Origin of the sequence: Nonlabens dokdonensis DSW-6, assembly GCF_000332115.1 — a bacterium.
Lineage (GTDB): Bacteria > Bacteroidota > Bacteroidia > Flavobacteriales > Flavobacteriaceae > Nonlabens > Nonlabens dokdonensis.
In genome coordinates, this window is the sequence record NC_020156.1 from 288357 (window position 1) to 403699 (window position 115343).

Consider the following 115343-nt stretch of genomic DNA (forward strand, 5'->3'; position numbering starts at 1 on the left):
TTTTTGCCAGTTGCTGCCACCTGTTGCTTCTACTTCTGTATTACCACTATTCAAATATTTTGCTGCAGCATTAAAATGCGCCATTACCCAAAGTACATTTACAGTATGATCATAATGCCTCATGGCATTGCGTAATTTTAAATCTTTTTGATCATCATCTGGTAGTGATTTGAACTTTGTCCACAAGTTGCTGGTGTTGTAGGTTTTCATAAACACAATAAAATCGTCCATGTACTTATCTTCAAATAATTGAAGAAGCGTCGACTTCTTACCGGTTTTATGATCTTTACCTGCTGCTTGCCAGTACAAATGATCAAAGGCATGGCTAAAAGGTGTATTGCGATCTATAGTATCTCTAAAGCGTACATCTATTAAATTAATCAACTCGGTAGAGGCAAATTCTATCTTTCTATACTGCGCACTTTGAAAACCACTTGCTGGTGTCAATGTATCTCTAAATTTCATGTACTGCTCTACTTCCATTCCATCTCCCATGATTTGAAAAGAAGAAGAAAGCATATCAAAATAACGGCTGATTCGGTCCAGTCGCTCAGCAAAAAAAGCTGTTTTTAAATCGTGATGGCTAGCTATTTGATCAATTTCCCACAAGATCATCTTAAACAACAATTCATTGATTTGATGGTACATTATAAATACCATTTCGTCAGGTAAATTAGTGCGTTGCACCTGTAAATTGAGCAACGCCTCTGGCTGGATATAATCCCAATAGGTAATAGGCTTAGAATACAATAAACCACTCAAATGTGTATTAACATCTTGACCTATAGCGTCGTATTTTGTTTTTAAATCTTTAAATAGTTGGTCTTCTTTCATGATGATTTTAAATAAACGAGGCTTTTAAAATGAGCCATTTTGATAATTAGCGCAATTAAAAACTAAGTGTAACTCCTATCCAACATCTTTGATTAGATAATTATCGCAGGAGATGAATATTATTAAGATAGGAAAATTAAAAGATTCCTTTTTAAATATTACACAAAGTAATTTTCGTAAACTAATAAGTACATTTTCAATTCTTCAACAATAGATTTAGACGCACTCACATCGCTTAATTCTAGTTTGCTAATTCTTTCTTGTAAGGGCAATAAATAATTGTGTAATTGATCGTGCGCTTCGCCTTTCATCGTGCACTTTTTGAAAATCGTGGCCAGTTCAGATTCTAGTTGTGTCTTCAACATTCTATAAGAAGCTATGTCATCAGTATGTTGAAAGGATTGGGTTAATTGCACCATAGCCTTAATTCCTGCGGTAGTTTCATTATTAGCTATCCAGCGTTCTTTTCCATTTAACACCAACAAATTATCTCTCTTTTCAACTTCTATATTGGTTTCTATAGTAGTCATAGCATCTTGATTTTCTTTTTTACTTTGATTACAAGAAGCTATAAATAGGAATAAAAAACCGATTAGAATAAGTTTAGAATAATGTTTCATTGGAGGCAAAATTTATGGATGGTTAAATTTAGTGAATTGCAATTTAGTAAATGAACAAATTGCTTAAACCCATTTCATTTTTCAGGATACCGAAATTTGTAAATGGATAACAAAGTAATAATAAGTTAGAGAAAGCAATTACTCTCGGCGCATCTCATGGAAACCGTTTATTTCTGCCAATGCTTCAAATACATCGTCTTGATCTGTTTTTTTCTTCCAACCTTTAAGAGCGAGCGCCGCTCTTACTTCACTTTCTGACTTTTCCATTTCAAAAAGATACATGGTGTATTCTATCACCTGTCCTGGAATTTTATCAATAATATACTTGGCAATAAGTAATGAAATCTTAAACATAGCAATGTGGTAGATAAAAAATAACTGAATCGCCCAGCTTAAAACAAGACCTATCCATCCTGTTTCTAAATTTTCTATGGTCAAGCCACTTTCCCATCTCGCTTTCATAAATTTAAGAAAATCCAATTCTAGATAATTATAGTCAGCTAGTATCAATTGAAATTGTATGTATTGATTGGTTAGAAATAATACAGCCACCATTCCTATAATGACTTTTTGAATGAATTCAAAGTCTGTGCAATTGGCTTTCTTCAATACCTGACCAAAAATATATCCCATACCTATTCCTGCACCTACTTCATAAATTATAATAACATGAGTGAATTGTACCGTTAAATAAGCCATAAGGACTCCAAATAAAATGGCAATAACAAAAGCACTTATTGAAATAAGAGTCATGTTAGGTGGCGCGGTTGCTTTAGGTTTAGGAAGTTCTAATGGGATTTCGTAATCGTCCCAATTATTTTCTTTTTCAAATTCAGTTTGTAGTTCTGTAAGTTGACCGCTAGATTGATATTCTATAGCCAGCTTTTTAAAAACGGCAATAAACAAACCAGTTCTTTTAGAATTTTTACCAAAATCAATAAAGTTCCCTTCTATACTTTTACTGTAGACCTCAATTTTACCAAAAGCATTTTTTGTAACCGTAATTTTTTCTGTCAGTTTATTCCAATCGCCTTTTCTTTTTGCCTCTACAGATTGATCATCTCTATAAACAACAGGCCATTCTAATTGCTCAAAAACTTCTAAAATAAGCGGAATGATCTCACTATCTTTAATTTCAGTTTTAAAAGATTCAGAAAATTCTGGTCGGAATTTAAAGCTGTATTTCCTCTTAATATTTCTTTGCAGATTTTCAAATTCGATTTTCATTAAAGGTATTTGAGTTTACAGCTTATATTTTAGTTTCCGAATTGAGTAACTGTTCAAGATTTTCGTTGACGTCTTTCAAGAATGATTCTTTATAAAAATTTAAAGGTTCTAAGAGTTTGTTCAATGCCTCAATGTTCCAATGTGAATATTCAGACTCTATTGGATATTTAATAAATTCACTTTCATAACCTATCGCAAGACTAATATTGATAAAAGAATACTTCAACTCTTCTTTTTGCTCTAAATAGATATCCCTTAATTTGTGTGATGCTAAAACCATTTCTATAGCACCAGTGTTGATTTTTTTAAATAATACAATAGTTCTCCATCTCTCAAAATCTTCCCAATCAAAACATTTCTTCACCAAAGATTTAATGTAAGAACTCAGAAAAGTACTTTTAAAATTATAAGATAATAAATCATTATGATGATCTATACCTAAAATCCTTTCCAATTCTTCATTCTCAAACACCCAATTTTTAAATTGTTCTATTGTAAGATCCTCGTTTAGAAATTGATAAAATTTAATTTTATGAATGTTTAAAGAAGTCATACCTAAATAAAACAAAAATTCATAAATATATATATTCAAAAGACTTCACTATTTAGTCTTTATTTACTAACTCCACTTTATCATCAGAAATCGTGATAATTTTATCTTTATATAATTTACCTAGTGCTCTTTTGTAGGCTTTTTTGCTCATTTCTAGATGGTAACGTATATGATCTGCCGGGCTTTTATCGGTAAGTAGAAGATAACCGTTGGGACTTTCATGCAACTCGCTTAACACTCGATCTACATCTTTATCTATTACATTAAGAAAACCTTGTGGACGTAGAGAAACATCTATTAAACCGTCTTCTCTTATGTTTTTTATGTAACCAGTTACCTCTTCATTTTCAGTAAGTTCTGTAAACACTTCGTCGTGGTACAACAATCCTTCTTCTCCATTTTCTATGAGTACTGTATAACCTAGTGGCGTCTCTTTTTCGATGATTATCTGCACTTTTTCTCCTACTTTTAAATCCATCTTTGCATTGTTTTTATATATTTTATGAGCAACAAAATATCATTATTTTCTTTACTGATTCTTACTTTAGAATTGGGTTGGTTCTTAATTCCGCTTTCGCGAAAGCGGTAACAACATCCACCTACAAATTAAGGAACAGTTATTTCTTTTACCAAATAGAATTGAGTTTCTATTCTAATGGCGTGAAGATAATATTTCAATTATTTCAAAGATACCATCAAGAATGCCACTAAACGGAATAAGCCTTCAAAATTTATTGTAAGTTCAATCATATATGGTTCACTCCAATGACAAATAATTAGGCGAGTGATTTTTCAAAAATTTCTTTAAACCATTCATTTACTTTACAATCCAATATAAGATGAATCCTAGGCTCATCGCTTTTATTGTGAACCTCGTGGACTTTATGAAAATTACAGTACCAGCACTCACCTGCGTGCATGACAACAGGCTCCTTATCAATTATTAGTTGGACTTTTTTATGAGTTTGAATAGGTATGTGAAGTCGTACCATTCCATTTTCCATACTATAACCATTATCACGATGCGGCTGGATACTGGCTCCTGGATCGAGCACGTGAATTCTAAAAGTCTCTACAGGACAAAGAAACGTCTCAAAAACAGACAACAAATAAGGACATTTTTTAAGTGTTGCATTAGGTAAAAAAACAGGTAACCCATTAGTATCATTAATAGGCTCTATTAAATGAATAAGCCATAAAGTCTCTAATGTTACAGACGAGTTATAGATATCGCGGTAATCTTCCTTTGAGAATTGAGAAAGTTCTTTTTTAATCAACTCTACATCAAATTTAAAAGGAAGTTGTATTGCGTTCATGCGATAAGTTGTTTTGTGTAGTTCTAGCTTTTATTTTTTTTAAGTATCTGGGCTATTAAAAAATAGAACTTAAATTTAAGTATTACAATTTTAACATTAACCCTAAGCGATGATTCTGTAGCACACAAAACTTTATGTGCTAGTTGTAATTTAAATTTCATTCGTGATTTCGCTTTTGCAAAAGCGAAATTGAAGGGAAAGTGTCTTTTTAAATGATAGTTTACTTCCTTAACCATCCCAAGATACGGTCGTGATCAATTCTCCATTTTCCATTTTTCTCAATTAATTTATAGTTTTCTCTTGAATTTCCAAAAGGTCCAGGATTCTGTTGAATGATCTCAATTCTATTTTCATTTACTTCAGAAACAATAGAAACATGTCCGTATTTATTGAATACAGAACTAGAATAGATGATGATATCATTTACTTGAGGTTTGCTAGTACTAGGATTAATATATTGCTTCAATCCTCGCTGGTTATTGAACGCTCCATCTTGTAAGTTTGAATTAAAGAAGTCTTTTGCATTTCCGTAGCTGTCAGGCATTTTATGGTGTAATTCTTTGAAGTAATATCGCTTTACAAATTCTACGCATTGGTATTTTAGACCAATGTTGTAACCATCTTTAGTTATCTCGCGTCCAGCCACATTTCCTACACCGCCATTATAATAGACTGCGATACCATTCAAACTGTCAATTTTTTGCCCTACTTTATAATTTGGATTCAGATTGACCTTTTTAGAAACAAAAATGCCAATCACAAGTAAAATGATTATTGTGGATAAGATGTAAAGTGATTTTTTCAATTGAATCGTAAAATTACTTTTGAACGTCTGGATAAACTTTCCTTAATCATTTGATTTCATATTTATTTTTCGAGACTAAAAAATTAGTAATGTCAAAAAATTTTAATAATTATTCTTCTAATCGTTTAGTGTTTTGGTAACAAGTTTATGCAATGAATAATTGAAATCTGTCATCTCAAATAGTAAAATCTTAAGTTAAATGAGTAAAAGTTCTTTATAAGCTATTTTGAATCTGATGAGATTAGATTATTATCTATCTGTAAGTCAATATCGGTCTAGTGTATGATTTCGTTGCGTGTTTAAGCACTAAAGTTAGCAAATAAAACACAGATAAAAAGTCCGCGAGGACTTTCGTAAACAGGCTCTAAATAGCAATGAATTATACACCTTGTTGGCAACAGTACTTTACGGATTCATATTTATAAATAAGTGATAAACTTCGATGTTTTTCAAGCTTCTATAATGATTCATTTTCGCAACTTTAAGGTTAGAATATTCTTCAATTCCGATTTCTGTTTCTAAACTTAAATGTTGATACTGTCCAAAATCAATTTGCGTAATGTAATTCAAATATTTATTCCAAGTATCTTCAAAGCTTTTAGTCTCGCAATATGAAATAACAAATAGAGGACTTATTCCAATCGGTTCATTTCTGAAAATTTTCACTAAATGTTCTTTGATTATTGTGTCAGACGATTCATCTTTAGGAATTGATTTTATTCGTAAACATTCTATTGCAGATAAATGATTGCCATCTTCGTTTTCAATTATTAAATCTCGAAATGCTATTCCAGAGGTATTACTCTCAACTTTTGGGTCAGTTGTTCCACCCATTGATTGGTCTTTAATACTCCATTTTCTATTATTAATTCGGTGCTTTAAAAAATCTCTTAATATAATATTGTATTTATTTTCACTTTGGGCTTTTTTGTATTCAAACACATTATCTAAAAAGGTCAAACAAACACTTGTAATTGAGTTTAATAAAAAATCTTTCTCTTCATTATTTAATTTTTCTCTCTTCTCGTTTATCCATTCATAAATTAGCTTTTCGTAAAGCTTATGGTCAGTTCTTGTGAAATTTTCTAATTGAGGCAGTATTCTAAACTCAATGTGATTAACGAATAAGTACTTGTCTTTTTTAAAAGAATTATAATGAAACTCTAAATAGGATTTTATTTCGCCTCTCGGTTTTATTTTATACATCGACCAAGTGAAATCACTATGATATCTATCCAAAAGGCGTTCTATATTGCCAAATTCTTCTGAAATATGTTCAGAGTCTTTGTATTTATCTAATTCGCTATACCAATCCTCGTGTAAATTTTTAACTTGAAACTTTCTTAATTTATATTTAGGATGGCTTTGAACATTATAGAAACCAGGAATATTGTTGGACTCAATAAACTCTTTATCGATTTGCTCTAACTCGTCTAAAATCGAGTAGTGAGGTGAATTTTTATCTATTGGCTCAATAGCTATCATTATTGAAATAAACTTTTCGGCTTCTTCATAAATCCCTGTAAGCAATCCAATTCTTTCAAAATCTATGTCACTATCATCTCCTCCAAATGATGCTTCGTGTCTTATCATTATATGATGAGCTTCGTTTACAGCATCATCTTTTACTTTATAAAACCAATGTATTAATTCATCTTTAGAAAATGTGACTTTTTTAACTTCGTCTAACATTTTCTGCAACTGAATTTTACCTTTTTTCTGATTTTCATAAATACGATTGAAATAAATATCTCTATCTATAATATTTATGTGTCTTAATGGTAGAATGTTCGTGAAAGAATATTCAGATTTTTCTTCGAGCAATGAAATGTCCGTAGTTTCTCTTAAATATATTTTCTTTTCTCTTGGTTTCACGGTTTCATTCGTATTGTTGCCAACTATTATTCATCTAATTCATTAATTGATTTCGCAATTATGCTTTGATCTCCAGTTTCGTGATTCCAGAAATATACCTTGTCAGTCAGAATACCGTTTCCGCTATGAGTCAGTATTATTAAATTTCCAAATCCGTCCGAACCAATTGCGATTCCATTTTCAGGAAATCCATTCCATTTACGAGCGTTTTTTGTTTCAAGTCCAATATGATTACAAGTCCGACTTATCCTCTTCTTGTCAGATTTGTCAAAAAAAGGATAAAGTTCAAATTCAAACTCGTCTGAAATCAATAATTCTCCACCATTTGATTTTATCATTCGGCTTTTAAATTCAGATGGGAACTTTACTTTCAATTCCGATTCAGTTTCTTCTATATATTTTTCGTCAATTGGAAATGGCATTTTGAGACTTTGTTAAATTATACACTAGTAGAATATAACTATCTACCTGCTACATCCTAAAACTAAACAAAAAATACGTATCAAATTTAAATTCTCTTCATTTCTTGAATTTTATAAGTATCATAGGCTTTTCAAAAATTACAATCACTTACAAACGTAAATAAACGTAAGCAAACGTTTAAAATACTATTGCGATTTGTATGCTGTCTCATATTTGCACCGTCATCAAAAACAAACGATGGCACTTAACTAATTTATAACCCATACAAACAAATTTATTATGAGTAATCTAAGCAACAAAGTACAGTTAATCGGTAACCTAGGACAAGATCCAGAAACTATCAATTTAAATGACGGTAAAACACTAGTGAAGTTCTCACTAGCTACAACAGATCGTTATACTAACAAGCAAGGTGAGCAGGTAACCGATACACAATGGCATCGTGTCGTAGCATTTAATGGTACTGCAGGTATTATATCTCAGTACGTTAAAAAAGGGAACAAGATAGGCGTTGAAGGAAAACTTGTCACTAGACAATGGGAAGACAAAGCTGGCGAAAAAAGATATACTACAGAAGTAGTTTGCGATCAAGTGCTTCTTTTAGGTGGTAAAGCTTAATAGATAAGATTAAGCATTCTTAACTTATGATCTCTTGAAACTGATTCAACGTTTCAAATAATCATTAAAAGGCAAAAAGGTTATTGATTCTATTATTCCAGAATCAATAACCTTTTTTTATCCAACTCTTTTCAAAATTGAATCAGATCTAATAATACAATATTCCTTAGACTAAGCAATATTGATGTGTGCGTCTTTACTTTTACTACTCACAGTGATTACTCTACCGTGCTGATTTTTGAACACAAAGTCTTTATCGTTATCACCTTTAAGTATTTCTGCTGGTGTGGTAATATTTCTAGATTTTAATTGGATGTTTCCTAAAGAGGCCACGTGATTTGAGTTAGCGTTAAAACTAGTCAAAAAACTGCTGTAACTAGCTACTTGCTTTTCATTTAAAATAAAGTGACTGTCGTCGTCCATAAGAACTAATAAGCTTTTCTCACTACCAGAAAATATCGTTTTCTTTACCACAGGAATAGCTCTACACTTCTCATTTAGCATAAAAGATTCTTCAAATAAAATGTCATACCTATTATTTTCTAGTTTCTTTAAAATAGATGGACTTAAACTGGAAGTGTCTAAATCAAGTATTTTATTTCCAAAAGAAAGATTTGCTGCTAATGGCGCACAAACGGCCGTAAGCCCAATATTTCTAAGAAAAGTTCTTCTTTGATAATTCATCGGTTAGGTGGTTTAGTTAGTTTTTAATCATTTTCTAAAGTTACTAAATTTAAATCAAACCCTAACCATCTATTTAATAGGGTCAAAAAACTGTTGTTGAATCCGTTACATCGATATAAATACTTACAAGAAACCTACTTTGGTTCTCACGTAAAAGAAATAATTTTTTATACTTAACTAGAAATAAGTAATTCCTCAAACTCCATTACACACTTCTCAGAGGCTGCTTCATTTTCTATGTCTAATGTAAGAGAAATACATTCGTAATATTTTTTACTTACTTCATTATGGGTAATAGCGCTCATCCATTCCAGTTCTTCCTTATAAAGACTGACTGAAATTTTGGAAGCAAAAATCATTTTATATTGTGCAAATCCAGACGAGTTCAAGTATTTGTAATCTATAGTTTTCATTTTCTCATAAGCTTCTTTATGCTTACCTATAGAGGAATTATAAATAGCTACATCTCTTTTATTTGCAGCTTTTTCAAGAGCAATCATCTCAGACCTGTTACTTCCATAGTTATTTCCATCTATGTATTCACCTATCATATCACTATAGGTAAAACCGGAGCTAACATTATAAAAATTGACGACCTGATAATCTCCATTGCGATCTTTATCTACATAGAAGATCAAGTAATTCACAACTCTCTCATCTTGATCCGTTACATAATAATTCAATCTGTAAACATTGTCTTTTTTATGAATGTCAAAAAGCAATACTTCTAGGTCTAATAATTCTACGCTTTCTACGTAGGAATCTATGCTTTGTTTATATAGCATATTAAACGCGCTATAAAAACCTTGACGCTCTGCCGCAGTATTTTTTGTTTTAAAGTCAGATCCCAGTCGCCATGAAAACAACACTGGACTAAAGTTACTCTTAATACTATCAGATCGATAAGTGTTGAAACCGTTTTCTATAACTTTAGCTAGATCTTCAACAGCAAATAATTCCGTATCAACTTCAGGCTTTTTATCATTGTCATTACAACTGGTTAAAGAAACAGATATCATTAAAACAACGATCAGAAAAATAGAATTGCGAGTAAAGGACATAAAAAATAAAAAACATTAGAGCTATTAAAGCTCTTATTAAAATATGTCCGAAAATACTTCTAATTACTTAAGAATAAAAATACCTATTAAACTATCAACAAATAACTCATGCTATTTTAAACTAAAAAAGCTTGCTCATAATTTAAAAAACTAATTTTCAAATTATGGGCAAGCTTAAGTAAAATTCAGCTCATAGATTGATCTAGGAAATTGACAGAGACACTTTAAATACCTTTAATAAAGTCGCTGTATAAATCATTGAACTGGTAACCTTCAGTAAAGCGTTTTTTACTCAGTTTATCAAATTCAACAAGAGACCAAAGAATAAATTCTTTCATAAAATTACGATCTTCCTTAGTTGTCTCTGGCTGGTATTTTTGCACAAGGTCTTCTAATGGTTCAATTTGATCAATCAGCACTTGATAATCATTGTCATTCAATTCGTCCAATAATTCTAGACCTTCATTATTGAAAAACCATTCTATGAGTTTGTCATAAGGAGTTTCCTCATCACCTTTTACCAGTTTTTTAATCTCTGGGAAATATTGTGGAAATAAAGTTTTAGTCGCCTCACCTATCAATTCATTTGCTACAAATGCTGCTCCTTCTTGTTCGCCTTCATAAACCAACTCTACTTTACCTGTAATTGCTGGAATAATTCCTGTAAAGTCAGAAAATCTAATACTTGTTTTCTCATCGCCATTCATCAATGAACGTCGCTCTGCAGTACTCAATAAATTTTCAAAAGCGGTAATACTCATACGCGCACTTACACCACTTTTTTCGTCCACATACTCACTGTCTCTCGCACAAAAACTGATTTGCTCTAGAACATCTTTTGCAAGCTCAGGCACATAAACCGCTTCTGCAGTTCTGGAATCGTTTTTGGCTTCTTGTTGAGTAATTGTTTTCGCAATAGCGATATTCTCAGGATAATGAGTTAAAATTTGTGATCCTATTCTGTCCTTCAACGGCGTCACGATGCTACCACGGTTTGTATAATCTTCAGGATTTGCAGTAAAAATAAACTGCATATCTAGCGATAAGCGCAGTTTAAAACCACGTATTTGAATATCACCTTCTTGTAAAATATTAAACAAAGCCACCTGAATACGAGCCTGTAAATCTGGTAATTCATTGATTACAAAAATACAGCGGTTAGCGCGCGGTATCATTCCATAATGGATCACGCGATCGTCAGCATAACTAAGTTTTAAATTAGCTGCTTTTATAGGATCTATATCTCCTATTAAATCGGCTACAGTAACATCTGGCGTTGCCAGTTTTTCATAAAAACGATCATCTCGATGTAACCATGAAATAGGTGTTTTATCACCGTGTTCTTTGATCAATTCTATAGCGCTCCTAGATATAGGCGCTAGTGGATCATCGTGAATTTCACTATCAGTCACATAAGGAATATACTCATCCAGCAAGCCTGTCATCAATCTTGCAAGACGTGTTTTTGCTTGACCTCGCAATCCTAACAAATTAATATTATGTCGCGATAATATGGCACGCTCCAGCTCTGGAATTACCGTATTTTCATAACCATGAATCCCAGTGAATGAATCGACATCATTTTTTATATTGTGAATTAAATTATCTCTTAATTCTTCCTTTATTGATTTTGATTTCCAGCCAGCTTTTTTAAGGTCACCTAGCGTTTGTATTTTATTGTATTCCATAGTTATTATTCGTAATCGTGTACAAATTACAACGCATGTCCTACTCTAGCAATCATTAAAGAGTTATTTAACGTTAGTGTTGAATTCTCATTTCATTCTACTGGATTTAATGAAACAAAACGGTTGTTATGGTCTCGCTTTCGCGAAAGCGGAATAATTAAAATCTAGAAATTACGTTTAATCTAACTTACTGTCAGACTGAGCCTGTCGAAGGCGGTTTTAACGCAAGAGGTTTTTATTCAAATTCAACTTAACTTATATATTTCCAGAGTCCTTTTTTATTTTGTAAAAATGTCATGACTCTTTTTACTCCAGCATGTTCTGGCAGTTCTATTTTAATATCTTTTGCGAGTAATTTTTGCGCAGCTTCTCTGGCCAATGCCAAAATCTGATTATCCTTCACAATGTCTGCCAGGCGCAAGTCCATTACACCGCTTTGTCGCGTTCCCATTATATCTCCAGGACCTCTTAGCTTAAGATCTACCTCAGCAATTTGAAAACCATCGGTAGTATCTACCATTGTCTTGAGTCTGGTTTTAGAGTCATTACTCAGTTTATGTCCAGTCATGAGAATGCAATAACTCTGTTCTGCGCCACGTCCTACTCTACCGCGTAGCTGGTGCAATTGGGAGAGGCCAAAACGCTCTGCACTTTCTATAATCATTACACTTGCATTAGGAACATTAACACCTACTTCAATTACCGTGGTTGCCACCATAATTTGTGTTTCCCCTTTTACAAATCGGTTCATTTCGTAGTCTTTGTCCTCTGGTTTCATACGGCCATGAACGATGCTTACATTATATTTAGGTAATGGGAATTCTCTTACGATACTTCCATAGCCATCTTGCAAGTCTTTATAATCGAGTGTTTCAGATTCCTCAATCAGCGGATACACCATATAAACTTGTCTCCCGAGATCAATTTCATCTCTTATAAATTTAAAAACAGCAAGTCTGTTTTTATCATATCGATGCACGGTTTTAATCTCTTTACGACCAGGCGGTAATTCATCAATCACTGATATATCTAGATCGCCATATAAACTCATTGCTAGTGTTCTAGGAATAGGTGTTGCTGTCATTACTAGTACGTGCGGTGGCAAATCGTTTTTCTTCCACAATTTAGCACGTTGAGCTACGCCAAAACGGTGTTGCTCGTCCACAATTGCAACTCCTAAGTTCTTAAACTTGACTTTGTCTTCTATGAGCGCGTGCGTACCAATAAGAATGTCCAAACTTCCATCCTCAAGACCTTCATGAATCACACGTCTATCTTTTGTTTTAACTGATCCTGTAAGAATAGAAACCGTAATATTTGTTCTTTCTAGCAATTCAGAAACACCAGCATAATGTTGTTGAGCAAGAATCTCCGTAGGTGCCATAATGCAGGCTTGAAAGCCGTTATCTAAAGCAAGTAATGCCGTAAGAACCGCAACAATAGTCTTTCCTGAGCCTACATCTCCTTGAAGCAGTCTGTTCATGTGAGCGCCGGTTCCCATATCCGCCCGGATTTCTTTGACTACTCGTTTTTGAGCTCCAGTCAATTGAAAAGGCAAATGATTATTATAGAAATCGGTAAATTTCTCTCCTACTAGATCAAAAACATAACCTTTGATTTTGGTTTTGCGGATTCTATTTTGAAGCAATAATTCCATTTGAATAAAGAACAGTTCTTCAAACTTTAACCTGTAAATAGAGGCACGCAACATCTCTGGCGAACTTGGAAAATGAGCATTGACCATCGCATCATTTTTCCCAACCAGTTTATAGTGCGCCCTCATATCTTCTGGCAAGGTCTCGACAAAGGAGCCATTGATCTCACTAAACAGCTTACGCATACACTTGACAATGTAAGTGTTTGTGACTTTACGTTTGGCGAGCATTTCTGTACTAGGGTAAACAGGTGTCATAGCACTTTGTTTGCGAGACTTATGATCCTTAAGTAACTCGAGATCTGGATGTGCTATACTATATTGAGAACCGTAACGCTGCACTTTACCAAAAGCCACGTAAGGCTCATTTATCTTTAAACTATCCCTAAAATGCTTCTGACTACGGAACCACACGAGCTCCATTCTTCCGGTTTCATCTGCAAAAGTGGCGACTAATCGTGTGGCTTTTCCTGCTCCTGCAGTTTTGACATTTACAATTTTACCTACTATTTGCACCTGAGCGCTTTCTGGAACCAGCTGATTGATCTTGTAATACTTGGTCTTATCGATATACCGATTAGGAAATAAATTTGCTAAATCTCCATAGGTTTCTACATGCAATTCACTACGCAATAACTTAGCTCTTTCTGGCCCAACGCCGCCGAGGTAATCTATAGGTGTAGAAAGAAAATTAAGTGGCAAGAGCTATTTATTTCTGTTACGTATTCAAAGGTAATTGAAAGATGTTTTAGATTCAAAAAACTACTTTGCCATTCTTTCTTGAATCAAATTTGGATGGCGTTTGTTGTGTAAAATTCCAAAAAGTACAATTTGAGAATCTATTTCGTTAACCATGTAGTATATGATATAAGGAAACTTTTTAAGGTTGATAATTCTCAAATTCCTATAACGTCGTTGGAAATACTCTGGATTCTGAATTAAATATTCTAATTGTAAATTTAGGTCTTCCCTGAAATTGGACAATAACTCTACATTGATAGCTGTATACCAATCTCTCACCTTTTGTAAATCTAACTTTACTTCTGGCATGTAATAAATAGTATATTTATTTACCACTGGTTTTTCAAATCATTCCATTCAAATATTTGACTGGTATTTTTTGAATAGGAATCTAATCGAGCATCTATAATTTCTATATGATGTTCTGGAATTGAAAAGTCGTTTTCAGTTAGGTTTAAAATCTTGCTTAGATTATAAATAGTTACTTCATCATTAACTTCCATTAATTTTTCAATGATCTTATATTTTCTTTTTTCTAGATTCATCTATAGTATCAATTTAAGTAAATTTAATAAAATTTATCGATTTGAAGGATCAAGCAGTAAATATGTAATGATCCCGCTTTCGCGAAAGCGGGATAAAAACCATCACAACTCAAATTATTTACTCTACCACATCTAGCTTTGCAAAACGCAACAACAACTTTTTTAATCCACCTACTTGAAAATTGATTTCGGCTTTTTTCTCGCCGCCTATTCCTTCAAGGTTAACGACAGTTCCACGACCAAAACGCGCATGCTCCACAGTCATTCCTGGCTTCAGCTTTCCTTCAAATCCAGCAGGTTTACTGCTTTGTGAAGTACTGCTCACTGGTTTCATTTTACGCAGTTTTCTTATTTGCTCTGGATTAGGTTGGTTCACACTAGGTGGCGTACCGTTTTTAGGTTTGCTCTGGCGCAGTTTAGACTTATCTGGTTCATCCCAAAGATCGCTATCTAGCAATGGTTTATATCGGTAATTATCTGGTGGCGTAGTATACTCTAGGTATTGATCGTCTATCTCTGTGATAAAACGACTCGGTTCTGCATCGACTAGTTTTCCCCATCGGTAACGACTTAAAGTGTAGGTAAGATAAGCTTGATGCTCAGCTCTTGTGAGTGCTACATAAAATAAACGTCTCTCTTCTTCAAGATCTTCTCGAGTATTCATTGCCATACCACTAGGAAAAAGATCTTCTTCCATACCAACTATGTATAAGTATGGGAATTCAAGCCCTTTAGACAGGTGAATAGTCATTAAGGAAACACGATCATCGTCTCCTTTATCATTATCAAGATCTGTTGCAAGGGCGACGTCTTCTAAAAATTCTGATAGTGCACCGCGAGCATCGGCCACTTCTTTTTGACCTTCTACAAAATCTCGCATACCGTTAAGTAATTCTTCAATATTTTCAATACGAGAAATCCCTTCTTGAGTACCGTCTTTTTTAAGTTCTGTAATTAAAGCACTTTTCTTTAAAACGTACTCGGTGAGTTCAAAGACATTTTGAGTTTCTTCTAGCGCTTGAAAACTCTTGATCATGGTAACAAAGTTTTTCAGCTTTGTTTTTGTAGAACTATTAATTTGGATTTCTACTCGATCGATATTTTCAATGACTTCAAAAATTGATCTGTCGTATTGTTTTGCCGCTACGATCAATCGGTCCATGGTCGTTGCACCTATTCCACGAGCCGGATAATTGATGACTCTTTTAAGAGCTTCTTCATCCTTAGGATTTACAATTAGTCTAAGATAGGAAAGCACGTCTTTTACTTCTTTACGCTGGTAGAAACTCAATCCACCATAAATGCGGTAAGGAATATCTTTTTTACGCAGTGCATCTTCCATAGCTCTGGATTGCGCATTTGTTCTATAAAGAATCGCAAACTGATCATTGCCTAGCTGGTGCTGCATTTTGTTCTCAAAAATGGAACTGGCGACATAACGACCTTCTTCGGCATCACTCATTAGTCGGTGCACGATGATTTTAGGACCGTCATCATTTGCTGTCCAAACCACTTTATCAAGCTTTGTTTTATTGTGCTCGATAATAGAGTTTGCCGCTTCTACAATATTTTTAGTAGAGCGGTAATTTTGCTCCAGTCGGTAAGCTTTTACATCATCATAATCCCGCTGGAAGTTCAAAATGTTATTGATATTTGCTCCTCTAAAAGCATAAATAGATTGTGCATCATCACCTACCACACAAATATTTTGAAATTTATCTGACAGCGCTTTTACAATCAAATACTGAGAATGGTTGGTATCCTGATACTCATCTACTAAGATGTATTGAAATCTATTTTGATATTTGGCCAGTACATCAGGAAAACGGTTGAGCAGCTCGTTAGTCTTAAGCAATAAATCATCAAAATCCATCGCGCCAGCTTTAAAACAGCGCTCTACATATTCTTTATAAATCTCGCCAAAACGAGGTCTGCGCGCCATTTCGTCTGCCTCTCTCAATTCTGGATCATTATAATAAGCTCTTACTGTGATCAAACTGTTTTTAAGAGAAGAGATCCTGGAAAAAATCTGTTTGTATTTATACACATCTTTATCCAGTCCCATTTCTTTAATGATAGCGCTGGTAAGCCTTTGAGAGTCTTGCGAATCGTAAATCGTAAAATTAGACGGATATCCTAATTTATCTGCCTCAACACGCAATAAACGAGCAAAAACCGAGTGAAAAGTTCCCATCCATAGGTTTTTTGCCTGGCTCGCACCTACAATGTCACCGATACGTTTTTTCATCTCTCGCGCCGCCTTATTGGTAAAAGTGAGCGATAGGATATTAAAAGGATCTACACCTTGCTGCATCAAGTAAGCGATGCGTAATGTAAGTACACGCGTCTTTCCAGATCCAGCTCCAGCAATGACTATCATCGGTCCTTCCTTCTGTAAAACTGGTTCTTTTTGGGCGTCGTTAAGTTGAGAAATATAATCTTGCAATGTTCTTCTTTTTCTAATGGATAAAGATAAGGATTGTAGGTGTTTCGCTTTCTATTTTTACTCATAAAAATGGAAGTATATCCTGAGGCAGCTCAGGGCGAAAGCGCAAGTTTAACCAGCTTTTTTTTAACAAGAATTGGATAATTGAGAAGAGTCGATGAAATACTTCATTAAAATTAATTTTCGTATTCTTGAAGCATCCTGCTTATAATATTAAAATCAAGTTAAGAAAGCAAATTTCATTTACCATAAATCAACTTATTAAATTTCTTATCTATGAAAACACCTATTCTATTTATACTTCTTTTTTTCAGTTATATAGGGTTTTCTCAAGATTGTGAACGTTTTACAAAACAAATTGAACTAGACTATAAAAATAATAAATTAACACTCAAAACATTAGACAGCATCATCAATGTTTGTAATAATATTGAAAAATATCCTGAGCTAACTTATTACCGAGGGATGCTAGCTTTTGATCAAGAAAACTTTTCACTTGGTATATATGAATTAAAAAGAGTTTTGCCCTTCATAAGCGATTACAACTTCAAGTACAGCGCTACTACCAACCTAGGAATTTTATATGCTATTCAACAAGACTTTGAAAATGCAAAGACGACCTTTCAAAAATCTTATGATCTAGCTAAAGTAAATAACGACGAGGAGAATATGGATTACTCGATGGAAAGTTTGCTTGCTCTAGCGCTAGATAGTGGCGATATTTCTTACTTATCAAAGTATGAAACTTTCTTTTCTAATAAGGATTTTAACAATGACTTTTGCGCACAATTACACTCCTTGTCATTCTTAGCAGAATTTTGTTATCAGTTTGGAAAATTTGAAAAAGCCGAAGAGATTATTAAAAATAATTTTATTTCAAATACAGATTATAGTGGTTGCGAACTTGAGTTAGCAACTTTTAATGTATTACGATCCAAGCTAGCTTTAGAAAACAAAAAATATAAAAAAGGTATACAAATTTTAGATTCGATTTCGTTCTCAAAAATTGAAGTGATAGATAGAGTTCCTGCGTATAAGTTATACAAAAAACTATACAATGGATTAGACGATAAAGTGAATGCTTTAAGGTATTCAGACTCGATAACTAACATTTTAGAACTAAATAAAATCAACATAGATAAAAGCAATAAAACAACTCTGAATGTTTTGAAAGAAAAGGAAGGTGATTATAAAAGTAAGATATATTCATTATCTGGTTATATTTTAGGTTTTATATTACTGATTTTAGTTTTAATCTATATCGTCTATTACGTTAATAAGTCAAGAAAAGCGATCAAAGAGAAAAGTAAAATATACAAAGATAATTACAATAAACTTTGGGGGAATTATCAACTTACTAATCAAAAATTAGAATTATTAAAGAAAGAGTTAATCAACCAAAAAATAGATGGTAACAAAAACTTTTATAACAATTTGATCAATGAAATAAACATTCACATAGATTCCAGTTCAGAAGATCCACATAAACATTTGAATATGGTGGAAGATGCCTTTGTCAATGATTTGAAAAAAGTGGCGCCATATCTAACAGATAAAGAAGTTCAAATCTGTTTCTTTTTTAAACTAGGCTTGAGTCATAAAAAAATTGCTGAAATACTAAATAAAACTGAGAAAAGTATCGATTCCTACAAGTATAGAATCAATAAAAAAGTAAGAGAAAACCAGCAAATTGAACTAAATGAACTTTTGCAAAAATTTGACTAACAATCATTTATATTTTTGAGTAGTAATTGAGTACCATCTTAAAATTGAGATTCAAGAATCGGATTATATTTTAGCGACAAATTCAAAAAAAATGTTAAAGTCAATTTTATGAAAAACAAAATATTACTAATTATAATAGGTGCAATTGCATTTATTGGACAAGCTCAGGTTTCTCAAAACTATAAACAAATAGCCAAAGAGTCTGAAGCAAATTATTACACAATTGTAACTCAAGCAAGACAAGAATTTTCAGAAATGGATCTTTCTATCAGAAAAAATAGTCAAGCTAAAAAACAATTTGAAAGATGGGTTTTTTACTGGCAACCTAGAGTAAATGCAGATGGGACTTTTCCTAATGAGCTTCAAGGTTATTACAATGCTGGAATCTTATCTAATACTGGTGAATTACAAAAACCTTTTATCGCTAAAAGCACTCAATCTAATGAAAGTTGGACTAATGTAGGACCAGCACAAGCGGACTTAAATAACAATGGATATACAAACTATCCACAAATGGGACGTCTGAATACTTTATTACGTATTAAGCATCCTACAACAAGAAGTCAAGATGTGCTTTTAGTAGGTGCTCCTGATGGCGGAATCTGGAAATCTAATGATGGTGGCGCTACTTGGGCACCTAAGTTAGATTTTGCAGCAGGTATAGGTGTTACAGATATTAGAACCGTACCTGGTACTACTACTGCAAATTATTTAACACGACCAATTTATGTTTCTACAGGAGATTATGATGGTCAACAGTCTAAATCCATAGGTGTCCTGAAATCCACAGATGGTGGTGAAACTTTTTCCTCCACAGGTTTGACTTACACTCCAGATCAACAAATGACAATGGGGGATATTATAGTCATAGACGCAAACACGGTTTTCGTTGCTGAAAAACAATTTATTAAAAAGACGTTAGATGGTGGTGCTACTTGGACTAATGCTTATGATTCTCAATTTGCTAACTCCTTAATAGGTAGAGCCGCATTTAATGGTACTGAAATAATGTTTACATCAGGACAAGAAGTTTATTATACTGATAATTATAACAATGATGTGAATTGGGATGCTTACGATTTTACTAGCAACGTTAATAAAAAGTCAGTTACAACTGATGCTAATGGGGATTTCTATACTCAGGACCAATCTGGTAGAATTAGAAAATTTAATAAAACAAGTAGAACTTTTGTAGATTTCGGAACTATTCCACCAGGATATGACTCGCAAAGTGGTTATAATCAGGCTTTGGTAATCAACAACAGTCTTTTTCTTACTGGAGCAGTAAGAGGTGCATCTTCTACAAATAATGGGGCGACATGGACTAATACGCTTAATGAAGCGTGGACTGGCCCTACGGACTCTGGCGTTTATGTACATTCAGATCATCATAGAATGGGGCAATTAGACACTGATCTAGAGTTCTGGAGTGTGAATGATGGAGGATTAAATTATGTTACTTACGCATCAACAACAGACATTAAACCTACAACTACTTATCTATCTTCTAATGTAATCGTTACACAATCGTACTCTATTGCTATTAATCCATCTGCAAATGATGATTCTTACTTGATGTCTAATCAAGATAATGATGCATTCAGTAAGAGAAATGGATCGTGGTATGCAGTAAACTTAGGTGATGGAATACAGTCTGCTATTAATTATAATAATGCTGATATTAGATATGCTTCAGATCAAAATGGAGGAATTGTACAAACAAATACTGGTTTTCAAGGACAATTGAATGGTAATGGGAATTTTGTTTCTGTTCCTTCGGCTAGTTTTTACTTCCCACTTGAAATGAATAAAACAAACCCTAATTTCTTGTATGCAGGTAGTAATGATGTTTATAAAATTGACGCTACTAACGCGATGAATTTGACTATTAGCCCTACTAACTCTGGTCTTACAGATTTAATATCCATTGCTACTCATGGTAATGCAATTATGGCTGCTTCATTCTCGTCTATTAAGTTTTCAAGCAATGGAGGAACCACTTGGACTAGCATAGGTTTACCAACGGGAACTTCTGGGGAAATAAGTTCTGTCGATTTTGATGGTACTAACAATAATAATATGTACGTAACTTACAGTGGTTATAATAACAATAGTAAAGTCTTTAAGACTACTAATGGTGGAACTAGCTGGACTAATATTTCTAGTAATTTACCTAACATTGTAACCTATGAAGTAATGTTAAAACAAAACCAGTCGTCTGAATATTTATTTTTGGCTACTGAATTAGGCGTCTATTTCACTAATAATTCAGGAACTTCTTGGAGTAGATTAGGCCAAGGCTTACCTAATGTAAATATAAGAGATATTGAAATTCATTATACTGCAGATAAGTTAGTTGCTGGTTCTTTTGGTAGAGGTTTATGGGAAATCAATATTGCAAACTCTACACTTAGCTCAGATTCCATAGATGCTCCAACGGTAGAGGTAACCGTATACCCTAATCCTACAAGTGATCTTCTAAACGTTAAAATAGCTGACAGTAAACAGTATAATTATGTAATGTATAACGTAGTAGGTGGAATCGTTAAGAAAGGTACTATTTCTGATAAAGGAATTGATGTAAGTGAATTAGCACAAAACATGTATTTACTGCGTGTTTATAATGATGCAACAAGTGTTACCAAAAAAGTAATTATAGAATAGTCCAATTGAAACTTAAACCATTCAGATTATTGATCGTTGTAATGGCTGCTCTTTGCTTAAACTCTTGCAAAGAAGTAGCCATTAATGATGTCGTTAAAAAAAAATATATAGCGGGACTACCATCTCAAAGTAACTATATATTATACGAGTTTAATGCAGACGTAAAAGCTTCATTTTCTATAAACAATATAACCCTTATCAGTGGAAATGAGAAAACGGTTGTTGAACAATTCAGCTTCATAAACTCTCAAACTATGAGTGGCCATAAGGTTACTGATTTTAATAAAAAGTTTGATAGAGGGATTTATGAATTTACCTTTAGAATTGATTCTGATATAAATTACCCTTTGGAAGAATTTATTAATATTGATTACACCATCGATGGTAAAGAATACCATCTTAATAATCTAAATGTTAAAAAAGGTGGACAGTTCAATAAGAGGTAATTAATAATTGTATTAAAACTAAAACTTAGGAGCTTCGTAATCTAATACGGAGCTCTTTTTTTATTGATTTTTTCTAATTGCTTGTATGAGATTATTAAAGTTCAATTAGAATTCCGCTTTCGCGAAAGCGGAATATTAAGAACCATTTTTTCAACTTATTATATAACGATATTTAAACTTAGAACTGAAACTAGAACACCTTCTTCTTGTAGTCAAACTATTGTATTTTTGATTTCTAATTTACTTTCATGGAACAGATTTGGGAATTTCTTGTCGACATCGCTTGGTACTGGTATGTGCTAGCGTTTTTAATAGTCGTTGCTCTTTATGATATTTTCAATAAGAAACACATCATTTTGCGCAACTTCCCAGTCGTGGGACACATACGTTACTGGCTAGAAAGTATAGGTCCAGAATTACGTCAATACATCGTTGCCAACAATGGAGAAGAACTTCCTTTTAATAGAATTGAGCGCGGCTGGATTTATGCCAGTGCAAAGAATGAAAATAATTACGAAGGCTTTGGAACTGATCGAGATATTTACTCACACCAGTATATCTTTATTAATAATGCCATGATGCCATACAAAGTGGAGAAAGATCATGTCACTCAAAAAGAACCTGCTTTCCTTCCTTGTGCCAAAGTCATAGGCGCCTCAAAAAATAGAAAAAGACCCTTTAGACCAGCAAGTGTCATCAACATAAGCGCGATGAGTTATGGTTCTCTAAGTGCTAAGGCTGTAGATGCCATGAACAATGGCGCAAAGCAAGTGCACGCTTATCACAATACTGGTGAAGGTGGATTATCTCCTTACCATAAACGCGGTGCAGATGTGGTTTTTCACATAGGTACAGGATACTTTGGAGTGCGTGATAAAGACGGAAGCTTCTCGATGGATATGCTTAAAAAACTAGTTCAAGAGCATCCGCAAGTGCGTGCGATCGAATTAAAATTATCTCAAGGAGCTAAACCTGGTAAAGGCGGCGTGCTGCCAGGTTCAAAAATCACAAAAGAAATTAGTGAGATACGCAATGTTCCTATGGGCGAAGATGTACTCTCTCCACCTACGCACAGCGCCTTTGAAGGAATTCAAGGTTTAGTAGATTTTGTAGAAGAAATAGCACAAGAAACAGGTTTACCTACTGGAATTAAAGCTGCGATAGGAAAGTTAGAACAATGGGAAGAACTGGCAGACATTATGAAAACCACTGGCAAGGGACCTGATTTTATAACAGTCGATGGTGGCGAAGGCGGAACAGGCGCAGCACCACCGAGTTTTGCAGACCATGTTTCTCTACCTTGGGTTTATGGGTTCAAAGATTTGTATCAAGTTTTTCAAAAGCGAGATCTAACCGAACATATTGTTTTTATTGCTTCTGGGAAATTAGGCTTTCCTGCAAAAGCTGCCATGGCATTCTCCATGGGAGCAGATGTTATTAATGTCGCTAGAGAAGCAATGATATCCATAGGTTGTATTCAAGCGCAAGCCTGTCATAATAATACCTGTCCTACCGGTATCGCAACTCAAAATAAATGGCTGCAACGAGGCATAGTCGTTCCAGAAAAAGCAGGAAGACTCGCTAGCTACTTTAAAAAATTTAACAAAGAATTGCTAGAGATTACGCACGCGGCTGGATACGAGCATCCATGTCAGTTTGATATGCGCGATGTAGATGTAAGCGTAGGCGATAGTAACATGACCCAAACGCTAGAACATACGTATAAGTATCAAAAAACGCCTGTACCTTTTCAGGGAATGCAGGCCTTAAAGGATTGTGTGCATTTAGGAGGGAAATGAATTTAAAAATTGTTAGTCTGCGACAAAATATCAACTTATTTTTGAGCGTTTCAAAAACTAAACTATTACTATGCAAGATGCCGTTTTTTCTTTGTTCCAAACCTTATTACCAGCTTTTCTAGTAGCTGTTATTGCCTTTTATTTTCTTTCTTCTTACATGAAAAATGAAGAAAGAAGAAGAAGATTTATAACCGTACGCGAGTCACAAGCAAAAACGCTCCCTACTCGCATGGCTGCTTATGAACGTCTGGTGCTTTTTCTAGAAAGAATTAAACCTGCCAGTCTGGTAGTGCGTACAAAGTCTGGAAAGATGAATAAAACAGAATATGAGCAGAGTCTTATATCTGCCATAGAAGTTGAATTTGAGCACAATATTGCACAACAAGTTTATGTAAGTGAAGAATGCTGGAACATCATACGCGCAGCAAAAAACACAACTATTCAAAAAATACGTCAGGTATCTATGAGTGATAAAGTAACGACTGCTGACGGTTTAAGACAAGCTATCCTAAATGACTTAATGGATAAAAGAGCTCCTAGCGCAACGGCAATAAGCTTTTTAAAGTCTGAAGTGAACGATTTATTTTAGGAAGAAAAACCTGCTAAAAATAAATCCTTCTTCATAAGAGCACCTTTACTAGTTGATTCCTAAAATCTTTTTCAACTTTTCTTGATTTATGGTATCAAAGCTATCCATGGATTGGTTAATGAAGAACTTTCCGTTTTCCTTTTTATATTGAGCCTTTAATATATCTCTAGCATTTTCATAAAAACGCCAGACGTGATGCAAACTAGCCTCCATTAAATCTTTATAATTTTGCTGACTCATAGCATTGAGATTTATAAGGTAATCAAAGGCAGCGGTTCTTATCTCTGTGCTGTATTTAGTACTGGAATAAGATTGTAAACGTATCAATAGTGGCTTCAATTCTTCGTTAGAATATCCGCTAGAGTTAAGTGCCAAAACTATCCATGACATATCTAGACTAGGATTGATCTCTTCCCATGATGCTCTAGCTTTTTCAAGTAAAGCACGTTTATCTTTTGCATCATTCCATAAAAGAAACAATGCCGACTCTCTAGTAACATATGAGGGATCATTTATTAAATTAGTAACTAATTCCCTATTCTGATCGTTAAGCTCTTGTGTGCTTAACACAAACAACTGGTTGATCTCTAGATTATTTAAAGCAAGAGCTTTTTTTATTAAATCATACTTTCTAGGGTCATCGTGAATACTTAACTGCGCGACCATTTCCTTCACCATTTCTACCTCAATAGGATCTTGTAAAGTTTCTTTATAAGAATTATAGGACTCATCAAAACTAGAAATACGCCTGGCAGATAATTGTAAATACTTTTCCATTTGAGCATCCTTTCTCAAAATACGCAAAGCTTCGGCTGTAGGGAAAGTCGTAGAGGTCAACCAAAATGTTTTAAAATTTGATAAATCTACCATTGAAATACGTTCTACAGCATCAAGAAAGTCTTCTGTAGTTACATTTTTATATTGATTACTCTTAAGGTATTCTTTGATACTAGCTCGTAAGTTATCTGTTCCTACTTCATCCTTTAAAGCGTGTAATGCCCAAGCACCATGCTGATAAAAAGTAAGTGAATTTGCCTTAGGATCAAGAAGAGCTGTGCTTTTTCCGTTAGAAGATTGTTCATGTAAAGCCTCAGCATAATCAAATAGTTGCTTCTGGAAATAAAAATCTCCGTAGATATTTCTTTCCGCTAGTAATGCATAATAACTCGCAAATCCTTCATGCAACCAGTGGTGCTTGCTATCAGTTTCTGTCACTAGATTGCCAAACCATTGATGCGCTAGTTCATGTGCATTAACATTTACATAACTGCGGTCATTTGCTCCCAAAGAATCTGCAAAAAACTGATCGTTAAATATGGTTGTACCAGTATTTTCCATTCCCGAATACAAAAAGTCTTTTACAGGAATTTGCTTGTAATTTTGCCATGGATACGCCACTCCTATCTCGCTCTCTAGAAAATTAAAAATTTGCTTAGAGTATTTGTAAGTAGACGCTACTTTATCTTCTTGACCAGTGTAATAGTAAAATTCTAAAGGAGTACCTCCGTTACTACTGTCTCTTTTTACCTCATAATCACCAGCCACAATCGCAACAAGATAACTGGACATAGGTTTTTTCATATCATAAGTCCAAGTCTTAAAATCACTGCTAGCCGCAACATCTTTTAAAGAACCATTTGCAATGACAGTTTTGTTTTGCGGTGCGGTGATTTTAAAATCCCAAACCATTTTGTCATTCATATCATCAATGCTTGGCAGCCAGTTACTCGTGTATTTACCTTGACCTTGCGTCCATACTTGCTCCCACTTTCGGTCGTTATCCTCATCAATATGGTACATTGCTTTAGAAGGAAAGCTGGTAAATGAGATTTTAATTTTTTTAGTCTCGCTTTCGCGAAAGCGAGATTCTACAACTAACTTCTCACCATCATAAATAGTCTTGACCTCTTTGCCGTTTATAGTCGCTTTGTAGTTGACTAAGTTTTTGGCATCTAGAAAAACAGAATTGGTATTTTTCAAAACGTCTAGTTCAAAGATTACTTCTCCAGAGACTTCGTTAGAAAAAGCATCGAGCTGAATTGCTGCTGAAGCCTTCTTAAAGTCAACAAATTCCAGCTGGCTCGTTGTGTTTTGAGAAAATCCTAAAGCGGATACAATTAATGCAATAAAAAAAGTCCATTTCATAGAGGCGAAAAATACAAAAGATGTACCGTTTTTACTCGTTGTATAAAATGCTTAACTCTTATTAACTATTGCTTGCACGCAATCTTTTACATTTTTACAAAAGTCGCTCGACACAAAGAAGAGAAACCTTTATTTTCGTATTTCAAATAAGAGCCTACATTGTACGAAAAAAACTTTCCTCATAAGCGATTTCAAATTACACTAGAATTTCTAGAAAAACATATTCCTAAGTCGGATAGGATCTTAGATTTAGGAGTAGCAAATCCGTTTTCTAGAATTATGAAAGACGCTGGATATGACGTTAAAAATACCTCAGGAATTGACCTGGACGATGACGTGCATGAAATCGAGAGTTTTGATGGCGAGGTAGTTACCGCTTTTGAGATATTTGAACACCTTGTTTCTCCCTATACTTCTCTTAAGGCCATTCCATGTGGTAAATGCGTTATAAGCGTTCCTTTAAAGTTATGGTTTGCGAGTGCTTATCGCAATAAAAACGACATCAGAGACCAGCATTATCATGAATTTGAACCGTGGCAGCTGGATTATGTATTAGAAAAAGCGGGCTGGAAAGTTGTAGATCGAGTGAAATTTACAAATCCTGTAAAAAAACTAGGAATACGTCCATTACTTAGAAATTTTACAGATCGTTATTATTTGGTGTATTGTGAACGGAATTCTAGCAAATAGTGAAAATCGCAATCGTCATACCAGCTCATAATGAAGAACAGTATATACAACTTACTTTAGAAAGTCTTGTACAACAGTCTCATGGGCCAGCAAAAATTATTGTAGTCGATGATAATTCAACAGACAGAACTCGTGAGATAGCATTATTCTATTCTAAAAAACTACCATTGCAAGTAGTTTCAACGACATCTAAAGCAATAAATATCCCTGGATCAAAGGTGATACAAGCGTTCAACTTGGGGCTTTCCCACATCAATATAGAAGATTACGACATCATCTGTAAATTTGATGCTGATCTTATTTTTCCCAAAAATTATTTAGAGGTTTTGGTATCTCGCTTTCGCGAAAGCGAGACAATAGGAATGGTAGCTGGACATTGTACTATCGCTAAAAACGGGAAATGGGAAATTGAAAACCAGAACAATCCTGATCACATACGAGGTGCTTTAAAGGCATATAGAAAAGAATGTTTTAAACAAATAGGTGGTTTAAAAGCTTCCATAGGTTGGGACACCATTGATGAAATGCTCGCACGATTTTACGGTTGGCAAGTTATAACCGTTCCAGATTTACACGTAAAACATTTAAAACCTACTGGAGCAGCTTATAATTCAAAGTCTAAATACTTGCAGGGCGAGGCTTTCTTTAAAATGCGTTATGGATGGTGGCTCACTTTTATTACTGCGGCAAAAATGGCTTGGAATAAAAAGCAAATACAACTGTTGTACGATTATCTAAGAGGATACCAAATAGCAAAAAGTAAAAACCTTGCTCCGCTAGTGACAGAAGAGCAAGGTCATTATATTAGAAACTACCGTTGGAACGGTATTAAGTCTAAATTAGGTGTGAAGCCTAGAAGTTAAACGCTAGTCCTAATGTAAAATTGAACTGATTATACAATTCTTCTGAAGGTGTTAAATCTTCTGTTTTATACTTCGCTAGTGGAAAAGCCGCTTCAGAAAAGATTCCAAAACCATCAGTAAAAAAATATCTTGCTCCTAAGTGACCACCAAAATTTTTGGTGCTAAAATGAAGTCCCGGATATACATCAAACATAGGATCTACATTGATTACGTCTCCTATATTAGCATTAAATCGTAAATTTAACGTGGCTCTTTCATCAAAATCTGCATCGATATTATCATCGAGACCCAAGGCATAATTTACACCTAATCCTATAGAAAAGTTTTGTGCGATTCCATAATCGTATGTTCCTTGAATACCAGTAGCTCCATCTTGAAAGTCTGCTCCTATTTGAACTTTTTGATCTCCTTTACCAGAATAAATTTGCGCATTTGCCGTCACACTACATATGATAGCTGCTATAAGTAATATTTTTTTCATGTTTTAGTTTTTTAATTATCTATACAAATATAAGATTATCAAGTGTAAAGCAAGTTAATTGATTTCTCTCAAAACACTTTTTAGATATCATTTATAATTTATCATGAGAATTGTGATAGCATCCTAAAGAATTGAAAAGGCTTCAATCATTGGAAAATAATCTCTTTCTGAATTCTAGATTAGTTTTTAAGCACTTCTTTAATAGGGTTTCCTGTGGCACCGTTAGGAAAACTAATACCTAACAAACTTGAAATGGTAGGAGCTATATCAATAATTTCTGTACGCTGGTTACTTGATCCTTTTTGGATTCCGTTTCCGTAAAATAAAAGTGGGACGTGTGTATCATAGCTTTGAGAACTTCCATGGGTAGAACCTGTTTTAGAATAAGAAATCACCGCTGGTTCTAGTACATAAATGACGTCACCACTACGTTTATGATGAAAACCATTTTGTATAAGTTTTCCCGTGCCATCCTGCATAGCTCCTGCCATAAGTGCATTTCTCGTATACACTTTGTCAATATGCTTATAGTCGATGATGGTATATGCAATAAAATCTTCCACCGCAGCAGCATCTAAATTATTATCTACTAAAGTCTTACGATCTAGAAAAATCTGTCCGTTAGAGATATTTGAAATAAGATCTATTGCTCCATATTTTGATTGTAAATCGTTTTCCAATTGAGATTGAAAAGCAGATCTTTCAAAATAACCTGCGTTTATCTTATTGCTTTGAAGGTATGCGGGATTATTTACCGCTCCATGATCTGCAGTAAGGAAAACTGTATAATTATTCTTGCCTACTTCCTGATCTAAAGCTTTTAATAATCTTTCTATTTCTAAATCAAGTCTCAAATACGTATCTTCTATTTCGATGGAATTGACACCGTATTGATGACCTATATAATCTGTACTAGAAAAACTCACTGCAAGAAAGTCAGTGATATTATCCTTACCTAAAGCTTCCTTTTTTAAAGCCTCTATCGCAAAGTCTGCCACTATTGTATTTCCAAAAGGAGTTGCTTTTAAAAGATTGAAATTACCATTGCGTTGTCTCAGTAAATTTAAGTCATATGGAAAGGTTGCATTTTCTTTCCCTCTAGGCGGTTTTTCAAATTCATTTAGATCGTTACCACTAGCCACATAAGAGTTGATAGGATAAAGGGTATTCCATGTTTTAAGGTAACTGTTTGCCTTTTTTGAAACATTGAAATCATTTACCCATTGCGGTAATGCGTCCATATAAAAAGTACTAGAAATAAAATTACCTGCATCTCCACCTTCAAACCAGTAAGCAGCATCTGCAGCGTGCCCTGCAGGCAGTATCGCACCTCTATCTTTTATAGAGATACCTATCACTTTAGACCTTCCTTGAGTATGCAATTCTAATTGATCTGTAACTGTTGTGGTCAACATCCTGCGAGGCGACATTTTTCCATCGTCACTTTTTGAACCTACACTTTCATAATCATTATCGCTAGCGTTGTAAATAACTTCTTCTTCAAACTTGTCGTACCAATTGTTACCTATAATCCCATGATTCATAGGAGATGTACCAGTATATATGGAGGCATGACCAGGCGCAGTGTAAGTAGGCACAAAATTATAATGGTTATTAGTAAGTTGATATCCATCGTTGATCAACCTATTGAATCCGCCATTTGTGTACCTGCTAGAAAATCGTGTTAAATAGTCAAAACGCATTTGATCGACTACAATTCCTACGACTAATCTTGGTGCTTCTTCATTAGTTGACTCTTGTAAATCTGATATTTGTTCTGTTGCTGGTGTAGAATTTTGCTTTCGCGAAAGCGTGCTACAAGAAGTTAATAATACAAAAGACAGTATGAAGAGAAGACAATTTTTCATCTATTAAAATTTGATGCAAAAGTAACCTAAGAAAAAAAGAACAAGTTTAAGAAAGCATTAAATTGTGTAGCATTTTTTTTATATACTTTTACCGTCAATGAGATTTTTGAAACATATAGGTCGCTACATGATCATGCTCTTTGGAGTATTTAGAAGACCCACCAAAGCCATTGTGCTTAAAGAATTGATTCTTAAAGAAATAGATGACTTAATTATAGGTTCTCTAGGGATCACCGCTTTTATCTCACTCTTTATGGGTGCGGTAGTGGCATTACAAACGGCGTTAAATCTAGATAACCCTTTAATTCCTAAATCTCTTATAGGATTTGCTACACGGCAATCGATTCTCTTAGAATTTGCTCCTACTTTTATTTCTGTTATTATGGCTGGTAAAGTAGGTTCTTACATAACTTCTAGTATAGGCTCCATGAGAGTTACAGAGCAAATTGATGCTCTTGAGGTTATGGGCATAAATCCACTAAATTATCTGGTATTTCCTAAAATCATTGCGCTACTGTTCTATCCGTTTTTGATAGCGATTATCATGTTTGTAGGTATATTAGGTGGTTATCTAGCTAGTGTTTATGGTGGTTTAACCAGTTTTGAAGATTTTATAGTAGGCTTACAAGATAATTTCATTCCATGGCACGTCATGTATGCTTTTATAAAAACTATGGTTTTTGGAATACTTCTAGCAACGATACCTAGTTATCATGGATATTATATGGAAGGTGGCGCACTAGAAGTAGGAAAAGCGAGTACAACGAGTTTTGTATGGACTTGTGTTGCGATTATCATTGCAAATTATATTTTAACTCAACTATTACTAAGCTAATGATACAGGTAAATAACTTAAAGAAAAGCTTTAATGGTGAGGAAATCCTAAAAGGAATTACAGCCACTTTTGAGAAAGGTAAAACTAATATGATTATAGGTGCCAGTGGATCTGGTAAATCTGTTTTTTTGAAAAATATGTTAGGCCTATTTGTTCCAGATGATGGTGAAATCGTCTATGATGGCGTTGCACTAAATGAGATGGAAATAGAAGAGAAAAGTAAATTGCGCACTGAAATGGGAATGTTATTTCAGCACAGTGCCTTGTTTGACTCTTTGAATGTAGAAGAAAATATCATGTTTCCTTTACGTATGTTTAATAGGATGCGTAAAAAAGAAAGGCGTGAAAAAGCAAACGAAATTCTAGAACGAGTAAACCTCGTCAATTTAAATAAAAAGATGCCCAGCGAGATTTCTGGTGGGCAACAAAAACGCGTAGCCTTAGCACGTGCCATTGCAAATAATCCAAGATTTCTTTTTTGTGATGAGCCTAACTCTGGTCTAGATCCTAAAACAGCCACAGTTATTGATAATCTTATTCAAGAAATCACTCATGAACGTAACATAACCACAGTTATCATATCACACGATATGAACTCGGTTATGGAAATAGGGGAAACAATTGTTTTCTTAAAAGACGGTAAACTTGCATGGAAAGGAACAAATAACGAAATCTTTAAAACAGACAATGAAGCTGTAACTGATTTTGTTTACAGCTCTAATCTTTTCAAAAAAGTACGTATCGCACAAAATGAAGGATTCTAAATCCATCATCTTGGTCTAGAAAATTTTACTTACCACTTCCTTTAAACTGCTGGTCTTTGCTTGCAAAAAGCACATTAAACGTTGTAAGACTTCCATATATACGTGTGATGTACTGTTGCAGGTCGATTTTAAGTTGATCATCAAGATCATTAGAACTATTGATTTTTTGTTCCATTACTCTCAAGCGGTCTCGTAACATGACAATCTTATGCCAGAAAGTATTGATAGGAATTTCTTTATCAGCAAGATTAGAGTCTGCTGGTCTTAGGATCATAGTTCCATTTTTATATTTATCTGCAAGCGCAACTACTTGAGTCACATCGCTAAATCGTTCCAGAATCTCTCGCAAGGATTTTTCTACATCATAGAAACTTATGGTATCAACATCATCAACGCAAGCTTCAATAACTTCAAATTCTTCATCAAGCGGTATAGTTTCTAGCCCATCTTTTTGAAAAGTAACCCAATACATCTTTGCAGTAACATTAGTTACTACTCCAAAACCATATTCTGGATGATTAATCCTTGATCCTATTCCTAATATTTTCATCTTTATTCTAATTAATTGTTTTGTTTATTACCATTTTTTAATCTAAAATGGTCTTCGATAACTTTATGCTGAATATATCGAAGTGCTCAGACTGACAAAGAAATTGCAGTAACAATGACATAAGTTTATCTTTGCCTAAAATCATAAATTTCCATCACATTGAAAAAGATATTTCGTTTTTTATTAAAATTATTTTTGGGGCTTTTGGGCTTTCTTTTGGCAGCCTTTTTAATCTTAAAACTTATTTATAACGAAGATATTCCTCAAGGAACTTCAGGAAAACCGGCAGATGAATTGGCTTTCAAAATACTAGATGCTATCAATCATAAAGAGTTCACCGAGGCGCAAGAGATTCACTGGACTTTTAGAGGTGTAAACCGCTATGAATGGAAATTACAGCAAAACATGGTAGATGTGTACTGGGACGATTATCGCGTGTCTTACCAGACTCAGTATCCTAAAATCAGTATTGCTTTTAAGGATGGTGTGCGTCTAGAAAGAGGAAAAGAACGCGATGAAGCCGTAGCTTATGCCGCACAAAACTTTAATAATGATAGCTTTTGGGTTATTGCTCCACATAAAATAATGGATCCAGGCACGATTAGAGAATTGATCGAAGAAGATGGTAAACAAAAACTTCTAGTTACTTACACTTCTGGTGGCTCCACTCCTGGTGATTCTTATTTATGGGAAGTAGATGAAAATTACCAACCTATCGCATTTAAAATGTGGGTGCAAATTATTCCATTAGACGGCATTGAGGCTAAATGGAGTGACTGGCAAATGACAGCTGGTGGGTTTCCGCTTTCGCGAAAGCGTACCTTTTTCGGACTTGAAATACCAGTTACAGACCTTGAAGTGATTCCCTAATCTTTTGTTTTCTCTTTTTTATCTCTTGCAACCTTAATCGCTCTTCCTTGAATTTGAAGGCATTCCAAAGGTTATAATAGTCTGCTGAATATTTATTGTAATACAAACTGTAAAATAAACCTACCTTGAGAATGAGCGTATAACTGTGAACGAGCGCTGTTTCTGTATCTCCTAAATAATGAAAAAGTGAAGTAAAGAATACGCCTATTACAATCGCCCAAATCAGGCTTATTCTCGCGTACAAACCTAAAAGTATCATTAGAGCAATAAAAAATTCTACGAGTGGTACCAATGGTGTCAACTGAGCAAGAAATTCTAGCGGACTATCAGTAGGAATGTAGCCCATTGATAATTCTATAAAGGTTTCAAAATTGGCCAAATTGTATATAGCATGAACCAATAAATAGCTACCAAGCGCTACTCTAATCACGGCATATAAAAACGTTTTCCAGTTGTTCTTTGAAGAGTATAAATGTGACATAAGTTATAAGTTTAGTACAATAGTTACGTCTGCAAAAAAAGCAGAGATGTTAATAAAAAGTTAACCGCTTTGTTATTAGATAATCTGTATTTTTTATCGGTTAAATAACCTAGAAACCCTTGATAATTCAATCGTTTTCATCCAGTTGAAATATCTCTTCTACGTTTACTTTAAACAATCGAGCAATTTTTAAGGCAAGAACAGTAGATGGTACGTACCTGTTTTTCTCGATAGAACTAATGGTTTGCCTAGAAACACCTATTGCCTCAGAAAGATCTGCTTGAGTCATTTTATGAATGGCGCGTTGCACGTGGACGGTGTTTTTCATTACAATTCTTGTTTAAAACGCCAGTAATTGATCAAATACACGATTTGAAAGAAGAAAACACCTATCGCACCAAATCCATCAAAATAAGTAACCAATCCTACCTTCAATAAACTGCTAAAAAAGAAATTAATTAGTGGAATCAAAATGACAACTAACATACCCTGCATAAAAGCATAAGCCATAGCCTTGTGTCTCAAGTTTAATAAACGCTCATCAGGATATTTATCTTTACTCAAGATAAGTATTAAAAAGCCTAAAAGTACCAGATGACCTGTTACAGCAGCAACAATTTTATCATTCAGTATTCCTGTCTTGTCGTTTGTAAAAAACAAAACTACACCTACTAAAACAGGAAGGATCGAGAACCATTTCATATAATGAGGTAAAAGTAAAAAATTACCTTTCCTAACTTTTTCTAATTGTTTATCGTTCATTACAAATCCCTCTTAAATATGTAAAAATAAATCAGATGAGCTATGTTAATGAAAATTATGAAAATTGGTAAACCATCGTAGATTCCGTTTTCATAATTTAAATCGGTAAAAAATAAATCGCTAAGCATTGTTATTAATGGTATGGTAACAAATAAAATGGCTACCCAACCCAGAGAAAAACTAAGTGACCGAAATCTTAAATTAGCTATTCGTTCATCTTCAAATTTATCTTTTGAAAATGAGATCATTATCAATCCTAAAAGAATACAACTGTAAAAGATTTTATTAAGAAGCGCGATTCTATCGAGCTCTGTCAGTAGGATATGTAGGATTAGCATTGAGGAAAATCCTGCGATCGCTATGACTATTCCTATTATTTTACCGTAATACGGTAATAGAAAGAAAAAATGCTTTTCGTTTCTAAGCCTCCAAAAGGTTGATTTATTTTGCTGTGACATATTTGATTATTTTAATTTTGAGATTTTAGGAATTTGAATTAATTATAAGAAAGAGATAGTTTTATTATAACTGCCTTTTAAAAATCTTAAAATACATTAGATAATAAAACAAGTAAGAAGACATGATAAAAAAGAAACTTTGAAATTCCCATTCTAGAGATTTACCTCTTAGACCATCCCGAAAGATCACGATAAAAGGCAATAGCAACAACATGGCAGATCCTAAAACAAATGCAAATGCAAACGCTCTATATCTTAATTGATTGGTTCGTTCATCTTCATTTTTATCACGAGAAAGTACCAGTATAAATAAACCTATAAGAATCATATGCATCAGAAGGTCTTTGAAAAAAACTATGTCGTCGCCACCTTTATAAGCGGTTAACATTAGACCAAGTATTGCAAGGACTGCTATTCCTATCCCTATCCATTTAAAAGAAACGGGCAGCAGTGGAAAAACACCACCTTTTCTCTCAAACTCACAAAACTTTTTTAAAGCTGAACTTTTCATAACGTAAAGTATTTTTATTATAATGACAAATATACTTTACATTTAGGAAAGTTTGCTTGTTTTTGTTATATTTTTTATAAAAATTGATTGATAAAGAAGGAAACACTTTTATTTAAAGACCTATTGGATTTAAAAAGTAAAAACTCCTTTCCTTAAAAAGGAAAGGTGGGCAAATTGGAGTTTACGGAAATTTGGTCGGAAAGGTTGAGAAGTCTTCGATAGGATTCTTACAAAGAATATTGCTCTATATTCCTTCACCTCGATTAGTAAATCGTTCTCGACTCTCGCTCGAACTAGCACATCCGTTTGTTTTGTAAAGAATCAACTACTTATTCAACATCGAGCGAAAGTCGAGATGTGGTATAGCATCTCGATATAAAATCGTTCTCGATACTTCGATAAACTCAGCCCAGCGCTATCGCTCGAACTAGCACATCCGTTTGTTTTAAAAAGAATCAACTACTTATGTAACATCGAGCGAAAGTCGAGATGTGGTATAGCATCTCGATATAAAACCGTTCTCGACTGCGCTCGAACTGACATATAACTTTGATTTTATTTTTATTTGTGATTTTGATTTAAGTTTTTTAAGTAACCTTTAATTCTATTTCTAGTGCTTTAGAAGTAACTTCGCAGGATTGCAAAAATTCTATGGCATATACTGACGAAATCATTGAAGTAAAAGGAGCGAGAGTCCACAATTTAAAGAACATTGATGTTAACATCCCACGTGAGAAATTAGTGGTGATCACCGGTCTTTCCGGTTCTGGAAAATCATCGCTTGCTTTTGATACCATTTATGCCGAAGGACAGCGTCGCTACATCGAGACTTTTAGCGCTTATGCGAGGCAGTTTTTGGGAGGTATGGAACGTCCAGATGTAGATAAAATTGACGGTCTTTCTCCAGTTATTGCCATTGAGCAGAAAACAACCAGTAAAAGTCCGCGTAGTACGGTTGGGACAATTACCGAAATTTATGATTTCCTAAGGTTGCTCTACGCTCGTGCTAGCGATGCCTATTCTTACAATACAGGTAAGAAAATGGTGAGCTACAGCGATGAGCAAATCCGTGATTTAATCATAGAAGAATATAAAGGACAGCGCATTAATATTCTAGCGCCAGTTGTGCGAGGAAGAAAAGGTCATTACCGAGAGCTTTTTGAACAAATTGCTAAACAAGGTTTCGTCAAAGTGCGTACTGATAATGTCATTGTAGATATCATGAAAGGTATGAAGCTGGACCGTTATAAAGTTCATGATATAGAGATCGTAATCGACCGTTTGCAAGTGGGCGATACTGAAGAAGACATCAAACGTCTAGACGAATCTATAAAAACGGCGATGTACCATGGTAACGATATCACGATGGTAGTTCCTCATGGAGAGAAAGAAGGTCGTTTTTTCTCTCGAACTTTGATGTGTCCAGAAACTGGAATTTCTTATCCAGAACCAGAGCCTAATAATTTTTCTTTCAATAGTCCTAAAGGCGCCTGCCCTAATTGTAACGGTATCGGTACTTTGTATCAAGTAAACGAAAACAAAATTATTCCAGACCGCAGTCTCTCCATCACAAAAGGTGGACTTGCTCCCTATCCAGATAATAAAAAGAACTGGATCTTTAAACAACTGGAATTGATCGCTCAAAGATTTGATTTCAAACTGACTGATCCACTGGAGAAAGTACCGGATGAAGCCATTCAAATGATTCTTTATGGCGGTAAAGAAAGTCTGGAAGTAGATAGCAAAAATCTAGGTGTAAAACGCAAATACAAAATTGATTTTGAAGGACTTGCTAATTTTATAGAACAAACCTACAATAATGCCGATAGCACAAGTCTAACCAGATGGGCAAAAGGCTTTATGGATAACGTCACTTGCCCAGTTTGTGAGGGATCGAGATTGCGCAAGGAATCTATGTACTTCCGTGTCAACGAGAAAAATATCCCTCAACTAGCTAACATGGATATCGCAGAGCTGGTAGAATGGTTTGAGGAGTTAAATGTCTCGCTTTCGCGAAAGCAACAACAAATAGCAACCGAATTATTAAAAGAAATCAGAGAACGATTACAGTTTTTACTAGATGTAGGTCTGGACTATTTATCCATCAACCGAAGTGCCAAATCACTTTCTGGTGGAGAAGCACAGCGCATAAGACTGGCAACACAAATAGGATCTCAGTTAGTAGGTGTTTTATACATTCTGGATGAACCTAGCATAGGATTGCACCAGCGCGATAATGAAAAACTGATTAACTCGCTAGAATCACTCAGAGACACAGGAAACTCTGTAATCGTGGTCGAGCATGATAAAGATATGATCGAGCGAGCAGATCATGTGATTGATATAGGTCCACGAGCAGGAAAATACGGTGGCGAAATCATCAGTGAAGGATCGCCTAAAGAGATTTTAAAACACGACACGCTTACTGCTCAATATTTGAATGGGAAACGTGAAATCGCAGTTCCTAAAAAGCGCCGCAAAGGAAACGGAAAGAAAATCTCGCTTAAAGGATGTACAGGAAATAACCTCAAAAATGTTTCTATCGATTTGCCTTTGGGTCAAATGATAGGAGTAACTGGTGTTTCTGGTAGTGGAAAATCTACTCTTATTAATGAGACGCTCTACCCTATTATGAATGCGCACTTTTTTAATGGTGTGAAAGTACCGATGCCGTATAAGAGCATCAAAGGATTGGATCATTGTGATAAGGTGATTGATATCAATCAAAGTCCTATAGGTAGAACACCTAGATCTAATCCTGCGACTTATACTAAAACCTTTGACGAAGTAAGATCGCTATTTGCTAAAACTCCAGAAGCATTGATACGTGGTTATAAGCCAGGTCGTTTTAGCTTTAATGTAACTGGTGGACGCTGTGAAACCTGCAAAGGTGGCGGACTAAGAGTTATAGAAATGAACTTCCTTCCAGATGTTTACGTGACTTGTGAAACTTGTCAAGGGAAACGATTTAATAGAGAAACGCTAGAAATACGTTACAAAGGAAAGTCGATAAGCGACGTGCTCAACATGACCATTAACGAGGCCACAGACTTTTTTGAACCTATTCCTAAGATTTATCGCAAATTAAAAACGATCAAAGACGTAGGTCTCGGTTACATTACTTTGGGACAACAATCCACTACACTATCTGGTGGAGAAGCACAACGTATCAAACTAGCCAGCGAGCTTTCTAAAAGAGATACTGGAAACACGTTTTACATCCTAGACGAACCAACCACAGGACTTCATTTTGAAGACGTACGTGTTCTTATGGATGTATTAAACAAACTAGTTGACAAAGGAAATACAGTGCTCGTCATAGAACACAACATGGACGTGATTAAAATATGCGATTACCTCATCGATGTAGGTCCAGAAGGTGGCCGCGGTGGTGGTACTATAGTCGCCAAAGGAACTCCTGAACAAGTTGCTAAGCATAAAACGAGTCATACGGCGAGGTTTTTGAAGAAGGAACTTTAAATCAGTAGGCAGTTTTTTAGTAGGTAGGTGGCAGTAAGTTTTTCTCATTTTATAAATAACTATTTAAACCATATAATAGAAGTTGTTTGTTATGAATCCTATTGCAATAGTTATTGATAAGAATAACAAATTGTTAGATAATGATTCTCTTTTTCTTATCAGTTTTATTCCAAAGTAAATATTGATCGCACAAACGAGAATGTTTACAAATAATACCCAATCTGGGTACATAAATGCAAAAGCTATATTTGTAAAATGGTATTGGTAATAGAGGACAATCATGTGATAAGACCAAAAGACGGATACAGTAGTCTGAATGGATCCTAACATGATCTTAATTTTATCTTTCACGTTTTGCATTATTCTAATTGATAAAATCTTCGTTTGAACGTTTCATGTTTATCTAAAGGTAATATTAATAATGAAGCGCTATATTTTAAAAATTTAAAACAATACTTATCAGGTGTTTAAAGTAACATTCTCTAACAAGGTTAGTAAGTTTTTACTCTAAATTCTAGCTTTTTAGAAAGTTTAAGCATCTTTCAACCTTTCCGACCAAAGCTCGCTATCGCTCACTTTGCCCACCTTTCATTATCCCAGTAATTTGCCTGAGCAAATTATCAGGGACTGAGGAAAGGAGTTTTTTTAAGCATTTTGAACAAGAGTTACCCTTGCTTTTGCAAGGTTTGCTTTATGGCTTCAAAGGTTCCTTCCCAGTTGACGTCGCCGTATTTTTCTCCTAATCGTACGATGATTAAATTGTCTGATGGACTAACGTATATGAATTGTCCCAGAATCCCTTCGGCAATGAAATCGCCTGTTGTGTTGGGAATCCACCATTGGTATTGATAGCCCCATCGACTTCCATTTAACGTATCAATTTTAGTAGAGTTTTTTACCCAATCTTTAGAAACAAGTTGTTTCCCGTTCCAGTTACCTTCGTTAAGGTACAAACGACCAAATTTTGCAAAATCAATCGCTCTCGCATTTAAACAGCAAAAGGTCTTTTCAATACCATTCTTCTTTTTATCAATGCTCCAGGAAGCATCGTATTCCATTCCAACTTCTTTCCATAATTTCTCTTCTAAGTATTGAGAAATGGTTTTCTCTTTCAAAACACGATCTAAGATAAGTCCTAACAATTGCGTGTTACCGCTTACATATTCAGTTCTCTCGCCAGGTTCTCTTTTTAAATCCAGTTTTAAACTGGACTTTTCTAGTCGTCTTCCATAGTAGAAAGTTGCTGCATCACCAAAGGGATTGTAATAGCTTTCATTAAAATCTAACCCAGATGTCATTTGTAGCAAATTCTCCACGGTTACCTCATCAAATCCGTTTTCTTTAAGCTCTGGAAGGTACTTAGTTACAGGATCATCTACCGAGCCAATTAAACCTTCTTCTAAAGCGCAACCTATCAAGAATGAGGTAAATGATTTTGCCATAGAAAAAGAAGCCACAATAGATGCTCGATCATAATCATTAAAATAGTTCTCGTATTTGATCGTGTCATTTTGAATGACTAAAAAAGCTACTGTTTTGTGTTTTTCAAGATAGTCTTCAAAGCTGCTGCCATCTTTTAATTTGACAACCAGTGGTTGTTCCACCTCTTTTTTAAAATAGAAAACATCAGTAGTATCATTTTTAATCTCTCGTTTAGGAAAGATTTTATGATCGGTAATGTTTGCAAAATTATAATAGGCAAATCGTCCTATTTTGCAGGAAGATGCGGTAATAACAACTAGTAGAAGGAGAACTATTTTTTTCATCGGTTAGAAACTTTAGCTTACTAAAATACAGTTTTTAGTAAAGCAATAAAAGTACTTATCACAACCATGACAGCTCCTAATTTATATTTGAAATGATCCAAGAACAATCAAATACCTCAGAAGACAGCTCAATCAATGTACTTTTTTTTATTCCGCTTTCGCGAAAGCGAAAACTTGAACCAGCATCAAACTCTTAAATCCATCCATAAAAAAATCCTCCATCGAGAAGATGGAGGATGTACAATTAAAAGTAGAATAGTATCTAAGCAAACTAGCCTTTTCTATAGATTGACTTTTATGTGAAAACGTAGTTCTCTACTAAGGATACTGTGATACACCTAAGTTTTTAGAATCTATTGTTATTTGCTGGCTCAATAGCTGGTTGTTATTGAGAACTCCTTCTAGATAGATCGTGAACGGCGTCAATGGCTTCTTAATTTTTATAGTATAATTACCTTGATCGTCTGGAGTAACCTGAGCTTTCCAGTCTAGAGTCCCATATTTTAAATAAAAATCGCTGTTGTAATTAGCATACTTAGGAGTGTAAAAAGACTTTTGCGAGGTAAAACGCAATGGTGGAGTATAACTTACACCTACTTTTTTATCCTTACTACCGTCATCTATTCTAAAAGGTCCCGTATAAATTCTTATAGCACCACCAGAGGTTCTAAAAGCTGATCCTGGCTGCGTACCTAACCCAGTTTGATTAATTTCTACGTAATCTACTTCGCTCATAAAAATAAATCTTGAAGGAATACTATAACCAAAAAACGCATCATCTATAAATATAGCCATTACATCTCGAGTACGAGACTTAAAGGTGAGATCCCTATTTCCTTCAACTCTTATACCGCTTTGTGCTCTTATATAATCTTCAAGCATGAAGTACATTTTTCTATCTGAGCTAGTCAAAACTTTTACTTCTCCAAATCTTCCTTTACTTAATTCTTCAGCTCGTGTAAGCGCTTCTTCTCTTTCGGTAACGATCACTATCTCGTCTAGATTCTGTACGCCTTCAATAGGTTGATTTAAAATAAAATCATATGCTTCCACCTGAGGTATTTCCTCAAATTTTGTATTTAATGCAACTGTTTCTGTATTGAAAACAGGAAACTCACTAGGGTAACTTTCTATATTTAATTTGGGTTTTCTAAATTTTTGATTTTTCAAGATATCTGTAATAAAAAGACTGTCTTGATCTTCTACGTATACATTTTCTAACCAAAAAGAATCCTTGGTGTCATCATAATCTAAAATAAGATGGGATTGTTCATTAGGAAGATCTACATAAAATCCATCCAGCCTTTTATTTTTATCAGATTTCAATGTCGCTTTAACAGTAAGACCATTTTCTGCTAGATGATAAGACTCCTTAATTTTAAATTTATTAAACCAGTTATAACTTCTCCATCCTTGAGTAAGCATTAAATTATCCAGATCGTATCGTTTTTTCCCATCTACATCAGTAAAATAATAGGATGCGTTTTCAATCGAACCTTTTAAATAAGATTGTAAATAATTTTGAGAAACAATTGATTGATGTTTGTTATAAGATAAAGTTTGAACTGGTAAGATACTCGCACTTATGCTACCTAAGCTTGATGCTTTTGAGGACTTCCCTTTAAAACTTATTTGAATAGAATCTGCTGTTTGCGATACTGCCACATCGTCAAATGCATGCTTTTCAAATCCTACAGAATTGAAAATGATACGCTCAGAGATAGGCTCTTTTAAATCATCAAACAGAGTAACTACATTTATCCCAGAAGGTAAAGTACTCAAGTCAAATGAAAAAAGCTGCTTACCTTCTTTCCTGAAAATAACGTCTGATAAAAGAATTCCTCTATCGTTGTGTACAGCAATTTGATACTTTTTATTTTTCACTTGTTTGTTAGTAGCCTCATTGAGTAAAACATTTACAAATAAATTTTTACTATCTGTCGCACAAGAAAGAACGGTTCCCAGAGGTTCAATTGTTATTTCTAACGGCACCTTGTAGTCTTCATCTTTATAGGAATAAGTAGCATAATAATTAGTAGATATACTAGGTTTCAAGTAAAAACGACCTATTCCAACTTGATTAGTACTGAAATTTGAAATAAAATTGTTCTCCCGATCATAGATTTTTCCTTTTAAATTGCCTATCCCATGACCGGTGTTGTCCTTTGCAATTATTCCTACAGCGTTTACCACTTCATCAACGAACTTACCACCTTCAGGTAGAAATTGAATATCTAAATCGGTAGCTGTAATTTCTTCTCTAATTACTTTTTCTAATTTTGGGTCTATAATTCTTATATGTTCTGAGTAATGATTTTGAGCATCAAAATTACGCATCCAGTTAGTATATGCTTTTATTACATAAGATCCTGAAGTAAAAGTACTATCCAACTCTATAACATTAGAAGCTGTGCCATTACGTAGACCTAATAATTGTTGCGATAAAACATCTCCAGACTTATTTTCAAGGGTAACATATAAATTGCTTGATATAGCAGACGGATTTTTAGACAGTTTATCTAGCACATATGCTGTAAAAGCAATCTGTTCTCCTTTAATATAAGTAGATTTATTAAGATGCAAATAAGCCACTTCCTGAGGAATATTATTAAACGTAGTATACGTTTTAGAAAGTACATCATCATTTTCATTTTGAGCGGAAAGACTCCAACAACACAACAGTAAAAAGCACAGTAAAAAGGAATGTAGCAACTTCATAATCTTAATTTTAAAGAATAAACTTCAATTGATTTCCTTATAAAGATATTACTCAAACTTCAATTCGTTCTATCATTTAACTTTTATTTGACATGAATTCAATTACAAAACTATCGATTACTTAATTAGAAGTCAGCCTTTTACTAAAATCACTTTTTCAGATTCAAAAAAACTATCAAAGTCTACACGCATCAAACTCTTAAATCCATCCATAAAAAAATCCTCCATCGAAATGATGGAGGATGTATAATTATCTAAGAAAAGAGATTATGAAAGCTCTTTTGCTCTGCGTTTACGTTCGTTTTCATCTAAGAAGATTTTACGTAATCTTAAATGATTAGGAGTTACCTCTACGTACTCATCTTTCTGAATGTATTCTAAAGCTTCTTCTAGTGTGAACTTTACTGGCGGAGCAATTTTTACTTTATCGTCGTTACCGGCACTACGCACGTTAGAAAGTTTCTTTGTTTTAGTAAGGTTAATCGCTAGATCATCTGGTCTAGAGTTCTCTCCTACTACCTGACCACCGTAAATCTCTTCACCTGGGTGAATAAAGAATTTACCACGATCTTGTAATTTATCCATAGAATAAGGAATAGAAGTTCCCTTTTCCATAGAAATCATAGAACCATTAATACGTCCTGCGATCTCACCTTTGTAAGGTTCAAAACCTACAAAACGGTGGTTCATAATCGCCTCACCAGCTGTAGCAGTGATCAATTGATTACGTAAACCTATGATACCACGAGATGGCATTTTAAATTCTATGACCATACGATCACCTTTAGGCGTCATACTCGTCATTTCTCCTTTTCTCAAAGTAACCATTTCTACAGCCTTACCACTTACATTTTCTGGCAAGTCAATAGTAAGCTCTTCAACAGGCTCACATTTAACACCATCGATTTCTTTGATAATTACTTGTGGCTGTCCTATCTGTAATTCATAACCTTCACGACGCATCGTTTCAATCAATACAGAAAGGTGCAATACTCCACGACCAAAAACCATGAATTTATCTGCAGCATCGGTATCGTGTACTTGTAGTGCTAGGTTTTTTTCTAATTCTTTAGTAAGACGATCTTTGATGTGACGTGATGTTACAAACTTTCCATCCTTACCAAAGAAAGGAGAATCGTTAATGGTAAACAACATACTCATCGTAGGCTCATCGATAGCAATGGTTTCCATCGCTTCTGGATTTTCAAAATCGGCAACACTGTCACCTATTTCAAAACCTTCTAGTCCTACAATCGCACAAATATCACCAGCCATTACTTCTTGAGCTTTGGCTTTTCCCATTCCATCAAAGACATAAACTTCTTTGACTTTGGTTTTTGTAATAGAACCGTCACGCTTACATAAAGAAACGTTTTGACCTTCTTTTATAGAACCTCTCTTAATACGACCTATTGCAATACGTCCCGTATAATTAGAGAAATCTAAAGATGTAATTAATAATTGAGTTGTTCCTTCTTCCACTTTAGGAGCAGGAACATGCTCGATCACCATATCAAGAAGCGGCTCGATGTCAGTCGTTTCATTCTTCCAGTCTTCGCTCATCCAGTTGTTTTTGGCACTACCATAAACAGTTGGAAAATCTAGTTGCCATTCTTCAGCACCTAGTTCAAACATTAAATCAAAAACAGATTCATGTACTTCATCTGGAGTACAGTTTTCTTTATCTACTTTATTGACAACCACACAAGGTTTTAAACCTAAGTCGATTGCTTTTTGTAGTACAAAACGCGTTTGTGGCATAGGACCTTCAAAGGCATCTACAAGAAGTAGTACACCGTCTGCCATGTTAAGAACACGTTCTACTTCACCACCAAAATCGGCGTGACCAGGAGTGTCAATGATATTGATTTTTGTTCCTTTATACATTACCGATACGTTCTTTGCAAGAATAGTAATCCCACGTTCCCGTTCAATATCGTTGTTATCAAGAATTAAATCTCCGGTAGCTTCATTCTCACGGAAGGTTTCACAATGGTGTAAAATCTTATCTACTAACGTAGTCTTACCGTGGTCTACGTGAGCAATAATCGCGATGTTTCTAATATCTTTCATAAAAAATAATGCTTCTAAGCGGCTGCAAAAGTAGTCTTATTTATTGGTTTTTAATTCATTGGTTGCGTTAAATGATGGTTATGAGTTATGTGTTGTCAGTCGTTGAGTTAGTGAGTCTGTGAGTTGATGAGGTTGTGAGTCGTTGAGATCGTGAGTTTTTGAGTTATTTGTTCTCATTAAGAGATCTTCAAATGTGGTGCTTTATTAATGATATCATAACTATTCCGCTTTCGCGAAAGCGAGCCAATTAACAAGCAGATTGATCATAATGCAACCTTCTAAAAAAGTGGTTTCCTTTTGTTTTTGAAAATGGTAAGGAGTATTTTTAAGAAGACAACTTTTTCACCTGCTTGATAATTATTGTTTTAAAAAAACGTTATCAAACTATAAATAAATCGTATATGAAAAAAATAAATCTATTAATACTCTCCTATTTCTTTTCTCTGTTTTGCATGAGTCAAAGTGGTGAATTTGAAATACAGAAAAACGGGCTCATTTATGATGAATCTACCATGAACAGCTTAAGTAATGTAGTAGATTCACTCAATTTGGAATTTAAATTGTGCGATAGTAATAAACTTTTTACTTCAAAATATCAGGCGATAGGTCATAAATTAGAACTTAAAAAGAACGATATTAAAAGTGCCAAAAAAGACCTTGAAAACAACATAAGTCTTGAAAAGTTTCTAAAAAAATATCCTGGAACAAAACTTACTAAAAATATTCTTATCGTACAGTTCAAATACAAGGACTATGAGGAGAATGACGTAATGCAATTCACTGAAATACGTTTAGATAATGATTATGGTTTAGAATTTAGATTTGATGAAAACCTGAACAAATACAATCCAAAGAATCTAGGAAATTGGATATTCAAGTATTCTGCAAAATCATCGTATTCTGACGAATATATAGATGCCTTTTACTTGCCAAATAAGATGGAAAGTAAAAAAATACCATTATACTACTCTAAAATGATAGGCTATGCAGATTGTTTAATCGATACAACTTCTACAAAATTTAAGAAAGATCTAGAAAGTGGTTGGGTTGAAATACCCCAAAACTGGAAAAGTCTACCTTCTACTAAACAAGCAGAATTACTCAACAAATTGAGAAGTACAAGAGTAGTAGGAAGTTGCAGTCAAGACAGCAGCCCTAGAAGACATGCTATTAACATTGCGATGCTATCTGCCCAGACTCAAAACTGGGAAGTGTTCCTCAAAGCACATCTAGATGTCATGAACGACAGGTTTGAAAGAATAAGTGATGGTAGCTATGCCTGGGCGGGAAGGAAAACCTATCTCAAAGAGTTAGAAGAGTTACATATCGATGTTTTGGATTTAATAATCGGGATTTCTTTAAGAATGGAAGACCCTGCAATAAACCACTATTATGGTAGTATAAGAAGAATCGGAAGGGCATTAACAGAAACAAATAACAAATCTAGAGTAGAACAGCAATTATTTTCGATTTTAACCGACACCGAATTAGATATTTACAATAGGGTTTTAGGATTTTATATTATTAACAACTATTATCACAATTTAGAAGACAAAAACGAAAAATTACGATTTCAAACTAAACTTGAAGAAGCAGTAAAGTCTTTACCTAAAGAGTTGTATTCTCAAATAGAATTTTAGATTCTTTTTGTTTTTAAATTATTCTTTTACAACTTCCTTTAAGGGTAATGGTATCACATTAATATATTGATTATCAGTTATAAATGTTGAAAAAAAATAAATAAGATTATTTTAAAAGAGCTCTATTTACAATGATTCTAGCATTTGACACTTTTTATTTTAACGATAAGGCAAGAACCATTGCTATACAGTTTGATGATTGGGAAGACGAAGAAGAAACCCTAGTCCATGAAGAATTGTATACAGGTATACAGGAGTATGTACCTGGAGCATTCTACAAAAGAGAATTACCTTGTATTTTAGATCTACTTAAAAAAATAAACCTTCAAGATTGTGAGGCCATAATAATAGATGGTTTTGTTATTTTAGACGATCAGGATAAATTAGGTTTAGGCGGCTATTTATATGAAAGCTTGGACAAGCAAATTCCGTTGATTGGAGTAGGCAAAAACAACTTTGTACCCATAAAACATAACAAAAGACTGGTCTACAGAGGTGAGAGTAAAAAACCACTTTATATTACCGCTTTGGGAATTGATTTAGATGTAGCAGCAGATTTTATTCATAAAATGCACGGAGATTATCGCATGCCTGATTTACTTAAAAAAGCAGATTCTTTAGGGAGACATTAGTAAGCACTGCTTATATACTGATTGAATAGAACCTTTGTTAGTTCCGCTTTCGCAAAAGCTAAACTTGTACAAAACACTTGTAATTAAAGAAGCTGAAATAAATTCTCTATGTATTTTTACTTACTTTTAAATAAACTCAAAAAATAAAGTAACAAGATTATGAGCAAATTAGCTTTCAGAATACTTGCATTTTTCTTTGGAGCCGGATCTTTAGGTGCAGTTTCTGAATCGTACAGAATCATGACGTCGTCTACTCCTGATATTGCATCACAAAGAGCCTATTTAACAGTGATGTCTGTCACGATGCTACTTTTGTTTATTTATTTAACCCAATACTTCTGGAAAAAAAGTAAATAATCAATCATTAGATACATTTATTTACTAGATCATGTAGAAGTGATTCTTAACGAACTATAGTTAGTTTAACAAGTATCATTGTACTCTATTAAGGCACAATTCCTTATTTTACAATAAGTATAAAACCTCAACAACGATCCCATGAACAAAAAAGCCACAAAACACTACAAAAGATGGAAATATCAAGCGCCAGCAGGATTAGTTCTTATAGGAGCAGGAATAAGTTGTATTACAGATGCAGCTTTTTACAGATATGATGGCGCTGAATGGTGGCAATGGATAGGTTATGGCACCATAGCATTAGTAATTTTTAATACCGGATTAAGTCTCTTTGTAGATGCAGCACTACACAGAATGCGCTATGAACAAGCAGATCAAGAGCTGGAAAAACTTAAATAATTTTTAGGGTAACGCAGCAACTTTTGAGTTGTTAAAAAGAAAATGAGTTATTCATCTCACGTCTAGTCGAAATAGAAATGACCTTTTACAATCATAAAATTAATTAAAGAGTTACAAATGGAGCTGTGTAACTGTGAAAATCATCCCAAAGCTGTTATGATTCAACTTCTTAACGACTATTTTTAAGTAATCGATGTAAGAGACAATAACATTCTTAGGTTTACTCTTGCTAGAATCAACCAACAGATGACCAAAATAACTAAGCTTATACCTATTCTTTTTGACAGATTTCTCTCTGAGAAAACCAGGAAAAAAACCGAAAGAATAATTCTTTTTATTGCATTGGTTAGTTTTTTCATACACCTAGCCGTAATTTATTTGATCGATTTTAACTTGCTGCCTTTTTCTCAAGATTTAGAATTATTAAAGAATCCTATATCGGCCATATACACGCCATTTTCTTTTATTTTAATTTATGAGGTGTATCTCTTAATTTACTATTTACCTAAATCTTTTACTACATACATCATTAAACAGTATGAGATCATCACTCTTATAATTATCCGTAAATTATTTAAAGATTTATCTGCTTTAGAGTTAACGTCTAACTGGTTTGAAATTAAAGGCGATTTGCAATTTACTTATGACATCGTCGCATCTTTGCTGTTATTCTTTTTGATTTATCTGTTTCAAAAACAAGGTAAACGTAAAATTGAGCTTCAGGATACGGCTCCTTCTTCCATAGACCGATTTGTAAAAAAGAAAAAAACAATCGCTGTGATTTTAGTGCCATTATTCTTTTTTATGGCGTTGTATACATTGATTAATTGGTCATTAGAAATTTCCTTTTCTACCAATGAATTGCCACCACTAGACACGATTAACAACCTATTTTTTGATGAGTTTTTTACTATTTTGATTTTAGTAGATGTGGTATTATTACTCATTTCGTTTTTCTACACCCATGAATTTCATAAAACCATAAGGAATTCAGGATTTATTATTTCTACCATCCTGATAAGAATTTCCTTTGGAGTCAGTGGACTAATAAGTACTATTTTGATAGTAGTAGCTGTCCTATTCGGTCTTGCGATCATTAGCATACATAATCAATATGAGCTACAAAAATTGCCCGATGACTTTAACAAAGAAGGTGATTGATACTACTGCCATCTCTTAGGTTACATTTCAAAACCAATTGTGGTTAAGGTGCTTTCTTATTCCAATTTTCATAAGTAGCTAGAACGTTATCTTATTCCGCTTTCGCGAAAGCGAGAAAACAAAACAACCCTACAATTCATCATTAAGCCACCTAAGTTGTTAAGTCTTTCTTAATATAGAGGATTAAAGCCGTCTCAATTTTGTTAGGTATTTGTAAATCATACCTTTGCAGCCGATACAAAAAATATCAATTTTATGAGTCAAGTGAAAGCAAATGACACTGTAAAAGTGCATTACACAGGAAAATTAAAAGCAAACGGACAAGTTTTTGACACGAGCGCCGAAAGAGAGCCACTAGAAGCTCAATTAGGTCAAGGTGCATTGATACCAGGTTTTGAAAAAGGTCTTGTGGACATGAAAGTGAACGAGAAAAAGACAATAGAAATACCTAAAGAAGAAGCTTATGGTGAGGTGATGAAAGAACTTTTTCACAAAGTTCCTAAAGACCAATTGCCAGGTGAGATCAAACCAGAGGTAGGAATGGGACTTATGGCTCAAAATCCTGATGGAACTGAACGCCAGTTAAGAGTAGCCCAAGTGGAAGATGACCATATTATCGTAGATGCAAATCACCCTCTAGCGGGACAAGATTTAGTATTTGAACTAGAAGTAGTAGGAATTAACTAGTTCCTTTTCTTCTCTAGAAAATGATAAAAGCCCATTGCAACAATTGCAATGGGCTTTTCTTATGCTTTCAAATTAACGACAACGTCAGAATATGCGTTAGGAATAGAAATTCTTAACCTGTAGCTAAAGAAGATTCTTTAATGATTTCTATGAGAATTCTATTTTGTTTTCAATTGAAAATAATTTTAAAAAAAAAGCTGGCTTTTTAAAAAGCCAGCTTTTACTATTTAGATTATAAACTCTTAAGCTTCAACTTTTTTTGAAGACGTAACAGCTAGACTATAAATAACTAGACCAAATCCAATTTTGTTGATTGCATCACCAATGTTGTAAACTACGTCCATTGCTTCTTGTGCTGCTTTAGGATCTTCAACTAGTTGTAAACCGAATAATCCACCTTCAGTACCAAGGATATATCCTAATGGATAGATGGCCCATCCTACTAGTACAAACCAACATAAGATGTTGTGCGCTTTAAGAACTGCTCCACCTGCTGATGTAGCGAGTTTCTTTGCCTCACCGAACCATATCATGTATACTATAATGAAGTAAGCGATTCCTGAAACAAGACCCCAAACCCATTGCATGGTAGGATTTCCTAATGCGATTACTTCTCCAAAGTAACCTGTTACTAGCATTACTACAGACCAGAAAATTAATTTCCACATCAGTCCTAGTTTTGCACCAGCTACTTTAAGGATTAAATAGAATTCCACACACATTAACGGTACTGTTAAAGTCCAGTCTACATATCTGAAGAAAGTTGGAGAGCTATCTGTTGCAGCATAATAATCTCTCATGTAAAAATAATGCACCGCTGCTATGAAAGTAATTAGTCCAGAGACTAATACAGAGGTACGCCATTTGTTGTCAAACTGACTCAATGACAAAAAGAAAAAAGCACTTGCAGCCATCATGGCCATGCTCCCGATGAAAAATGTAAAACCTACATAATCATCTGTGGCCATTTTAGCCACTTCAAGTGTTGAAAGTAAAAAGTTCATAATTTAAGTTTTTATGTTTAAGTAAAGATACGAAAGATTAAACATAATTGTTTAACTTTGAAGTGTTAATATTAAACAAAAAATATGTCTAGGAAATTTCAGTTATATAACCTTATTATGGTACTGAGTTTTTTCTTTTTATGGATATCCTTTCAAATACCTGAAGCAATGGAGTTTGCATTAGGCTATTTTTTAATTCTTACGATAGGTGTAGGACATGGCGCAAACGATTTAAAGATTTATTTCAATGCTAGAAAATTAAACTTAAAGAAGACTTTATTATTTCTAGGGCTTTATTCTTTAATAGTTCTTGCAGGTACTGGTTTATTTTTTATCGTCCCAGAATTTATTTTAACGCTGTTTATAGTGATCAGTGGTTACCATTTTGGACAAGAGCACTTTGAAAAATATGAAATTAAAACCACCTGGTATTACAACTTATTTGTAAGTGCTTACGGCTTAATGATTATACTTACCTTATTATACATTCATGCTCAAGAAAGTCTACTTATCATAAATGATCTACTAGGTAGCAATCTAGAAGTAGAAGTATTGCTCTATCCATTGATAGCTTCGGTGGTGGTATTATTGCTGTGTTTCTTAAAATTCAGGCAGCAGTTTCAGTTAAAAGAGGTGCTGAAAGAACTGTTTTACCTACTCCTAATATTTACGGTTTTCTCAACCTCAAACCTTATTTGGGGTTTTGCTATATATTTTATTTTATGGCACAGTGTACCTTCCATCTACAATCAAATTTGCTATCTGGAAGGAACAGTAAATTCAAATACCATAAAGACCTATATTAAGGACTCGCTACTTTATTGGATAGCTGCCCTTTTTTTTCTAGGTGTGTTATACTATTTCCTTAGCGACTATACCAGTCTATTCCTCAGTATCATCATCGCTTTTTTAGGCGGTATTACTTTTCCTCACGTAGTAGTTATGCATCAATTAAATAGCAAGTAGACCTTAAGTTTAGATAAATTTTGCAGTACTTAGTACAATGTATTAAGGTTTATTTTGTTCTCGCTTTCGCGAAAGCGGAACCATTAAAAAGATTATGCTGCCCTTTGTTAATTGCGTAAATCGTGCATAACAAACAGTGGCAATTCACTCAACATGCCAAGATCTTGAACTAATGGTTTATTAAAAATAGTGGAGAAGAAACTGTGCTTTCTATTCACAAAAGCAATCATATCGCTATCATTTTTACTTACAAATTTTCTAATACCATCTGCAACATGAGAGCTCTCCACTTCTTGAAAAGTAAACGAGGCTCCTTCTAGACATTCCTTAAGAAGTTCTTTATTTTCCTTTTGGTTTAAAGAGAGGTTCTCTTTTGAAGAAACATGTAAAACACAAATATTAGCGGCTTGTAAAACGGCAAGTTCTACAAGGTGATTGAGTTCCTTTCTCTTATAATGAGTTTTAAAGCTTGTAGGAAATATAATTTGTTTGATACTCACCTCTTCTGCATCATAAGGGACTCCTACTATGGGACATACTCGTAGATTCTCCATAGTATTTATAGTATTACTTCCTAGCACCGTAGCTCTGTAATTACTAGCACCTTTTGTTCCCATAATTACTAACTCTATGTCACGCTTTTCAACAATAGTTTTCATAGCGCTCAAAAGATCATCTTGCAGTGAAACTGTTGTAAAGCTGTGTTTCTCATTATTGAAGGTAGATTGAATTTTTTCTAATACTTCTTCTAATCCTTTTGCAGATTTTGTTTTTTCGTTTTGAAAGGAAAGCTCATCTGCTTTTGCAGCAACTAGATCCTTTTTACTAGGTACGGAGCTACTATAGGTATTTAATATATGGAAGTCGCATTCTTTATTTTTATAAAGTTTTAAAGCGTATTGAATAGCATTCCATGCATTAAGAGAAAAATCAGTAGGAATTAATATTTTACTTTTCATTTGCGTATGATGTATTATAATTAAGAATTTTGTTCCTTTTATCCATTACGCCGATTGATCTGGCGGCAAAATTAAAAATGGAACTTTAGAGTGATGTACAATTTTTTGAACAACAGGTTTAAACATAAGGTTTTCAAAAAAGTTATGCTTGTTGCGCACTAATACCACCATGTCTATCTCATGAGTAGACTCATATCCTTTAATTGCCTCAAGAACATCTCTGCTTTCTAAAATATGGGTTAAGTGATGGTCGTTTTCAAAATACTCATCTAGTGAGTCTTTGTTTCCCTTTTGCTGTGATGTTAATGCCTGACCTTTATATACGTTTAAAAATATGAGCTCAGGAGAATAGTTATTTGAAATATCTTGTAATAATGGCAATCCATTTTGATACTTATTAATATTGTAATCTGTAGTAAATAGTATTTTATTAGGATCTTTAAAGACGCTACCTGCTGGTACGCCTATCACTGGTGTTTTTGCGGCTTTAATTACTTGCATAGTTTGGGAACCAATAAAAACTTCGGTCAATCCAGATGCTCCATTTGTTCCCATAATTATCACATCGATATCATTCTCAACTACTATCTCTTCTATTTCTAGACTTAATAAATTAAATGAAGATCGTCCTTCAAAAGTATGCAAGGAATTAGCATACGTCGTAGACATTTGCTTAATGATCTCTTGAACTTTAGTCTCAGATTTTTCTTGAAATAATTGACCCAAATTCATGTCTAGTTCTGGATTATTTCCATAAGTCGTTGCGGTAAAAACGGCAACTGGTTGATAGGTGTTGAGTATTATAAACGTACAATGTTGCTTCTTAAAAAGCTGTACTGCGTATGCAACAGCATTTATAGATGTTTCTGAAAAATCGGTAGGTAAAAGAATTGTTTTCATAAGAATCAAATTTTAAAATTAGAACAGCTTTATCGATATAAAGTCCTAGAATTTCAGCTTGTGAAAATTGAAAAAGAAATGTCAAGCTCTCCTATTAATTTTTATTTAAAGTAAATTTAAAACATCTAAAAATCAGAAACGATGACATTTATCACTGTCAAATGATTCCTAACTAAAAACAGCTCCTTAGAAAATCTTTAAGTAGACTATATTGGCCTCAAAAGATCAAATTGAAAATTACATCATGACTTAAATCGTTAAATTATAAATTCATTAAAACTGTCATTATGATGACCTAGTCTCATGGAATATCCATTGTCACTAGAAACCAATTGAAAACCTTGAAGGTAAAGAGGTATAATAGTATCTTTGCATTCTTCAAAAAATGAGTAAAAAATATGTTTGATAATTTAACTGACAAACTCGATAAAGCTATGCACGTCCTTAAGGGACATGGAAGCATTACCGAAGTTAACGTTGCAGATACTCTTAAAGAAATACGTCGTGCCTTAGTTGATGCTGACGTCAACTATAAAATAGCTAAAGAGTTTACTTCTCGAGCTAAAGAAAAAGCCCTAGGTCAAGGTGTACTTACTACATTAAAACCAGGACAATTACTCACTAAAATTGTAAAAGATGAGCTTACTGAGCTCATGGGTGGTGATGCTATAGGATTAAACCTCAGTGGAAATCCTACGGTCATTTTAATGTCTGGACTTCAAGGATCTGGTAAAACAACTTTTTCTGGAAAGCTTGCAAATTTTTTGAAGAACAAAAAAAGTAAAAAACCACTTCTTGTTGCTTGTGACATTTATCGTCCAGCGGCAATAGATCAATTACACGTTGTAGGAGAAAGCGTAGGCGTAGAAGTATTTTCTAATCGTGAAGAGAAAAACCCAGTTAAAATATCTGAAGCTGCAATTGCTTATGCCAAAGCAAACGGTTTTAATGCAGTAATCATAGATACTGCTGGTCGTCTGGCTGTAGATGAGCAAATGATGACCGAGATAGCAGATGTTCATGCTGCTATAAAACCTCAAGAAACACTATTTGTCGTGGATGCGATGACCGGTCAAGATGCGGTAAACACTGCAAAAGCTTTTAATGATCGTCTTAACTTTGACGGTGTTGTACTTACTAAATTAGACGGTGATACACGCGGTGGTGCTGCCCTATCGATTAAAACAGTAGTTAATAAACCTATTAAGTTTATAGGTACCGGTGAGAAAATGGAAGCTCTGGATGTTTTCTATCCAGAACGTATGGCAGATCGTATCCTAGGAATGGGAGACGTTGTCTCACTTGTGGAACGCGCACAAGAGCAGTACGACGAGGAAGAGGCTCGTAAATTGAGTAAGAAAATTGCCAAAAATCAATTTGGCTTTGATGATTTCCTTTCTCAAATCCAGCAAATCAAGAAGATGGGTAATATGAAAGATCTTATGGGTATGATTCCTGGTGCAGGAAAAATGCTTAAAGATGTTGATATAGATGATGATGCTTTTAAAGGAATAGAAGCTATTATACACTCCATGACTGTTGAGGAGCGCACAAAACCACAAGTTATAAACGGTTCTCGTAAAAAACGTATTGCAAAAGGTAGCGGTACAACAGTAACAGAAGTAAATCAATTACTGAAGCAATTTGACCAGATGAGTAAAATGATGAAGATGATGCAAGGTGGTAAAGGAAAAGCAATGATGAACGCCTTAGGGAAAATGCGTTAGGACTAAACATAGACTTTAATAGTAATATTTCGCAAACTCCATAGCTCTTAGCTGTGGAGTTTTTTTTTTATGAATCTATTTACGCAATCGCTATCGTTAACAAGTAGGTTATAATTGTGACGAGATAATCTTTTATTTGTCCTCTTTAAGTTTGATTTTTACAATTCTATTCACCTCAATCTTCGATTATGACTATTCTAGACGGAAAAAAGACCAGTAACGACATTAAGAACGAGATCACAGAAATCGTTCAAGAAATGAAAAATAAAGGTGAAAAAGTACCTCATCTAGCAGCGGTTATAGTTGGGAATGATGGTGCAAGTCTCACTTATGTAGGCTCTAAAGTACGCGCCTGTGAGCGTGTAGGTTTTGAAAGCACGATGGTGCGCATGCCTAATACAACGAGCGAGACCGAGTTGTTACGAGAAATTGAAAAGCTCAATGATAATCCAGAAATTGATGGCTTCATCGTTCAGTTACCACTACCTAAACAAATAGATACTCAAAAAGTATTGATGGCAGTGGATCCTGATAAAGATGTAGATGGCTTCCATCCTACTAACTTTGGTAGAATGGCTTTAGACATGAGTACTTTTATTCCTGCTACACCATTTGGAATTTTGGAATTAATGGACCGCTACGGAGTAGAAACCCAAGGAAAACACACTGTAGTTATAGGTAGATCGCATATTGTAGGAAGACCTATGAGTATATTAATGGGAAGAAAAGGTTTTCCAGGGAACTCCACCGTAACACTTACTCATAGTCATACTAAGAATATTACACAAATCACTTCTCAAGCAGATATTATTATCACAGCGTTAGGCGTTCCAGGATTCCTTAAGGCCGAAATGGTGAAAGACGATGCTGTCATTATAGACGTAGGTATTACAAGAGTTCCAGATGACTCAAGAGAGAGAGGCTATTACATTACCGGCGATGTCGATTTTGAAAACGTTTCTAAAAAAGCAAGCTATATTACTCCAGTTCCTGGAGGCGTAGGTCCTATGACGATCGCAATGTTACTTAAAAACACATTATTAGCAAGAGAGAGACATAGAGCCGCAGATCGATAAAATAGTTTTATAATTCCGCTTTCGCGAAAGCGAGACCAACATAAAAAGCCTAGTCATTTTCTTATTTATTAAGTTATTTAAGATTTGTTGATAATTTAAAAAGATGTCCATTAAGGATTAAATATAATTTATCGGTAAATAGTGTTATTTGACCTAACTTAATTAAAATTCTATTTTACTAAATGCATTTTAAGAATCGAAGTGTATTTTTGAACTAAATAGCCAAATAATGAAAAAGTCCATTTATTTATTTATCGCTTTATCGTTTTGTTTTTTAAGTACAAACGCTCAAAAAGAAGAATCCTATCAATCTTTGATGATGGAGTACTTTGAAGTAAGTGGCATCAATACAGAGTATGAAGCCGCTTACGATGGAATGGTAAAAATGTTGCAAGACGCTTATCAAACACAAGAAGTGCCCACTGAAACATGGCAAAAAATTTACGACGGAAAAAGTGCTTCGGTAGCAAAGTTTAAAGGGATTCTAGCTTCCGAATACCGAAGCATTTTTGAAGATAAAGAAGACATACGTAATTTAATAAATTTTTATCGCTCTTCAACAGGAGTTCAATATAAAAAAGACCGTTCTGGAATGACTAAAGGTCAACAAGCAGAACTAACTGCCTTTAAAAACTCCAACACTGGCAAGAAATTATTCAATAGAGTTGATCAAATTAATAAGGCAAAAGAAAGTTCTAGTATTTACTGGTCGCGTGAATTAATGTGTAATGTTACTACTCTGCTTAAAACACAGGGCTATTAGAGCTCTATGCATATGCCTAGCTGTAATTAATGGAAGAGTTTTTAGATCAGCTGCCGCAGCTAGCCCAACAAAAAAAGAAAGAAAACACAGCATTCTTTAAAAAGTTACGCAAAAAAAAGCCAAAAGGCCTCGACAACGAAGTACAACAAATACATAATGAGGTTTTTGATGAAGTGGACTGCCTGACTTGTGCTAATTGCTGTAAAACAACAGGACCTCTTTTTACCACTAACGACATCAACAGAATTGCCAAACACTTTAAAATGAAACCTGGTAATTTTATCGATCAATTTTTAAGAATTGATGAAGATCAAGATTATGTTTTACAGCAAACGCCATGTCATTTTTTAGGAACAGATAATTATTGTTCTATTTATGAAGTAAGACCTAAAGCTTGCAGGGAATATCCACACACAGATAGAAAAAAGATTTATCAAATAGGAACTATTACTGTGAAGAATACCGCTATTTGTCCTGCAGCTTACAAGATAGTAGAGCGTATGAAAGAAAAATTACCGTTATAATTAAGGAACAGCAGCTTCAAGAATAAGCTTATTATCGATACTTAAAAATGGAAAAAACATCTTAGCAAAGTCTTAAAACTATATTTTTCCTACATAAATACTGTTAGATTCCTTTAAAATATAGCTAACTTTTGTTAAACTTTATCGTACTTCACAACTCATCTACTATATTTGAGTAATGAAAAAACTGTTAATCTTTCTTACAATAATCATTTTAATCACATCTTGTGACAACAGACCTATATCTAAGGTAGAAAAAATGGGGCAAGAAGGATTACGACAAACAGTTCAACCAAGCAAAGAGAAAATTAAAGTTATTAATTTCTGGGCAACATGGTGCGCACCTTGCGTAGAAGAACTTCCTCATTTTGAAGATTTAGGTTCTAGATATCAAGATAAAATTGAAGTTATTTTGATTTCTCTTGACGAAGCACAGAAAATAGATACGGCAGTTCAACCTTTTTTAGAAGAAAATAAAATTAAATCTACCGTACTACTATTAGATGATCCGTACGCAGCCGAATGGATTCCTGTAGTAGATGAACATTGGGACGGCGCGATTCCAGTGACTCTGATCGTATCAAAAGACAAAAAGCAATTCTACAATAAAGCACTTACCCAAGAACAGTTGGAAGATGCCATAAACACTTTCTTATGAAAACATTGAAAATATTAGTTACCATCCTTGTAGGAGCTCTTACAATAGCATTTTTATCAGGCATGTTAAAAAGCTCAGAACGTGATAACTTGTTTGCTGAAAAACCTATTCCTAATCAAGAGCAAGTGGATAGACAAGAAGCGCGTGAATTGAATGCTGTTAAAGGTTATGAAATAGGTGATACCGCAACTGATTTTTCCTTAAAGAATGTGGATAATTCTATAGTTTCTTTAAAAGACTATGAAGATGCAAAAGGCTTTATTATCATCTTTACTTGTAATCATTGTCCATACAGCGTTGCATACGAAGATCGAATTATAGCAATTGATAAAAAATATAAAAATTTAGGTTATCCTGTGATTGCCATCAATCCTAATAATCCTAAAGAATATCCTACAGACAGTTTTGAGGCTATGAAGGTTAGAGCAAAAGAAAAAGGGTTTACATTTCCATATTTGATGGATACAGGCCAGAAAATTTATCCTCAATATGGAGCAACAAAAACGCCTCATGTATTTTTATTGCAAAAAGAAGGTGAAGAGAACGTGGTTAAATATATAGGAGCTATTGATGACAACTATCAAGATGCAAGTGCGGTTAAAAATAAATTCCTTGAAAATGCCGTTCAATCACTTATTAGCGGAGAGACTATTAAAGTAAAAACATCACCAGCAATAGGGTGCAGAATAAAATAAACCTACTATAATTATTTTCTATTGCAGCTCATGATCTACTCATGGGCTTTTTATATTTACTGCCATTTTTAAATTGTATTTTTGTTGAAAATTCATAAAATGATCCTAGAACAATATTATACAAAATGTCTTGCTCAAGGAACCTATTATATTGCCTCAAATGGTGAAGCTGCAATCATCGATCCCTTAAGAGAAGTACAACCTTATATCGATCGTGCTGCAAAAGACGGCGTGCAGATTAAATATATATTCCTTACTCATTTCCATGCAGACTTCGTTTCAGGTCATGTAGACCTTGCTGACAAGACTGGAGCAACCATAGTTATAGGTCCTAATGCTGTTACTAGTTACGCTTTCGCGAAAGCGGAACACCTACAAACTTTTTCCATAGGAGACATCTCATTACAATTACTGCATACTCCTGGACATACCATGGAATCTTCCTGCTACCTTCTTAGAGATGAAGATGGCAAAGAACAAGCAATATTTACCGGCGATACCTTATTTATAGGTGACGTAGGAAGACCTGATCTTGCAGTAAAATCAGATTTGAGTACAGAGGATCTAGCTGGTCACTTATTTGATTCATTAAGAAATGAAATCATGCCTTTACCAGATCACATTACTGTTTATCCAGCACATGGCGCGGGAAGCGCTTGTGGAAAAAACATGAGTAAAGAAACTAGCGATTCTTTAGGCAATCAGAAAAAAACAAACTATGCTTTAAATCCTGATCTTACCAAAGAAGATTTCATTAAAGAAGTAACTACTGGAATTGCTCCACCACCAGCCTATTTTCCTAAAAATGTATGGATGAATAAAGGAGTGAATTCGAGCATAGACGAAGTTATTTCTAGAGGAAATACTCCTTTAAAACTAGAAGCTTTTAAGGCTCTTGCAAACGATCCAGAATTTTTAGTATTAGATGTAAGATCTCCTCAAGAATATACTGCTGGTGCAGTTCCTGGATCATTATTTATAGGTCTCGATGGACAGTTTGCTCCATGGGTAGGAAGCTTGATTCAAGATATTGATCAAAAAATCATACTCGTTACTCCACAAGGTCGAGAAGAAGAAACAGTTACAAGACTAGCACGTGTAGGGTATGATAACGCACAAGGTTACTTAACTGGTGGCTTTGAAACTTGGGCAAATACTGGCTCTGAAGTTTCTACTATAAAAAATGTGACTGCTCAAGAGTTTATAGACGGGCTAGAAGATGAATCTATTGAAAATCCAATTGACGCTCGTAAACCTGGAGAATATGAAGCTGGACATTTGTGCAGCGTACCATTACATACACTTGATTCAGTACACGAAGAGGTAAATCAACTAGATGCTGATAAAACCTATCACATTTATTGTGGTGGTGGCTATCGATCGGTTATTTATGCTAGCATTGCTCAAGCAAATGGCATTAATAACGTTGTTAACGTAGAAGGCGGCTATGCTGCAATTAAAAAAACAGATTTAAAGAACCAAAAAATAGTTGCTACCAGCAGCTGTTCCTTATAATTTATATTATGACAGATCTTAGTAACCAAGAGTGGAAAGAAAAAACTGCTGCTGATTCAAATTATATTATAATTGATGTGCGAACTGATGAAGAAGTAAGCGAAGGTATTATCCCAGGTGCACTGCATTATGATATTTTCAAGCCTCAAGAGTTTATGAACGCTATGAATGATATGGATGCAGAAAAGAATTACTACGTGTACTGTCGTGCAGGAAGTCGTAGCTCTCAAGCATGTCAAGTGATGGAATCCTTAGGCTTGAAAAACACCTACAATCTTTCAGGAGGTTTTAGCAATTGGGATGGTGACACTTCAAATCTGGACAAGTGAAACAGGCAACCAATTTCTTTTTAGGGTTATTATTTATGACTTTGCTTAACAGTTGCTTTACTGATAATGCAGGTGTCATAAATGTAGTGTCAGTAGAAGAAGCGGCAGAACTCATGGACCTCAACGAGGTTAAGGTGATTGATGTACGTAGTGAGATTCAATACAGCAGTAAGCACATTAACAAGGCGATCAACATAGAGGTAGAAAATGATGACCTCAATGCGATCCTTGATGAAATGGATAAAAATGAACCATTACTCGTTTATTGTAACAAAGGTGGTCAAAGTGAACGTTGCGCCAAAGTACTGCAAGAAAAAGGGTTCAAGCTTATTTATGACTTAGACGGTGGTATTGCAAAGTGGGAAGAAAGTGGTAGAGAAGTAATTGTTAAAAATTAAAAACAGCATTTTATGCAGCTTGATCAAATAGCAAAATTAAAAAATACAGATTCAGATAATTTCTTTTTACTTGCTGGTCCTTGCGCCATAGAAGGAGAAGACATGGCGATGAGAATTGCAGAGCAAGTAGTGAGAATTACATCAGATTTGAGAATCCCATATGTATTTAAAGGAAGTTTCAAAAAAGCAAATCGCAGTCGCATTGATAGTTTTACTGGTATAGGCGATCTGGAAGCACTTAAAATATTACGCAAAGTATCTGAAACTTTTGATATTCCTACGGTAACTGATATTCATGAAGTAAGTGACGCTGCAATGGCTGCTGAATATGTGGATGTTTTACAGATTCCAGCCTTTCTTGTTAGACAAACAGACCTTGTAGTTGCTGCAGCTGAAACTGGCAAAGTTGTCAATCTCAAAAAAGGACAGTTCATGTCCCCTGAAGCGATGCAACATGCCGTACAAAAGGTAAAAGATTCTGGAAGCGACAAAGCATGGATCACCGATCGTGGTACGATGTTCGGATATCAAGATATGATTGTAGACTTTAGAGGAATTCCTACTATGAGACAGTTTGCCCCTACTGTTTTAGATGTTACACATAGTCTACAACAACCTAATCAATCTAGCGGCGTTACTGGTGGAAGACCAGAAATGATTGAAACCATTGCAAGAGCGGGAATAGTAAATCAAGTAGACGGTTTATTTATTGAAACGCACTTTGATCCTGCAAATGCAAAAAGTGATGGTGCAAATATGTTAGACTTACAGCACCTAGAAGGTTTACTAACTAGATTAGTGGCTATTAGAAAAACGGTTCAATCGTTTTAAACCTTAATAGTCCATAATAAGAGTATTTTGAAAGATAAAATAGATATTTAAAATTGCTAGAAACTATTTTGGGTTTCAAAATAATACGTCTTAAGATAGGTTTCAGGTATTAAAACTTGAAACCTATTTATTTTTAATACATTTAAACCTTTTATATTTAAGATAGTCTTAACAAAAAGGATCCTTATGAATTACAGAGTTTATCTTCTAGCTTTAATAATAGGTGCTATCATTTCTTGCGATACCTCTGAGGAGTCAGGAGATTACATCCCTACAGACCAAGCGATTCTAGAAAGTGCTTTTGGAACAAATATAGATCTTACCCAAAGTATCGATTATCGCAATACAAGCGTTCCCACATATATAAGATTCTCAAATACCGGAAATGCGATAGAAAATGAAAAAGCCGTTTTAGGGCGTATTTTATTTTATGATAAACAATTATCTGTAGATAATTCTATATCATGTGCTAGCTGCCATAAACAAGAAAACGCTTTTAGCGATACGGCAGTTGCCAGTTTAGGTGTTAACGGACTGACGGGAAGACACAGTATGAGGTTGATAAATACTGGTTATAGAACTGGCACTAATTTTTTCTGGAATGAAAGAGTAAACTCTTTAAGTGCTCAGGTTACTCAACCTATAAGAGATCATATAGAAATGGGATTTAGTGGTACAAATGGAGCACCTAGCTTTAATGATTTACTATTGAAACTATCAGCAATCGATTATTATCAAGTAATGTTTAATTACGTTTATGAAGATCAAGCTATAACCGAAGAACGACTGCAAGAGTGCTTATCTCAATTTGTGTTGAGCATACAATCATTTGACTCCAAGTATGATGAAGGACTTTCAATGACTGGAAATCCTGGACCACCATTTCCTAACTACAATATGTCGGAGAATAGAGGTAAATTTTTATTCACCACAGGTCCCCAAAATGGAGGCGCCGGTTGCGTGAGCTGTCATGCTCCACCAGAATTTGCAATTAAAGATGATATTCACAATAATGGAGTTATAGCAACTATTGCAGATCCTAATGTTTTTGATCACAACAACACCAGATCGCCTTCACTTAGAGACTTAGAAAATCCCGATGGCAATCTTAATGGACCTCTTATGCATAACGGCTCGTTTTCATCATTACTGGCTATGATCGATCATTACGATAATATTGATATTACAAATCAGCAGTTGCTTGATCCACTTTTATTTGATGGAAGAGGTTCAAACGGTCTAGTGGGACAAAATTTAAACCTGTCAGATAATGATAAACAAGCCCTGGCAAATTTCTTGAGAACACTAACAGGAAACGATGTTTATACTAATGTCAAATGGAGTAATCCATTTGTAAATCAATAATTAAGGAACAAACAGCTTGTTAAAATTAGCCTGAGAATCTTTATATACATTTCCATCGACTAGAGTCTGAATACCGTTAACTGGCATACGATCTGTAAATTGCCAAAAGCTCCAAGAGATCCTTGGAGATTTTACCTTATTATAATTTGCAATCCAGATTCGAGGATAATTTTTAAAGTATATATCTGGCATTAAAACATCTCTGTAAAAAGCTTCTCCACTATAAATAATGGGTTTTACATTATAATGTGCTTCTATAATTCGTATCCAGTTTTTAAGACCTTTTCTTAGCGACTTTTTGTTTTGTACATCTGAAATGTCTTCGATGTCAAGGACTGGCGGTAAATCACCTTTTTTAAGATCTACTTGTTTTATAAAAACTGCAGCTTGCTTTGCACTATTCACATTACTCCAGTAATAATGATATGCGCCTAGTTTAAAGTTCTGGTTTCTAGCTTTTTTCCAGTTTTCTTGATATTTGGTATCATTCTCAATTCCTACAGATGCTCGCATGAAGATAAAATCAATGGTTTTGGCAGGATTAGGATGAGATAAATCCTTCCACTCTATTTCTCCTTGGTGTTGAGAAATATCAATTCCTTGAACCTCAAATTTGGAAATACGATCATGAAGGTAAGAATTAGAAGGCTGTTTTCTCGATCTTTTAAACGAGTAACGTTCTACTAGAACTACAGCACAAATCATGACCAATGCCGATATGAATAGGCTAACGATTATCCATCTTTGCCTATTCATTTTTTCATCTTAGATTTACGTAAGAGCATTAATTCTTCCAGTGTTTCTATTAAAATCTCGTCATCTATATCATCTACAGTTTTAAAACGCAACGACCGGAGCATTTTTCTACCTTCACCTGCGACAAGAGCCTGATGTTTATTACTCAACTCAATAGCATGTGTCATTCCTAAGTCTACAAAAGTCTTGCGGTAATTTAAAAAGCAAAACATCGTTTTATCTCCTATATAATAAAAAGGCAACGACCATTTGTACTTCAACTGTAACTCTGGAAAATGCGCTTCTATAACTACTTGTAAATGAAGCATTATAGATCGATAGGGCTCAGGCGCATTATCAATATATTCTAGAGCTGGATTCATGAAGTAAAGCTATGTATTTTTTCCGCTTTCTATTTGCTAAAATAGAAGTTTATGCTGAATTTAATTCAGTACCTAAGCGTAACAAAAATAATTATGAAACGTCCTATCTTGTAACCTCAAAACCTCAAACTATGAAACACTTACTTATTATAACTGTTTTCCTATCTGGAATGATAGCCAGCAGTCAAGGAACTCAACTTTTGAGACAGCCTACTATTCACAAGGATCAAGTGGTTTTCTCTTATGCTAACGATTTATGGCAAGCCAGCACTAATGGTGGAAATGCCAAAAGACTTACGAGCAACATAGGTGGTGAAATGTCACCTCAATTCTCACCAGATGGAAAAATGATTGCTTTTACTGCAGAATACGATGGAAACTTTGACGTTTATGTTATTCCTGCTAGCGGTGGTGAACCAGAGCGTATGACTTTTCATCCTAGTGGAGACTTTGTCCAAGGATGGACTCCAGATAACAAGATTATTTTTAGATCTAATCGAGCCTCAAAACCTACTCAATCTAATCATTTATATACCATAGGTGTAAATGAACATTTTCCTAATCAAATAGAAATAGGTAGAGCTGCCTTTGGAAATATATCTCAAGATGGAAAGCACATAGCCTATACTCCTATTACGTCCTGGGATGCAGAGTGGCGCAACTACCGCGGTGGACAAGCCTTACCTATCTGGATTGTAAATTTAAAAACCAAAGAATTGCAAACGACTCCGCAATTAGATCAAGAGCGTCATCTCTCACCAGTATGGCATAATGATATGGTTTATTACATCTCAGAGCGAGATTACACCAGTAATATCTGGTCTTACAATCCTAAGACTAAAACCGAAAAACAAATAACATTTCATAAAATCTTTGATGTCAAAAATATTGACACAGACCATAATAATATCGTTTATGAACAAGGTGGTTATTTACATCTATTAAATCCTTCTACTGGTGCTACTAATAAAATCATCATCAACGTTCAAGCCGATTATAATTTTGCAAGAGAACGCTGGAACGAGGTGAGCGCTTGGAATCTTACTAATCCCAACGTGTCACCTAACGGTAAACGTGTCTTATTTGAGCATAGAGGAGAAATTTTTACTGTTCCTAAAGATAACGGCACCTGGCGCAATATTTCTAACTCCACTGCCGCTGCAGAGCGCAGTCCTATCTGGTCTCCTAAAGGTGATCAAATAGCATGGTTTTCTGATGAGAGCGGTGAATATCAAGTAATCATTACAGATCAATACGGAGAAAACAAAAAGAGCATCGCTATAGATAATCCTACATTTTTCTTCACTCCAGACTGGTCACCAGACGGGAAATACTTAAGTTTTACTGATACCGATTTTAATGCGTATGTGTTAGATATCGCTACAGGAAAAGCTCAAATCATAGCAACTGATAATTTTGCACATCCTAATAGAACTTTAAATCCGGTATGGTCACCAGACAGTAAATGGGTGGCCTACAGTAAACAGTTGAAAAGTCATTTCAAAGCCATATTTGTTTATAACGTAGAAACTAAAAAGACCATCCAAATCACCGATCCTATTGCAGACTCTATTAGTCCTGTATGGGATGAATCTGGTGATTATATTTATACACTTTCTAGTACCGATTATGGGCTCACCTCAGGATGGTTAGATATGAGTTCTATGGACAAAACAGTGAATAGATCGCTCTATGCTGTTGTTCTAGCCAGTGATGGAAAAGCTCCTCATTTACCAGAGACTGATGAAGAGGCTATTAAAAAAGAAGATGCCGATAAAAAGGAAGAAAAGAAAGATGATAAAAAAGACGCTGAAGATGCAGCCGTTACCATTGATGAAGAAGGAATTTTTGAAAGAATCATCCCGATGCAGTTGCCTACTAGAAATTATCCTGCACTTGCAAAAGGACCATCTGGAACTGTTTTTATCGCAGAAGCTATACCTAATGAGAACGGTTTAAAGGTTCATAAGTACAATGTAAAAGAACAAGAAGCTAAGGAATTTGCAAGTGGAGTCAACTCTATGGTTTCTTCTTACGATGGGAATCATTTACTATTATTTAAATCAGGAAGCTGGAGTTTGAACGATGCCAAAAAACCAACTGCAGGAAAAGAAACTCTAGATACTTCAATGAAAGTAAAGGTGAATCCGCAAGAGGAGTATGCTCAAATCTTCAAGGAAGGATGGCGCTACATGAGAGACTTTTTATATGTAGATAATACTCATGGCGCTCCTTGGGATCAAGTTTATGAATGGTATGCACCGTGGATAAAGCACGTACGTCATCGTGTAGACCTCAATTATGTAGTCGATATCATGAGCGGAGAAATCGCAATAGGTCACTCCTACGTTTCTGGTGGTGATTTTCCAGATACTAATCGTGTTCCTGTAGGATTGCTAGGTGCCGATTTATCTATTAACAAAGGAATGTATCAAATCGATAAAATATATACGGGAGAAACCTGGAATCCAGTGATTACTGGCCCGCTTTCCTTACCTGGAATAAATGTAAAAGAAGGAGATTATATTCACAGTATTAATGGTGCCGCTTTAAGCGAAAACGTAAATCCATACCAGCTTTTAGAGCAAACTGCAAATCGTACTATTAGACTTACTGTAAGTAGCACAGGCAAAGAAAAAGATGCTCATACGGTTATTATAAAACCAGTACGAAGTGAGCGCCGCTTGAGAAATGTAGAATGGATTGAAGATAACAGGCGTCGCGTGGATCAACTCTCTGGTGGCAAACTTGCCTATGTTTATGTCCCAAATACTGGTGGTGGTGGATTTGAATCATTCAATAGGTATTACTTTTCACAACAAGATAAAAAAGGTGTCATTATCGATGAGCGCAACAATGGAGGTGGCTCTGCTGCAGATTATATGATCGACATCATGAACAGAGAGCCTATGGGATACTTTAACAGCAAGGCAAATGATAATAGGCCATGGACTACTCCTATGGCAGGGATTTTTGGACCTAAAGTAATGATCATCAATGAGCGTGCAGGATCTGGTGGAGATTTACTACCCTACATGTTTAAGCAACAAGATATAGGTCCTATAGTAGGAACTAGAACTTGGGGTGGACTTGTAGGAACATGGGACACGCCTCCATTTGTAGATGGTGGTAGAATGGTAGCTCCTAGAGGTGGATTCTTTGATCTAGATGGAAATTGGGCTGTAGAAGGTGAAGGTGTCGCTCCAGATATAGAAGTAATTCAAGACCCTAAAAGTATCGTTGCTGGCAACGACCCACAATTAGAAACCGCTGTTCAAGAAGCGCTACGTTTATTACCGTCTCAAGAATTTGAAATGAAACCAGAACCTAAAGCTCCTGTAAGATGGAAAAAAGCTGACGGCTGGAATAAAAAGTAATCACAATTAAGGCAATTAGTTAGCCTACCAATTATTCAACCTATCAAGAATTAAGATCTATTAAATCTTTCTTGATAGGTTTTTTTGTGGTTCCGCTTTCGCGAAAGCGAGAACCTTATCATCACCTCTTCACTATAAAAATTATAGAGAAAATATTGTGGAATCCATAATTTTAGTTTTACTTTGTAATTCAAAGTACTTTAAATATGACTAACGATAAATATCTAGAAGACATAAAGGAGATTAAATCTCTTATGAATAAATCGACTCGATTTATTTCTTTATCTGGAATGAGTGGTATTATGGCTGGTGTTTATGCCTTAATAGGAAGTGTAATAGGTCATTTTATTATTCAAAATGCTTATGAAAAAGGTTATAGAGATACTGTAAACACCTTATTTGAAACTCCATGGGCACAAAATCCTTCCTTGCAAATAGTTGCTGTTGCCACTGGCGTAATGTTTATGGCAGTAATTACCGCATTTTTTCTAACGCGATCCAAAGCAAAAAAATACAAACAAAAAGTTTGGACCAAGCAATCCTTAAGATTGATCGCAAATTTTATGGCTCCTTTGAGCATAGGCGCAGTATTTACATTGGTTTTACTTCAGTATAATTTACTAGGTCTCGTTGCTCCAGCGATGTTAGTTTTTTACGGTTTGGCGTGTATGAATGCAGCACAGTTTACTTTAGGAACTGTAAAGTACCTAGGCTTGAGTTGTGCTATTCTAGGACTTATCAATACCCAATTTATAGGTTATGGTTTGTACTTTTGGGCAGCAGGTTTTGGATTGTGCCATATCATATATGGAGCTGTAATGTATTATAAATATGATAGGTAATTAGAAAGTTCCTCAATAAAATCACCTGATAAAAAATTAATGAGTCTCATCAACAAGTTAAATAAAGCATTTGATCACCGCATACGACTAGGCATTATGTCTGTGCTCGTGGTAAACGATCATGCCGATTTTAAAGAGCTCAAAGAATTACTAGATGTTACGGATGGTAATCTAGCCAGTCATGCCAAAGCTTTAGAAAAAGAGAATTACATACGAGTAGAAAAAAGCTTTATAGGTCGTAAACCTAATACGAAGTACATTGCTACCGATGTAGGTAAACTAGAATTTAAAAAACATATTGAAGCACTAGAAAAACTTATCGGTGGATGATGAAACTGAAATTGAAATGAATAATGAATAATGATTAATGATTAATGATTAATGATTAATGATTAATAATTAATAAAAAATGAAAAATGAAAAATGAAACACTCATACCACATACCTCATATCTCATACCTAAAACTATGAAAACATTTTTTTTACCTATTTACTTTGAAATACAAAGTACTTTAAAAACGTTAAGAGAGGTTTTTGTATACCACTCCTTTGAATTGGCTAGTAAGATTTATGTCAAATTTAAAACTGGACCGTCGTGGCAAGTAAATACGCAGCAACTATTGTCTTATCCTACAGAAAGTCTAGGATACCATCTTGGGTGTTTTTTACTCCAGCACAAATTTGAACCACAACCTCGATGCGAGGATCATGATGTATTTCATGTATTAACAGATTATAAAATTGATACTGCTCAAGAAATAGCCATGCAATACTGGTTATGGGGCAATGGCAAACGCAGTCCTTTTGTGCTACTTGCTATGCTGGTAGGTGTAATTTTTTATATAGATCAATACATACTTTTTATAGAAGCTTTCTCTAGTGGTTATAACTCCACAGGTATTCACCATCTAGACTTTAAGCAGCACCTCTACTCTCCTATTTCCATATTTAAATCAACTCTTATAACTTCAAATATTTAAAATATTTCAACATGTCACAAAAAGGAATCATCCACTGGATCAAATACTCTGTAACTGCTAGACTTATAACGATCAGCATTCTCACCTTGTTGTTGTTAATACCTCTATTATTTGTTCAATATTTAATATCAGAAAGAGCTGATCGTAAAGAACAAGTCATAAGGGAAATAAATAGTAAATGGGGTGAAGAAGTAATACTTCAAGGACCAATTCTTGAACTGCCTTACAAGGTTATCAAAACACATAAAAACATAGAAGAGAAAACTCAAAAAACCTATATTACAACTAGTGAAGAAGAGAGAGTTGCTTATTTTTTACCTAATGAATTGAATTATGATATCAGCGCCTCGGTAACTTCTAAAAGCTACAGTATTTATGAAAGTGCCGTTTATCAAAGTGATATCAAAACCAACGGTAATTTTAAACTTCCTGACTTTAAAAGTAAAGATATCGATCCGGAAAGTATTGTTTGGGAAAAAGCAAAATTCATTTTTAAAACGACTAATTTGAAAGGTATTAAAAACACTCTTCAATTTGAGTTTAATGATGCTGCTTATGTTATGTCACCAGCAACTGCCATTTCTACTACTAATAATTATAGAAGTAATTCATCTCAAAATTTTACTTTAAAGACTCCTTATTTAAATCTTACAAATCAATCGTTTAATGATGGCTCTTTAGACTTTTCTCTTTTCCTAAAAATAAATGGTAGTGAACAACTACAAGTTGTTCCCTTAGGAAGCATTACTAATCTAAAAATGAAATCAAATTGGGCAGACCCTAGTTTTTCAGGAGCGTTTTTACCTGAAGAAAATGGCACTAAGGAAATAACAGATTCTGGCTTTGAAGCAGAATGGCAAGTATTTAAAGTGAACAGACAGTTTGGACAATCTTTTACCGCTGGTTTTCCCAGTCTAAATCACCAAGCTATGGGCGTAGATTTTTTAATACCAGCCGATCAATATCAACAAACAGAGCGCACTGCTAAATATGGTTTTTTAGTCATAGCTCTAACTTTCATTATTTTCTTCTTCATTCAAACCATTACTAAAAAGCATATTCATTCTATTCAATATGTTATGATAGGCGTCGCATTAGTTATATTCTATACGCTGTTACTTTCCATATCTGAACATCTCAATTTTAATCTGGCATATTTAATCGGTGCAATAAGTGTAATAGGATTGATTAGTATTTACTCCTACTCCATACTCAAGAACAAGAAATTTTCCTTGCTCATATTAGGATCTCTTACCGCACTGTATTCATTCATTTATGCCACCACACAATTAGAAGACTTCGCTTTACTAGCTGGCAGTGTAGGCTTATTCATAATCCTTTCTATTATTATGATTGTATCTAATAAAATAGACTGGTCTAACTCTTAAAACTTATCACCATGAAAAAAACCATAATTATTATCACCGGAGGAATCGTTTTTTCCACTCTTTTTTACTCCCAAAATCTAGGAATAAACGCTTTACTATATAGTCTGTTCTTGATTATTACTCTTTTTATAAATCACAAAACATTACTTTTTGAGAAAACCATTATTCTGAGCGGTTTTGCAATGCTAGCAAGTGCTACAGCCATTTGTGCTCATGGATCGGACTGGAGTATTTTTATGTACTTTTTGAGTACATTTCTATTTCTAGGATACATAGCTAGCTCTCAAAGTAGTATTTACGTGAGCTGGCTCAACGGTATTTACACCAGTTTATTCGGTGTATTTCATTCCCTATTTTATCAGGTAGAAAAAGAAAAAAAGCCAGAAAATGCAGAAAAAATTGACATAGGTCAGGTAATTAAATTAGTGATTATTCCAGTGGTATTGATCGTTGTTTTTACACTTCTCTACAGTTCTTCAAACCCTATATTTAATGATGTCCTAGAAGCTATAGACTTTTCATTTATTGATGTTTTTTGGTTGTTTACTGCTGCAATAGGTTCTTTAATAATGGCAAATATTGAAAAACCACAACCTATTCAAGAGCTTACTAAAAAAGACCAAGAAACACCTAATGAACTACTACCCAAATCACTAAATGATTTACAACTTAAAACAGTTCAAAATGAATCTCAAATAGGCTTTATTTCCATTCTTTGTTTGAATTTGCTGCTCGTATTTGTTTTAATTACAGAGGTACTTTTCTTGACCAACTTAAATACCACTCAAGCCAGTGTGCTGTCTCAAGCGGTGCACCAAGGAGTTTATGCCTCTATTGCGAGTATCGTTATTGCTATAGGAATAATCGCCTTCATATATCGAGGCGATGTCAATTTTCTTAAAAACAATCAAAACTTAAGAGCGCTTACTTACATCTGGATCATTTTAAACGCATTACTAGTAGCGAGTATTTTTACTAAAAACTACCTCTATATTGATGAACACGGACTTACACATAAACGTATAGGCGTGATAGTTTACTTGTTCTTGACAATTGCAGGATTAATCACTACCTATCTCAAAGTAAATCACCGACTCAACTTTGTTTATTTGATACGACGCAATCTAGTAATAAGCTACACTACTCTTGCAGTTTATGGTTTGATCAACTGGTCTGCTATTATTACCGAGCATAATATCGTGGAAGAAAAAGTATCAAGAGTTTATTTAGAAAGCTTGCTACCACAAAATGCGCTGGTTTTAAAAGAGTATAACCTTTATGATGATTACAAACTACAAACCAAAAGCAATATCTACTACTACGATCACTATAACGAGCAAGAATTCATAAATCGCAATTGGCAAGAATTCAATTGGATCGCTCACCAACTAAAACAAACCAATGAAAACATTTCTAAAGAGACTGCAGCCGCAAAATAGAGTAGCTATTCAGCTTGCATTTATATTCTTTGCCGCAGGGTCAATTGCATGTTTATTGTTATTTATTACAGGAGAGAAAATATTTCAAGCTGGAAGCATAGGTGTATTTATAATAGCGTTAATCACTAATGCGATGATGTTTTTGATTGTCTTACTCAACTATGTTTTAGGGTTTGTATCACATAAAGAAGCTTTATTTACCCTTTATGTCATTGTACTCAGCGTTTCTCTTTCACTCTTGCTACTTTTTATATAAGCTATAATTTGACAATTCATAATTCAAAAAACATCATTAAAATCACCTTATGAAAACATTATTTTTACATCGATTCCACGAGTTAAAACAAGTCTCTGTCTTGACTCTTTTATGCATTTGCTTGCTTGGGCTACGAATGAAAATCACACATGATTTTTTCATGTTGTTTTTAATTTGGAATCTTTTCCTAGCATTTATTCCCTATGTGATGGTAGTTCGTTTACGCTTTCGCGAAAGCGTATCCAAAACCAACCTCATACTTACTTTTATAGTTTGGCTAGCCTTCCTACCCAATGCTCCTTATTTAGTTACAGATTTGATTCATATTAGGCATGCAAGTGCTAGCTGGATCGTTTATGAATCACTTCTTATTTTAAGCTTCAGTACGACCGGATTATTTTTAGGATTTTTAAGTCTCAGAGATATGACGCAACTATTAAGTGAAAAAGGATGGTTGTCCAGCATAAAACAGAAGGCTCTATTTCAAAATATCGTCTTAATTCTATGCGGTTATGGCATCTATTTAGGAAGAGTTTTAAGATGGAATACATGGGACATCATTCAGCACCCAGAAAAATTATTTAAGGATATGGTAGATCTTTTTTTACATCCTTTTTCAAATCAAGAAGCCTGGCTCATGATAAGCAGTATGAGCTTTTTCCTTATGGTCACTTTTAATCTATTTAAAAATTATAATGAACCTACCAAAATTACATCGCAAGCCTAAAAAAGTATATATAATCGCAGCCTTGACCTTGTTTGTGATTGAAGTGTTAATAGAACAATATGCTCACGATGATTTTATAAGACCTTATCTAGGAGATTTTTTTGTGGTTATTTTAATTTATTCAGTTGTAATGTCGGTTAGTAATTTCAAGGTTTTGAGCGTTGCAATAGCAACCTTGCTTTTTAGTTACGCCATTGAAATAGCTCAATATGCACAGGTAGTCTCTCTACTAGGATTAGAAGATTACAAAATAGCAAGAATAATTATAGGCACGAGTTTTTCCTGGTGGGATATGTTGATGTATACTTTGGGGATTTTATTTGTTTTAATTATAGAAAAAATGATTGCAAAATTAAATTTCTTTAAATAACAGTCCTGAGAGTCTATTCTTCCATTGTTAGTATTTGATTCATTGTTGAACCGTGAAAGCTATAACCTTTATTTCTAGTCTTTTATAAAACAATAGGTGAAAATGGTTTCATTATGCTTTGATTTTTAATTTCTACTATATTTGTTTGACATACAAAACTCTAAAAGTGTAATGCTTAATTTTTTTAATAAATATAAAGAGATAAGAAGTGTGATGACACTTACACTAATGAGCATTTTATTACTTATTGTGAGATTAGAAGTTTACTATACTTTCGCGTTAGTTTATCTTATTTGGAATTTATTCCTTGCTTTTATACCATATCTATTGGTTGCCCGGTTGCGCTTTAAAAAGGATATCACAAACTTTAATATCATACTTTCAGGGATTATCTGGATTACTTTTCTTCCCAATGCTCCTTATTTACTAACAGATTTAATACATATTAAAACAGCACTAAAGAGCTGGATCGTTCTTGAATCATTAATGATTTTAAGTTTCTCCATCACAGGAGTTTATTTAGGCTTTATCAGTATGTATGATATGGTAACCATTTTAATAAAAAAAGGCTGGTTGAAAAATAAATATTGGGTTGCTATATTTGAAAATGGTATCTGGATTTTGTGTGCATGTGGTGTTTATTTAGGTAGGCATTTAAGATGGAATAGCTGGGATCTACTTCACAGCCCAAATAAAATTTTTTTAGACCTATTTTACCTATTTAAAGACGTCCACAAAAATCAAAATGCTTGGATAATGGTTGTAAGTTTGAGTACATTTTTAATAGTGATTTACGCATTATTCAAATCGTTTTTCTCGCTTCCAATAGTGATTTATAAAAGAAAAGTATGATTAATGTTTAAATATCGTTTTTACAGAAGCATGCAAAACAGATTTACCTTTTCAGTGCGAAATGTCCTTTAAAGCTTCTTCCATCAGTTAATTCAACGAGGTACCAGTAATCGCTAGATGGCATTGGGTTACCATTGTAAGTTCCATCCCATCCTGGTCCTGTGGCACTTATTTGTTTTAGTAATTTACCATAGCGGTCAAAGATGTAGATGCTCGCATCTGGGATCTCACTTACAGCGATTACTTGCCATGTGTCGTGGTAACCATCTTGATTAGGTGTAAAATATGGTGGTCCGCCTATAATTACTGCATCCATAGAAACTGTTCCACAACCGTTTTTATCTCTTACGTAGATCGTGTAGAATCCTGGATAAAGATTTGTAAATCTCTGGCTGTCTTGATACACAAAATTATCAAGTGAAAATTCATAATCACCGCTTCCTGTTACAATCGCAGTAAGAGTATTAGTATTTACTTCAAACTGTCCTACGTCTATACGTTCTATTACCGCCACATCAGATTCTACTACTGTGATTGTTGCAGTACTATCACAACCATCGCTATTAGTAACGGTTACAGTATAATCATCACCTGAAGAAACATCTATAGTTTGTGTCATCTCTCCAGTGGACCATAGGTAGCTAGAATATCCTGGTCCAGCATCAATTGTTTCTGGTACTCCAGCACAAATGGTGTAAGGTCCTTGATTTGCAATCGTAGGTCTTGCAAAGACTTCTATTCTAAAGGTAGAGACATCATAACAATCTTGATTTGAAGCGTTTTCAATTCTTGCATAAATAGTTTGTGCTCTACTCACATTTGTGTATGGAAAACTTAATGCTCCGGTATCATTATCCGCATCTGTCTGGCTGGTGTGATAAGTCACATTGAAATCTGCTGTACTTTGACCATTGTAAATGGAAGCATCTTGTGATGTAAAGTCAAATTCTTCAAAACCATCGTTGCTGATATCGTCACATCCTACTAAGTCTATCGCTGTACCAGCAGTAGGTTGCTCGCTTACTGTTAATGTAAAGCTGGTAGTATCTGCACAAACTGGATTTGCAACAGCTTCTATTCTTACAAAAATAGTTTCTGGAGTAGTTGTGCTACTTGCATAAGCAGTATCGTTAGCTATTTGATCTGTACCCATTCCTGTTTGAGCACCATTCAAGCTAGTATGGTAAGTAATATTAAAGTCTGTAGGGTTTTGACTGTCTAACACTTCACTATTTGCCATAGTAAGATCAAATATTTCAGAACCGTCATTTCCAGGATCATCACAAGTAATCATATCTTGAACAGCATTTGCTGTAGGCGTAGGACTGATCACAAATCGGAATGTCGTTGTAGTGTAACAAGTATCGTTATCTGCATTATCAATTCTAGCAAAAATATTAGGCGTTGCGCTGGTTACCGTATAAGGGCTAGCAAGTGGCGATGCGTTGTTATCAGCATCAGTTTGAGTAGCGTGATAAGTTACATTAAAACTAGGATTAGTCTGCCCGTCTAGAATAGTCATGTCAAACTGAGATAAATCTACATTTTCTGTTCCATCATTAGAAGGATCATCACAAACGATAATATCAGTAGGAGTTCCTGCTCTAGGTAATGGATCTACAAAAATGTCAAACATCTCTGTATCATAACAACTGCTGTTGGAATTGGTTTCTATTCTTACAAAAAGAGTAGTGGAACCACTGTTGTAAATGGTAGGTAGTGGAGTTGCTCCTCCGGCACTTCCTAAGTCAGCATCTGCTTGTGAGGTGAAGTATTCAATGGTGAAGTTTGCAGGGTTTTGCCCAAATAAAACAGCTGCATTTCTCGTACTTAAGTCAAAATCTTCTAAACCATCATTAGTACTATCGTCACAAATTCTGTATTCAGCAACAGAATTTGCAACCGCTTGCTCGTTAAGAACAATGTTTATAGGAGTAGTGCTGGCACAAGTTTCATTATCACTGTTGTCTATTCTTGCAAAAATGGTAGTTGTACCTGTTGTAATAGTAAAAGGACTGGTCAATTCTGGAGTACCATTATCAGCATCAGTTTGATTTGCATGGTAAGAAACTACAAAATTAGGAGACGTCTGGCCGTTAAGCACGTCAGCATCAAATTGCGATAAGGTTATATCTTCAGTTCCATCGTTAGACATATCATCACAAATAACAAGATCAGCTGGAGCTGTGGCTAGCGGTAGATCGTCTACAATAATGTCGAAAAAGGTGGTGTCAAAACAATCTGTGTTAGCAATATTTTCAATACGCACATACATGGTTTGTCCACCACTACTGTACATATTGCTTACAGGTGTTGCTCCGCCTACGCTTCCTTGATCAGCTTCTGCTTGAGTTGTGAAATATTCAATATTAAAGTCGGCTGGAACTTGACCTAGCAATACTTCTGGAATTCTAGAAACCAAATCAAATACCTCTGAATTGTTATTTGAAATATCATCACATAAGCGGTAAGTCGCTACTGGGTTTGCTACTGGCTGAGTAGAGACACATAACTCAAAATCTGTAGTATTGTAACAACTAGAACTGGTCACAGACTCTATTCTAGAATAGATACGTTCACAAATTGCAGTGTTAGAAAAGTTTTGAGGTAAAGGATTTGTCGCAGCATCGGCATCGATCTGAGAAGCATAATAAGATACAGTAAATAAAGTGGGATCTTGAGTTCCTATAACTGCAGCGTCCAATTGCAAAAGGTCATAAGTTATGATACCATCATTAGAAGCATCATCACAAACATTAAAATCTGCAACAGTATTTGCCGTAGGCTGTGATCCTACGGAGATCGTAAAATCTTCTTGTATGACATCACCACAACTGTTAGTAATATCTATATTGTAAGTTGTTGTAGTCGATGGACTAAAGGTGGGATTAGGGATATTAGGATTGCTAACTCCTGTAGCTGGCGTCCATAAATAACTGGAGGCACCATTTATCGTGGCATCTACATTTGATACCGTGTCACCTATACAAATTGCTGTATCATCTATAACTCCCAAATCATTTGCAAACGATATATAATCAAAACAAACACGCTGAAGATTTGCAGCGCCACCAGTAGAACCGGTGAACCCAAAATAGGAAAAAGTACTTCCTCCAAAAACTTGATTGATTAAATCTCCCGTGTAAGTTAATCTTAAGTCGCAATCAAAATAGATACTCATAGTTTGTGCTGTACCATCCCATTCAATACGAACGGCATGCTCCACGCCATCTTCTACATTATTTGAAGTAGGAGATGCTACAATAGGGCCTGCAAGATTTTGACTCATACTATGATCATTTATACCTGCAGATACCATTGCGATATGATCAAAAAATGGATCTGAAAGATCAGTATTTTGCCATGTATCAAATTCAATAGCAAAAGAATTAGTAATACCTTCATAACCCATTCCACCACCTAAATTACCAATTACAGGATTGGGAGAATTTTTCATTACAAAGGTGAGTCCATCAGCACCGTTAGCATCATTTGTCCCTAGAAATATTCTAAATTCTATTATAAAATTAAGACGCATATTGATGCGATCGGGAGACCAAATCGCACCAGATTGTCCATTCAAATTTGGAGTAATTTGATAACAATCATTACCTACAGAAGATGCGTTTCCTATTAAACTAGGATTGAACTGCGCTTGTAAAAAAAAGCTACATAACATTATAAAGCTTAGGATGCTATAAAATCTAATACTGTTACAAAGTTGTGTAGTCATCATTTACTTATCTAGTTTTCTGACGATTCTTCTGAATAGACAAAGTCATTCAAGTAAGCAAATCTTTCAGTTAGCTTGCCTTCGCTTGTGGTCATTTTTGCTCTTTCTAATACTCCGTTTCTATCACCATTAAAAAAAGCAGGAATCACATGTTTTTCAAACATTTCTCCAAAACCTTCACTAGCATCTTTGGGTAATTCACAAGGCAAATTATCTACTGCCATAACCGTAATGGAGCCTGGAGTCTTGAAAGGGACCTCGTTTTCGCCTTGAGCGTCATAACCATATAAAGGATCTTTAATTGTACTAGGTCTCAAAGTAGATGCTATAGGTCCATCGATATCACAGCTTACATCTGCAACAAGGTCAATCTTAAAATCAGATTGTTTTGCATCTTCTCTGGTAAAAAGATAGGGTGCGCCATTCCCGTAAAAGTGACCTGTAATAAGCATGTCAGTAACCTGAGCATATTTCATAAAGTCACTAACTAGTAATTCTGGATTATTATAGCATTCGGTTTTTGTAGGTCGGTAACCGTCTTTACGTGTGTAATAATGTTGCACATCAAGAATCGTAAAGGTGGTTTGTTTATTTTGAAAGTGGCCTAGTTGCAAGTATTCTTTAGGCTTTAATTGTTTGATTTCTAGAGTATCAAGTATTTCTTTAATTCCACCAGCGACTTTGCCATTCCCTGTCATTACTATATGAATAGGTGGCAATTTATCTTTGATTTGCTTTAATTCCTGCTGTAATGCTTCATAATCTGGAAGACGCTCCACTTTAGGTAAATTAAAAATATCGTCCCTCAAACCTAGCGCTCTAAATCCATTGTAAGCACCTACAATACCAGCATACCTACCAAAACCTATTAATCGCGCACCATTTTTTCTAACTATGGTTTCATGATCATACAATTCAATTTTCTTGTCTAGAATCGCTCTAAGCAGTTCTTTATTATAAGGTTGTTTTTTTATAGTATGAGAAAAGAAAAAGTATTTCTTTTTTGGAATCAAAGCGTCTATAGGAACTTCTTTCACGCCTATCATCACGTCAGCACTTGAAACGTCATCTGTAACCGTTATCCCATGAGAAGTATATTGCTCGTCTGAAAAAATTCTGATAGGTGAAGATTCTGCTATGAATTCCGCTTTCGCGAAAGCGAGATTCAAACGGTTCAATTGCTCTGGAGTAAAAACCACTCTCCTATCTGGCGGATTCTTTCTCTCTCTAATAATGGCAAACTTCATAGTCGTATTTTAATCTAGCAATATAATAAAAATGAGGTGTTCTTAGAATATCAATACCTGCCGAATTATTATAAGTTGTCTTATATTTCATTTTGCTAGCAATAATTAAAAATTATTAAAACCATGATAAGATATTTAAGAGAATACAGTCAGATCGCAATTGGGATCTTTCTTGCGAGTATAGGCCTTAAAGCTTTTTTATTACCAAACAACTTTCTGGACGGTGGCGTCACTGGAATAGCCATATTATTAAGTTTAAAAACAGGATGGGATATTTCTATACTGTTAGTATTATTAAGTATTCCGTTTATTATCGTGGGAATATTTACGGTATCTAAGAGAATTGTAATCAAATCTATTGTGGCGATTGCATTACTCGCACTTTCTATAAGTATAGAAACCTTTCCTATTATTACTGAAGATAAATTACTGATTTCGATTTTTGGCGGTATGTTTCTGGGTGCAGGAATAGGCGTAACTATACGCAACGGAGCAGTACTAGATGGATCTGAGCTTTTAGGGCTTTTTGTTTTCAACAAATATGGAATAAGTATAGGGAAAACCATTATTGCCTTTAATGTGGTGCTATTTTGCATTACTGCCTACGTCGTTTCGGTAGAAATAGCCATGTACTCTATTCTTGCTTATCTAGTTACCGCAAAAGTGATTGATTTATTTATTCAAGGTCTAGAAAATTTTATAGGACTTACCATTGTTTCTCAAAAGTCTAAAGAAATTACAGACGCTATTGCATTTGAATTAGGTGTCGGGATGACGATTTACAAAGGCGCCAGCGGTTATGGAAGTAGTGGTGTAAATAAAGAAATCAATATTATACAAACTATTGTAAACCGTATAGACATTAATAAAACGCTAAATCTTGTTGAAGAGATAGATCCTAAAGCTTTTGTGATTGAATTTGATGTGAACAAAGTACGTGGTGGCGTTTTGAAAAGATATTTAACTAAAGGATCCAGTGCCTCTTTGCCTAAAGATTTAATAAAAAACAAGCTTTCCACAGAAGACAATTAATTTATGGGAATAATCGTAAATGAGTAGGGAATTGACATCATTTAAAAAGCTAGAAATATGCTATTGCTTTCTCTATAGTTAGAACTAGAATCTTTATTTATTTGAAATGTTTAGACTACTGTTTCCAGTTTAAAGAACTGGAAAATTTACTTTTAGAATTGGCATAGTTTTTACACTACCATCCTAGATAGATGATTATATTTGCTGTCCTTATTTAGATAGATAATCTGATATAAGCAATTTTCAGTTTACTGAAGAAAAAATGGGGTCGACTGGTTTTGACAGCGAGACCGACTTGATTGTAAGCATGTAGAGCGCTGGGACATAGCTCTTAAATATCATGATTCACACTTTTTTAAACGGCGAGAATAACTACGCCCTAGCAGCATAATCTGAATTATAGTAAGATGTGCCTCGGCTCGTAAGACGAGCATGCAGGAAGTTCCTCAAAGGCCTTGGTTTACGGCACTTGATTTAGGGACTTCGTAAAAGTAAACCTATCCTCAATAGGGCTTTGATGTTGAGGAGAAACTTAATTGAAGACAAGCGTTGCTTTGGTAGTTTCTAACCGGTGTAACGACTGAAACTAAATGGAAACTAAACATGTAGAAAGCGATGAATTCGCTCGTTTGGACGAGAGTTCGATTCTCTCCGACTCCACCACTTAATTCAAACCTCTTTAGATCAATGATTTAAAGAGGTTTTTACTTTTCTTCAAAATTCATCAAAGAGTTATTATTCATTGAGTTATAGGTTCGAACTCTTATGGTTACGAAATTAAACACTTAAAGCTCAAATTCTTTGACCATAATGAAGCTTATTAAATAAAATTAAATGCTTTTAATATTGGAGTTACCTTGCTTTCGCGAAAGCGAAACTAAAAAGATATAACTTCTCACTAACAGTATTAAATGAAAAAAATAGAGTTTTTATTAGTACTTTGAGGCGTGTCTAGTACAATTTTCTACTTGATTAAGTACTCAAATGCACCTAACTAAAGTGTTTTACTTTATATCTTCATGACCTTAAACTCACCCATGAAAAAAACATTCTTAATCATTTTTACTTTAGCGATATTTGGTTGTAATAACCAAAATGAAACAGATTCGTTATTGGTCTCAAACATAAATGAATTGCAAGAGGCTATTACTAACTCAGAACCTGGAGACGTAATCACAATGAAGAATGGTGTATGGAATAATTCTCAAATAAAATTCCATGCTACAGGTACTCAAAATCGACCTATAACTTTAAGAGCAGAAACGCCAGGCGAGGTAACCATCGAAGGTGAGTCGGTTTTAAAAATAAGTGGAGAACACTTAATTGTTAAAGATCTTTATTTCAAAAACGGTTATACTCCAGATGAAGCTGTAATTATTTTTAGAAACAGTCCTGATTCTATTGCCTACAATTGCCGTGTTACAAGAACAGTAATAGAAGAATTCACGCAACTCGATAGACATAGAAAGGATCATTGGGTAGAATTTTATGGACGTAATAATGAGATGGATCATTGTTATATCGCTGGAAAATCCAACGAAGGCCCTACAATAAAGGTGTATTTAAATGACAACCGTCATATTAATAATTATCATAAGATTCATGATAATCACTTCGGTCCTCGACCTAGAAAAGGTGGCCCAAAAGCCGAAACGATGCAGCTAGGCGCCAGTACCACTTCCATGACTCCATCATATACGCAAGTAACCAATAACTTATTTGAAAAATGTAATGGTGAGGTGGAAGTTATTTCTAGTAAGTCAAATTTTAACAACTTTAGCAACAATGTGTTTCTAGAAAGTGAAGGATCTGTAGTGACACGACATGGAAATTATGCTAACATCAGCGGGAATATGTTTCTTGCAAATGATAATCCGTACGTAGGTGGAATACGTGTCATAAATACTGGTCATTGGGTTACCAACAATTATTTCTTTGGATTAAAAGGTCAAGAATTCCGTGCGGCACTTGCTGTGATGAATGGTATTCCTAAATCTCCCTTAAATAGATATAATCAAGTGACAGATGCAGTAATTGCGCACAATAGTTGGATCAATTGCGAGCAACCTATTCATTTCTCAGTAGGTGTCAACTTAGATCAAGCTGAAGTGTTGCCTCCGTCAGAAATAAGGTCTGCTCGTCCTAAAAGAGTGATTTTTGCTAACAACTTTGTGTATAATGACAAGTTCATGTCCTACCCTATAAAAGCCTATGATAAAATAGATGGAATCAAATTCAAGAGTAACTTGATGGTTAGTAATCAAACCATGGACTCTGATCGTAATGATTTTAAATTACAATCTGTTTCTGAATTCATAGGCGATGAAATGTTTTTTGCTCCAGAATATGACGGTGAACTTTACAAAGGCTTTGATTTTGAAACCATTGATCAAGACATATTTGGCCATGCTAGAAATGAAGATCAAAATCATGTAGGTGCTATTATTCCGCCGATAGACCCTACTGTGGCAAAAGTAGATTTTGCTAAATACGGCGCATCATGGTTTACTCCTTATCAAGGGAATCAAGATATTAAAACGCACAACGTTTCTAATTCTGGTGAGTTAATCGCTGCTATTGAAAAAGCAAACTCTGAGGATGTCATTACGCTTAATCCTGGTAATTACCTTATCGACAAAACTATAAATCTATCTAAAGAATTAACTGTAAATAGTGCAAGTGAGAAGGCTACTATTCAGTTTAATGCTTTAAAGTTAGGGTTTTTAATACACCCTAAAGGAATTCTACATTTAGAAAATTTGAATATAGTAGGAACACCAGAACAAGATTTATTCAATACTCTAGACGAGAACATGTCTATGGCTTATGGAATTCATATGAATGATGTGAGTGTTTCTAATTTTAAATCGGTTATCGATGCTTCAAAAAGCTCTTTTGCAGATGAAATTATAATCAGTAATTCTCAATTTGATAATTGTAAGAATGGTTTTTTACTAGATAAAGAAACAGACGATAAAGGAGATTATAATGTAGAATTCTTAACGATTACAAATTCAACTTTTGATAATATATCCAATGAAGTAATAGACTTTTACCGCGGTGGTTATGACGAATCTACCATAGGTGGAGTGCTTCATTTTGAAGAAAATATTGTTACAAATTGTGGCGCATTAGATACTGACGAAATCCTTATCAACACTCGTGGTATTATCAATGTCACCATGAAAGGCAATCAATTCAAGAACAACAAAACTAAACTCACAGCAGTACTTTGGGGTGCAAAAGGACAAGAACCTGTAAATAATACCATCGTGAATTCTGGAAAGATTAAAGTGGTAGAGAATCTGGAGTTGAAGTTGGTTTACTAACGAACAGGTTCAAGATCGTTTCACTGCAAGATTCAAGAGACAAGGGAGACAAGGGACAAGAGTCAAGAGACAAGAAATCTCACAGCACGCATTCCGACTTTAGTTATAGATTCCGCATCAAGTGTGGAAATTCATGCTACAAAACACCCTTTGCCTATCGGTGTTTCCCTCAAGGGAAAGCCAAAATAACAAGCTAGGGCAATAAAATAAAATTAGAGAGAAAAATATCATCTTCCCTTGAGGCCTGGCTGCCGAATGGCATGGGAAGACAGGAGATGCATGTTTTTTATTTCAAAGACGCACAAACGAAAAAATCCCTGATCTCACGATCAGGGATTTTAAGTAGTTTGTGAATAAGAATTAGATACCTAATGCTTGTCCACCACCTATCTGAATAGTCTCTGCAGTGATGAATGATGCATCTTTACTCGCGAGAAAAGAAACAACACCACTTACATCTTCTGGTTGACCTAGACGACCTAATAAGATATTATTTGCCCAAGAAGCAAACACTTCTGGCTTCGTATCTTTAATTTGCTGGTGAAAAGGAGTATCAATAGTTCCAGGAGAAACTGCGTTTACTCTTATTCCATATTCTGCAAGATCTTTTGCAAGAGCTCTTGTAATTGCATGTACTCCAGCTTTAGAAGTTCCATAAATACCAGCACCTGGTCCACCAGCATTCCATGCTGCGTTAGATGTATAGTTGATAATTGAAGGATGCTCTCCATTTTTAAGGAATGGAATCGCAGCTCTAGATGCAAAGAAAACAGAGTCTAAATTTAATGCCATTACTTTTCTATAAAAGTCTGTAGTCATCTCTTCAAAACGAGATCTTCCACCTAATCCACCAGCATTGTTAACTAGTGTATCGATTCTACCATATTTCTCACCAATGGCAGTGATATTTTTAGTGACAGCGTGCTCATCTGTCACGTCAAAGCCCATGTACTCAGCATCAACTCCAGCCTCTTTAAGCTCTGCAACTCTTGCCGCACCAGCCTCATTATCTATACCGTTAAGAACTACAGTATAACCATCGTGACCTAATCTTTTTGCTACTTCAAAGCCTATTCCACCGGTTGCACCAGTTACTACGGCTACTTTTCCTTTATTACTCATATTGTTGATTGTTTACTAATTATGATTTTATTTATCTTCTTTATCTCCAAAGTATGAAACGCCACTACCGTCTAGAAAATCTTCTCGCACAGGTGCAAAAACGTCTATTAACATTCCTTCTTCTAGGCAAACTGCGCTGTGCATTAAATTAGGCTCCATGTAAACACCATCGCCAGCTTTAACAATTTGCTTCACGCCATCTATTTCAAATTCAAATTTTCCTGCCGCTACATAAGTAGTTTGTGTATGGAAATGTTGATGTGGAGCACCTTCAGCACCTTTTTCAAACTTCACTTGTACCATCATGATCTGATTGTCGTATCCTAAAAATTTACGAGATACGCCACCTCCTAAATTCTCCCATTCCATATCGTCTGTTAAAATGTATTTTTCACTAAATCTTTTCATGATTATAATTTAATTAATTGATGCGGTCCTTCCCAACTATAAGAATTTCCGTTATAAGTTATTGTATGATTCTTTTGATTATCTCGCTTTCGCGAAAGCGTGTATAAATAAAGATCTTCTCCAGCTTTAAATGTCACGATATCACAACCATTTTGCTGCTCATGCTTTACGTCAGAGATCACAGATTTAGGCTGAGCAACCGTTTCTTGGATCGGATTAAAAAAACCGTGTGGCTCAATAATGTTCACAAAAGTATGAGTAGAATCACCTTTAGGTTGTCTTAACAAATATTGCCTTTGAATATTTAGATTAAATTCTGGATCATTTGCACCAGTTTGAGTAATGAATAACTCTGTATTAGAATCTGTGATACTCGTAATCGTATAAAAACGTTGCGCTTGTAAAAAAGTGAACTTAGTGTTTTCACTATTTGCATTTGGAGATCCTTTTGCAAGAACTTCAAGGTGATTATACCCATTATCTGTTCCTAAAACTGTCTTATTAACAGGTCGCGTATATTCAAATTGTGTATCAATGATATCTCCATAGAACGGAAAATTCATATCCATTTGATGTCCAGTTTTAGAATCAATATGATATAAATCGATAATGAAAGGACGATCAGAAATAGCTGGCTCGTTTACCATTGTGATGGAGCGTGACAAACTTGTATTGCTATATGCCATAGTATCCATGGCGATGGTAACTTGCAATCGCTCGCCGGCTACATCTGTTTTTACTAGTTGAGAAACATATTCTTCTGAATATTTCACATTTCCTTTGTACTGAGATTTTTCATCCAGAACGACCGCTGCATGTGAAATGGTGTGCTGGGCATAAGTTTTGTTCTCTGGCAAATACCTTCCTCCACGTTTTGCTTCTATGTTTAAAAATCGAGCCGCTCCATAATCTGGAATAATTTCATGACCATGATCATAAACTGATAAACTCAAACGATCAAAGTGTCCATGTCCCATGCCTTGAGTAGAAAATTTAAGTACGGCTTGTAGCTGTCCATCTGTATTTTGAGGACTACGTAATAAGGCAAGTCCACCACTATTACCTTCTACCCCATCGGCAATGAACATACTAGGTCTGTTATAAAAATCCTTAGTATCTTCTGTAATAGCATTTGCTGCCATGGCACCAGCATCAGTCAATGATATTTTACCCATCATTTTAATGACCGGTAAAAGACTCTCATCTTTATACTGTTTATAAGCAATATTTGTAGCAAAAACTACCTCATCACTTTCCCATGTTTTACTTTTTATCGCATCGTTAATAGGATAAAATCGACCTTGTTCATCGGTTAGTTGTAACAAAGTGGTTACTGCTTTCTTTAATATCCCATCTCTATGTTCAAAGATTTTAACTTCAGGATTATTCTTTTCTATCGCTTCGGCAAAAGCGATAAAAGGTAATATAGCATATCTATGATAGTAAGGTCCTTCACTATAAAAGCCATCACTTGAAAATAAATGATCTAGCTGAGCTATAAATCCTGTTTTACCATCTTTGTTAGACCCATAAATAGATGTTTGCACCATTTCATCATCACCTAGTACCATTCCAGTCATTCCCACAGCAGCTACTGACCAGGTTCCATGATTATGAATTTTATTAAAAACGTCATAACTATCTACGCTTAAGAAATGAGCCATCGGGCGCAATAAATCTTTTTCGATTTTACCTTGTTCCTGCTCGCTTAAAAATTCACGACTTAAATCATAAGACTGAATCATATAAAATAAAGTTACTGCTTCATTAAGACCTTGCCAATACAGTTTACCAGGCGGATGATTTTCTTTTGCTTTAGGATGCAATCCTAAGTTAGGATACATACTCGCATAGCTCTCAAACATTTCTTTAATAAAAGCCAGTTTATCATCTGCAGGATTGAGATTATGAGAAATAGCAACGCGATAAAGTTCTGCATAGTTTTTTTTGTGTTTCTCATGTGAGTAGCCGCCGCCAGCATCTATTGGTTGTGGCACTTTAAGAGGATTTTCAAGAATCTCTTTTACCTGAATCTCTAATTGACTAATAGCGTTCTCTACTAAGTCGCTTTTAGGATTCTGGAACAACTCCATACCAGTTGAAGTTAAGAGTAATTGAGCACTCGATTCCTTAACACTAGTGGTTTGTTTCTCTTGACAAGCCATAAAACTTATCGCAATAAAAAGTAATAGAAGTTTATTTATCATGAAGTTGATTTAATCTTAAAGGACAGATTTTCAAACGAAAACGATTTCGATTAAAATTGGTTAACCAATCTGGTTGCCCAAAATAAAGGTTTTCGCTGCTGAATTGCAAGCAACTTGTAGCTTTTATTTTCTAATTGATTAATTTGAAGGGATGTTTTTAAGAATAACGCTTTCGCGAAAGCGTAAACGTACTACTTTACTTACTAATTCTTGCTTTGTATAATATATTAAGCACAAGTCCTGTTATCACTAAAAGAATACCGACTACAGACCAAATCGTATATATTTCTAAAAACCAAACGACACCGATAATTACTGTAAAGATGACTTCCAAATATTTGAGAGGCGCTACTTGATTTGTTGATGCTATTTGAAATGATTTAGTCATAAATAATTGACCTATAAAACCTACTACACCCAAACCTAATAGTAGAAACCATTCATTGCCAACAGGTGTTTTCCAATCGTTGAGCGCTAACAATCCACCTAAAACAGTTCCTATAATCATGAAGTAATTAATTATTACCATAGGATGGTCTTGCTTACCAATTTTTGAAATCACAACAAAAACTAGTCCCATGCACAACGCCGATGTAAGTACCAAAAGCAAGCCTATAAGACTTGTCGTACCATCAAATCCCTGAAGTACAAACACTCCAGTCAGTGCCATAAAAAAGAATAACCATTGCAAAGGTTTAATGGTTTCTTTAAGCCAAATTACAGCAAATATTGCTGCAAAAATAGGCGACAGATATCTTAAAGTAACTGCAGTTCCTACTGGCAAATATTTTAATGAAAGAAAAAACAGAATAAGTGATATGGCGCCTATAACACCGCGTGCAATCAACAGCATACGCTTATTACCAAGTAACGGAATTTTCTTATAAATAAGATACGGCATTGTAAATATTAACGTTCCAAGTGACCTGAAAAACACTTTCTCATAGGCATTGAATCCATCTAAATATTTAACCACACCATTCATCACTGCAAAAGCCAAAGTGCTTAATAGCATAAATATGATGGCTTTTTTGAGGTCTGTCTTCATATAAGATTGCAAAGATGAGTTTTTCTCTTTTAGAAATAAAAAATCCTACGCAATAATACTTATGTAGGATCGTTTAAATCCGTTACTATTTCTAGTCAATAACAAGGTAGGTTCCTTTAAAGCTTTGATTCAATACCATTACTTCTAGTGGAGCTCCGCTACTGTCGCGCTGCACTACTATAGATGCTCTCCCATTTGCCATTTTTATAGATTCACTTCCTGTAGGTGTTCCTAGACTTTTCATAGTTGCACCACCAGACATCGCTTGAAAGTACACGCGATCTTCATAGTCTAAACATCGCAAACCATTACTATCTTTTGCAGTAGCAGTGATCAAATAATGACCATTATCTAGTTTTTTAGATCCTAGAGTAAGTTCTTTGGCTTTACTATTTTTAGTAAATCTATAGTTAACGTTTAGTTCATCGGTTACTTGCTCACCATTAGTTGTAGTTCCTATGGCTTTCATAGTATTTGCTCCTTCAATGAAATCTACGGTCCATGTTAATCCAGATGCTGGGAATTTGGTAATATCTTTTTTCTTGGTTCCAAGGGATTGGCCATTCATGAAAAACTCTACTTCTGGCGCATTGGAATAAACACTTATTTCTCTTTGTGTTCCCTCAGGACCTTGACGTTCTGTCCAGGTATGTGATTCTATCCATGCAAAGGGCTCATCGCTCCAGTAACTTTTGAAAACATAATAAGAATCTTTAGGATTATTATCTCGATCTACTAGTCCTTTCTGGTTGATATAAGGAATGTCATTTTCTGGTCGCAATGGCGTTCCAAAATCCTTAAATGCCCATTGTGCATTTCCTACAAAAGTGGAATCGGTTTCCGAGATTCTTAAATGCCAGTCAAATAAATCAACCATATAGTTTTCGCTCCAGTCGCCTATTTGAGCAATGTTTGCTACGTCAGTTTGTACAATGGCTTCTTCCCAGCCATCGGCTTGAATTTCTCCTTCACCAGTTATAGGGTTTTCTGTGTGACGGCCTAAATGACTGCTACCTCCATATTCTGTATGAATAAAATGCTTGTATTGAGCTTTATATTGATCGATTGCTTTTTGGTAGCTTTTATAGCTTCCAGAATACCATCCTGACCAAATAGATGGGGAAAATACATCTACTATATCTGCTCCTTCATAATATTTTCTGATTGCGGTTACTCGAGACGGATCCATTTCGTGAGCTAGATCATTGAGCAATTGTAAATACTCATTCATTTTTACCGTATTATCACCATCTTCAAAATCTGGCAACCAATACATCTCGTTTCCTAAGGACCAGAAAACGATACTGGGATGATTGTAATTTTGATTGATAATTTCTTTCATCATATTTGTGGTGTTTTCTTTCCACACATCATTTCCTAATCCTCCACGACACCATGGTAATTCATCCCATACTATTAATCCTAGTTCATTACAGGCTTTATAAACCTCAGGATCTTGCGGATAATGTGCTAGTCGCACAAAATTGGTTCCCATGCTTTTAATGAGTTCCATATCAGCACGATGTTGTTCATTGCTCATGGCTGCTCCTACTCCAGCATGCTCTTCATGTCTATGAGTTCCTCTCAATAATAATCGTTCTCCATTTAGATAAAAAGCACCGTGGTCCTTAAATTCAAACCAGCGTAATCCTACCTTTTCTTCAGTTTGATCGATGATCTCATCACCATCTTTTACCATGACTGTTAATGTGTAAAGATTTGGGGTTTTAGGGCTCCATAGTTCTGGATTTAATATTGGGTCTATAGTAACAGTGGCTACTCTATCCCTTATTTCCACTTTAGGACCAGCTATTATAGCACCATTAGGAGCTTTAAGTGTTGCATCGATTGTATTTCCTTCTAGAAATTGAGAAAAAGAAACCTCAGCAATAATAGTAGCGCTTTCTTTTGAAACCTCTGGCGTAGAAACTTTTACTTTATCAATATGTGTCGCCGGCAAAGTAACGAACCATACGTCTCTGGTAATCCCTCCAAAGATGAAGAAATCACTCTTCTGACTTGGAATTACTTCTGGGTCATAACTGTTATCTGCTCTAACTAAAACTTCGTTACTTCCTACTTTTACTACATCTGTAATATCGATGGTAAAACCTATGTAACCACCTATGTGACCACCAACTTTGGTTCCGTTTACATAAACTTCTGACACGATGTTTACTCCTTCAAAATAGAGTTCATAAACGGCATTTGAAGAAACCGTTTCAATATCCAACTCTTTTTTATACCAGCTAGCATTGCGTCTGTAACCTGGGTCAAGATCTGTCGCATCGAGCGCATTCCATGTGTGAGGAAGATCAATGTTTTCCCATCCTTCTATTTCTAAAGCTTGATTGGGTTGTAAAACTGATTCTTCAAGATACTGCCAGTCTTTATTAATATTTACTTTAGAACGAGTTACGGTTTTGTTACTAGTTGCCGTATCACAGCTTATGGTTACAATAAATAATAGGATAAAAAGTCTTAATAAATGTTTCATATAAGGATGATTGTAATTATTGGTTGAATTCTTCTAATCGTAGCATTAATTCTAGGAAATAATAATCTCCGTAGATGATAGGTTCGTCCATTTCTGAACGTTTAGACCAGTCACCTGAGCTATGAGCTAGAATAAAAGGGATGTCTAAATCTGCGGGAAGAATGTACTCTTCAGACTTTAAGCTATTCAATACTTGCTTACTGTAATTGATGTATTGTTCATCTTTTGTATAACCATACAACTCCACTAATGCCGATGCTACGATAGCAGCTGCAGATACATCTCTGGGCTCATTAGGAATATTAGGCGCATCAAAATCCCAATATGGGATACCGTCTTCTCTCATATTTTTATGATTGATAAAGAAGTTTGCGGTCGCTTCTGCTTGTTCTAAATAGCGCTTATCATTTGTGTAACGATATGCCATCGTGTATCCATAAATTGCCCATCCTTGACCACGTGCCCAAGCTGAATCATCGCTGTAGCCTTGATGCGTTACTCGATCTTTTACCTCACCAGAAATAGTATCATAAACGACTACATGAACCGTACTATCATCCTTTCTAAAATGATTTTTAAGGGTTGTATTTGCATGAGTAACTGCAAGCTTATGAAACGTAGAATCTCCAGAAAGCCTTGTCGCTTCAAAAAGCAATTCTAGGTTCATCATATTATCTATAATAACTGGGAATTCCCATTGGTCGCGTCTAAAATCCCAAGATCTTATAGATTGTACATTTGGATTAAATCGTGTCGCTAGAGTTTGTGCACTTTTTAATAAAATACTTTTGTACTCCTCATTTTTTGTACGATTGTAACCTAAACCAAAACTGTTGTAGACCTTGAAACCCATATCGTGAGTTCCATCGTTATACTTTTCCTTCTCTATAAAAGCAGTCCATTTTTGTGCGCTTTCGCGAAAGCGAGATTCACCAGTAACATCACTCAACATCCACAGGTTTCCTGCATAAAAACCACTCGTCCAATCTTTAGATGGGCGTTGAAGGATTTGTTTTGTATCAGGATTGTAACTTCGCGGAAAAGCTGCAGATTCTATAGGATAACGAAGCAGTTTCTCATAACGGGCTTTCAACAGCAGGTCTATATTGGTAGCACTTGAACTGTCAACTTCTTTCTCTTGAGGTTTACAAGAAGCCAGTAATATCATGCAGGTCAAAAGCCAACCGAAGTTGTAAATAGTTTTCATTGGAACAATAGATTTAAAATGAAGTGTTTTACTTCGTTCATTTTTAAAGGTAACGTAAAGGCAAGAACTACAAATTCAAATTTGGGTAAACAAAAATCCCAACGAAACAATATCGCTGGGATTAAAGCAGTTGGCTATTTCAACTTTTTAGTATCCGGGATTTTGTGGTAATAGATTTGGGTTTCTAGAAAGCTCATCTGCAGGAAGCGGAAATAAATAATCCTGTGAAGGATCAAATCCAGGAACAGCACCTTCATAACCAGAAGATCCAAACACTTCACTACCTATTCTTAATCTAACAATATCATACCATCTCTTGAATTCAAAAGCTAATTCTAATCTTCTTTCATCTATAATAACATCTCTCAATTGGTCTTGATTTAATCCAGACACGTTTGCTGGAAAAGCAGAACCATTACCAGCACGAGCCCTTGCTCGTACACGGTTTACATATCCCATAGCTTCATCACTACCACCGCTAACTTCATTAAGAGCTTCTGCTGCGATTAATAAAACCTCGGCATAACGCATAAAATGGTAGTTATGGTTAGAGTTTCTACCATTTCCATTACCTGTATTACCAGTAAACCTAGTATATTTTGCAATATGTGGTCTATTCACAGCTCGAGAATTGAAATTTGCAAAAACCGTAAAAGGGTTTTCCACATCATTTACAACGTTAGTATCATCAAAACTTACTTGTTTTCTATAATCATTATCATCCCAATCATTATATACAGCTAAGGTAGGAACTCCTACTGACCAGCCACCACCTACAACATTAGGTTCATATTGCTCATCACCTCTTATTCCTGTTAATGCTGCCATATAATCTCTACCATCATCACTTGGGCTAAAACCATTAAAATCTAGAGAAAATATAGGTTCTAGAGAGGCATCGACTACGTTTGCATTAAATAAGTTTTGAAAATCAGGATCTAAATCTAGGTTGTAAACACCTTCATTATCGATCACTTCTTTGGCATAATCGTATGCAAGTTGATGCTGGCCGCGAGTCAAATAAACAAGGGCAAGGTACGACTGCGCTGCAGACTTCGCAGGTAAAGATCTAGCAGGCTGTGTATCCGGCAGCCACTGCTCTGCAAATTCTAAATCAGCAATAATGTTTGCATAAACATCATCAACAGAGGTTTTACTAATGCTATTTGCCGCTACCACATCCGTGACTGGTGCACTTAAATAGGGAATATCACCAAATTGTCTTACCAAATGAAAGTATGTGAAAGCCCTAACAAAGTACGCTTGAGCTACAACTGGATTCTTATTTTCGTCAGTATCACCTACTAGTTCTGCTCCAGCTATAGCGTTATTAGCAGCTGCTATAATTTGATAAGTTCTATTCCAGTAACCTGAAATCATACCATTATCTGCAGGTACATTGAATTCATCATGCTCAATTCTACGGCCTGAAGTTGTTGGGTCACCTATAGCAACCATGTCACTACGTAACATTAAAGTCAAAGACATCTTACGCCCCCAAAAATCCTCATGTAACATATGTCCATAAGCTCCATTAACCGCAGTCTGTATATCTTGTGTTGACTGAAAAAACCCTTCTGGAGCAAGCAGGCCTACTGGTTCTTCTTCTAAATCTGAACAACCCATTATTGACAATCCTATAGCAAGGATTAAATATTTATAAGCTTTCATATATCTATTTATTTTTATATTATTTTATTAAAATTTAATGTTTGCACTAAAGTTAAACGATCTTAGTGTAGGATAGTTACCAAAGTCAAAACCTCTTGTCGTATTTGCATCTCTATCTGAAACTGCACCAGCACCAAAATAACTAGCCTCAGGATCAAGACCAGAATAGTTTGTAAACGTCAACAAATTTTGTGCGCTAATTGCTAATCTAAGGCTACTGATTCCCAGTTTTTCTACAAACGTATTAGGAAGAGTATAGCCGACAGAGATATTTTTAAGTCTTACATAACTACCGTCCTCTAAGAATTGAGAGGAAATTCTTTTTGCTCTTACAGCTACACTAGGAATATTTGTATCGGTATTTGTAGGAGTCCAAGCATTTAAGATTTCAGTTGTAGCATTAGAGTCACCACTAAAAAGTTGTAAAGCGGTTAGGTTCATAATATCTCCACCTACTGCACCTTGAAAGAAAATATTCATATCAAAATTCTTGTATGTAAAGTTATTACTAAATCCAAACGTGAAATCTGGATTAGGATCTCCTAGAATTTTTCGATCAGCTGTTGTTATTTCACCATCAAGCATTCCGTTTTCATCAGGTATATCGGTATATAAAGGATCTCCAGCTACAGCACCACTAAATACAGCTGTTCCAGAAGGAAGCGAACCTCCTTGATAAACACCTCTGTATTCATAACCAAAGAATGCTCCTGTCGCTTCTCCTTCTCTCAAAACATGAGTCTCATCTATGTTAAAGTATCCTGGTGATGCATCTAAGAAAATATCTTCTCCATCTAGAAGAGTAGTAACTTCATTACGATTTGTAGAAATATTAAAGTCTGTAGACCATGTAAAATTTTCTCCTACAATGTTTCTACTATTAATATTAAATTCAAAACCTCTATTATTGACTTCACCGATGTTACGCAAACTTGCTGTGGTTAGGAAACCTAAGTATTCTGCTTGGCTGTCATCGGCAATAATTAAATCCTCTGTGTCAATATTGTAGTAATCTGCAGATAAAGTGATGCGGTTATTAAATAAACCTACATCAAGACCAATATTTGTTTGATACGATGTCTCCCATTTTAGGTTTGGATTTGCTGGCTGATCTGGCACCACATTGTTAACAGGATTGCCGTTGATTACTGCATAAACACTGTTAAACCTCGCAAGTGATTGGTAAGCAGAAATACCTTGATTACCGGTAGCACCATAGCTGGCACGCAATTTAAGTTGAGAAACATTTTTCACATTATTAAAGAAAGGTTCATTTGAAATTTTCCACCCTATGGCTCCGGACGGGAAAACCGCATATTTTTCATTTGCTGCAAAATTTGATGCGCCATCACGACGGATTGTAGCTGTTAATAAATATCTATCGTCATAATCGTAATTCACGCGACCAAATTGTGATTGGATTTCAGATATAGTTCTTGCTGATGATGGTATTAACTGAACAGAACCACCGCCTAAATTGAAGTAAGAAAATGAATCAGAAATAAATTGTTGAGCACCTGCCGCATAAGTCTGATTTGTTAAATTTTGATAAGAATATCCACCCAATAAGGTTAAATCCCCTTTTCCTATTTCTTTCTTATACGTAAGGAAGTTCTCACTCAATAAATTTGATCTTTTGAAACTACTGATTGCCGCAACTCCACCTAAACCACCAGCAGTGATGGTTAAAGATGATGGTCTAAATAAACCTTCTGTTTCATTTTCTGATTCATAACCAAACGATGTTCTAAAAGTTAAGCCTTCAATAATTTCATAATTAAGAGAAAGATTAGCACGATATAGATCATTTTTAGTCTCATTTACACTTTGCGTTGCCACTGCAAATGGATTATCAATATCATCTCCTATGGAGTTAATGGTGAAATTTCCATTTGCATCAAACACTCCTAAATCTGGTGCAAATCTAAATGAAGAAGCAACAACGTCGTCTCCACCACCGTTAGCCAGAACACCGTCAGATTGAGTGGGAACTCCATTTTGAGATCCCCTACTCGCAAATAAATTTAATCCTAGTTTCAATTTATCATTTACCTGCGCATCAAGATTAGACAAGAATGTGAATCTTTCAAAATCAGAATTTATAACCACACCTTCTTGATTGAAGTAATTTGCAGAGGCATAAAAATTAATATCTTCAGTACCACCAGAAAATGAGAACTGATGTTGCTGGATGTTACCATTCTGGTATATTAAATCTTGCCAGTCTGTATTAGAATCTCCTTGAGTATATGCTGGATTAATTAATTGTTGATAAGTGGCAAATTGATTAGCATTTAATAAATCTAGCTCATTTGCATTTGTTTGGGTAGAATAATTAAAGTTGTACTCTACACTTATTTTCCCCTCTTTACCTCTTTTAGTTGTTACGAGAACAACTCCGTTGGAACCACGTGAGCCATAAATAGCGGTCGCAGATGCGTCTTTCAACACTTCGATGGAAGCTATATCTGCAGGCTGAGGGAAATTAGCTCCTACAAAACCATCAACAACTATTAATGGACTACTACTAGCATTAATCGATGTGTTACCTCTTATACGAATGTTTATAGGTGCGCCGGGCTCGCCACCATTATTTGTCTGTACTTCGACTCCTGCTGCACGTCCTTGAAGTGCTTGAGCAGCGTCCAATACTGGAAAAGCATTTAATTCTTCTGACTTTACTGTACTTACAGCACCAGTAACATCACTTTTTTTACGAGTACCGTAACCTACAACCACTATTTGATCAAGCAATGCTAGATCTTCTATCATAGTAACATTGATAGTAGTTTGATCACCTACTGGAATCTCTTGACTAGAATAACCTACATAACTAAATAATAAGGTAGACTCACCGCTAGGAACAGTTATGGAGTAATTCCCATCCATATCTGTTGATGTCCCTCCGGATTCACCTTTTACGGAGACCGTAACTCCTAATATAGGTTCAGCTAACTCGTCGATTACCTTACCAGTAACAGTAGTCTGCGCGTACGAATACATCGCAAAAAACATGCAACCTATAACAAGGCCGAGTTTTGAAAATTTGTTTAAGTTAGTTTTTTGCATAAGACTTTAAATTTGAATTGATTTTAGATTAGTTTAAAGTTTGAAATTATCGATAACGATATCGTAAAAAGGAAAAGAGATTCTTACGTTAATTATCGATGTTAAAATTAACTTAACACATGATTCTAAAAATTCAAAAGTAGGTATACAATTATCCCATTATCAGCAAATAATAGGCTCTAAAGCTGATAAATTGTTAATTATCGGATTATTCAGAAAATTTCTTTGCGTAAACTGATGGAGTTTCTCCATACGCTTTTTGGAAACATTTACTAAAATATTTAGGGTTTCTAAAGCCAACTTTATAACTCACTTCAGAGATATTTAAAGTGCCTAATTCTAAAAGTTGTGCAGCTCGTTTCATTCTAAAATGTTGAATAAAATCATTAGGAGTAAAATTAGTCCATGCTTTAATCTTTATAAAAAGCATGGTTCTACTAACTCCTAGTTCAGAGCAAAAAGTAGGAATATCAAATTGATCATTAGGAATATTATCTTCCACTATTTGAATAGCTTTCTTCATAAGCTCATCTTCTACAGAAGATACGCTTACCTCTTCAGGAGTGAATAGATCTTTAGCACTAAACTTCTCCTTCAATCGCTCCTTGTAAGAAAGTAAGTTTTTAACTCTAAGCTGCAGTTCATTCACGTCAAACGGCTTGCTCAAGTAGTCATCTGCACCACTTTCTAGACCTTCAAGCTTGTAAATTAATGAAGAACGAGAAGTAAGCAGTACTACAGGGATATGACTGGTACGGACATCTTCCTTTATTTTTGAGCACAATTCAGTTCCCACCATTTTAGGCATAACTACATCACTAACTATGATGTCAGGATGATTATTAACAGCTATTTTGAACGCTTCTTCACCGTTGTCTGCCTCTAATACATTATAATGCTGTTTTAATAATTGTGCCATGAAAGACCTTAAGGAGTGATTATCCTCTACAATTAAAACAGTAGACTTTTCATCATTATTTACAAAATCTAAATTATCTATTGCATTGTTTGAGATAGCTTGCTCCGTTAAGTTTGTATAATGAGATAAATCATCGCTAAATTTAAAGTCATCAATTATTTGATTGCTTTGCAAGTGCTCCTTTCCTAGTCTTAAAGCGACTTTGAAAGATGAACCCTTTTCTAGTTGACTATTAACTTCAATCGAACCATGATGAAGATCTACTATGTTTTTAACAATATTTAAGCCTATACCAGTACCTTGATTATATGCACTAGGCCTTTCTTGATTTGCATCTACTTCATAAAATCTATCAAAGACTTTATTTTGTTTGTCGGTTGCTATTCCGATTCCAGAATCCTTAACCTCAATGAATATGTGAGCATCATCTTTAGAAATTCTTACCTTTATATCACCACCTTTAGGCGTGAATTTAAAAGCATTTGATATGAGGTTAAAAAAAACTCTTTCTAACTTCTGACGGTCATAATAAACAAGAATCTCATCGTCAGTAGTTCTAAAATCATAACTATAGTCTCCTATTTTTGCATGCTCTTCAAAACTTAAATAAATTTCTTTGATAAATTTCACTAGGTTACCTTGAGCAGCTTGTATCTCGAACTGATTCTTTTCTAGTTTTCTGAAATCCATCAATCGATTGATGAGATTGAGCAACTGCTTACCATTACTTTCTATAACTAAAAGTTTTTTATACATGGTATTAGTGCCTTTATAATCAGAAAGAATTTGCTGCAAAGGGCCTAGAATAAGAGTAAGTGGTGTTCTAAACTCGTGGGATATGTTGGTAAAAAACTGCAGCTTAGCTTCATTCAATTCACTATTGCGTTGCTGTTGTATTTGTTCAAATTTAAGTTCTTCTTGCAATAGCGTCCTTGAATTTAAAATTCTGAGTAGAAAATAAGAGGTAATAATAAAAATAAGCCCATAAGCTAGAAAAGCCCACCAACTGTACCAAGGTGCTGGTGCTGCCATAATTGATAATGTGGTAATCTCGCTCTTAATCCCGTCGCCATTAACTCCTCTCACCTCAAATTCATAATTACCAGCATTTTGAATAGCATAGGAAGCCTTATTTTCAACCGTAGAATTCCAACCTGATTCTAGACCGTTTAATCTATATTCATAGGTTTTACTAGTCAAATTATGATAACTAGGCATGGTAAACTCAATGGTGAAATTGCGCTGGTTGTGATTGATTTTTACCGCTTTCGCGAAAGCGATATTCTCCACCTCATTATCTTCCTCATTATATTTGTCGAGTTCTTCACCACTGGTTTTAAAACTAGAGATCAAGACATCTGGAGCATAAGTATCAGTCCTTAATTTGGTTGTATTGAAAGCAGAAACTCCAGAAACTCCTCCAAAAACCAACTGATCTTGAGGTAATCTTAGCACTGCATTATCACTAAATTCGTTCCCCACTAAACCGTCTTTTTGTTGATTTAAAGACAAAATTTGTAAAGATTCTTTATCCAATTTTAAAATTCCTTGATTGCTACTCATCCATAACATTCCATTTGCATCTTCTATAATGGCATGTATGGTAGATATTTCTTTATTTGCCCAATTTAAAGGTACTTTTTCAAATTCACCGTTCACTCTTCTATAAACACCTTGAGATTTTGTACCAGCCCAAATGGTTTCTTGACTATCCTGAAAAAGGTGTAGAACATCGTAGCCTGCGTCCTGTTCTTTGTTGAAAAGAAAATTACGGACATTGTCGTCTTCAATACTATTTAATCCATTCTGAGTTCCTACCCATAAAATTCCTTCATTATCAATAATCAAGGATCGAACTAAATTACTGGTTAACCCTTTTTCCCTATTCCATTGAGATATTTCTTTTAGAGAATTCTGTGAGAGCACACCTTTACCAAAGGTCCCATAATATATATAGTTCCCTGTTTTAATAATCGAGTACACTCCTACATCACTTAATTGACTGTTGAGCGCGCTTCCTACAAAGCGTTCTTTTTCCAAATCATAAATAGAAACTCCATTACTGAAAGTACCTATATGCAATTGATTGTTATCTAAATAAAGTGATTTTATATTATCTTCTACAAGCGTGCTATTCTCAGTTGTGAGGTAATCAAAGTTTTTGGTTGTAAGGTCTAGAATATTAATTCCGCCTTGCTCTGTACCTATATATAGTTTATTTTGATTTGCCTGTAAAGAGCTTACTACAGGATAATTCAAACCTTTGTTTGTGCCGTTTTGAACATAATTTTGAAAATTACTATTGGCTTCGTTCCAGATGTTTGCTCCTCCATAATAAGTCCCTACCCAAATCGAACCACTCACATCTTCATAAAGTGCTTTGACAGAGTTTTTTGCAAGACTATATGGGTCGTTAATATTATTAGTTAAATGCGTTACTTGTCCTTTATCATAAATGTAAACACCGTCATAGCTACCTATCCAAAGCCTGTCATATTTATCTAATCTTAATTTGCGTATGTCCTTTATTATAAAAGTATCATTTACTTTAAAAGAATCTATAGAGTTAGAAACAGCGTCATAAACTAAGACCCCTGAAGCGGTAGTTCCCATAAAATAACGATCCTTTCCAGCAGGTACTATATCTAAGATAGAATCATTGTTATAAGTATCATATTGTTTCACTTCATAGGTCCCATCCGTTTGTTTTTTTGCCGACCATAATCCAAAATTAGTCCCTATCAAATAAAAGGTCTCCGAGAGCTCCATGACACTATACACCACAACATCATAGTTCATATCTTCAAAAATCCCGTTATAGAATGTTTCTTGCTCCGGATTATAAATCGATAAGCCTTTAGAAGTTCCTATCCACATATTACCATCGCTAGTTGCATAAACTTCTTGAACAATATTGCTGGCTAGGGAGTTTTTATCGCCAGTTTTTAAGTATCTCTTAAAAGTATTCGTCTTTGGGTTATAGGTGTTGAGCCCATTATAGGTCCCTATCCATAACTGACCGTTATTATCTTTTTCTAAAGATAAAATGTCACTACTACTAAGTGAGTTATCATTATCACCGTCAGATTTAAATACGGTAATTTTATGACCATCATAGACATTTAATCCATCTCTTGTTCCTATCCACATTTGACCTAGCTCATCTTGCTCTATTGCAATTGCGCTGCTTTGAGACAATCCATGAGCGGTTGACAAATGTTGAAATTGATAACTATTTACCTGAGCATAGCTCGTAATAGATATTAAACTAAGAAGTAAGAATAGAATTCTGTACATGAAACGATTGAATATTTGATCGTTAAATGTAGTTAATATGATTGATTTATAGGGCTCATTCGAGTGAGTGATACCATCAGATTATAGCTTCATTCTTCTATTTAACTGATAATCATATAATGAAGGTACATCTTCTAAAGAAATATTTGTCAAATTGATATAAGCGTTTGGTCCGTATTCAATTTTGATATGATGATTGCCATGAACACCTATAACTCTTGCAAAAGGACCATCTTCCATACCATTTAAAGTAAAGCTTTTTGGAAATTGCTCTGGATTTAAAAATTTTACATTAATATTCCAAAACGCACTATAAGCTCCATGCGACGGTTTCCAATAACCTGCGCCACCGCCTTTAAATAACGGATACGAATTTTCTCCTTGTGAATCCACATAAACTTTAGTGTTATCAAAAAGATTTTGATGATTTGCACCACTATGCTGATCTAAAACTGGATCAACAAACACCTCACAGTTCTTGTAAACATTTTTAGTTGAAAACGTGTTAAAACTCAAAGGATGTTCAGCTTTATTTTTTACTGTGATATTTTCGGCAAGCACATTATGCACTCCAGCCATAGCTACTGTATAATGGGCATAGTGTTCACCTTGTGTGGTGATGTCTTTAATGGTCACATTTGCTATTTCTTCTGTGAGAATTCCACTATCTGCATTTGTGATGACCACATCTTGTACCCAACTGTTGTACAATCTCGTTAAATTAATTGCATTGAAACCAGCTTCAACATGATGTGCTACTCGCGGAGTCATAGGAAAATCTATAGCTAAATGTTCTATTCCGACATTTTCTAGGTGTTTCCATTCTACAATTTGCGCTTTATAGGACGGATCAATACTTATGGTAAGCGGCGATTTAAAAGTGACTTGATTCCCGTCAATTGATGTTATTTCCAACTGTTGTCTCACAATAGGCAATTCAGGAAAATTAAAATGATGTGTTCCTACTTTAACCTCAGCATGTTTGTAAAGTTCTTGAACTATTTTGCCTTCTTTTCCGTCCTTATTGAATAGTTGCAATTCAATGACATCGCCACTTTTTAAAGAAGAACTATTGGTGACCGTAACAGTAAATTCTCCACGAGTACCAGATGTAACTTGAGCAAGGACATTTACTGGTCGTTCATATTTCTCGAGATAAGATTTTACTCGTTCGCCAGATACTTGCGTCCATATAAACCCACCAGACCAGGCATATTGTGAAAAGGCTAGATCGATGTTATTCTTTTTTTCTCTTTGCCTTTTGTCAAATTCTAGTAAATATTCTCTCAGTTCTTTTAAAGGTTCTGGATCAGGTACATACATCAATGGTCGAGGAAAATAAAGTTGTGTTCCGTTTTCTCCAGAACCAGCGCCACGAAGTATGAAATCGCTACGCTCTATATATATAATGTTACTTAAAATTAGTTGACCAGCTGGTAATTTTAATATTACAGTTCCTTTGACCGATTTTAATTCTGTAATAGCTTTAATAAGCGCTTTAGAATCATCCAGGCCATCATTTGCTACCACTCCATAATCTGTAGCTGAATAAATCTTACCATCGGTAGGTATTTCTTGTTCTCCATTTTTAAAACCTGCATAACTGAAGTCGGGCAAATAGTTATTCTCAATTACTTCTTTATTAACAAGAATTTCTGGAAGGTCTTGAGCGCTACAAGAATTCAATTTTAAGGAGATAAAAATTACAATAGCGCATTTGATAAAAACAGAACGATGTAAAAACTTCATAAGAATTTTGATTATAAAACTACTTAGTAAATATATCTATTGTATTACTCAGTTGTGTACACTTATAGGGTAACGATTATTCAAAACAATCCTAAAAACCAAATAAATACTATTTTATAAACATTGTGATTTCTTGGATTTTACATAGTCTCACCCTTTCACAAGCGTACAATGAGTATGATTTTAGTCTACTTTGTACTCATTTCTCCCTATTCTGAATAATTCAGTTGTCATATATATATAGTAATAGAAGATAATTCCTCATATTTGGTCAACCAATTTTAAGAATCACACAATTAACTCAATCGTTATATGTCTAAAACAATAGTTTTAACAGGCGCTGGCGGCGTTTTATGTAGCACGATGGCTGTTGCCTTAGCAAAACAAGGAAACAATATCGCTGTTCTCGACTTAAGAAAAGAAGCGGCAGATGCTGTTGCTCAAGAAATAAATAATAATGGAGGCTCTGCTATAGGAGTTGCAGCAAATGTTTTGGAAAAAGATTCTCTTGAAGCAGCCAAAAAAGAAATCAATAACAAATTTGGTAAGGTAGATATCCTTATCAACGGCGCTGGTGGTAATCATCCTAAGGGAACAACAAGCAATCCGTTTTTTCAAATGGAAGATTTAGACAATCAAACTGAAGGTTTCAAAACCTTTTTTGACCTTGATCCTAAAGGAATTGAGTTCACCTTCAATCTTAACTTTTTAGGAACTTTGATCCCTACACAGGTATTTGCCGTGGACATGGTAGGTCGTGATGGTTGCAGCGTGCTGAACATTTCGTCCATGAACGCCTTTACACCGTTGACTAAAATACCTGCATACAGTGGCGCAAAAGCTGCTGTGTCTAATTTCACACAATGGCTTGCGGTTCACTTTTCAAAGGTAGGGATACGTGTCAATGCGATCGCACCAGGCTTTTTCTTGACCGATCAGAACAGAGAGCTTTTGACAAATAGTGATGGTTCTGCAACGCCTCGTGGTGAGCAAATCATCGGCCAGACACCTATGGGACGTTATGGCACACCAGACGATCTCGTGAGTACCGTGAACTGGTTATGCGATGACGGCGCAGCTTTCATTACTGGAATTGTGGTTCCTATAGACGGCGGATTTAGCGCTTATAGTGGCGTGTAATTATTAATTCATAGTGAGGTTTTTAATCTCGCTTTCATTTTATTTCGCTTTCGCGAAAGCGTAACAATAACAACAAATGAGTTTAGAACAAACATGGAGATGGTACGGTCCTAATGATCCAGTCTCTCTTAACGATATCAAACAAGCTGGTGCCACTGGCATTGTAAATGCATTACACCATATACCTAACGGCGTGGAATGGTCTGTAGAAGAAATTACCAAACGCAAAAAGGAAATCGAAGCCGCTGGACTAACGTGGTCTGTCGTAGAAAGTGTGCCTATTCATGAGAATATCAAAACCAAGTCTGGAGATTATCAAACCTACATCCAGAATTATAAAAATACGCTCACAAACTTAGGACAGTGCGGTATTGACATAGTATGTTATAATTTCATGCCGGTGCTGGATTGGACACGTACTAATTTGGACTATGAAGTAACAGATGGCTCTACAGCGCTACGTTTTGAAGCAGCTGCATTTGCTTCATTTGAATTGTATCTGTTAAAAAGACCTGGAGCAGAAAATGATTACACAGCCGCTCAACAAGAAGCAGCAGCAGATTATCTAAAAAATTCTAGCACTGCCGACCAAGAAAAACTAATTCGCAATATTATCGCAGGATTACCAGGTGCTGAAGAAGGTTACACGCTAGAGGAGTTCAATAAGATACTCGCTACTTATGATGACATAGGTCCAGCAGAACTAAAAGCAAATCTTTTTCATTTCCTAGCTGAGATTATTCCAGCAGCAGAAAAAGCTGGAGTACTTATGTGCATCCATCCAGATGATCCACCATTTCCTATTCTAGGATTACCACGTGTGGTGAGTACAGAACAAGATATTGTAGATTTATATACGGCTGTAGATAGTCCTAATAATGGATTAACCTTTTGTACAGGATCCTTTGGCGTACGTGCAGATAATGATCTTGCAGGAATGGTAGAACGATTAGGTGATCGCATTCACTTTATCCATTTACGAGCTACTAAGAGAGATAATGCCGGAAACTTCCATGAAGCAGATCATTTAGAAGGCGATGTAGATATGTATGCGGTTATGAAAGCACTTGTGCTAGAACAAGAAAAACGTAAAAAAGCCGGTCGTGCAGATTTGCGCATGCCTTTCCGTCCAGATCATGGACATAAAATGCTGGATGATTTAAAAAAGAAAACTAATCCTGGCTATTCTGGAATAGGACGTTTACGCGGTCTTGCAGAATTAAGAGGTCTAGAACTAGGAATTAAAAGATCACTAGCTTAATACTTAAAAACTAATAGCTTGAACTTATACTCAAGCGTAAAACCAATATTATGTCAACTAATTTTGAAACACGATACGCAAACAGTCCCGAAGCTGTAAAAGCCTATAATACCACGCAATTAAGAGATGAATTTCTCATTGACAAGCCTATGGTAGCAGGCGAGATCAATCTTGTGTACACACACTATGATCGATACATCGCTGGTGGCGCAGTTCCTACTAAACCTTTAAAGCTTGAAACGATTGATCCATTAAAAGCAGAGAACTTTCTAGACCGTCGTGAGATGGGAATCATCAACGTAGGTGCTGCTGGAACAGTAGAAGTAGATGGAACGAAGTATGAACTAGCCCATAAAGATGCGTTGTACATAGGAATGGGCGCAAAAGACGTCGTTTTCCATAGTGCAGATGCTAGTGATCCAGCAAAGTTTTACATCAACTCTGCTCCAGCGCATCAATCATATCCTACCAAAAAAACAAGTCTTGCTGAAGCTAATAAAATAGAATTAGGTAGTCTAGAAACGGCAAATCACAGAACGGTTTCTCAAATGATCATAGGTGGAATTATAACCACTTGCCAGTTACAAATGGGAATGACCGAATTAAAAGTAGGAAGTGTATGGAACACTATGCCTGCTCACGTGCACGATCGTAGAATGGAAGTTTACTTTTATCTAGACGTACCACAAGATCAAGCGGTTTGTCACTTTATGGGACAACCACAAGAAACTAGACATTTATGGATGCACAATCACCAAGCGGTGATTTCGCCGCCGTGGTCTATTCATTCAGGTTCTGGAACTTCTAACTATACCTTTATTTGGGGAATGGCTGGAGAGAATCTAGATTATAATGATATGGACGTGGCAAAAATCACAGATCTTAAATAATCGATTATGAATCTATTTGATATTAAAGGTAAAGTAGCTTTGGTTACTGGTAGTACTCATGGTTTAGGAATGTCCATGGCTCATGGATTAGGACTGGCTGGTGCAACTATCGTGGTAAATGGGAATTCATCACAGCAAAAAATTGATGATGCCGTTGCTGAGTATAAAAAAGCTGGAATACATGCCGTAGGTTACAAATTTGATGTATCAAATGAAGCTGCTGTTAAAACTGCAATTCAAAAAATAGAAAGGGAAGTTGGTCCTATAGACATTCTGATCAATAACGCAGGAATCATAAAAAGAGTTCCGCTGGCAGATATGGATGTGGAAGAGTTCAAACAAGTCGTGAACATCGATTTAGTAAGTCCGTTTATAGTTTCTAAGCATGTCGTAAAAGGCATGATGGAACGTAAGGCTGGAAAGATCATTAATATTTGTAGTATGATGAGTCAGTTGGGTAGAAATACGGTAGGTGCTTATGCCGCTGCAAAAGGTGGACTGGTCATGCTAACTAAAAACATGGCAACCGAATGGGCAAAGCATAACATACAAGTGAATGGAATAGGTCCAGGATATTTTGCGACTTCACAAACAGCTCCTATACGTGTAGATGGACATCCGTTTAATGAATTTATCGTGAACCGCACACCAGCAGCAAAATGGGGCGATCCAGATGATCTTGCAGGCGCTGCTATATTCTTATCTTCACGAGCGAGTGATTTTGTAAACGGTCATATTTTATATGTTGATGGCGGTATTCTTGCCACAATTGGTAAACCTTCAAATGAAGATTAAATGAGAAATTTAGCCATTTTATTAGGAACGTTTTCGGTTCTTTTTATCAGTTGTGATGAGAAGAAGGAAGATGCTTTTTTTATGCTCCGTAACGAAATCGATATCGCGAGAACTGAAGTCGTAGTGCTTTCTAAAAAGCAAATTCTTGAAAAACTTCCGAACTTTGATGAAAGTCAAATTTTGATTTTTAAAGATTCTCTGGGAACTGAAATCCCTTATCAATTAGATGACTTAGATCAAGATGGCGTTTGGGATGAAGTAGCTCTCGTTGCAGACTTTAAAGCAAATGAGGAAAAAAAGGTTGTTGTTCACGCTTTCGCGAAAGCGGAATTACCACAATACAAAAAATTCACAGACGTACATTTTGGTGTAGGAAAAGCTAAACCGGTAGCTAGCGAAGTCCTAAAACACGTGCGGATAGCAGGACAAGACTGGCGAGAAATAGACACCTTATTCTATCAAATGGAAGGACCAGCATGGGAAAATGATAAAGTGGGATTCCGTTTGTATTTTGATCCTCGCAATGGTATTGATATTTTTGGTAAAACTACCTCAGAACCTACGCTACACAAACAAGGATTGACCACAAATTACCACGAGCAAGCAGATTGGGGAATGGACATTCTCAAGGTTGGAAATTCGCTAGGTGCTGGATCTATAGCTTTTAAAAAACAAGATTCTTTGTACCGACTTTCTGGGGTAAATGGTGCTCGTTTTGAAGCCATTACTGAAGGTCCTGCAAGAGCTATTTTTAGAATGACTTACCTCGATGAATTTATAGGCAATAAGTCATACCACATCGTTCATACCATTACTATTGAAAAAGGAGACTGGTTTTATAAGAGTGACGTAGAGATTCATGGAGTGATCGATGACATGGAGCTTGTGACAGGGATTGTGGATATGAAGGAGAATAGTTTTGATTTTTATCAAACGAGAGAAGGAAATCAAGTATTGAAATCCTTTGGTAAACAATCTGAAAATAATGATCATTTGGGAATGGCACTTATGACAACAGATACGAGCCCAAACATTAATAATAGTGAAGCACCAAAAGAAGGAAAAGGAATTACTAATACACATTTGATTGATCTAGGTAATGCTAAAAGTCATAGCTTTTACTTTTTAAGCGGTTGGGAAGCTAGTGATGAACTATTTAAATCAGAATTAGGTTTTGCAGAAGTTGTAGCAGTTGCGTCTGCTAGCATTTCAAATCCAATAACCATCCAATAAACACAACGATTATATGAAATTCAAATACATCATCTATCTCTTTTTACCAGCCTTGCTTTTAAACAGCTGTGTAGAGATACAATCTACTAAAACTTTAAGACTAGCACATAGCGTAGATTCTCAACATCCTGTACATAACGGAATGGTCGTTCTAGGAGAAAGTCTAGAGCGTATTTCTGAAGGAAAATTAAAAGTGCAAATCTATCCAAATGGTCAGTTAGGTGGCGAGCGTGAAAGCATAGAATTACTACAAATAGGTAGTTTAGATATCGCCAAAGTAAGTGCTGGAGTTCTAGAGAATTTTATCCCAGAATATAAAGTATTCAGTATCCCTTATTTATTTAGAGATAAGGATCATATGCATGATATATATGATGGTAACGTAGGTAAAGGGATTTTATCACAAGGTAATAAGTTCAATCTAGAAGGACTTACATTTTATGATGCTGGAAGCCGTAGTTTTTATACTAAAGAAACGCCTATCAATTCACCAGATGATATAAAGGATATGAAAATACGTGTGATGAAAAGCAATATGGCTATCTCAATGATCAATGAATTAGGTGGTGCTCCTACTCCTATTTCTTATGGCGAATTATACACAGCGTTACAACAAGGCGTAGTAAGTGGTGCAGAAAACAACATCCCAAGTTATTTCACTTCAAAACACTACGAAGTTTGCAAATTCTTGAGCTTAGACGAGCATACTTCTGTTCCAGACGTTTTAGTAATCGGTACAGAGACTTTAAAGAGACTTAGCGACCAAGAAAAAGAATGGCTCTATCAAGCCGTGGAAGAATCTAAAATTGCCCAACGCAAATTATGGGAAGCTTCAGAAAAAGAATCTTTAGAAAAGGCTATAGAGAGCGGTGTTCAAGTATTTTACCCAGAAAAGAAAGCATTTCAAGAAGCTACCAAAAATCTTGTCAACGAATTTAAAGAAGATCCTCTATTAGGTGGATTAATTCAATCCATTCAAAATAACTAATCATGAGAAAAACAATAGACTCTATATTGGGTAAAATTTGCCTAGCATTACTAACCATTATGCTTTTTGCTGTGGTATGGCAGGTAATAGCTCGATTTATTTTACAATCTCCAAGTACCATTACAGATGAGATTTCTAGTTATTCGCTTATTTGGGTAGGACTTTTAGGTGCTGCTTATGCCACCGGACAGCATTTACATCTTGCAATTGACTTGCTTCCAGAAAAGTTAGTGGAACAAAACAGTAAGTTGTTTGATGGCTTTGTTCACTTATGTGTGTTTGCATTTAGTTTTTTTGTGATGATATTCGGTGGTGTAAGATTGTGCCAACTGAGCTTTCAATTTGAGCAAAAATCTGCATCGTTAGGTATTCCTTTGGGATTTGTATACTTGGTAGTACCATTAGCTGGAGTTCTGATATGTTACTTTAGTATAGACTCTTTCTTCAAAACATTAAAATCTTCAAAAGCTTAAGACATGAATTATATAGAAATCTTAATATTAGTACTGAGCTTTTTAGTGTTTTTATCCCTGCGCGTTCCTATTGCCTATGCTATCGGACTTGCTGGTTTTATAACCCTAGTGTATTCTATGCCATTTTTACCATCAGTAACTACAATGGCTCAGCGTATGGCGACATCCCTAGATAGTTTTACACTTAGTGCCATACCGTTTTTCATTCTTGCCGGACAAATTATGAATCGCGGTGGGATCGCCGTGCGACTTATCAATTTTGCCAAAGCCATTGTAGGTCCATTACCGGGCGGATTGGCCTTTGTAAATATTATTTCTTGTATGCTTTTTGGAGCAATCTCAGGAAGTGCAGTTGCAGCAGCTAGTGCCATAGGTGGATTTATGAATCCGATGATGGAAAAAGATGGCTATAGTAAACCTTTTAGCGCCGCAGTAAACATTACTAGTGCTACTACAGGTCTGATTATCCCACCTAGTAATGTATTGATTGTTTATTCTCTTGCAAGTGGTGGAGTTTCAATTGCAGCTTTATTTATTGCCGGTTATGTCCCTGGTTTATTACTAGGATTAGCATTAATGATAGTAGCAGCGATCTATTCTATTATCAAAAAATATCCTACTGACAAGCTAGTGAGTGTAAAAGTATTCTTCAAAAGATTTCTAGATGCACTACCTAGTTTAATGCTTTTAGTAGTGGTAATAGGTGGAATTGTAGGTGGGATTTTCACAGCGACCGAAGCTAGTGGAGTAGCTGTCCTTTATACCTTAGTTCTTGGTTTTGCTTACAAAGAAATTAAATTTAAAGATCTTTCTCCTATTCTTTTAGAAACCATCAAGACTAGTTCCATCGTTCTCTTACTAATAGCAACATCTATCGCAATGAGTTGGGTGATGTCTTACGAGAACATTCCGCAAGAAATCAGTGATGCACTTTTAGGTATAAGTGATAACCCTATTGTTATCCTTATTCTTATTAACTTGATATTATTATTCGTAGGAATCTTTATGGACATGACACCAGCAGTATTGATCTTCACTCCTATCTTTTTACCTATCGTAACAGCCATGGGAATGGATCCAGTTCACTTTGGAGTTATCATGATCATGAATTTATGTATAGGACTATGTACGCCACCTGTGGGCTCGGTACTCTTCGTAGGTTGCTCCGTCGCAGATTTAAAGATTCAAAAGGTCATACGACCTATGTTACCGCTTTTCCTAGCGATGATTGCCGTGCTTGTTCTAGTGACTTATTTTGAAGATATCACCTTATGGTTGCCACGAGTATTTGATTTGATGGATTAATCTCCTACCAGCACTTTATAAAAACACCCCAAAAGTTTTAGAAATCTTTGGGGTGTTTTTAATATATAGAATTTTTATCTCGCTTTCGCGAAAGCGTACTATTTATCAAACTCAAAGTAATTAACGGCGTTGTGGTAACAAATATCACTTACAATTTTGCCTAACCACTGCTCATCTGCGGGAAGTTCTCCATTGACAACATCATTGCCTAATAGATTGCACAGGATGCGACGAAAATACTCATGACGTGGAAAGCTTAAAAAGCTGCGAGAATCTGTCAACATACCGACAAAAGTGCTTAAAACACCGAGACTAGAAAGTGTGTTGAGCTGCTTTTCCATGCCATCTTTTTGATCTAAAAACCACCAAGCAGCGCCGTATTGCACTTTACCTCTAATGGTTCCATCATTAAAGTTACCAACCATAGTGGCAATCATCTCATTATCTGATGGATTGAGGTTGTAAATAATGGTTTTGGCAAGTTGGTTTGTACTGTCTAGCTCATTCAAAAAACCACTTATGGTAACCGCATGAGAAAAGTCCCCTATGGAGTCAAAACCAGTATCAGGACCCAATTGAGTTAATAATCGTTTGTTATTATTACGTATCGCGCCTACATGAAATTGTTGTGCCCAGCCGCGTTTGTGATACATTTTACTCAACTCCAGCATCACCTTACCTGCAAAGTATTGTACTTGTGGAACTGATAATTGCTTGCCGTTTCTTACTTCTTGAAACAACGTATCAAGATTGAAATCTGCAGTTGTGCTGTGGTAGATTTGTTCCAGACCATAATCTGCAAGACGGCAACCATTCTGGTGGAAATAGTCTACTCGGTTTTCTAATGCGACTAATAGTGCATCGTAATCATTAATACTGTTACCAGTTACATTTTTTAGTTGAGACAGATAAGCATTATATGAAATAGCATTACCAACTCCGAAGGCTTTGTCAGGCCTAAAAGTAGGTAATACTTTAGGAGATAATCTTTGTTCTTTTATACTTTTATGATGCTCTAATGAATCTATGGGATCATCTGTCGTACAAAGTAACTCAACATTTTGCTGCTGTAATAATCCTAAGGTACTGTGAGAAGACTGGCTGAGTAAATCATTTGTTTTTTCATAAGTTGCTGCGGCATTTTTTTCTGTAAGCAACTCTGTTATTCCAAAATAGCGCTCTAATTCTAAATGAGTCCAATGATACAATGGGTTTCTCAACGTATATGGAACAGCTCCAGCCCATTTATGAAATTTTTCTTCATCACTTGCATCACCTGTAATAAATTTCTCATTTATTCCCAGTGCACGCATGGCACGCCATTTATAGTGATCACCAGCAAGCCATACTTGAGAACAATTATCAAATTGCCTATTTGTTGCAATATCTTCTGGAGACAGGTGATTATGATAATCTATAATAGGTAATTCTTTTGCAAAGTTGTGATAGAGACGTTTTGCAAAATCTGTTTGAAGTAGAAAATCCTCAGTAATAAATGAGTTCATAATTTCCATATTATACAACAAAGATGAGTCTTAAAAACAGCAATTCCAACCTGTACTAGGTTGGAATCGTCTATAATTCTTCTTTAAAAGTACTAGAATAGTATGCTAATGAGACACTTCTAGGCTGTACAATTTTACCTTTGAAAATCCAGCTGGGTCCACTGTCTGGATATAGTTTCCAGTTTTAAAGTAATTAATGAATGGCCATTTTGCTAGACTTACATCTTGAAAAACATGAGTCTGTCCATTTACAGTTATTTGCAATCTTCCTGTAGAGGCACGTATTTCCAAATCAAAAGGTTCGTAACCTACCTGACCAAAATTATGAGATATATCACCCCAAACATTACTATCTCTAGTGATAATATTATCTCCTGATAGGCTATCATCTTCCAGCGTCTTTTTATAAGCTACTAAATTTCCATCACGCCACTGCATCTTTAATAATGGTGGAGCAGAATCGCTGGATAAGTTCAATCTAGTAACATCTGATGGTTTAATAATACCATGGATTTGAGCCATAATAAAACGGTCTTTATTCAAACTACCAGTTCCCGTATTATCAGAAGCTTCTAAAACTTGCATGCGCACTTTTAAAATTCCTCCATCACTAAGACTCCAGTTATCCCTAGAATTGGAAGGATTTATTAGTTCTCTTAATTCTGTACGTGGATAAGAGCTGTTTGCGGTGGTAGCACCATTGGGATCAAATTGAGTATAAAAAATGATTCCTTCACCATCTTCATCATCATACATAAAACCGTCCAGCGCACTGATGTTACGGTAACCGCCGTTACTGATTTGGGACGGCATAAATTCATCTGGACTACCATCATTATTATTATCAAATGGCACGGTTACTTTCCAATTAGAAAAATCCATTGCCTCGGTGTCGTTTCCATCTCCTGGATTAATGACTTGAATACGTTCTGGAGCATCTGATTCTTCAGACTCACAAGAGAATATCAATAAGATCGCAAATAAAAAAATACACTTTTTCATATCTAAAAATAATTAAGTAAATATAAATCTGAGATGATTAATAAAAAACATATAAAACGTTAATATCCAGATACTTTTATATAATTAAACAGCCACTTTTTTCCTTTTTGTTTTACCTCGGGATACATCCAGTGTGCAGCATCATAAGCTACCTCAACTGTTTTTTCTGACTTCAACTCGTTCAGCATCGCTGTGATAGAACTTGCTGGACATACATTATCATTATATCCGTAGGCATAAAAACCAGGTGTTTTAAGTTTTCTGGCAAAGTTTACAACGTCATAATAACGTGTTACTTCAACTTTTTGAGGTGTAAAGTCAAAATCCTTTTCATAAATCCTAGGCCACCCACCAGCGCGACCGTTTTTAAATCCTTCTAGATCTGACAAAGCAGGATAAAACGCTGCGATTGCGTCAACACGATCGTCTAATGCAGCAGTTACTATGGTTAATGCACCACCTTGAGAGCCACCAGTTACAGCAAGATTTTCGCCGTCAAATTTATCTACGGTGTGAATAAAATCTATTGCTCTTACACAAGCGGTATAAACTCTTTTGTAATAATAAGCATCGCGGTCATCCATTCTATTCCAATAATATTTATAAAGAGCCCCTTGTTTTAGGTTCTCATAAATAGCACTATCATATAAATT

At 35.1% G+C, this 115343-nt stretch carries 98 protein-coding genes and 1 other RNA gene (2 of these 99 cut by a window edge); 51 read left to right on the forward strand and 48 right to left on the reverse strand.

Annotated features, from left to right (window positions below):
• The 9 genes from DDD_RS01135 to DDD_RS01180 all read right to left on the reverse strand — a co-directional run.
• Window positions 1-834, reverse strand: partial view of a tryptophan 2,3-dioxygenase family protein gene (locus DDD_RS01135; protein WP_015360869.1) — the 5' portion only. Its footprint begins 111 nt before the window's first position; only the first 834 of its 945 coding nucleotides appear in the window; it begins with the start codon at window positions 832-834; its stop codon lies off the left edge, out of view.
• 158 nt (window positions 835-992) lie between these two features.
• Window positions 993-1454: a hypothetical protein gene (locus DDD_RS17180; RefSeq protein ID WP_015360870.1), complete on the reverse strand. Its 462-nt coding sequence runs from the start codon at window positions 1452-1454 to the stop codon at window positions 993-995.
• Window positions 1455-1592: 138 nt separating this feature from the next.
• The gene (locus tag DDD_RS01145; protein WP_015360871.1) at window positions 1593-2681 is read right to left on the reverse strand and encodes a hypothetical protein; all 1089 of its coding nucleotides are present in this window, start codon (window positions 2679-2681) and stop codon (window positions 1593-1595) included.
• A 22-nt stretch (window positions 2682-2703) separates the two neighbouring features.
• Window positions 2704-3273, reverse strand: a complete 570-nt coding sequence (locus DDD_RS01150; RefSeq protein ID WP_148285386.1) for a hypothetical protein — start codon at window positions 3271-3273, stop codon at window positions 2704-2706.
• Window positions 3274-3286: 13 nt separating this feature from the next.
• Entirely contained in the window at window positions 3287-3712 is a 426-nt protein-coding gene (locus DDD_RS01155; RefSeq protein WP_015360873.1) for a S1 RNA-binding domain-containing protein, read from the reverse strand.
• 298 nt (window positions 3713-4010) lie between these two features.
• Window positions 4011-4550, reverse strand: a complete 540-nt coding sequence (locus DDD_RS01160; protein ID WP_015360875.1) for an aspartyl/asparaginyl beta-hydroxylase domain-containing protein — start codon at window positions 4548-4550, stop codon at window positions 4011-4013.
• A gap of 220 nt (window positions 4551-4770) precedes the next feature.
• On the reverse strand, window positions 4771-5310 hold the full coding sequence (locus tag DDD_RS01170; protein WP_015360876.1) for a CHAP domain-containing protein: 540 nt from the start codon (window positions 5308-5310) through the stop codon (window positions 4771-4773).
• Between the two features lie 450 nt (window positions 5311-5760).
• Entirely contained in the window at window positions 5761-7230 is a 1470-nt protein-coding gene (locus DDD_RS01175) for a hypothetical protein (RefSeq protein WP_015360877.1), read from the reverse strand.
• 26 nt (window positions 7231-7256) lie between these two features.
• Window positions 7257-7652: an SMI1/KNR4 family protein gene (locus tag DDD_RS01180; RefSeq protein WP_015360878.1), complete on the reverse strand. Its 396-nt coding sequence runs from the start codon at window positions 7650-7652 to the stop codon at window positions 7257-7259.
• 280 nt (window positions 7653-7932) lie between these two features.
• On the opposite strand from DDD_RS01180, the gene DDD_RS01185 reads away from it, so the two are divergent.
• Window positions 7933-8271 carry a single-stranded DNA-binding protein gene (locus DDD_RS01185; RefSeq protein WP_015360880.1) on the forward strand — a complete coding sequence of 113 codons (339 nt, stop codon included), beginning with the start codon at window positions 7933-7935 and terminating at the stop codon, window positions 8269-8271.
• Between the two features lie 171 nt (window positions 8272-8442).
• Here the strand turns inward: DDD_RS01185 and DDD_RS01190 are convergent, their stop codons facing one another.
• The 7 genes from DDD_RS01190 to DDD_RS01220 form a co-directional block, all read right to left on the reverse strand.
• Complete coding sequence (locus tag DDD_RS01190; RefSeq protein ID WP_015360881.1) at window positions 8443-8955, reverse strand: hypothetical protein; 513 nt, start codon at window positions 8953-8955, stop codon at window positions 8443-8445.
• Window positions 8956-9128: 173 nt separating this feature from the next.
• Window positions 9129-9974 (reverse strand): hypothetical protein, encoded by an 846-nt coding sequence (locus tag DDD_RS01195; RefSeq protein ID WP_015360882.1) that lies wholly within the window; start codon window positions 9972-9974, stop codon window positions 9129-9131.
• 266 nt (window positions 9975-10240) lie between these two features.
• Window positions 10241-11704, reverse strand: a complete 1464-nt coding sequence (locus DDD_RS01200) for a magnesium chelatase subunit ChlI (RefSeq protein ID WP_015360883.1) — start codon at window positions 11702-11704, stop codon at window positions 10241-10243.
• A gap of 250 nt (window positions 11705-11954) precedes the next feature.
• Window positions 11955-14060, reverse strand: a complete 2106-nt coding sequence (gene recG, locus DDD_RS01205) for an ATP-dependent DNA helicase RecG (RefSeq protein ID WP_015360884.1) — start codon at window positions 14058-14060, stop codon at window positions 11955-11957.
• Window positions 14061-14120: 60 nt separating this feature from the next.
• Window positions 14121-14408 (reverse strand): type II toxin-antitoxin system RelE/ParE family toxin, encoded by a 288-nt coding sequence (locus tag DDD_RS01210; RefSeq protein ID WP_015360885.1) that lies wholly within the window; start codon window positions 14406-14408, stop codon window positions 14121-14123.
• 20 nt (window positions 14409-14428) lie between these two features.
• Entirely contained in the window at window positions 14429-14644 is a 216-nt protein-coding gene (locus tag DDD_RS01215; RefSeq protein WP_015360887.1) for a hypothetical protein, read from the reverse strand.
• Window positions 14645-14762: 118 nt separating this feature from the next.
• Complete coding sequence (locus DDD_RS01220; protein ID WP_015360888.1) at window positions 14763-17090, reverse strand: ATP-dependent helicase; 2328 nt, start codon at window positions 17088-17090, stop codon at window positions 14763-14765.
• Window positions 17091-17366: 276 nt separating this feature from the next.
• Between DDD_RS01220 and DDD_RS01225 the strand changes: the two genes are divergently transcribed.
• From DDD_RS01225 to DDD_RS01245, 5 genes are all read left to right on the forward strand, one after another.
• Complete coding sequence (locus DDD_RS01225; protein WP_015360889.1) at window positions 17367-18815, forward strand: helix-turn-helix transcriptional regulator; 1449 nt, start codon at window positions 17367-17369, stop codon at window positions 18813-18815.
• 108 nt (window positions 18816-18923) lie between these two features.
• On the forward strand, window positions 18924-21479 hold the full coding sequence (locus DDD_RS01230) for a T9SS type A sorting domain-containing protein (protein ID WP_015360890.1): 2556 nt from the start codon (window positions 18924-18926) through the stop codon (window positions 21477-21479).
• A 5-nt stretch (window positions 21480-21484) separates the two neighbouring features.
• Window positions 21485-21925, forward strand: a complete 441-nt coding sequence (locus tag DDD_RS01235) for a hypothetical protein (protein WP_146250749.1) — start codon at window positions 21485-21487, stop codon at window positions 21923-21925.
• A 248-nt stretch (window positions 21926-22173) separates the two neighbouring features.
• Window positions 22174-23724, forward strand: coding sequence for an FMN-binding glutamate synthase family protein (locus tag DDD_RS01240; RefSeq protein ID WP_015360892.1), 1551 nt, complete (start codon window positions 22174-22176; stop codon window positions 23722-23724).
• A gap of 70 nt (window positions 23725-23794) precedes the next feature.
• Entirely contained in the window at window positions 23795-24313 is a 519-nt protein-coding gene (locus DDD_RS01245) for a DUF7935 family protein (RefSeq protein WP_015360893.1), read from the forward strand.
• Between the two features lie 48 nt (window positions 24314-24361).
• Here DDD_RS01245 and DDD_RS01250 read toward each other — a convergent pair whose 3' ends face one another.
• Window positions 24362-26458: a M1 family metallopeptidase gene (locus tag DDD_RS01250; RefSeq protein ID WP_015360894.1), complete on the reverse strand. Its 2097-nt coding sequence runs from the start codon at window positions 26456-26458 to the stop codon at window positions 24362-24364.
• Between the two features lie 159 nt (window positions 26459-26617).
• On the opposite strand from DDD_RS01250, the gene DDD_RS01255 reads away from it, so the two are divergent.
• Window positions 26618-27148 carry a class I SAM-dependent methyltransferase gene (locus DDD_RS01255; protein ID WP_015360895.1) on the forward strand — a complete coding sequence of 177 codons (531 nt, stop codon included), beginning with the start codon at window positions 26618-26620 and terminating at the stop codon, window positions 27146-27148.
• Window positions 27148-28011: a glycosyltransferase gene (locus DDD_RS01260; protein WP_015360896.1), complete on the forward strand. Its 864-nt coding sequence runs from the start codon at window positions 27148-27150 to the stop codon at window positions 28009-28011. The genes DDD_RS01255 and DDD_RS01260 overlap by 1 nt, the downstream gene beginning before the upstream one ends.
• On the opposite strand, the gene DDD_RS01265 is transcribed toward DDD_RS01260, so the two are convergent.
• Window positions 28001-28492 (reverse strand): DUF6646 family protein, encoded by a 492-nt coding sequence (locus DDD_RS01265; protein WP_015360897.1) that lies wholly within the window; start codon window positions 28490-28492, stop codon window positions 28001-28003. The two genes, DDD_RS01260 and DDD_RS01265, sit on opposite strands and share 11 nt — an antisense overlap.
• 179 nt (window positions 28493-28671) lie before the next feature.
• Entirely contained in the window at window positions 28672-30360 is a 1689-nt protein-coding gene (gene pafA, locus DDD_RS01270) for an alkaline phosphatase PafA (RefSeq protein ID WP_015360898.1), read from the reverse strand.
• 97 nt (window positions 30361-30457) lie between these two features.
• On the opposite strand from pafA, the gene DDD_RS01275 reads away from it, so the two are divergent.
• Together DDD_RS01275 and DDD_RS01280 are read left to right on the forward strand one after the other, a co-directional pair.
• A complete protein-coding gene (locus tag DDD_RS01275; RefSeq protein WP_041566831.1) occupies window positions 30458-31195 on the forward strand; it encodes an MlaE family ABC transporter permease in 738 nt (245 codons plus the stop codon).
• Complete coding sequence (locus tag DDD_RS01280) at window positions 31195-31959, forward strand: ABC transporter ATP-binding protein (protein WP_015360900.1); 765 nt, start codon at window positions 31195-31197, stop codon at window positions 31957-31959. Before DDD_RS01275 ends, DDD_RS01280 begins: the two co-directional genes overlap by 1 nt.
• Before the next feature lie 25 nt (window positions 31960-31984).
• Here DDD_RS01280 and DDD_RS01285 read toward each other — a convergent pair whose 3' ends face one another.
• Complete coding sequence (locus DDD_RS01285; RefSeq protein ID WP_015360901.1) at window positions 31985-32509, reverse strand: hypothetical protein; 525 nt, start codon at window positions 32507-32509, stop codon at window positions 31985-31987.
• Between the two features lie 159 nt (window positions 32510-32668).
• On the opposite strand from DDD_RS01285, the gene DDD_RS01290 reads away from it, so the two are divergent.
• A complete protein-coding gene (locus tag DDD_RS01290) occupies window positions 32669-33379 on the forward strand; it encodes a hypothetical protein (RefSeq protein ID WP_041566832.1) in 711 nt (236 codons plus the stop codon).
• On the opposite strand, the gene DDD_RS01295 is transcribed toward DDD_RS01290, so the two are convergent.
• The 4 genes from DDD_RS01295 to DDD_RS01315 form a co-directional block, all read right to left on the reverse strand.
• The gene (locus DDD_RS01295; RefSeq protein WP_015360903.1) at window positions 33354-33860 is read right to left on the reverse strand and encodes a DoxX family protein; all 507 of its coding nucleotides are present in this window, start codon (window positions 33858-33860) and stop codon (window positions 33354-33356) included. The genes DDD_RS01290 and DDD_RS01295 overlap by 26 nt on opposite strands.
• A gap of 127 nt (window positions 33861-33987) precedes the next feature.
• Window positions 33988-34188 carry a helix-turn-helix transcriptional regulator gene (locus DDD_RS01300; RefSeq protein ID WP_015360904.1) on the reverse strand — a complete coding sequence of 67 codons (201 nt, stop codon included), beginning with the start codon at window positions 34186-34188 and terminating at the stop codon, window positions 33988-33990.
• Window positions 34188-34622, reverse strand: a complete 435-nt coding sequence (locus tag DDD_RS01305) for a hypothetical protein (RefSeq protein ID WP_015360905.1) — start codon at window positions 34620-34622, stop codon at window positions 34188-34190. The genes DDD_RS01300 and DDD_RS01305 overlap by 1 nt, the downstream gene beginning before the upstream one ends.
• 522 nt (window positions 34623-35144) lie before the next feature.
• Window positions 35145-35591 carry a hypothetical protein gene (locus DDD_RS01315; RefSeq protein WP_015360907.1) on the reverse strand — a complete coding sequence of 149 codons (447 nt, stop codon included), beginning with the start codon at window positions 35589-35591 and terminating at the stop codon, window positions 35145-35147.
• 651 nt (window positions 35592-36242) lie between these two features.
• On the opposite strand from DDD_RS01315, the gene uvrA reads away from it, so the two are divergent.
• The gene (uvrA, locus tag DDD_RS01320) at window positions 36243-39071 is read left to right on the forward strand and encodes an excinuclease ABC subunit UvrA (protein ID WP_015360908.1); all 2829 of its coding nucleotides are present in this window, start codon (window positions 36243-36245) and stop codon (window positions 39069-39071) included.
• Between the two features lie 63 nt (window positions 39072-39134).
• Here uvrA and DDD_RS17805 read toward each other — a convergent pair whose 3' ends face one another.
• The 4 genes from DDD_RS17805 to typA all read right to left on the reverse strand — a co-directional run bounded on the left by DDD_RS17805 (window position 39135) and on the right by typA (window position 45628).
• A complete protein-coding gene (locus tag DDD_RS17805; protein WP_146250751.1) occupies window positions 39135-39401 on the reverse strand; it encodes a hypothetical protein in 267 nt (88 codons plus the stop codon).
• A gap of 335 nt (window positions 39402-39736) precedes the next feature.
• On the reverse strand, window positions 39737-40837 hold the full coding sequence (locus tag DDD_RS01325) for a serine hydrolase domain-containing protein (RefSeq protein WP_015360909.1): 1101 nt from the start codon (window positions 40835-40837) through the stop codon (window positions 39737-39739).
• A gap of 318 nt (window positions 40838-41155) precedes the next feature.
• Window positions 41156-43555, reverse strand: coding sequence for a hypothetical protein (locus DDD_RS01330; protein WP_015360911.1), 2400 nt, complete (start codon window positions 43553-43555; stop codon window positions 41156-41158).
• A gap of 267 nt (window positions 43556-43822) precedes the next feature.
• Window positions 43823-45628 (reverse strand): translational GTPase TypA, encoded by a 1806-nt coding sequence (gene typA, locus DDD_RS01335; RefSeq protein WP_015360912.1) that lies wholly within the window; start codon window positions 45626-45628, stop codon window positions 43823-43825.
• Between the two features lie 401 nt (window positions 45629-46029).
• Between typA and DDD_RS01340 the strand changes: the two genes are divergently transcribed.
• The 6 genes from DDD_RS01340 (at window position 46030) to DDD_RS01360 (ending at window position 50504) form a co-directional block, all read left to right on the forward strand.
• Entirely contained in the window at window positions 46030-47268 is a 1239-nt protein-coding gene (locus tag DDD_RS01340) for a hypothetical protein (RefSeq protein WP_015360913.1), read from the forward strand.
• A gap of 131 nt (window positions 47269-47399) precedes the next feature.
• On the forward strand, window positions 47400-47900 hold the full coding sequence (locus DDD_RS01345) for an endonuclease V (RefSeq protein ID WP_015360914.1): 501 nt from the start codon (window positions 47400-47402) through the stop codon (window positions 47898-47900).
• Between the two features lie 159 nt (window positions 47901-48059).
• Window positions 48060-48257 (forward strand): hypothetical protein, encoded by a 198-nt coding sequence (locus tag DDD_RS17810; protein WP_015360915.1) that lies wholly within the window; start codon window positions 48060-48062, stop codon window positions 48255-48257.
• Between the two features lie 141 nt (window positions 48258-48398).
• A complete protein-coding gene (locus DDD_RS01350) occupies window positions 48399-48656 on the forward strand; it encodes a hypothetical protein (RefSeq protein ID WP_015360916.1) in 258 nt (85 codons plus the stop codon).
• 246 nt (window positions 48657-48902) lie between these two features.
• Window positions 48903-49817 carry a hypothetical protein gene (locus DDD_RS01355; protein WP_015360917.1) on the forward strand — a complete coding sequence of 305 codons (915 nt, stop codon included), beginning with the start codon at window positions 48903-48905 and terminating at the stop codon, window positions 49815-49817.
• Window positions 49818-50072: 255 nt separating this feature from the next.
• Window positions 50073-50504 carry an FKBP-type peptidyl-prolyl cis-trans isomerase gene (locus DDD_RS01360; RefSeq protein ID WP_015360918.1) on the forward strand — a complete coding sequence of 144 codons (432 nt, stop codon included), beginning with the start codon at window positions 50073-50075 and terminating at the stop codon, window positions 50502-50504.
• A gap of 242 nt (window positions 50505-50746) precedes the next feature.
• Here the strand turns inward: DDD_RS01360 and DDD_RS01365 are convergent, their stop codons facing one another.
• Entirely contained in the window at window positions 50747-51508 is a 762-nt protein-coding gene (locus DDD_RS01365; protein WP_015360919.1) for a bacteriorhodopsin-like, read from the reverse strand.
• An 84-nt stretch (window positions 51509-51592) separates the two neighbouring features.
• On the opposite strand from DDD_RS01365, the gene DDD_RS01370 reads away from it, so the two are divergent.
• On the forward strand, window positions 51593-52474 hold the full coding sequence (locus DDD_RS01370; protein WP_041566834.1) for a Brp/Blh family beta-carotene 15,15'-dioxygenase: 882 nt from the start codon (window positions 51593-51595) through the stop codon (window positions 52472-52474).
• A gap of 107 nt (window positions 52475-52581) precedes the next feature.
• Here the strand turns inward: DDD_RS01370 and DDD_RS01375 are convergent, their stop codons facing one another.
• Window positions 52582-53433, reverse strand: a complete 852-nt coding sequence (locus tag DDD_RS01375; protein WP_015360921.1) for a universal stress protein — start codon at window positions 53431-53433, stop codon at window positions 52582-52584.
• Window positions 53434-53478: 45 nt separating this feature from the next.
• Entirely contained in the window at window positions 53479-54333 is an 855-nt protein-coding gene (locus DDD_RS01380) for a universal stress protein (RefSeq protein WP_015360922.1), read from the reverse strand.
• 398 nt (window positions 54334-54731) lie between these two features.
• Between DDD_RS01380 and ffh the strand changes: the two genes are divergently transcribed.
• From ffh to DDD_RS01435, 11 genes are all read left to right on the forward strand, one after another.
• Window positions 54732-56060, forward strand: a complete 1329-nt coding sequence (gene ffh / locus DDD_RS01385) for a signal recognition particle protein (RefSeq protein ID WP_041566835.1) — start codon at window positions 54732-54734, stop codon at window positions 56058-56060.
• A 188-nt stretch (window positions 56061-56248) separates the two neighbouring features.
• On the forward strand, window positions 56249-57136 hold the full coding sequence (locus DDD_RS01390) for a bifunctional 5,10-methylenetetrahydrofolate dehydrogenase/5,10-methenyltetrahydrofolate cyclohydrolase (RefSeq protein ID WP_015360924.1): 888 nt from the start codon (window positions 56249-56251) through the stop codon (window positions 57134-57136).
• A gap of 229 nt (window positions 57137-57365) precedes the next feature.
• A complete protein-coding gene (locus tag DDD_RS01395) occupies window positions 57366-57899 on the forward strand; it encodes a DUF2059 domain-containing protein (protein ID WP_015360926.1) in 534 nt (177 codons plus the stop codon).
• A 29-nt stretch (window positions 57900-57928) separates the two neighbouring features.
• The gene (locus DDD_RS01400; RefSeq protein ID WP_015360927.1) at window positions 57929-58423 is read left to right on the forward strand and encodes a YkgJ family cysteine cluster protein; all 495 of its coding nucleotides are present in this window, start codon (window positions 57929-57931) and stop codon (window positions 58421-58423) included.
• Window positions 58424-58601: 178 nt separating this feature from the next.
• Window positions 58602-59081 carry a TlpA family protein disulfide reductase gene (locus tag DDD_RS01405; RefSeq protein WP_041566836.1) on the forward strand — a complete coding sequence of 160 codons (480 nt, stop codon included), beginning with the start codon at window positions 58602-58604 and terminating at the stop codon, window positions 59079-59081.
• Window positions 59078-59776, forward strand: a complete 699-nt coding sequence (locus tag DDD_RS01410; RefSeq protein ID WP_015360929.1) for a thioredoxin family protein — start codon at window positions 59078-59080, stop codon at window positions 59774-59776. The genes DDD_RS01405 and DDD_RS01410 overlap by 4 nt, the downstream gene beginning before the upstream one ends.
• A 99-nt stretch (window positions 59777-59875) precedes the next feature.
• Window positions 59876-61291, forward strand: coding sequence for an MBL fold metallo-hydrolase (locus DDD_RS01415; RefSeq protein ID WP_015360930.1), 1416 nt, complete (start codon window positions 59876-59878; stop codon window positions 61289-61291).
• Window positions 61292-61299: 8 nt separating this feature from the next.
• On the forward strand, window positions 61300-61620 hold the full coding sequence (locus DDD_RS01420) for a rhodanese-like domain-containing protein (RefSeq protein WP_015360931.1): 321 nt from the start codon (window positions 61300-61302) through the stop codon (window positions 61618-61620).
• Window positions 61617-62018: a rhodanese-like domain-containing protein gene (locus DDD_RS01425; protein WP_015360932.1), complete on the forward strand. Its 402-nt coding sequence runs from the start codon at window positions 61617-61619 to the stop codon at window positions 62016-62018. Before DDD_RS01420 ends, DDD_RS01425 begins: the two co-directional genes overlap by 4 nt.
• Window positions 62019-62030: 12 nt before the next feature.
• Complete coding sequence (gene kdsA / locus DDD_RS01430; protein WP_015360933.1) at window positions 62031-62849, forward strand: 3-deoxy-8-phosphooctulonate synthase; 819 nt, start codon at window positions 62031-62033, stop codon at window positions 62847-62849.
• Window positions 62850-63035: 186 nt separating this feature from the next.
• The gene (locus DDD_RS01435) at window positions 63036-64214 is read left to right on the forward strand and encodes a cytochrome-c peroxidase (RefSeq protein ID WP_015360934.1); all 1179 of its coding nucleotides are present in this window, start codon (window positions 63036-63038) and stop codon (window positions 64212-64214) included.
• Here the strand turns inward: DDD_RS01435 and DDD_RS01440 are convergent, their stop codons facing one another.
• Both DDD_RS01440 and DDD_RS01445 read right to left on the reverse strand, forming a co-directional pair.
• The gene (locus tag DDD_RS01440; protein ID WP_201764100.1) at window positions 64215-64970 is read right to left on the reverse strand and encodes a glycoside hydrolase family 25 protein; all 756 of its coding nucleotides are present in this window, start codon (window positions 64968-64970) and stop codon (window positions 64215-64217) included.
• Entirely contained in the window at window positions 64967-65332 is a 366-nt protein-coding gene (locus DDD_RS01445) for a DUF1801 domain-containing protein (protein WP_015360936.1), read from the reverse strand. Before DDD_RS01445 ends, DDD_RS01440 begins: the two co-directional genes overlap by 4 nt.
• Before the next feature lie 131 nt (window positions 65333-65463).
• Here DDD_RS01445 and DDD_RS01450 point away from each other — a divergent pair, with 131 nt between their 5' ends.
• The 10 genes from DDD_RS01450 to DDD_RS01495 all read left to right on the forward strand — a co-directional run bounded on the left by DDD_RS01450 (window position 65464) and on the right by DDD_RS01495 (window position 75563).
• Window positions 65464-68709, forward strand: coding sequence for a S41 family peptidase (locus tag DDD_RS01450; protein WP_015360937.1), 3246 nt, complete (start codon window positions 65464-65466; stop codon window positions 68707-68709).
• Window positions 68710-68915: 206 nt separating this feature from the next.
• The gene (locus DDD_RS01455) at window positions 68916-69551 is read left to right on the forward strand and encodes a hypothetical protein (protein WP_015360939.1); all 636 of its coding nucleotides are present in this window, start codon (window positions 68916-68918) and stop codon (window positions 69549-69551) included.
• Window positions 69552-69590: 39 nt separating this feature from the next.
• Window positions 69591-69881, forward strand: a complete 291-nt coding sequence (locus DDD_RS01460) for a winged helix-turn-helix domain-containing protein (RefSeq protein ID WP_015360940.1) — start codon at window positions 69591-69593, stop codon at window positions 69879-69881.
• 137 nt (window positions 69882-70018) lie between these two features.
• Window positions 70019-70531: a hypothetical protein gene (locus DDD_RS01465; protein WP_111474661.1), complete on the forward strand. Its 513-nt coding sequence runs from the start codon at window positions 70019-70021 to the stop codon at window positions 70529-70531.
• 11 nt (window positions 70532-70542) lie between these two features.
• Complete coding sequence (gene creD, locus DDD_RS01470) at window positions 70543-71919, forward strand: cell envelope integrity protein CreD (protein ID WP_015360942.1); 1377 nt, start codon at window positions 70543-70545, stop codon at window positions 71917-71919.
• Between the two features lie 11 nt (window positions 71920-71930).
• Window positions 71931-73358, forward strand: coding sequence for a DUF4153 domain-containing protein (locus tag DDD_RS01475; protein ID WP_015360943.1), 1428 nt, complete (start codon window positions 71931-71933; stop codon window positions 73356-73358).
• Window positions 73321-73614, forward strand: coding sequence for a hypothetical protein (locus tag DDD_RS01480; RefSeq protein ID WP_015360944.1), 294 nt, complete (start codon window positions 73321-73323; stop codon window positions 73612-73614). Before DDD_RS01475 ends, DDD_RS01480 begins: the two co-directional genes overlap by 38 nt.
• A 136-nt stretch (window positions 73615-73750) precedes the next feature.
• Window positions 73751-74341, forward strand: coding sequence for a DUF1361 domain-containing protein (locus DDD_RS01485; protein WP_083892361.1), 591 nt, complete (start codon window positions 73751-73753; stop codon window positions 74339-74341).
• Entirely contained in the window at window positions 74310-74711 is a 402-nt protein-coding gene (locus DDD_RS01490) for a ribosomal maturation YjgA family protein (protein ID WP_015360946.1), read from the forward strand. Before DDD_RS01485 ends, DDD_RS01490 begins: the two co-directional genes overlap by 32 nt.
• 228 nt (window positions 74712-74939) lie before the next feature.
• Window positions 74940-75563 carry a DUF1361 domain-containing protein gene (locus DDD_RS01495; RefSeq protein WP_111474662.1) on the forward strand — a complete coding sequence of 208 codons (624 nt, stop codon included), beginning with the start codon at window positions 74940-74942 and terminating at the stop codon, window positions 75561-75563.
• 43 nt (window positions 75564-75606) lie between these two features.
• Here the strand turns inward: DDD_RS01495 and DDD_RS01500 are convergent, their stop codons facing one another.
• Together DDD_RS01500 and DDD_RS01505 are read right to left on the reverse strand one after the other, a co-directional pair.
• Complete coding sequence (locus tag DDD_RS01500; RefSeq protein WP_015360948.1) at window positions 75607-79242, reverse strand: lectin-like domain-containing protein; 3636 nt, start codon at window positions 79240-79242, stop codon at window positions 75607-75609.
• Window positions 79243-79307: 65 nt separating this feature from the next.
• A complete protein-coding gene (locus tag DDD_RS01505; protein ID WP_015360949.1) occupies window positions 79308-80543 on the reverse strand; it encodes an NAD(P)-dependent oxidoreductase in 1236 nt (411 codons plus the stop codon).
• 123 nt (window positions 80544-80666) lie between these two features.
• Here DDD_RS01505 and DDD_RS01510 point away from each other — a divergent pair, with 123 nt between their 5' ends.
• The 3 genes from DDD_RS01510 to DDD_RS01515 all read left to right on the forward strand — a co-directional run bounded on the left by DDD_RS01510 (window position 80667) and on the right by DDD_RS01515 (window position 84904).
• Window positions 80667-81575, forward strand: coding sequence for a YitT family protein (locus DDD_RS01510; RefSeq protein WP_015360950.1), 909 nt, complete (start codon window positions 80667-80669; stop codon window positions 81573-81575).
• A gap of 264 nt (window positions 81576-81839) precedes the next feature.
• Window positions 81840-82238: a transfer-messenger RNA gene (ssrA, locus tag DDD_RS17470) on the forward strand.
• A gap of 374 nt (window positions 82239-82612) precedes the next feature.
• Window positions 82613-84904, forward strand: a complete 2292-nt coding sequence (locus tag DDD_RS01515; RefSeq protein WP_041566838.1) for a chondroitinase-B domain-containing protein — start codon at window positions 82613-82615, stop codon at window positions 84902-84904.
• Between the two features lie 360 nt (window positions 84905-85264).
• Here DDD_RS01515 and DDD_RS01520 read toward each other — a convergent pair whose 3' ends face one another.
• The 10 genes from DDD_RS01520 to DDD_RS01565 form a co-directional block, all read right to left on the reverse strand.
• A complete protein-coding gene (locus DDD_RS01520; RefSeq protein ID WP_015360953.1) occupies window positions 85265-86026 on the reverse strand; it encodes an SDR family NAD(P)-dependent oxidoreductase in 762 nt (253 codons plus the stop codon).
• Window positions 86027-86053: 27 nt separating this feature from the next.
• Window positions 86054-86434, reverse strand: a complete 381-nt coding sequence (locus DDD_RS01525) for a cupin domain-containing protein (protein ID WP_015360954.1) — start codon at window positions 86432-86434, stop codon at window positions 86054-86056.
• Between the two features lie 2 nt (window positions 86435-86436).
• Window positions 86437-88641, reverse strand: coding sequence for a heparinase II/III domain-containing protein (locus tag DDD_RS01530; protein ID WP_015360955.1), 2205 nt, complete (start codon window positions 88639-88641; stop codon window positions 86437-86439).
• A gap of 196 nt (window positions 88642-88837) precedes the next feature.
• A complete protein-coding gene (locus tag DDD_RS01535) occupies window positions 88838-89689 on the reverse strand; it encodes a DMT family transporter (protein ID WP_041566839.1) in 852 nt (283 codons plus the stop codon).
• Between the two features lie 91 nt (window positions 89690-89780).
• Window positions 89781-92186: a glycoside hydrolase family 2 protein gene (locus tag DDD_RS01540; protein ID WP_015360957.1), complete on the reverse strand. Its 2406-nt coding sequence runs from the start codon at window positions 92184-92186 to the stop codon at window positions 89781-89783.
• A gap of 16 nt (window positions 92187-92202) precedes the next feature.
• Window positions 92203-93393, reverse strand: a complete 1191-nt coding sequence (locus DDD_RS01545) for a glycoside hydrolase family 88 protein (RefSeq protein WP_015360958.1) — start codon at window positions 93391-93393, stop codon at window positions 92203-92205.
• A 147-nt stretch (window positions 93394-93540) separates the two neighbouring features.
• Window positions 93541-95064 carry a RagB/SusD family nutrient uptake outer membrane protein gene (locus DDD_RS01550; RefSeq protein ID WP_015360959.1) on the reverse strand — a complete coding sequence of 508 codons (1524 nt, stop codon included), beginning with the start codon at window positions 95062-95064 and terminating at the stop codon, window positions 93541-93543.
• Between the two features lie 27 nt (window positions 95065-95091).
• Window positions 95092-98133 carry a SusC/RagA family TonB-linked outer membrane protein gene (locus DDD_RS01555; RefSeq protein ID WP_041566840.1) on the reverse strand — a complete coding sequence of 1014 codons (3042 nt, stop codon included), beginning with the start codon at window positions 98131-98133 and terminating at the stop codon, window positions 95092-95094.
• Between the two features lie 208 nt (window positions 98134-98341).
• Complete coding sequence (locus tag DDD_RS01560) at window positions 98342-102349, reverse strand: hybrid sensor histidine kinase/response regulator transcription factor (protein ID WP_015360961.1); 4008 nt, start codon at window positions 102347-102349, stop codon at window positions 98342-98344.
• 81 nt (window positions 102350-102430) lie between these two features.
• Window positions 102431-104098 (reverse strand): hypothetical protein, encoded by a 1668-nt coding sequence (locus DDD_RS01565; RefSeq protein ID WP_015360962.1) that lies wholly within the window; start codon window positions 104096-104098, stop codon window positions 102431-102433.
• Between the two features lie 312 nt (window positions 104099-104410).
• Between DDD_RS01565 and DDD_RS01570 the strand changes: the two genes are divergently transcribed.
• From DDD_RS01570 to DDD_RS01605, 8 genes are all read left to right on the forward strand, one after another.
• Window positions 104411-105238, forward strand: coding sequence for an SDR family oxidoreductase (locus DDD_RS01570; RefSeq protein ID WP_015360963.1), 828 nt, complete (start codon window positions 104411-104413; stop codon window positions 105236-105238).
• 76 nt (window positions 105239-105314) lie between these two features.
• A complete protein-coding gene (uxuA, locus tag DDD_RS01575; protein ID WP_015360964.1) occupies window positions 105315-106499 on the forward strand; it encodes a mannonate dehydratase in 1185 nt (394 codons plus the stop codon).
• 50 nt (window positions 106500-106549) lie between these two features.
• The gene (kduI, locus tag DDD_RS01580) at window positions 106550-107389 is read left to right on the forward strand and encodes a 5-dehydro-4-deoxy-D-glucuronate isomerase (RefSeq protein WP_015360965.1); all 840 of its coding nucleotides are present in this window, start codon (window positions 106550-106552) and stop codon (window positions 107387-107389) included.
• Window positions 107390-107395: 6 nt separating this feature from the next.
• Window positions 107396-108184 carry a gluconate 5-dehydrogenase gene (locus tag DDD_RS01585; RefSeq protein WP_015360966.1) on the forward strand — a complete coding sequence of 263 codons (789 nt, stop codon included), beginning with the start codon at window positions 107396-107398 and terminating at the stop codon, window positions 108182-108184.
• Window positions 108185-109417: a DUF4861 domain-containing protein gene (locus tag DDD_RS01590; RefSeq protein WP_015360967.1), complete on the forward strand. Its 1233-nt coding sequence runs from the start codon at window positions 108185-108187 to the stop codon at window positions 109415-109417.
• Window positions 109418-109430: 13 nt separating this feature from the next.
• Entirely contained in the window at window positions 109431-110405 is a 975-nt protein-coding gene (locus tag DDD_RS01595) for a TRAP transporter substrate-binding protein (RefSeq protein ID WP_015360968.1), read from the forward strand.
• Window positions 110406-110407: 2 nt separating this feature from the next.
• Window positions 110408-110878 (forward strand): TRAP transporter small permease, encoded by a 471-nt coding sequence (locus tag DDD_RS01600; RefSeq protein WP_041566842.1) that lies wholly within the window; start codon window positions 110408-110410, stop codon window positions 110876-110878.
• A gap of 3 nt (window positions 110879-110881) precedes the next feature.
• Entirely contained in the window at window positions 110882-112183 is a 1302-nt protein-coding gene (locus DDD_RS01605) for a TRAP transporter large permease (protein ID WP_015360970.1), read from the forward strand.
• A gap of 98 nt (window positions 112184-112281) precedes the next feature.
• Here DDD_RS01605 and uxaC read toward each other — a convergent pair whose 3' ends face one another.
• From uxaC to DDD_RS01620, 3 genes are all read right to left on the reverse strand, one after another.
• Window positions 112282-113688, reverse strand: a complete 1407-nt coding sequence (uxaC, locus tag DDD_RS01610) for a glucuronate isomerase (RefSeq protein ID WP_015360971.1) — start codon at window positions 113686-113688, stop codon at window positions 112282-112284.
• 105 nt (window positions 113689-113793) lie between these two features.
• On the reverse strand, window positions 113794-114690 hold the full coding sequence (locus tag DDD_RS01615) for a polysaccharide lyase family 7 protein (RefSeq protein WP_015360972.1): 897 nt from the start codon (window positions 114688-114690) through the stop codon (window positions 113794-113796).
• A gap of 59 nt (window positions 114691-114749) precedes the next feature.
• On the reverse strand, window positions 114750-115343 hold the 3' portion of the coding sequence (locus tag DDD_RS01620; protein ID WP_015360973.1) for an acetylxylan esterase. Its footprint extends 690 nt past the window's final position; the window shows 594 of its 1284 coding nt (coding positions 691-1284); its start codon lies beyond the right edge, outside the window; it ends in the stop codon at window positions 114750-114752.

Excerpts from the sequence above, each read along its gene's own strand:
- DDD_RS17180 (WP_015360870.1), bottom strand. The coding sequence starts at position 1,454 with ATGAAACATTATTCTAAACTTATTCTAATCGGTTTTTTATTCCTATTT.
- DDD_RS01145 (WP_015360871.1), bottom strand. The coding sequence starts at position 2,681 with ATGAAAATCGAATTTGAAAATCTGCAAAGAAATATTAAGAGGAAATAC.
- DDD_RS01155 (WP_015360873.1), bottom strand. The coding sequence starts at position 3,712 with ATGGATTTAAAAGTAGGAGAAAAAGTGCAGATAATCATCGAAAAAGAG.
- DDD_RS01160 (WP_015360875.1), bottom strand. The coding sequence starts at position 4,550 with ATGAACGCAATACAACTTCCTTTTAAATTTGATGTAGAGTTGATTAAA.
- DDD_RS01180 (WP_015360878.1), bottom strand. The coding sequence starts at position 7,652 with ATGCCATTTCCAATTGACGAAAAATATATAGAAGAAACTGAATCGGAA.
- DDD_RS01185 (WP_015360880.1), top strand. The coding sequence starts at position 7,933 with ATGAGTAATCTAAGCAACAAAGTACAGTTAATCGGTAACCTAGGACAA.
- DDD_RS01190 (WP_015360881.1), bottom strand. The coding sequence starts at position 8,955 with ATGAATTATCAAAGAAGAACTTTTCTTAGAAATATTGGGCTTACGGCC.
- DDD_RS01195 (WP_015360882.1), bottom strand. The coding sequence starts at position 9,974 with ATGATATCTGTTTCTTTAACCAGTTGTAATGACAATGATAAAAAGCCT.
- DDD_RS01200 (WP_015360883.1), bottom strand. The coding sequence starts at position 11,704 with ATGGAATACAATAAAATACAAACGCTAGGTGACCTTAAAAAAGCTGGC.
- DDD_RS01210 (WP_015360885.1), bottom strand. The coding sequence starts at position 14,408 with ATGCCAGAAGTAAAGTTAGATTTACAAAAGGTGAGAGATTGGTATACA.
- DDD_RS01215 (WP_015360887.1), bottom strand. The coding sequence starts at position 14,644 with ATGAATCTAGAAAAAAGAAAATATAAGATCATTGAAAAATTAATGGAA.
- DDD_RS01225 (WP_015360889.1), top strand. The coding sequence starts at position 17,367 with ATGAAAACACCTATTCTATTTATACTTCTTTTTTTCAGTTATATAGGG.
- DDD_RS01230 (WP_015360890.1), top strand. The coding sequence starts at position 18,924 with ATGAAAAACAAAATATTACTAATTATAATAGGTGCAATTGCATTTATT.
- DDD_RS01240 (WP_015360892.1), top strand. The coding sequence starts at position 22,174 with ATGGAACAGATTTGGGAATTTCTTGTCGACATCGCTTGGTACTGGTAT.
- DDD_RS01245 (WP_015360893.1), top strand. The coding sequence starts at position 23,795 with ATGCAAGATGCCGTTTTTTCTTTGTTCCAAACCTTATTACCAGCTTTT.
- DDD_RS01250 (WP_015360894.1), bottom strand. The coding sequence starts at position 26,458 with ATGAAATGGACTTTTTTTATTGCATTAATTGTATCCGCTTTAGGATTT.
- DDD_RS01265 (WP_015360897.1), bottom strand. The coding sequence starts at position 28,492 with ATGAAAAAAATATTACTTATAGCAGCTATCATATGTAGTGTGACGGCA.
- pafA (WP_015360898.1), bottom strand. The coding sequence starts at position 30,360 with ATGAAAAATTGTCTTCTCTTCATACTGTCTTTTGTATTATTAACTTCT.
- DDD_RS01275 (WP_041566831.1), top strand. The coding sequence starts at position 30,458 with ATGAGATTTTTGAAACATATAGGTCGCTACATGATCATGCTCTTTGGA.
- DDD_RS01280 (WP_015360900.1), top strand. The coding sequence starts at position 31,195 with ATGATACAGGTAAATAACTTAAAGAAAAGCTTTAATGGTGAGGAAATC.
- DDD_RS01285 (WP_015360901.1), bottom strand. The coding sequence starts at position 32,509 with ATGAAAATATTAGGAATAGGATCAAGGATTAATCATCCAGAATATGGT.
- DDD_RS01295 (WP_015360903.1), bottom strand. The coding sequence starts at position 33,860 with ATGTCACATTTATACTCTTCAAAGAACAACTGGAAAACGTTTTTATAT.
- DDD_RS01300 (WP_015360904.1), bottom strand. The coding sequence starts at position 34,188 with ATGAAAAACACCGTCCACGTGCAACGCGCCATTCATAAAATGACTCAA.
- DDD_RS01305 (WP_015360905.1), bottom strand. The coding sequence starts at position 34,622 with ATGAACGATAAACAATTAGAAAAAGTTAGGAAAGGTAATTTTTTACTT.
- DDD_RS01315 (WP_015360907.1), bottom strand. The coding sequence starts at position 35,591 with ATGAAAAGTTCAGCTTTAAAAAAGTTTTGTGAGTTTGAGAGAAAAGGT.
- uvrA (WP_015360908.1), top strand. The coding sequence starts at position 36,243 with ATGGCATATACTGACGAAATCATTGAAGTAAAAGGAGCGAGAGTCCAC.
- DDD_RS17805 (WP_146250751.1), bottom strand. The coding sequence starts at position 39,401 with ATGTTAGGATCCATTCAGACTACTGTATCCGTCTTTTGGTCTTATCAC.
- DDD_RS01325 (WP_015360909.1), bottom strand. The coding sequence starts at position 40,837 with ATGAAAAAAATAGTTCTCCTTCTACTAGTTGTTATTACCGCATCTTCC.
- DDD_RS01330 (WP_015360911.1), bottom strand. The coding sequence starts at position 43,555 with ATGAAGTTGCTACATTCCTTTTTACTGTGCTTTTTACTGTTGTGTTGT.
- typA (WP_015360912.1), bottom strand. The coding sequence starts at position 45,628 with ATGAAAGATATTAGAAACATCGCGATTATTGCTCACGTAGACCACGGT.
- DDD_RS01340 (WP_015360913.1), top strand. The coding sequence starts at position 46,030 with ATGAAAAAAATAAATCTATTAATACTCTCCTATTTCTTTTCTCTGTTT.
- DDD_RS01345 (WP_015360914.1), top strand. The coding sequence starts at position 47,400 with ATGATTCTAGCATTTGACACTTTTTATTTTAACGATAAGGCAAGAACC.
- DDD_RS17810 (WP_015360915.1), top strand. The coding sequence starts at position 48,060 with ATGAGCAAATTAGCTTTCAGAATACTTGCATTTTTCTTTGGAGCCGGA.
- DDD_RS01350 (WP_015360916.1), top strand. The coding sequence starts at position 48,399 with ATGAACAAAAAAGCCACAAAACACTACAAAAGATGGAAATATCAAGCG.
- DDD_RS01355 (WP_015360917.1), top strand. The coding sequence starts at position 48,903 with ATGACCAAAATAACTAAGCTTATACCTATTCTTTTTGACAGATTTCTC.
- DDD_RS01360 (WP_015360918.1), top strand. The coding sequence starts at position 50,073 with ATGAGTCAAGTGAAAGCAAATGACACTGTAAAAGTGCATTACACAGGA.
- DDD_RS01365 (WP_015360919.1), bottom strand. The coding sequence starts at position 51,508 with ATGAACTTTTTACTTTCAACACTTGAAGTGGCTAAAATGGCCACAGAT.
- DDD_RS01370 (WP_041566834.1), top strand. The coding sequence starts at position 51,593 with ATGTCTAGGAAATTTCAGTTATATAACCTTATTATGGTACTGAGTTTT.
- DDD_RS01375 (WP_015360921.1), bottom strand. The coding sequence starts at position 53,433 with ATGAAAAGTAAAATATTAATTCCTACTGATTTTTCTCTTAATGCATGG.
- DDD_RS01380 (WP_015360922.1), bottom strand. The coding sequence starts at position 54,333 with ATGAAAACAATTCTTTTACCTACCGATTTTTCAGAAACATCTATAAAT.
- ffh (WP_041566835.1), top strand. The coding sequence starts at position 54,732 with ATGTTTGATAATTTAACTGACAAACTCGATAAAGCTATGCACGTCCTT.
- DDD_RS01390 (WP_015360924.1), top strand. The coding sequence starts at position 56,249 with ATGACTATTCTAGACGGAAAAAAGACCAGTAACGACATTAAGAACGAG.
- DDD_RS01395 (WP_015360926.1), top strand. The coding sequence starts at position 57,366 with ATGAAAAAGTCCATTTATTTATTTATCGCTTTATCGTTTTGTTTTTTA.
- DDD_RS01400 (WP_015360927.1), top strand. The coding sequence starts at position 57,929 with ATGGAAGAGTTTTTAGATCAGCTGCCGCAGCTAGCCCAACAAAAAAAG.
- DDD_RS01405 (WP_041566836.1), top strand. The coding sequence starts at position 58,602 with ATGAAAAAACTGTTAATCTTTCTTACAATAATCATTTTAATCACATCT.
- DDD_RS01410 (WP_015360929.1), top strand. The coding sequence starts at position 59,078 with ATGAAAACATTGAAAATATTAGTTACCATCCTTGTAGGAGCTCTTACA.
- DDD_RS01415 (WP_015360930.1), top strand. The coding sequence starts at position 59,876 with ATGATCCTAGAACAATATTATACAAAATGTCTTGCTCAAGGAACCTAT.
- DDD_RS01420 (WP_015360931.1), top strand. The coding sequence starts at position 61,300 with ATGACAGATCTTAGTAACCAAGAGTGGAAAGAAAAAACTGCTGCTGAT.
- kdsA (WP_015360933.1), top strand. The coding sequence starts at position 62,031 with ATGCAGCTTGATCAAATAGCAAAATTAAAAAATACAGATTCAGATAAT.
- DDD_RS01435 (WP_015360934.1), top strand. The coding sequence starts at position 63,036 with ATGAATTACAGAGTTTATCTTCTAGCTTTAATAATAGGTGCTATCATT.
- DDD_RS01440 (WP_201764100.1), bottom strand. The coding sequence starts at position 64,970 with ATGAATAGGCAAAGATGGATAATCGTTAGCCTATTCATATCGGCATTG.
- DDD_RS01445 (WP_015360936.1), bottom strand. The coding sequence starts at position 65,332 with ATGAATCCAGCTCTAGAATATATTGATAATGCGCCTGAGCCCTATCGA.
- DDD_RS01450 (WP_015360937.1), top strand. The coding sequence starts at position 65,464 with ATGAAACACTTACTTATTATAACTGTTTTCCTATCTGGAATGATAGCC.
- DDD_RS01455 (WP_015360939.1), top strand. The coding sequence starts at position 68,916 with ATGACTAACGATAAATATCTAGAAGACATAAAGGAGATTAAATCTCTT.
- DDD_RS01460 (WP_015360940.1), top strand. The coding sequence starts at position 69,591 with ATGAGTCTCATCAACAAGTTAAATAAAGCATTTGATCACCGCATACGA.
- DDD_RS01465 (WP_111474661.1), top strand. The coding sequence starts at position 70,019 with ATGAAAACATTTTTTTTACCTATTTACTTTGAAATACAAAGTACTTTA.
- creD (WP_015360942.1), top strand. The coding sequence starts at position 70,543 with ATGTCACAAAAAGGAATCATCCACTGGATCAAATACTCTGTAACTGCT.
- DDD_RS01475 (WP_015360943.1), top strand. The coding sequence starts at position 71,931 with ATGAAAAAAACCATAATTATTATCACCGGAGGAATCGTTTTTTCCACT.
- DDD_RS01480 (WP_015360944.1), top strand. The coding sequence starts at position 73,321 with ATGAAAACATTTCTAAAGAGACTGCAGCCGCAAAATAGAGTAGCTATT.
- DDD_RS01485 (WP_083892361.1), top strand. The coding sequence starts at position 73,751 with ATGAAAATCACACATGATTTTTTCATGTTGTTTTTAATTTGGAATCTT.
- DDD_RS01490 (WP_015360946.1), top strand. The coding sequence starts at position 74,310 with ATGAACCTACCAAAATTACATCGCAAGCCTAAAAAAGTATATATAATC.
- DDD_RS01495 (WP_111474662.1), top strand. The coding sequence starts at position 74,940 with ATGAGCATTTTATTACTTATTGTGAGATTAGAAGTTTACTATACTTTC.
- DDD_RS01500 (WP_015360948.1), bottom strand. The coding sequence starts at position 79,242 with ATGTTATGTAGCTTTTTTTTACAAGCGCAGTTCAATCCTAGTTTAATA.
- DDD_RS01505 (WP_015360949.1), bottom strand. The coding sequence starts at position 80,543 with ATGAAGTTTGCCATTATTAGAGAGAGAAAGAATCCGCCAGATAGGAGA.
- DDD_RS01510 (WP_015360950.1), top strand. The coding sequence starts at position 80,667 with ATGATAAGATATTTAAGAGAATACAGTCAGATCGCAATTGGGATCTTT.
- DDD_RS01515 (WP_041566838.1), top strand. The coding sequence starts at position 82,613 with ATGAAAAAAACATTCTTAATCATTTTTACTTTAGCGATATTTGGTTGT.
- DDD_RS01520 (WP_015360953.1), bottom strand. The coding sequence starts at position 86,026 with ATGAGTAATAAAGGAAAAGTAGCCGTAGTAACTGGTGCAACCGGTGGA.
- DDD_RS01525 (WP_015360954.1), bottom strand. The coding sequence starts at position 86,434 with ATGAAAAGATTTAGTGAAAAATACATTTTAACAGACGATATGGAATGG.
- DDD_RS01530 (WP_015360955.1), bottom strand. The coding sequence starts at position 88,641 with ATGATAAATAAACTTCTATTACTTTTTATTGCGATAAGTTTTATGGCT.
- DDD_RS01535 (WP_041566839.1), bottom strand. The coding sequence starts at position 89,689 with ATGAAGACAGACCTCAAAAAAGCCATCATATTTATGCTATTAAGCACT.
- DDD_RS01540 (WP_015360957.1), bottom strand. The coding sequence starts at position 92,186 with ATGAAACATTTATTAAGACTTTTTATCCTATTATTTATTGTAACCATA.
- DDD_RS01545 (WP_015360958.1), bottom strand. The coding sequence starts at position 93,393 with ATGAAAACTATTTACAACTTCGGTTGGCTTTTGACCTGCATGATATTA.
- DDD_RS01550 (WP_015360959.1), bottom strand. The coding sequence starts at position 95,064 with ATGAAAGCTTATAAATATTTAATCCTTGCTATAGGATTGTCAATAATG.
- DDD_RS01555 (WP_041566840.1), bottom strand. The coding sequence starts at position 98,133 with ATGCAAAAAACTAACTTAAACAAATTTTCAAAACTCGGCCTTGTTATA.
- DDD_RS01560 (WP_015360961.1), bottom strand. The coding sequence starts at position 102,349 with ATGTACAGAATTCTATTCTTACTTCTTAGTTTAATATCTATTACGAGC.
- DDD_RS01565 (WP_015360962.1), bottom strand. The coding sequence starts at position 104,098 with ATGAAGTTTTTACATCGTTCTGTTTTTATCAAATGCGCTATTGTAATT.
- DDD_RS01570 (WP_015360963.1), top strand. The coding sequence starts at position 104,411 with ATGTCTAAAACAATAGTTTTAACAGGCGCTGGCGGCGTTTTATGTAGC.
- uxuA (WP_015360964.1), top strand. The coding sequence starts at position 105,315 with ATGAGTTTAGAACAAACATGGAGATGGTACGGTCCTAATGATCCAGTC.
- kduI (WP_015360965.1), top strand. The coding sequence starts at position 106,550 with ATGTCAACTAATTTTGAAACACGATACGCAAACAGTCCCGAAGCTGTA.
- DDD_RS01585 (WP_015360966.1), top strand. The coding sequence starts at position 107,396 with ATGAATCTATTTGATATTAAAGGTAAAGTAGCTTTGGTTACTGGTAGT.
- DDD_RS01590 (WP_015360967.1), top strand. The coding sequence starts at position 108,185 with ATGAGAAATTTAGCCATTTTATTAGGAACGTTTTCGGTTCTTTTTATC.
- DDD_RS01595 (WP_015360968.1), top strand. The coding sequence starts at position 109,431 with ATGAAATTCAAATACATCATCTATCTCTTTTTACCAGCCTTGCTTTTA.
- DDD_RS01600 (WP_041566842.1), top strand. The coding sequence starts at position 110,408 with ATGAGAAAAACAATAGACTCTATATTGGGTAAAATTTGCCTAGCATTA.
- DDD_RS01605 (WP_015360970.1), top strand. The coding sequence starts at position 110,882 with ATGAATTATATAGAAATCTTAATATTAGTACTGAGCTTTTTAGTGTTT.
- uxaC (WP_015360971.1), bottom strand. The coding sequence starts at position 113,688 with ATGAACTCATTTATTACTGAGGATTTTCTACTTCAAACAGATTTTGCA.
- DDD_RS01615 (WP_015360972.1), bottom strand. The coding sequence starts at position 114,690 with ATGAAAAAGTGTATTTTTTTATTTGCGATCTTATTGATATTCTCTTGT.